General features: G+C 41.2%; 125 protein-coding genes, 3 tRNA genes and 1 pseudogene (1 of these 129 only partly in view). 105 read left to right on the top strand and 24 right to left on the bottom strand.

What is annotated here, in order from left to right; all coding sequences use genetic code 11:
• The 11 genes from AC27EF_RS06725 to ulaA (AC27EF_RS06675) form a co-directional block, all read left to right on the top strand.
• Positions 1–438, top strand: partial view of a PTS galactitol transporter subunit IIC gene (locus tag AC27EF_RS06725; protein ID WP_487109785.1) — the end only. It extends 939 nt beyond the left edge of the window; only the last 438 of its 1,377 coding nucleotides appear in the window; its start codon lies off the left edge, out of view; it ends in the stop codon at positions 436–438.
• Positions 439–500: 62 nt separating this feature from the next.
• A complete protein-coding gene (locus tag AC27EF_RS06720; RefSeq protein ID WP_487109783.1) occupies positions 501–1,499 on the top strand; it encodes a dihydroxyacetone kinase subunit DhaK in 999 nt (332 codons plus the stop codon).
• Between the two features lie 23 nt (positions 1,500–1,522).
• The gene (locus AC27EF_RS06715) at positions 1,523–3,592 is read left to right on the top strand and encodes a BglG family transcription antiterminator (RefSeq protein ID WP_487109781.1); all 2,070 of its coding nucleotides are present in this window, start codon (positions 1,523–1,525) and stop codon (positions 3,590–3,592) included.
• Between the two features lies 1 nt (position 3,593).
• The gene (locus AC27EF_RS06710) at positions 3,594–4,262 is read left to right on the top strand and encodes a class II aldolase/adducin family protein (protein ID WP_487109779.1); all 669 of its coding nucleotides are present in this window, start codon (positions 3,594–3,596) and stop codon (positions 4,260–4,262) included.
• A gap of 24 nt (positions 4,263–4,286) precedes the next feature.
• Positions 4,287–5,297, top strand: coding sequence for a dihydroxyacetone kinase subunit DhaK (locus AC27EF_RS06705; RefSeq protein WP_487109777.1), 1,011 nt, complete (start codon positions 4,287–4,289; stop codon positions 5,295–5,297).
• Between the two features lie 12 nt (positions 5,298–5,309).
• Positions 5,310–5,933, top strand: a complete 624-nt coding sequence (locus AC27EF_RS06700) for a DAK2 domain-containing protein (protein WP_487109775.1) — start codon at positions 5,310–5,312, stop codon at positions 5,931–5,933.
• A gap of 230 nt (positions 5,934–6,163) precedes the next feature.
• The gene (locus AC27EF_RS06695; protein WP_487109773.1) at positions 6,164–7,345 is read left to right on the top strand and encodes an iron-containing alcohol dehydrogenase; all 1,182 of its coding nucleotides are present in this window, start codon (positions 6,164–6,166) and stop codon (positions 7,343–7,345) included.
• 192 nt (positions 7,346–7,537) lie between these two features.
• Positions 7,538–9,469, top strand: a complete 1,932-nt coding sequence (locus tag AC27EF_RS06690) for a BglG family transcription antiterminator (protein ID WP_487109771.1) — start codon at positions 7,538–7,540, stop codon at positions 9,467–9,469.
• Entirely contained in the window at positions 9,453–9,914 is a 462-nt protein-coding gene (locus AC27EF_RS06685; protein ID WP_487109769.1) for a PTS sugar transporter subunit IIA, read from the top strand. The genes AC27EF_RS06690 and AC27EF_RS06685 overlap by 17 nt, the downstream gene beginning before the upstream one ends.
• Positions 9,886–10,170 (top strand): PTS sugar transporter subunit IIB, encoded by a 285-nt coding sequence (locus AC27EF_RS06680; RefSeq protein WP_487109767.1) that lies wholly within the window; start codon positions 9,886–9,888, stop codon positions 10,168–10,170. Before AC27EF_RS06685 ends, AC27EF_RS06680 begins: the two co-directional genes overlap by 29 nt.
• A gap of 28 nt (positions 10,171–10,198) precedes the next feature.
• Positions 10,199–11,617 (top strand): PTS ascorbate transporter subunit IIC, encoded by a 1,419-nt coding sequence (ulaA, locus tag AC27EF_RS06675; RefSeq protein WP_487109765.1) that lies wholly within the window; start codon positions 10,199–10,201, stop codon positions 11,615–11,617.
• 152 nt (positions 11,618–11,769) lie between these two features.
• On the opposite strand, the gene AC27EF_RS06670 is transcribed toward ulaA (AC27EF_RS06675), so the two are convergent.
• The gene (locus AC27EF_RS06670; protein WP_487109763.1) at positions 11,770–12,762 is read right to left on the bottom strand and encodes a zinc-dependent alcohol dehydrogenase family protein; all 993 of its coding nucleotides are present in this window, start codon (positions 12,760–12,762) and stop codon (positions 11,770–11,772) included.
• Positions 12,763–12,938: 176 nt separating this feature from the next.
• On the opposite strand from AC27EF_RS06670, the gene AC27EF_RS06665 reads away from it, so the two are divergent.
• Genes AC27EF_RS06665 through AC27EF_RS06635 form a run of 7 tightly spaced genes read left to right on the top strand, consistent with a single transcriptional unit; the run spans position 12,939 to position 18,820 of the window.
• On the top strand, positions 12,939–14,546 hold the full coding sequence (locus AC27EF_RS06665) for a PTS system mannose/fructose/sorbose family transporter subunit IID (protein ID WP_487109761.1): 1,608 nt from the start codon (positions 12,939–12,941) through the stop codon (positions 14,544–14,546).
• An 18-nt stretch (positions 14,547–14,564) separates the two neighbouring features.
• Entirely contained in the window at positions 14,565–14,954 is a 390-nt protein-coding gene (locus AC27EF_RS06660) for a PTS sugar transporter subunit IIA (RefSeq protein WP_487109759.1), read from the top strand.
• A gap of 13 nt (positions 14,955–14,967) precedes the next feature.
• Entirely contained in the window at positions 14,968–15,645 is a 678-nt protein-coding gene (alsE, locus tag AC27EF_RS06655) for a D-allulose 6-phosphate 3-epimerase (RefSeq protein WP_487109757.1), read from the top strand.
• Between the two features lie 4 nt (positions 15,646–15,649).
• Positions 15,650–16,210 carry a 6-phospho-3-hexuloisomerase gene (hxlB, locus tag AC27EF_RS06650; RefSeq protein WP_487109755.1) on the top strand — a complete coding sequence of 187 codons (561 nt, stop codon included), beginning with the start codon at positions 15,650–15,652 and terminating at the stop codon, positions 16,208–16,210.
• Positions 16,211–16,219: 9 nt separating this feature from the next.
• Positions 16,220–17,257, top strand: a complete 1,038-nt coding sequence (locus AC27EF_RS06645; RefSeq protein ID WP_487109753.1) for a galactitol-1-phosphate 5-dehydrogenase — start codon at positions 16,220–16,222, stop codon at positions 17,255–17,257.
• A gap of 17 nt (positions 17,258–17,274) precedes the next feature.
• Complete coding sequence (locus tag AC27EF_RS06640) at positions 17,275–17,745, top strand: PTS sugar transporter subunit IIB (RefSeq protein WP_487109751.1); 471 nt, start codon at positions 17,275–17,277, stop codon at positions 17,743–17,745.
• A gap of 13 nt (positions 17,746–17,758) precedes the next feature.
• Entirely contained in the window at positions 17,759–18,820 is a 1,062-nt protein-coding gene (locus tag AC27EF_RS06635; protein ID WP_487109749.1) for a galactitol-1-phosphate 5-dehydrogenase, read from the top strand.
• A 166-nt stretch (positions 18,821–18,986) separates the two neighbouring features.
• Here AC27EF_RS06635 and AC27EF_RS06630 read toward each other — a convergent pair whose 3' ends face one another.
• Entirely contained in the window at positions 18,987–19,697 is a 711-nt protein-coding gene (locus AC27EF_RS06630; RefSeq protein WP_487109747.1) for an adaptor protein MecA, read from the bottom strand.
• A gap of 230 nt (positions 19,698–19,927) precedes the next feature.
• Between AC27EF_RS06630 and AC27EF_RS06625 the strand changes: the two genes are divergently transcribed.
• Positions 19,928–20,122 carry a hypothetical protein gene (locus AC27EF_RS06625; RefSeq protein WP_487109745.1) on the top strand — a complete coding sequence of 65 codons (195 nt, stop codon included), beginning with the start codon at positions 19,928–19,930 and terminating at the stop codon, positions 20,120–20,122.
• Positions 20,123–20,148: 26 nt separating this feature from the next.
• Here AC27EF_RS06625 and AC27EF_RS06620 read toward each other — a convergent pair whose 3' ends face one another.
• The gene (locus AC27EF_RS06620; RefSeq protein WP_487109743.1) at positions 20,149–20,835 is read right to left on the bottom strand and encodes an N-acetylmuramoyl-L-alanine amidase; all 687 of its coding nucleotides are present in this window, start codon (positions 20,833–20,835) and stop codon (positions 20,149–20,151) included.
• 152 nt (positions 20,836–20,987) lie between these two features.
• On the opposite strand from AC27EF_RS06620, the gene AC27EF_RS06615 reads away from it, so the two are divergent.
• The 14 genes from AC27EF_RS06615 (at position 20,988) to AC27EF_RS06550 (ending at position 33,942) form a co-directional block, all read left to right on the top strand.
• On the top strand, positions 20,988–22,040 hold the full coding sequence (locus AC27EF_RS06615; protein ID WP_487109741.1) for an L-threonylcarbamoyladenylate synthase: 1,053 nt from the start codon (positions 20,988–20,990) through the stop codon (positions 22,038–22,040).
• A 14-nt stretch (positions 22,041–22,054) separates the two neighbouring features.
• Positions 22,055–22,936: a ribose 5-phosphate isomerase B gene (rpiB, locus tag AC27EF_RS06610; protein ID WP_487109739.1), complete on the top strand. Its 882-nt coding sequence runs from the start codon at positions 22,055–22,057 to the stop codon at positions 22,934–22,936.
• 341 nt (positions 22,937–23,277) lie between these two features.
• A complete protein-coding gene (locus AC27EF_RS06605) occupies positions 23,278–23,961 on the top strand; it encodes a F0F1 ATP synthase subunit A (protein ID WP_487109737.1) in 684 nt (227 codons plus the stop codon).
• Between the two features lie 25 nt (positions 23,962–23,986).
• Positions 23,987–24,205, top strand: coding sequence for an ATP synthase F0 subunit C (gene atpE, locus AC27EF_RS06600; protein WP_487109735.1), 219 nt, complete (start codon positions 23,987–23,989; stop codon positions 24,203–24,205).
• Positions 24,206–24,221: 16 nt separating this feature from the next.
• Positions 24,222–24,704, top strand: a complete 483-nt coding sequence (gene atpF / locus AC27EF_RS06595) for a F0F1 ATP synthase subunit B (protein ID WP_487109733.1) — start codon at positions 24,222–24,224, stop codon at positions 24,702–24,704.
• Between the two features lie 3 nt (positions 24,705–24,707).
• Positions 24,708–25,211: an ATP synthase F1 subunit delta gene (gene atpH, locus AC27EF_RS06590; protein ID WP_487109731.1), complete on the top strand. Its 504-nt coding sequence runs from the start codon at positions 24,708–24,710 to the stop codon at positions 25,209–25,211.
• 7 nt (positions 25,212–25,218) lie between these two features.
• Positions 25,219–26,718, top strand: coding sequence for a F0F1 ATP synthase subunit alpha (gene atpA, locus AC27EF_RS06585; RefSeq protein ID WP_487109730.1), 1,500 nt, complete (start codon positions 25,219–25,221; stop codon positions 26,716–26,718).
• Positions 26,719–26,728: 10 nt separating this feature from the next.
• Positions 26,729–27,607: an ATP synthase F1 subunit gamma gene (gene atpG / locus AC27EF_RS06580; RefSeq protein ID WP_487109729.1), complete on the top strand. Its 879-nt coding sequence runs from the start codon at positions 26,729–26,731 to the stop codon at positions 27,605–27,607.
• 21 nt (positions 27,608–27,628) lie between these two features.
• Positions 27,629–29,017: a F0F1 ATP synthase subunit beta gene (gene atpD, locus AC27EF_RS06575; RefSeq protein ID WP_487109727.1), complete on the top strand. Its 1,389-nt coding sequence runs from the start codon at positions 27,629–27,631 to the stop codon at positions 29,015–29,017.
• Positions 29,018–29,431, top strand: a complete 414-nt coding sequence (gene atpC, locus AC27EF_RS06570) for an ATP synthase F1 subunit epsilon (protein WP_487109726.1) — start codon at positions 29,018–29,020, stop codon at positions 29,429–29,431.
• 163 nt (positions 29,432–29,594) lie between these two features.
• Positions 29,595–30,734 (top strand): acyl-CoA dehydrogenase family protein, encoded by a 1,140-nt coding sequence (locus AC27EF_RS06565; protein ID WP_487109725.1) that lies wholly within the window; start codon positions 29,595–29,597, stop codon positions 30,732–30,734.
• 72 nt (positions 30,735–30,806) lie between these two features.
• Entirely contained in the window at positions 30,807–31,988 is a 1,182-nt protein-coding gene (locus AC27EF_RS06560) for a CaiB/BaiF CoA transferase family protein (protein ID WP_487109724.1), read from the top strand.
• A gap of 26 nt (positions 31,989–32,014) precedes the next feature.
• Complete coding sequence (locus AC27EF_RS06555; RefSeq protein ID WP_487109723.1) at positions 32,015–32,854, top strand: hotdog fold domain-containing protein; 840 nt, start codon at positions 32,015–32,017, stop codon at positions 32,852–32,854.
• A gap of 218 nt (positions 32,855–33,072) precedes the next feature.
• Positions 33,073–33,942, top strand: coding sequence for a MerR family transcriptional regulator (locus AC27EF_RS06550; protein WP_487109721.1), 870 nt, complete (start codon positions 33,073–33,075; stop codon positions 33,940–33,942).
• 76 nt (positions 33,943–34,018) lie between these two features.
• Here the strand turns inward: AC27EF_RS06550 and AC27EF_RS06545 are convergent, their stop codons facing one another.
• From AC27EF_RS06545 to AC27EF_RS06510, 8 genes are all read right to left on the bottom strand, one after another.
• Positions 34,019–34,891 carry a MerR family transcriptional regulator gene (locus tag AC27EF_RS06545; RefSeq protein ID WP_487109719.1) on the bottom strand — a complete coding sequence of 291 codons (873 nt, stop codon included), beginning with the start codon at positions 34,889–34,891 and terminating at the stop codon, positions 34,019–34,021.
• A 157-nt stretch (positions 34,892–35,048) separates the two neighbouring features.
• On the bottom strand, positions 35,049–36,305 hold the full coding sequence (locus AC27EF_RS06540) for a Zn-dependent hydrolase (RefSeq protein WP_487109718.1): 1,257 nt from the start codon (positions 36,303–36,305) through the stop codon (positions 35,049–35,051).
• Between the two features lie 18 nt (positions 36,306–36,323).
• On the bottom strand, positions 36,324–36,761 hold the full coding sequence (locus tag AC27EF_RS06535; RefSeq protein ID WP_487109716.1) for a threonine/serine exporter family protein: 438 nt from the start codon (positions 36,759–36,761) through the stop codon (positions 36,324–36,326).
• An 11-nt stretch (positions 36,762–36,772) separates the two neighbouring features.
• Positions 36,773–37,546: a threonine/serine exporter family protein gene (locus AC27EF_RS06530; RefSeq protein WP_487109714.1), complete on the bottom strand. Its 774-nt coding sequence runs from the start codon at positions 37,544–37,546 to the stop codon at positions 36,773–36,775.
• A 29-nt stretch (positions 37,547–37,575) separates the two neighbouring features.
• Complete coding sequence (gene hydA, locus AC27EF_RS06525; protein ID WP_487109712.1) at positions 37,576–38,952, bottom strand: dihydropyrimidinase; 1,377 nt, start codon at positions 38,950–38,952, stop codon at positions 37,576–37,578.
• 26 nt (positions 38,953–38,978) lie between these two features.
• Positions 38,979–40,235, bottom strand: coding sequence for an NAD-dependent dihydropyrimidine dehydrogenase subunit PreA (preA, locus tag AC27EF_RS06520; protein WP_487109711.1), 1,257 nt, complete (start codon positions 40,233–40,235; stop codon positions 38,979–38,981).
• A 16-nt stretch (positions 40,236–40,251) separates the two neighbouring features.
• Complete coding sequence (locus tag AC27EF_RS06515) at positions 40,252–41,460, bottom strand: FAD-dependent oxidoreductase (protein WP_487109709.1); 1,209 nt, start codon at positions 41,458–41,460, stop codon at positions 40,252–40,254.
• A 56-nt stretch (positions 41,461–41,516) separates the two neighbouring features.
• On the bottom strand, positions 41,517–41,975 hold the full coding sequence (locus AC27EF_RS06510) for a DUF1097 domain-containing protein (protein ID WP_487109707.1): 459 nt from the start codon (positions 41,973–41,975) through the stop codon (positions 41,517–41,519).
• Positions 41,976–42,438: 463 nt separating this feature from the next.
• Between AC27EF_RS06510 and AC27EF_RS06505 the strand changes: the two genes are divergently transcribed.
• The 3 genes and pseudogenes from AC27EF_RS06505 to AC27EF_RS06495 all read left to right on the top strand — a co-directional run bounded on the left by AC27EF_RS06505 (position 42,439) and on the right by AC27EF_RS06495 (position 44,183).
• On the top strand, positions 42,439–42,858 hold the full coding sequence (locus tag AC27EF_RS06505) for a hotdog fold domain-containing protein (RefSeq protein ID WP_487109706.1): 420 nt from the start codon (positions 42,439–42,441) through the stop codon (positions 42,856–42,858).
• Between the two features lie 169 nt (positions 42,859–43,027).
• Positions 43,028–43,170 (top strand): annotated as a pseudogene (locus AC27EF_RS06500) (group II intron reverse transcriptase/maturase); the annotation flags it as partial.
• Between the two features lie 227 nt (positions 43,171–43,397).
• Positions 43,398–44,183: an IclR family transcriptional regulator gene (locus AC27EF_RS06495; RefSeq protein ID WP_487109705.1), complete on the top strand. Its 786-nt coding sequence runs from the start codon at positions 43,398–43,400 to the stop codon at positions 44,181–44,183.
• A gap of 102 nt (positions 44,184–44,285) precedes the next feature.
• On the opposite strand, the gene AC27EF_RS06490 is transcribed toward AC27EF_RS06495, so the two are convergent.
• Entirely contained in the window at positions 44,286–45,335 is a 1,050-nt protein-coding gene (locus AC27EF_RS06490) for a zinc-binding dehydrogenase (protein WP_487109704.1), read from the bottom strand.
• The gene (locus AC27EF_RS06485) at positions 45,332–46,009 is read right to left on the bottom strand and encodes a class II aldolase/adducin family protein (RefSeq protein ID WP_487109703.1); all 678 of its coding nucleotides are present in this window, start codon (positions 46,007–46,009) and stop codon (positions 45,332–45,334) included. Before AC27EF_RS06485 ends, AC27EF_RS06490 begins: the two co-directional genes overlap by 4 nt.
• Before the next feature lie 132 nt (positions 46,010–46,141).
• Here AC27EF_RS06485 and AC27EF_RS06480 point away from each other — a divergent pair, with 132 nt between their 5' ends.
• From AC27EF_RS06480 to atpC (AC27EF_RS06375), 22 genes are all read left to right on the top strand, one after another.
• On the top strand, positions 46,142–47,059 hold the full coding sequence (locus AC27EF_RS06480) for a LysR family transcriptional regulator (protein WP_487109702.1): 918 nt from the start codon (positions 46,142–46,144) through the stop codon (positions 47,057–47,059).
• Position 47,060: 1 nt separating this feature from the next.
• Positions 47,061–49,154 (top strand): BglG family transcription antiterminator, encoded by a 2,094-nt coding sequence (locus AC27EF_RS06475; RefSeq protein ID WP_487109701.1) that lies wholly within the window; start codon positions 47,061–47,063, stop codon positions 49,152–49,154.
• Between the two features lie 242 nt (positions 49,155–49,396).
• Entirely contained in the window at positions 49,397–50,662 is a 1,266-nt protein-coding gene (locus AC27EF_RS06470) for a PTS transporter subunit IIC (protein ID WP_487109700.1), read from the top strand.
• Positions 50,663–50,676: 14 nt separating this feature from the next.
• The gene (locus AC27EF_RS06465; protein WP_487109699.1) at positions 50,677–51,117 is read left to right on the top strand and encodes a PTS sugar transporter subunit IIA; all 441 of its coding nucleotides are present in this window, start codon (positions 50,677–50,679) and stop codon (positions 51,115–51,117) included.
• Positions 51,118–51,201: 84 nt separating this feature from the next.
• The gene (locus AC27EF_RS06460) at positions 51,202–51,501 is read left to right on the top strand and encodes a PTS sugar transporter subunit IIB (protein ID WP_487109698.1); all 300 of its coding nucleotides are present in this window, start codon (positions 51,202–51,204) and stop codon (positions 51,499–51,501) included.
• 32 nt (positions 51,502–51,533) lie between these two features.
• Complete coding sequence (locus tag AC27EF_RS06455; protein ID WP_487109696.1) at positions 51,534–52,583, top strand: galactitol-1-phosphate 5-dehydrogenase; 1,050 nt, start codon at positions 51,534–51,536, stop codon at positions 52,581–52,583.
• Between the two features lie 30 nt (positions 52,584–52,613).
• Positions 52,614–53,261 (top strand): ribulose-phosphate 3-epimerase, encoded by a 648-nt coding sequence (gene rpe, locus AC27EF_RS06450; RefSeq protein WP_487109695.1) that lies wholly within the window; start codon positions 52,614–52,616, stop codon positions 53,259–53,261.
• Between the two features lie 13 nt (positions 53,262–53,274).
• A complete protein-coding gene (locus AC27EF_RS06445) occupies positions 53,275–54,027 on the top strand; it encodes an SDR family NAD(P)-dependent oxidoreductase (protein WP_487109694.1) in 753 nt (250 codons plus the stop codon).
• A gap of 53 nt (positions 54,028–54,080) precedes the next feature.
• Positions 54,081–54,620 carry a 6-phospho-3-hexuloisomerase gene (gene hxlB, locus AC27EF_RS06440; RefSeq protein ID WP_487109692.1) on the top strand — a complete coding sequence of 180 codons (540 nt, stop codon included), beginning with the start codon at positions 54,081–54,083 and terminating at the stop codon, positions 54,618–54,620.
• Between the two features lie 31 nt (positions 54,621–54,651).
• Entirely contained in the window at positions 54,652–55,548 is an 897-nt protein-coding gene (locus AC27EF_RS06435; protein ID WP_487109691.1) for a sugar phosphate isomerase/epimerase family protein, read from the top strand.
• Between the two features lie 16 nt (positions 55,549–55,564).
• A complete protein-coding gene (gene pfkB, locus AC27EF_RS06430) occupies positions 55,565–56,494 on the top strand; it encodes a 1-phosphofructokinase (protein ID WP_487109690.1) in 930 nt (309 codons plus the stop codon).
• 20 nt (positions 56,495–56,514) lie between these two features.
• Positions 56,515–57,363, top strand: a complete 849-nt coding sequence (locus tag AC27EF_RS06425; protein WP_487109688.1) for a class II fructose-bisphosphate aldolase — start codon at positions 56,515–56,517, stop codon at positions 57,361–57,363.
• A 166-nt stretch (positions 57,364–57,529) separates the two neighbouring features.
• A complete protein-coding gene (locus AC27EF_RS06420; RefSeq protein ID WP_487109687.1) occupies positions 57,530–57,754 on the top strand; it encodes an AtpZ/AtpI family protein in 225 nt (74 codons plus the stop codon).
• A gap of 1 nt (position 57,755) precedes the next feature.
• A complete protein-coding gene (locus tag AC27EF_RS06415; RefSeq protein WP_487109685.1) occupies positions 57,756–58,163 on the top strand; it encodes an ATP synthase subunit I in 408 nt (135 codons plus the stop codon).
• Between the two features lie 15 nt (positions 58,164–58,178).
• The gene (gene atpB, locus AC27EF_RS06410; protein ID WP_487109684.1) at positions 58,179–58,907 is read left to right on the top strand and encodes a F0F1 ATP synthase subunit A; all 729 of its coding nucleotides are present in this window, start codon (positions 58,179–58,181) and stop codon (positions 58,905–58,907) included.
• Positions 58,908–58,968: 61 nt separating this feature from the next.
• Positions 58,969–59,232: an ATP synthase F0 subunit C gene (gene atpE / locus AC27EF_RS06405; protein WP_008394024.1), complete on the top strand. Its 264-nt coding sequence runs from the start codon at positions 58,969–58,971 to the stop codon at positions 59,230–59,232.
• A 27-nt stretch (positions 59,233–59,259) separates the two neighbouring features.
• Positions 59,260–59,781 carry a F0F1 ATP synthase subunit B gene (gene atpF / locus AC27EF_RS06400; RefSeq protein ID WP_487109682.1) on the top strand — a complete coding sequence of 174 codons (522 nt, stop codon included), beginning with the start codon at positions 59,260–59,262 and terminating at the stop codon, positions 59,779–59,781.
• Positions 59,766–60,311, top strand: a complete 546-nt coding sequence (gene atpH, locus AC27EF_RS06395) for an ATP synthase F1 subunit delta (RefSeq protein WP_487109681.1) — start codon at positions 59,766–59,768, stop codon at positions 60,309–60,311. Before atpF (AC27EF_RS06400) ends, atpH (AC27EF_RS06395) begins: the two co-directional genes overlap by 16 nt.
• Positions 60,312–60,333: 22 nt before the next feature.
• Positions 60,334–61,842: a F0F1 ATP synthase subunit alpha gene (atpA, locus tag AC27EF_RS06390; RefSeq protein ID WP_487109680.1), complete on the top strand. Its 1,509-nt coding sequence runs from the start codon at positions 60,334–60,336 to the stop codon at positions 61,840–61,842.
• A gap of 11 nt (positions 61,843–61,853) precedes the next feature.
• Complete coding sequence (gene atpG / locus AC27EF_RS06385; protein WP_487109679.1) at positions 61,854–62,717, top strand: ATP synthase F1 subunit gamma; 864 nt, start codon at positions 61,854–61,856, stop codon at positions 62,715–62,717.
• 18 nt (positions 62,718–62,735) lie between these two features.
• A complete protein-coding gene (gene atpD / locus AC27EF_RS06380; RefSeq protein WP_487109678.1) occupies positions 62,736–64,139 on the top strand; it encodes a F0F1 ATP synthase subunit beta in 1,404 nt (467 codons plus the stop codon).
• A gap of 8 nt (positions 64,140–64,147) precedes the next feature.
• Positions 64,148–64,552 carry an ATP synthase F1 subunit epsilon gene (gene atpC / locus AC27EF_RS06375; RefSeq protein ID WP_487109676.1) on the top strand — a complete coding sequence of 135 codons (405 nt, stop codon included), beginning with the start codon at positions 64,148–64,150 and terminating at the stop codon, positions 64,550–64,552.
• 57 nt (positions 64,553–64,609) lie between these two features.
• On the opposite strand, the gene AC27EF_RS06370 is transcribed toward atpC (AC27EF_RS06375), so the two are convergent.
• Positions 64,610–65,053, bottom strand: a complete 444-nt coding sequence (locus AC27EF_RS06370) for a CYTH domain-containing protein (protein ID WP_487109675.1) — start codon at positions 65,051–65,053, stop codon at positions 64,610–64,612.
• A gap of 101 nt (positions 65,054–65,154) precedes the next feature.
• Between AC27EF_RS06370 and trmB the strand changes: the two genes are divergently transcribed.
• From trmB to AC27EF_RS06355, 3 genes are all read left to right on the top strand, one after another.
• Positions 65,155–65,817 (top strand): tRNA (guanosine(46)-N7)-methyltransferase TrmB, encoded by a 663-nt coding sequence (trmB, locus tag AC27EF_RS06365; protein WP_487109673.1) that lies wholly within the window; start codon positions 65,155–65,157, stop codon positions 65,815–65,817.
• Between the two features lie 161 nt (positions 65,818–65,978).
• On the top strand, positions 65,979–66,296 hold the full coding sequence (gene trxA, locus AC27EF_RS06360; protein ID WP_487109672.1) for a thioredoxin: 318 nt from the start codon (positions 65,979–65,981) through the stop codon (positions 66,294–66,296).
• A 158-nt stretch (positions 66,297–66,454) separates the two neighbouring features.
• Entirely contained in the window at positions 66,455–68,233 is a 1,779-nt protein-coding gene (locus AC27EF_RS06355) for an ABC-F family ATP-binding cassette domain-containing protein (protein WP_487109795.1), read from the top strand.
• A 20-nt stretch (positions 68,234–68,253) separates the two neighbouring features.
• Here AC27EF_RS06355 and AC27EF_RS06350 read toward each other — a convergent pair whose 3' ends face one another.
• Positions 68,254–69,435, bottom strand: coding sequence for an AI-2E family transporter (locus tag AC27EF_RS06350; protein ID WP_487109670.1), 1,182 nt, complete (start codon positions 69,433–69,435; stop codon positions 68,254–68,256).
• Positions 69,436–69,518: 83 nt separating this feature from the next.
• Positions 69,519–69,591: transfer RNA gene (locus AC27EF_RS06345), tRNA-Lys, on the bottom strand.
• A gap of 165 nt (positions 69,592–69,756) precedes the next feature.
• Here AC27EF_RS06345 and AC27EF_RS06340 point away from each other — a divergent pair.
• Entirely contained in the window at positions 69,757–70,572 is an 816-nt protein-coding gene (locus tag AC27EF_RS06340; RefSeq protein WP_487109668.1) for a carbon-nitrogen hydrolase family protein, read from the top strand.
• Between the two features lie 39 nt (positions 70,573–70,611).
• On the opposite strand, the gene AC27EF_RS06335 is transcribed toward AC27EF_RS06340, so the two are convergent.
• Positions 70,612–71,295 carry a TetR/AcrR family transcriptional regulator gene (locus AC27EF_RS06335; protein WP_487109667.1) on the bottom strand — a complete coding sequence of 228 codons (684 nt, stop codon included), beginning with the start codon at positions 71,293–71,295 and terminating at the stop codon, positions 70,612–70,614.
• Positions 71,296–71,540: 245 nt separating this feature from the next.
• Here AC27EF_RS06335 and AC27EF_RS06330 point away from each other — a divergent pair, with 245 nt between their 5' ends.
• From AC27EF_RS06330 to AC27EF_RS06260, 15 genes are all read left to right on the top strand, one after another.
• A complete protein-coding gene (locus AC27EF_RS06330; RefSeq protein WP_487109666.1) occupies positions 71,541–72,014 on the top strand; it encodes a C-GCAxxG-C-C family protein in 474 nt (157 codons plus the stop codon).
• 14 nt (positions 72,015–72,028) lie between these two features.
• On the top strand, positions 72,029–73,993 hold the full coding sequence (locus tag AC27EF_RS06325; protein WP_487109664.1) for a penicillin-binding transpeptidase domain-containing protein: 1,965 nt from the start codon (positions 72,029–72,031) through the stop codon (positions 73,991–73,993).
• 43 nt (positions 73,994–74,036) lie between these two features.
• Entirely contained in the window at positions 74,037–74,660 is a 624-nt protein-coding gene (locus AC27EF_RS06320) for a DUF6070 family protein (protein ID WP_487109663.1), read from the top strand.
• A gap of 164 nt (positions 74,661–74,824) precedes the next feature.
• Entirely contained in the window at positions 74,825–75,247 is a 423-nt protein-coding gene (locus tag AC27EF_RS06315; protein WP_487109662.1) for a zinc ribbon domain-containing protein, read from the top strand.
• 1 nt (position 75,248) lies between these two features.
• Complete coding sequence (locus tag AC27EF_RS06310; RefSeq protein ID WP_487109661.1) at positions 75,249–76,103, top strand: DUF5685 family protein; 855 nt, start codon at positions 75,249–75,251, stop codon at positions 76,101–76,103.
• A complete protein-coding gene (locus AC27EF_RS06305) occupies positions 76,087–76,824 on the top strand; it encodes a J domain-containing protein (RefSeq protein WP_487109660.1) in 738 nt (245 codons plus the stop codon). The genes AC27EF_RS06310 and AC27EF_RS06305 overlap by 17 nt, the downstream gene beginning before the upstream one ends.
• 9 nt (positions 76,825–76,833) lie before the next feature.
• Positions 76,834–78,564: a molecular chaperone DnaK gene (gene dnaK / locus AC27EF_RS06300; RefSeq protein ID WP_487109659.1), complete on the top strand. Its 1,731-nt coding sequence runs from the start codon at positions 76,834–76,836 to the stop codon at positions 78,562–78,564.
• Between the two features lie 142 nt (positions 78,565–78,706).
• A complete protein-coding gene (locus AC27EF_RS06295; protein WP_487109658.1) occupies positions 78,707–79,318 on the top strand; it encodes a DUF3793 family protein in 612 nt (203 codons plus the stop codon).
• A 35-nt stretch (positions 79,319–79,353) separates the two neighbouring features.
• A complete protein-coding gene (locus tag AC27EF_RS06290) occupies positions 79,354–79,785 on the top strand; it encodes a flavodoxin (RefSeq protein WP_487109657.1) in 432 nt (143 codons plus the stop codon).
• Between the two features lie 72 nt (positions 79,786–79,857).
• Complete coding sequence (locus AC27EF_RS06285; protein ID WP_487109656.1) at positions 79,858–80,166, top strand: DUF2325 domain-containing protein; 309 nt, start codon at positions 79,858–79,860, stop codon at positions 80,164–80,166.
• 114 nt (positions 80,167–80,280) lie between these two features.
• On the top strand, positions 80,281–80,511 hold the full coding sequence (locus AC27EF_RS06280) for a FeoA family protein (RefSeq protein ID WP_487109654.1): 231 nt from the start codon (positions 80,281–80,283) through the stop codon (positions 80,509–80,511).
• A gap of 20 nt (positions 80,512–80,531) precedes the next feature.
• Positions 80,532–80,756, top strand: a complete 225-nt coding sequence (locus AC27EF_RS06275) for a FeoA family protein (protein WP_487109652.1) — start codon at positions 80,532–80,534, stop codon at positions 80,754–80,756.
• Between the two features lie 93 nt (positions 80,757–80,849).
• The gene (gene feoB, locus AC27EF_RS06270) at positions 80,850–83,033 is read left to right on the top strand and encodes a ferrous iron transport protein B (RefSeq protein WP_487109650.1); all 2,184 of its coding nucleotides are present in this window, start codon (positions 80,850–80,852) and stop codon (positions 83,031–83,033) included.
• A gap of 77 nt (positions 83,034–83,110) precedes the next feature.
• Positions 83,111–83,287 (top strand): FeoB-associated Cys-rich membrane protein, encoded by a 177-nt coding sequence (locus tag AC27EF_RS06265; protein ID WP_487109649.1) that lies wholly within the window; start codon positions 83,111–83,113, stop codon positions 83,285–83,287.
• Between the two features lie 146 nt (positions 83,288–83,433).
• Positions 83,434–83,799, top strand: coding sequence for a heavy-metal-associated domain-containing protein (locus AC27EF_RS06260; protein WP_487109647.1), 366 nt, complete (start codon positions 83,434–83,436; stop codon positions 83,797–83,799).
• A 110-nt stretch (positions 83,800–83,909) separates the two neighbouring features.
• Here AC27EF_RS06260 and AC27EF_RS06255 read toward each other — a convergent pair whose 3' ends face one another.
• On the bottom strand, positions 83,910–84,320 hold the full coding sequence (locus AC27EF_RS06255; protein ID WP_487109646.1) for a metal-dependent transcriptional regulator: 411 nt from the start codon (positions 84,318–84,320) through the stop codon (positions 83,910–83,912).
• Positions 84,321–84,597: 277 nt separating this feature from the next.
• Between AC27EF_RS06255 and AC27EF_RS06250 the strand changes: the two genes are divergently transcribed.
• The 4 genes from AC27EF_RS06250 (at position 84,598) to AC27EF_RS06235 (ending at position 87,493) form a co-directional block, all read left to right on the top strand.
• Complete coding sequence (locus AC27EF_RS06250) at positions 84,598–84,846, top strand: transcriptional repressor (RefSeq protein ID WP_487109644.1); 249 nt, start codon at positions 84,598–84,600, stop codon at positions 84,844–84,846.
• A 212-nt stretch (positions 84,847–85,058) separates the two neighbouring features.
• Positions 85,059–85,769 (top strand): class B sortase, encoded by a 711-nt coding sequence (srtB, locus tag AC27EF_RS06245; protein WP_487109642.1) that lies wholly within the window; start codon positions 85,059–85,061, stop codon positions 85,767–85,769.
• An 18-nt stretch (positions 85,770–85,787) separates the two neighbouring features.
• On the top strand, positions 85,788–86,561 hold the full coding sequence (locus AC27EF_RS06240; protein WP_487109640.1) for a glycoside hydrolase family 25 protein: 774 nt from the start codon (positions 85,788–85,790) through the stop codon (positions 86,559–86,561).
• The gene (locus AC27EF_RS06235) at positions 86,558–87,493 is read left to right on the top strand and encodes a ketopantoate reductase family protein (protein ID WP_487109638.1); all 936 of its coding nucleotides are present in this window, start codon (positions 86,558–86,560) and stop codon (positions 87,491–87,493) included. Before AC27EF_RS06240 ends, AC27EF_RS06235 begins: the two co-directional genes overlap by 4 nt.
• Before the next feature lie 11 nt (positions 87,494–87,504).
• Here the strand turns inward: AC27EF_RS06235 and AC27EF_RS06230 are convergent, their stop codons facing one another.
• A complete protein-coding gene (locus tag AC27EF_RS06230) occupies positions 87,505–88,416 on the bottom strand; it encodes a CPBP family intramembrane glutamic endopeptidase (protein WP_487109636.1) in 912 nt (303 codons plus the stop codon).
• Positions 88,417–88,431: 15 nt separating this feature from the next.
• A complete protein-coding gene (locus AC27EF_RS06225; protein WP_487109634.1) occupies positions 88,432–89,268 on the bottom strand; it encodes a CvfB family protein in 837 nt (278 codons plus the stop codon).
• 223 nt (positions 89,269–89,491) lie between these two features.
• Between AC27EF_RS06225 and hbs the strand changes: the two genes are divergently transcribed.
• The 15 genes from hbs to AC27EF_RS06150 all read left to right on the top strand — a co-directional run bounded on the left by hbs (position 89,492) and on the right by AC27EF_RS06150 (position 100,239).
• Complete coding sequence (hbs, locus tag AC27EF_RS06220; RefSeq protein WP_487109632.1) at positions 89,492–89,767, top strand: non-specific DNA-binding protein Hbs; 276 nt, start codon at positions 89,492–89,494, stop codon at positions 89,765–89,767.
• A gap of 135 nt (positions 89,768–89,902) precedes the next feature.
• Positions 89,903–90,142, top strand: a complete 240-nt coding sequence (locus AC27EF_RS06215; RefSeq protein ID WP_487109793.1) for an RNA-binding S4 domain-containing protein — start codon at positions 89,903–89,905, stop codon at positions 90,140–90,142.
• Between the two features lie 59 nt (positions 90,143–90,201).
• Complete coding sequence (gene yabP / locus AC27EF_RS06210; RefSeq protein WP_487109630.1) at positions 90,202–90,489, top strand: sporulation protein YabP; 288 nt, start codon at positions 90,202–90,204, stop codon at positions 90,487–90,489.
• Complete coding sequence (yabQ, locus tag AC27EF_RS06205) at positions 90,489–90,977, top strand: spore cortex biosynthesis protein YabQ (RefSeq protein WP_487109628.1); 489 nt, start codon at positions 90,489–90,491, stop codon at positions 90,975–90,977. Before yabP ends, yabQ begins: the two co-directional genes overlap by 1 nt.
• Complete coding sequence (locus AC27EF_RS06200) at positions 90,940–91,236, top strand: septum formation initiator family protein (protein ID WP_487109626.1); 297 nt, start codon at positions 90,940–90,942, stop codon at positions 91,234–91,236. Before yabQ ends, AC27EF_RS06200 begins: the two co-directional genes overlap by 38 nt.
• A 123-nt stretch (positions 91,237–91,359) precedes the next feature.
• Positions 91,360–93,321 (top strand): BglG family transcription antiterminator, encoded by a 1,962-nt coding sequence (locus AC27EF_RS06195; RefSeq protein WP_487109624.1) that lies wholly within the window; start codon positions 91,360–91,362, stop codon positions 93,319–93,321.
• Between the two features lie 2 nt (positions 93,322–93,323).
• Entirely contained in the window at positions 93,324–93,761 is a 438-nt protein-coding gene (locus tag AC27EF_RS06190) for a PTS sugar transporter subunit IIA (RefSeq protein ID WP_487109622.1), read from the top strand.
• 22 nt (positions 93,762–93,783) lie between these two features.
• The gene (locus tag AC27EF_RS06185) at positions 93,784–94,074 is read left to right on the top strand and encodes a PTS sugar transporter subunit IIB (protein ID WP_487109621.1); all 291 of its coding nucleotides are present in this window, start codon (positions 93,784–93,786) and stop codon (positions 94,072–94,074) included.
• A gap of 23 nt (positions 94,075–94,097) precedes the next feature.
• Complete coding sequence (gene ulaA / locus AC27EF_RS06180; protein WP_487109619.1) at positions 94,098–95,375, top strand: PTS ascorbate transporter subunit IIC; 1,278 nt, start codon at positions 94,098–94,100, stop codon at positions 95,373–95,375.
• Between the two features lie 32 nt (positions 95,376–95,407).
• The gene (locus AC27EF_RS06175; RefSeq protein WP_487109617.1) at positions 95,408–95,785 is read left to right on the top strand and encodes a tetratricopeptide repeat protein; all 378 of its coding nucleotides are present in this window, start codon (positions 95,408–95,410) and stop codon (positions 95,783–95,785) included.
• Between the two features lie 49 nt (positions 95,786–95,834).
• A complete protein-coding gene (locus AC27EF_RS06170) occupies positions 95,835–96,680 on the top strand; it encodes a class II fructose-bisphosphate aldolase (protein WP_487109615.1) in 846 nt (281 codons plus the stop codon).
• 52 nt (positions 96,681–96,732) lie between these two features.
• Complete coding sequence (locus tag AC27EF_RS06165; RefSeq protein WP_487109613.1) at positions 96,733–97,341, top strand: P-loop nucleotide/nucleoside kinase family protein; 609 nt, start codon at positions 96,733–96,735, stop codon at positions 97,339–97,341.
• Positions 97,342–97,353: 12 nt separating this feature from the next.
• On the top strand, positions 97,354–98,283 hold the full coding sequence (locus AC27EF_RS06160; RefSeq protein ID WP_487109612.1) for a carbohydrate kinase family protein: 930 nt from the start codon (positions 97,354–97,356) through the stop codon (positions 98,281–98,283).
• Positions 98,261–98,917: a deoxyribose-phosphate aldolase gene (gene deoC, locus AC27EF_RS06155; RefSeq protein WP_487109610.1), complete on the top strand. Its 657-nt coding sequence runs from the start codon at positions 98,261–98,263 to the stop codon at positions 98,915–98,917. The genes AC27EF_RS06160 and deoC overlap by 23 nt, the downstream gene beginning before the upstream one ends.
• A 167-nt stretch (positions 98,918–99,084) precedes the next feature.
• Positions 99,085–100,239: a mannitol dehydrogenase family protein gene (locus AC27EF_RS06150; protein ID WP_487109609.1), complete on the top strand. Its 1,155-nt coding sequence runs from the start codon at positions 99,085–99,087 to the stop codon at positions 100,237–100,239.
• A gap of 92 nt (positions 100,240–100,331) precedes the next feature.
• Here the strand turns inward: AC27EF_RS06150 and abc-f are convergent, their stop codons facing one another.
• Positions 100,332–101,822: a ribosomal protection-like ABC-F family protein gene (gene abc-f, locus AC27EF_RS06145; protein ID WP_487109608.1), complete on the bottom strand. Its 1,491-nt coding sequence runs from the start codon at positions 101,820–101,822 to the stop codon at positions 100,332–100,334.
• Between the two features lie 351 nt (positions 101,823–102,173).
• Entirely contained in the window at positions 102,174–102,977 is an 804-nt protein-coding gene (locus AC27EF_RS06140) for an MBL fold metallo-hydrolase (protein WP_487109607.1), read from the bottom strand.
• Between the two features lie 114 nt (positions 102,978–103,091).
• Between AC27EF_RS06140 and AC27EF_RS06135 the strand changes: the two genes are divergently transcribed.
• From AC27EF_RS06135 to AC27EF_RS06110, 6 genes are all read left to right on the top strand, one after another.
• Positions 103,092–104,495: a SpoIIE family protein phosphatase gene (locus tag AC27EF_RS06135; RefSeq protein ID WP_487109606.1), complete on the top strand. Its 1,404-nt coding sequence runs from the start codon at positions 103,092–103,094 to the stop codon at positions 104,493–104,495.
• Between the two features lie 31 nt (positions 104,496–104,526).
• Positions 104,527–105,894 carry a tRNA lysidine(34) synthetase TilS gene (tilS, locus tag AC27EF_RS06130; RefSeq protein WP_487109604.1) on the top strand — a complete coding sequence of 456 codons (1,368 nt, stop codon included), beginning with the start codon at positions 104,527–104,529 and terminating at the stop codon, positions 105,892–105,894.
• Complete coding sequence (gene hpt / locus AC27EF_RS06125) at positions 105,851–106,369, top strand: hypoxanthine phosphoribosyltransferase (RefSeq protein WP_487109603.1); 519 nt, start codon at positions 105,851–105,853, stop codon at positions 106,367–106,369. Before tilS ends, hpt begins: the two co-directional genes overlap by 44 nt.
• A gap of 15 nt (positions 106,370–106,384) precedes the next feature.
• The gene (gene ftsH, locus AC27EF_RS06120; protein WP_487109601.1) at positions 106,385–108,241 is read left to right on the top strand and encodes an ATP-dependent zinc metalloprotease FtsH; all 1,857 of its coding nucleotides are present in this window, start codon (positions 106,385–106,387) and stop codon (positions 108,239–108,241) included.
• 60 nt (positions 108,242–108,301) lie between these two features.
• Positions 108,302–108,383: transfer RNA gene (locus AC27EF_RS06115), tRNA-Tyr, on the top strand.
• A 4-nt stretch (positions 108,384–108,387) separates the two neighbouring features.
• Positions 108,388–108,473: transfer RNA gene (locus AC27EF_RS06110), tRNA-Leu, on the top strand.
• 598 nt (positions 108,474–109,071) lie between these two features.
• On the opposite strand, the gene AC27EF_RS06105 is transcribed toward AC27EF_RS06110, so the two are convergent.
• Positions 109,072–109,314 (bottom strand): hypothetical protein, encoded by a 243-nt coding sequence (locus tag AC27EF_RS06105; protein ID WP_487109791.1) that lies wholly within the window; start codon positions 109,312–109,314, stop codon positions 109,072–109,074.
• Positions 109,315–109,656: 342 nt separating this feature from the next.
• On the opposite strand from AC27EF_RS06105, the gene AC27EF_RS06100 reads away from it, so the two are divergent.
• Genes AC27EF_RS06100 through AC27EF_RS06090 form a run of 3 tightly spaced genes read left to right on the top strand, consistent with a single transcriptional unit; the run spans position 109,657 to position 113,422 of the window.
• Positions 109,657–110,616: a leucine-rich repeat protein gene (locus AC27EF_RS06100; RefSeq protein WP_487109600.1), complete on the top strand. Its 960-nt coding sequence runs from the start codon at positions 109,657–109,659 to the stop codon at positions 110,614–110,616.
• Between the two features lie 12 nt (positions 110,617–110,628).
• Entirely contained in the window at positions 110,629–111,945 is a 1,317-nt protein-coding gene (locus AC27EF_RS06095; RefSeq protein WP_487109599.1) for a vWA domain-containing protein, read from the top strand.
• Positions 111,935–113,422 (top strand): AAA family ATPase, encoded by a 1,488-nt coding sequence (locus AC27EF_RS06090; RefSeq protein WP_487109598.1) that lies wholly within the window; start codon positions 111,935–111,937, stop codon positions 113,420–113,422. Before AC27EF_RS06095 ends, AC27EF_RS06090 begins: the two co-directional genes overlap by 11 nt.
• Positions 113,423–113,448: 26 nt before the next feature.
• Here AC27EF_RS06090 and AC27EF_RS06085 read toward each other — a convergent pair whose 3' ends face one another.
• Positions 113,449–113,781, bottom strand: a complete 333-nt coding sequence (locus AC27EF_RS06085) for a hypothetical protein (RefSeq protein ID WP_487109596.1) — start codon at positions 113,779–113,781, stop codon at positions 113,449–113,451.
• Positions 113,782–113,875: the final 94 nt, after the last annotated feature.

Raw genomic sequence — 113,875 nt, 5'->3', positions numbered from 1 at the left:
TGGCTGGCAGTATTCTGGGCAATTCCTGTAACTTTATTGTTCTCTATGTTCCTGCCTGGAAATGAAATTCTTCCGTTTGCAGGTATCATCAACAACGCAATTGCAGTGGCAGCGTTCCTTGTAACAGGCGGAAACATTATCCGTATGTTAATTTTGGTAACCCTGTTTGCACCGGCTTACCTTTGGGTTGGAACTGTAATGGCACCATTTATCTCTGATCTGGCTCGCTCTACAGGAGCTGTCAGCTTAAAAGCCGGAGAATTAATCTCCTGCTCATCCATTGATGGTCCGATCCAGACTTATGCATTCTCTCATGTATTTAAGATTATGGACGGAAACTTCCTGCCATTAGTTCTGTGCGTTATCTTTGTTGTATGTTTTGTAGCACTGTACAAATATCTTGGAAAAGAAGAAAAAGAAGGAAGAGAAATCAACTAGAGTTATTTCTTTGAACATAGTTTACATAAACGATTGACATTTAAAAGAAATGAGGTTTTCGTATGCAGAGATTTGTGAATGATCCGGATTACATTGTAGAGGATATGGTAAAGGGTTTTGTGAAAGCTCACAGAGATTTGATTAAACGTTCTGAAACAAATGATCGGGTTGTGCAGTATGTGGATGCACCGGTGGAAGGCAAGGTGGGTCTTGTGACCGGAGGCGGAAGCGGACATGAACCTGCGTTTCTTGGCTATGTCGGAAAGAATATGATGGATGCGGTAGCAGTAGGTGAGGTTTTTTCCTCACCTTCTGCTCAAGCATTCTACGATGCATTTATGGCAGCAGATTCCGGAAAAGGTGTTGCATGTTTATTTGGGAATTATGCTGGTGATAATATGAATGTAAAGATGGCAGTCCGCAAAGCGAAGAAGCAAGGTGTAACTGTAAAATTTGTAACAGCCAATGATGATGTAGCGTCTTCTCCAAAGGAGACAAAAGAGAAACGCCATGGAATTGCCGGCGGTGTGTTTATGTGGAAGATCGGAGGTGCGAAAGCAGCTCTTGGCGGAACTCTGGATGAAGTAATTGAGGCAGCGCAAAAGGCAGTGGATCATACGAGAAGTATTTGCGTAGGGCTGGAACCTTGTGCAATTCCGGCGGTGGGACATTCCAATTTCCAAATTGCAGAGGGCAATATGGAATTTGGAATCGGTCATCATGGAGAGCCTGGGATCAATGTGCAGAAATTAAAACCAGCCAAGGAGATCGCCGTCGATATGGCAAAAAGCGTCATTGATGATCTGGAACCGGAAAAAGGAGCCGAAGTCGCAGTTCTGCTTTCAGGACTTGGGGCAACACCATTGATGGAGCTTTATGTTCTTTATGATGAAGTAGAAGCGTATCTGAAAGAGCAGGGATTAAATGTTTATAAAGTCCTGATTGGAGATTATGTGACATCTCTGGATATGAACGGAGCGGCTCTGACTGTGATGGAGCTGGACGATGAATTAAAAGAGCTGTTGGATTATGAAGCCAAATCACCAGGAATCGAAATATAAGAATCTTTGAAAGAGGTGTACCATTGTATTTAGATGAAAGAGGTTATACTGTTCTTAAAACAATTGTGAATAATCCAGCGATCACGGGAAAAGAAGTAGAAGCGTCTTTACAGCTATCCAGAAAGCAGCTAAGCTATACGATTGAGAAAATCAACGATTATCTGCAGGACAATGGGATGCCGAAAATCGAACGTCTTAGAACAGGAAAATTTATCATACCGATTGCAGTATTAGAGCAGTATCAGACAGAGGAAATCGGCGGTGGAACAACCTATATTTATGCTGATAAGGAACGGGGCTTTTTAATTTTTCTTATGCTTTTGTGCATACGGGAAGAGCTGTCCATATATCATTTCACATCAGAACTGGAAATCAGCAAAAATACATTTTTAACAGACCTTAAGAAGCTGGAGCAAAAGCTTGAGGAATATCATCTGGAAGTATCCTACAGCCGTCAGGAGGGATATCATCTTGTGGGAAGTGAGTTTTCCAAGCGAGAGATGATGATTACTTCGGTTCGGGGGATTTTAAAGATTCCAAAAGGAAAAGAAACCATTATGGATATTTGCAGAATCAGTCAGGATATGATGGACCAGATGGAAAAACATATTATGATCATTGAAGAACGTCTGCAGGTCCGGTTTACAGACGAGCGGTTGAAAGAGCTGCCATTAATTTTATGTCTTATTATTCTTCGCACGCAGAAAGATCGAATTATTCGAGAGCTCCCGGAAACATTCCAGCATATTGCAGGAACAAAGGAGTATTCTGTAATGCTGGAATTTGCAAAGGAGTACGATATTACATGGCAGACAGAGAAGTTGTTTTTGACGGCACAGATTCAGATTTCAAATTTTCATGGTCTGCAAATTACAGATTCCTCGCAGGAAGAAGAATTGATGAAAGCATCCGAAGAGGTGATTGTCAATTTTGAAAATTTGATCTGTGTTACCATCAATGAGCGGGACATGCTGTTGGAGGCATTGTTCCAGCATATTAAGCCGGCTTATTATCGAATGAAGTATCATTATCATATAGAACAGAGCATCCTTGATATGGTTCTTCCGCAGTATGAAGCTCTTCACGCAGTTGTTCGTAAGTCCATAGGACCTTTTGAAAAATTGATCGGAGCCCAAATGCCGGATGAAGAGTTGGTTTATATTACGGCACTCTTCGGAGCGTGGCTTCGGAGAGAAGGAATTTTGGAACTTTCAGAGACAAAGAAGAGAGCGGTGGTTGTCTGCGCCAATGGAATCTCAGTTTCTAATTTTCTCTATTTTACGTTAAAAGAACTGTTCCCCGAAATTGATTTCATTACTTGCCTGTCAATGCGGGATTTTGCAGATTACGATGAAACAAAGTTTGACATTGTATTTACGATGGTGAGACTTGAGACAACGAAGAAACAGTTTGTTGTGAAACCTTTCCTGGATGAGACCTCCAAGATGAAGTTTCGGGAAAACGTGATGGGAGAGCTGGTCGGAGTGATTCCTCATAAGCTGGATGTGATCACCTTACTGAATATTGTGAGAAAATATGCGGACATTACGGATGAAGAAGGCTTAAAGAGAGAATTTGCCAATGCATTGAATCCTGAATTGGAGACGGAGCGAATGAGAGATCTCAGTACGCGGCTTCAGATCGGGTTAAAAGATGTCTTGGTTGGAGAAACCATTCAGGTATCCAAAGAAATTCTTCCGTGGGAGGAAGCCATTCGTCAGGTGGCGCAACCGTTGATTCAGCGTGGGGATATAACAGAAAAATATGTCCAAAAAGCCATTTCCAATATTAAAAGTGATAAGCCTTTTATTATGATTGCAGATGGAGTGATTATTGCTCATGCAGGAGTGGATGACGGTGCAAAAAGGGTGTGCTTATCTCTTCTTACAATGCCGGGGCGCACAGACGTGGCAGGATATATGCAGGCGGATGTGATTATTATGATCGGCACGCCGGATCCCACAAAGCATCTGGAGGTTTTAGAACAGCTGAACTATATTTTAGAAGATAAGAAGATTTTGCGGCAGTTAAAGAAAGCGAAAGAGCCGCAGGAGATTTTAGACCTAATTCAAAAAGAAGAAAAGGAGAAGTAAAATGTTAGAATCATTAAAAAAAGATGTTGTTGCTATGGCAAAACGTGCACAGACAGAAGGATTATGCAAACATTTATCTGGAAACTTAAGTGCCAGAGATCCTGAAACAGGATATGTAGTGATTACACCGACTCAAGTGGACAGAGAGTTGTTAACAGCAAGAGATATGGTTGTTTTGGATTTAGATGCAAATGTGATTGAAAATCAATCAGGGCTTCGTCCGACAAGTGAATCCTTAATGCATCTTCAGATTTATAAAACCAGACCGGATGTGAACTCTATTTGTCATACGCATTCTATGTATGCAACAACTTTTGCAGTATTGAACAAACCAATTCCTGCAGTCGTATATGAAATTGCCAACTTAGGCGTTACAAAATCAAGAATTCCGGTAGCTCCTTACGGACGTCCGGGAACAACAGATTTATCTGACAGTGTAATTGAGCCTGTTCAGGAAGCAGATGTTTTCTTATTACAGGGGCATGGAGCAGTTGCGGTATCTCAGGGAGATATCTATGACGCATATTTAAGAGCTGCTTATATTGAAGAATTGGCACAACTTTATTTCAATGCACTTTGTGCAGGTCAGGGTGAAGAACCTTATTTCTTCCCGCCGGAAGAATTACAGAAATGGGAATATCCATCTCAAATCAAATTTCCAGAGAAATAGTACATCATAAGAAGGAGAAATGCGATGAAAAAGATTATCAATCAGCCGGATAACTATATCAAAGAAATGTTAGAAGGAATTTACATTGCACATAAAGAGGATCTTGAATGTGTAGATGGAGATTTACAGGTTCTCGTTACCAAACATAAAAAAGAAGGAAAAGTCGGAATTGTCACAGGCGGCGGCTCCGGACATCTTCCATTGTTCCTTGGATATGTGGGAAAAGGAATGATCGACGGATGTGCAGTTGGAGACGTTTTCCAGTCTCCAAGTGTAGATCAGGCAGTTGCACTTACAAGAGATGCGGATCAGGGTGCAGGAGTTCTCTATATTTATGGAAACTATAATGGAGATATTTTTACATTCCGTCCGGCAGCCGATGAAGTTGAAATGGAAGACGATATTGAAACAGCGGAAGTTCTCGGAGCCGATGATGTGGCATCAGCAGGACCGTCTGCACCGGGAGAAAAAAGTACTCGCCGTGGCGTTGCAGGAATCTTCTTCGTCTACAAATGTGCGGGAGCAGCGGCAGATAAAATGCTCTCTTTGGAAGAAGTAAAGCGTGTTGCAGATAAAGCAAACAATAATGTTCGTACAATGGGAGTTGCATTAACTCCATGTACTGTTCCGAGAGTTGGAAAACCAAGTTTTGAGATCGCAGACGATGAAATGGAAATCGGAATGGGAATTCACGGAGAACCGGGAATCCGCCGCGGAAAGTTGGAACCGGCAGATCAGATTGTCGATGAAATGTTAGAAAAAATTGTAGCAGATCTTCCATATGAAAATGGAGATGAAGTGGCAGTTCTGGTCAATGGATTGGGAGCTACTCCGCTGGATGAACAGTATATTGTGACTCGTCGTATTAACCAGGTTCTGGAGGAAAAAGGAATCAGTGTTTACAAATATTATGTGGGCGAATATGCAACTGCAATTGAGATGGCAGGCTTCTCTATTTCCCTGCTGAAATTAGATGAGGAATTGAAAGAATATATTGATCATCCGGTTGACACACCGTTCTTCAAACAGGTTTAGGAGGCATGAAATATGGAGACTTCTTATTTAATTAAACTGTTAAAAGAAATCAGCGATATTATGGCTGAGAATAAAGAAAAGCTGATTGAGATGGATGGAATTGTAGGAGACGGAGATTTAGGACTTACAATGACAGACGGATTTAAGGCAGCCTATGATGCTGTTTGTGATGGAGCGATCAGCGATGCAGGAAAATTATTATTTGCAGCCGGTAAGGCAATGGCAAATAAAGTTCCTTCTACGATGGGATCTTTGATGGCAACTGGTTTAAAACAGGCAGGAAAAGATCTAAAAGGAAAAGAAACGTTAGAAGATGCGGACATCGTTCAGATTTTTGAATCATATGAGGCAGGAGTAGCCAAGCTTGGAGGTGCAAAAGTAGGAGATAAAACATTCCTTGACGGAATTCATCCGGCAGTGGAGAGCCTGAAAACATCTCTGGCTGAGGGTGCATCTCTGGCAGAGATGGCTTCAAAGGCTGCCAAAGCTGCGGAGGAAGGGTTCAAGGCAACGACTACCATGTTGGCTGTTCATGGACGCGCGGCAACCAGAGGAGAGGCTTCCAGAAGTCTTGAAGATCCAGGCGCAAAAGTGGCATCTTTGATGATTCAGGCATTTGAAAAAAGTGTACAGTAAAATATGACCTATGAATTCCCTGTAAGACGGCTTTTGCACTGAATTTGTGCAGTTGCTTTTACAGGGAATTTCTTTGTGATGTAGAAATGTTTTCATGTTCCTATATCACGAACCACTTTGCACATAAAAGATATAACTGTGTGAAAATGTGAATAAATGTGTAATAATATGTACTTTTGAAGTGTTTTGTGTTATGATAGAATCATAAAATTAGAATTGGAGGTTTTTTCATGTTAAATTTTCAGTATTTTACCCCGACGAAAGTGGTGTTTGGAAAAGATGCAGAGCTGAAAACGGGAGCTCTTGTAAAAAAAGAAGGATGTAAAAAAGTGCTGGTACATTATGGAGGACAGAGCGCTAAGAAATCAGGGCTTTTAGACAGAGTGTGCAGTGCTTTAGAAGATTATGATGTGCAGTATGTTACACTGGGAGGAGTTGTGCCAAACCCAAGGATTTCCAAGGTATATGAAGGGATCGAGCTCTGCAGAAAAGAAGAGGTTGATTTTATTTTAGCAGTTGGCGGAGGAAGCGTCATCGACTCGGCAAAGGCAATCGGGTATGGACTTGGCAATCCTGAAGTTGATGTATGGGATTTATTTACGGGAAAAGCCAGACCAAAAGCATGTTATCCAATCGGAACCATTCTTACCATTGCAGCAGCAGGCAGTGAAATGAGTAATTCCTGCGTTATTACCAATGAGGACGGATGGTATAAGAAAGCGCTGGATACAGACCTTGCGAGATGTAAGTTTGCTGTTATGAATCCCGAGATCACTTACACTCTTCCGGATTATCAGACACAGTGCGGCTGTGCGGATATTATGATGCATACCATGGAACGCTATTTTGTATTGGAAGATACCATGGAGATTACCGATGCTATTGCAGAAGATGTAATGAAGAAGGTAATGAAGTATGCGAAAATCTTATGCGAGGATCCGAAAAATTATGAAGCGAGAGCTGAAATTATGTGGTGCGGCTCTTTGTCCCATAATGGATTAACCGGATGCGGAACCAACGGAGGAGACTGGGCAACCCATTTAATCGAGCATGAAATCGGAGGTATGTTTGACGTGGCTCATGGAGCAGGGTTAGCGGCAGTCTGGGGAAGCTGGGCAAGGTATGTGATGGATGAAAAACCGGAACGCTTTGAACAGTTTGCTAAAAATGTGATGGGTGTCAGTGATCGGGGAGATGCTCGGAAAACTGCCATTGCTGGTATCGAGGCAGTGGAGAATTTTTACCGGGAGATACATATGCCGACGAATATGAGAGAATTGGGAGTTGAGCCATCGGACGAACAGATTCGGGAAATGGCAGAAAAAGCGACTAATCATGATACTGCGCCATTGGGAGCATTTAAAAAATTAACAGCGGAAGATCTGGTAAAAATATATACTGCGGCAAAATAATGAACAATGCCCTTTTTACTTGGAACACAAGTAAAAAGGGCATTTTTTTGTTCCAAAAACTCATCAAGATATGAAAATGATTTTTTCTATATTTCCGAATATGTGGAAGAAATTTGGAATAGCACGGGAGAAATGAATGTGCTAGACTGTAACATGATTTAGTAACGGAAGATAGGGAGAAGGAGCTTTATTTTGCTGAGTAATAGACAAATTCAAATATTAAAAACATTAAGTGATAATACAGAGTATATGACGACAAAGGAATTGGCAAAAAAGTTTCAGGTAAGCAGCAGATCGATTCGCAATGATCTGGATATGATTCAGTATTTTATGAAAGATCAGCCAATCGAGATGATAAGAAAACCGCATTATGGAATCAAACTCATAAATAATCAAAATATAAATATTGATAGATTGATGAAAGATCATAGTTTGAAGGTATATTCAAAAGAAGAGCGTGGAACTATGATTATTGTTTTGTTAAGTGTCTATGGGAAAATTACAATAGAAGTAGCGGCAGAAAAATTAGAAGTAAGCAAGAATACCATTGTACAAGATTTGAAAGAGGTAGAAGAGATTTTGCAGTATTATGGAATTCGTTTAATTCGGCAAGCCTATTATGGCCTGACTCTGGAAGGCAACGAAGAGGTGATTCGTAATGCGATATTTAATATATACATTAGAATGCTAAAAGAGAGTGAAGTAGACATCTTGGGTTTTGTGGAAAAGAATTCTATTTATCATAGGAACTCCATCAGAAAAATTATAAATAAAGTGGAACAGAGGATGGAACTGAAATTCGCGGATGATTCTCTTCATGAACTAGAAGGGATGTTGATGATTTCACTATGCAGATGTGCGAAAGGATTTCATATTCAGTGCGGAAAAGAATGTGTTGAGTTGGATGACTATTTGTGCGTGAAGAGCATCTTGGAAGAAACTACAGAGGTGAAAGTGACAGAAGGGGATTTATATTATTTTCTTATTTTATTGAAAAGCACGAAGATTGTATCCTATGATTTTCAGGGAAAGACAAAAGAAGATCGAAGAGTAAAATTAGTAACAAAAAGTCTGATCAAAGATTTCTGTAATTATTTAGAGATAGAGATTCCATTGGAAGATGATTTAATCACACAAATTATATTGCATTTGAAGGTTGCAGTCTTCCGGTTACAAAATCATATTAAAATTGAAAATCCTTTTTTGAAAGATATACAATATTCGCATGCGTTTATGTATGAGATTACAGAGAAAATTATCAAAAAAAATGAGAAGATGTTAGGAGTGGAATTTCCGGATGAAGAGATAGCATATACAACGATGTATTTTGAAGTACTGTTTCAAGAGAATCTCGGACGAAACTTATTTCCGAAAGCGGCATTGGTCTGCAATGGAGGAACAGCAACATCAGTGCTTTTGAGGCAAAAAATTAATGAAGCGTTTCCGAGTATACAAATTGAAAGAATTTATAGAGCCAATGACATCATCAAAGGCAATCTGGAAAGTCAGGTAGATCTTGTCATTAGTACCGTACCCATCGAAGTCAAAGGCTGCAGGGTGATTTTGGTAAACCCGCTATTAAGGGCTTCGGATATTGAACGAATGAAAAAAGTTATTTCTGCATCAATTTATAACAAAAAGAACGAATATTTAGCAGCTCAAATTCAGCAGCCGATGATTACGGATATGTGTCGATTGTTGGACGAGAAGTTCTGCCAATTTAATTTAGAAATAGAAAATTGGGAGGAAGCAATAGCAGCTGCAGCAAAACCACTGGTGGAAGCGGGTTTTATAAAAGAAGAATATGTAGACGATATGATTCAGACTGTTTATACAATGGGGAATTATATGGTGTTTGTACCGGAAATAGCATTTGTTCATGGAAAAAGAGAGCTGGTCAGAAAAGATTGTATTAGTTTTTTAAAGTTAGGTAATACAATTGAATTTGGCAGCAAATCCAAAGTTGATGTAAAGGTTATTATTGTTTTGGGAAATACGGCAGAAAGCGAAAATTTAGTGAATTTGGTTCGGATATTAACAAGTGGAGATAACATTGAAAAAATGAAAAATGTAAATTCATATAAAGATTTTATGGAGATCACATTAAATGAAAATCAGAAATAGCGAATCGATTTATGTTGTTACATTAGATACGGTTCCAAATTATGAAGCGGCAATTCGTACAACCTGTAAAGTATTATTAAAACAAAAAATTGTCACAGAACGCTACTATCAGGCAATTATAAATAATATTAAGGTTTATGGAGGGTATTTTTATCTTGGAGAAGGAGTCTGCATGCCCCATGCAAGGACGGAAGACGGAGCATTGGAAACCGGACTATGCATTTTAAAATTAAATAATTCGGTAGATTTTAAGGGCAATAAGGTAAATCTTTTTTTTACATTGGCTGCAAGAAATAAAAATGATCATTTTGAATTGATGAAAAAAATTGCAGCAGTATGTTCACGGAATGATATTTTATGGAAAATACATATGGCAAAAAGTGGGAAAGACATTATAAAAATAATGGAGTTAGAAAATGAAGAAAAAGATTATGACAGTATGTAGTACTGGTTTGGGATCCAGTTTTTTAGTGGAGATGAACATTCAAGAGATATTATTTAAGCTTGGATGGGAGGATGAATTTGAAACATGTCACTGCGCAGTTTATGAGATGAACGAAATGGATGCGGACTATTTTGTGATTCCAAAAGATTTGAGGGACAGTATCCCGCCAGTAAAAAACCTCGTGATTTTAGATTCTCTCATTGATTTGAAAGAGCTGGAGGAAAAGCTGGTTGAGGAGCTTATAAATCACATATAAGATACGGAAAGTGTGCGGTGGTGATAATATGTTAAAGATGCTAAAGGATTTCATGCTGGAACCGGCGGTGATTGTCGGAATGATTGTTTTTGCAGGGCTGCTTCTTCAAAAAAAGGATTTTGACAGCATAATCAAAGGAACTGTAAAGTCTATGATCGGGTTTATGATTATTAGCATAGGCGGAAACATTATTGCAGATTGTGTGGATGGATTTGGGAAAATGTTTCAATACGGGTTCCATGTATCCGGGACAATTTTAAGTGTAGAGGGAGTGACAGGGATTGCCATTGATCAATACGGAATGCAGATTGCGATTATTATGTTTATAGGGATGTTTGTGAATTTAATATTAGCAAGAATTACAAAATTTCGCTATGTTTTTGTCACGGGACAGGAAATTTTATATATGGCGGCCCTGATCACAGTGATATTAAAAGGGGCAAAAGTCTCCGATGGAGTTTTTTTAGTCATAGGGTCTTTAACGCTGGGAATTTCCATGGTACTTTCGCCGGCGGTATTGCAGCCATATACAAGAAAAATCTGCAAAAATGATTCCATTGCCATTGGTCATTTTGGAAGTTTAACATATTTGATCGCTGCATGGTTAGGAAAAATATATGGAGGAAATTCAAAATCTACGGAAGAGATGACAATTTCCAAAAAATTGAGCTTTTTGCGGGACTCGTCCATTACAGTATTTATTACAATGCTGCTGATTTATGTTTTAGTAGCCATAGTTTGCGGAAAAAATTATATAGAACAAAATTTGTCAGCGGGAAAACATTTCCTTGTGTTTGCCGGTATGGAAGCGTTGACATTTACGGTAGGGTTTACCGTAGTGATCACCGGAATTCGCTGGTTTATCAATGAAATCGTGCCGGCAGTGAAAGGAATTGCAGACAACTGGATTCCCAATGCCAAGGCAGCTGTGGATTGTCCAATTTTGTTTACATATGCTCCCAATGCTCTGATTTTGGGCTTCATTACTTCATTTATGGCAGGCGTATTGTCCATGGGTATTATGCTGGCATGTGATTTGCCGGTAATTATTCCGGGAGTGATTCCACATTTCTTTTGCGGAGCTACGGCAGCAGTGTATGGAAATTCAACGGGAGGAAGAAGAGGAGCGGTCTTGGGGAGTTTTTCCAATGGGATTTTGATGTCTTTTCTTCCTGTTATTTTTTTAAATTATTTAGGGGATTTTTCAGATTATTCTGTGACATTTTCTGAACCGGATATGGGATTTGTTGCGGGATTAGTTGGAGATTGGCTAAATCGACTGGGAAGTGTGGAAACGTTAATTATTCTAATCGGCATTGTAATTATTATGATTTTGCTTCCGGAGATGGTCGATGATATGGAGAAGAATGATAGATGGTATGATTTTGATACAGATGAAGTTTTAAAGGAATCCAAAATTATATCAGATCCCGAAAAGGAGAAATAGGAGGAAAGAAGGATGCTGTACTGCGGCATCCTTCTTTCCTATATTACAAAAATACTCCGCGGTATCACACCATGTGCAGAGGAAAGCTGCTTTCGCAGCCGCACATCAGCGCGCAAAGCGGAGCAAGGTCTGCTTTGTTCTTTTGATATGATTTATAAACGTGCAATCACTTTTCCCTTTTTCAAGTTTTTTTGAGATGCCAATTCTTCGGGAATCTGAGACAGAGGAAGCTCGGCGCTGATGAAAAGATCTGCAGGAAGCACACCGGAATCCAGAAGGGCAATGGCTCGCTGCATGGTTCCAAAATTAAGATAGGATGCTTTTATGGTAAGTTCTTTTTGGAACGTTTCATACAAAGGCAATTTCGCATAACTATTTTTTGCGCCAACGCCGAACAGTACAATGACAGCGCCTTTTCCGGCAATATGAAATGCCATTTCGGCTGTGCTTTGAAGACCAACACATTCGATAACTCTGTCAATATGAGGGAGAGACTGAGTGTTTAAATTTGGCAGTACAGGGATGAAGGCAGTGGCGCCCAATTGTTTGGCCAAAGCTTCTTTGGAAGGATCAGAGTCAAAAACAAGGACTTTAGAAGATGTAAGTCTGGAAAGCAAGACGGTCATAATACTTCCGATGGAGCCAAGACCAATGACTGCTGCAGTTTCTCCGATCTGCGCATCCAGTAAATCAAGCCCATGCAGACAGCAGGAAACGGGTTCTGAAAGAGCAGCATCTCTTAATGATAATGTATCAGGAATAGAGTATACATTTTCTTCAGGAGGGCAAATAAATTCAGCAAATCCTTTCACGACTCCCTGACTGTGACTGCACAGATTTGGCGCTCCTTTTTGACAAAAATCGCAGCATTTACAAAACCAATTGGGATCGGCAGTTACACGGTCCCCTTTTTTAAACCTTGTTACCTTTTCTCCAACCTCTTCCACAATTCCAGAAATTTCATGTCCAAGGACAACCGGCGGAACGACAGGACGAGAGCCGCCGTTTCCTCCGTATTTGTGCAAATCGGTTCCGCAAAGTCCACAATATTTCACGCGGATTTTAACACCATGATCTTCTAATGGCGGCTCTGGAAAATCTGTGACATCTACTTGATGTTTTCCGAAATAGACAACTGCTTTCATAATAAAAACCTCCTGCAAATAAGATAAAATCTTCTTTCATGATATCCTATAAAATAGAAAAATGGTTGATCTGAATATGTTCCACATATATGGAAAACAACTGGTATGGCAGCTGAAAATTGGATTGATTACAATGGAAGTAACTTAAAAATGTTGAAACGAAAAGGAGGAATTATATGTTAATTTCAGCAATTTTAGTAGCACTGATCGCAATTGGCAGCCAATGGTGGTTTAGTCATGCAATTACTCGAACATGGTTATACCCAATCTGGTCCGGTTTCCTGGTAGCAGTTGTTATGGGAGAACCAATCACAGGAATGCAGGCGGCGGCCTATATTCAGCTGACATATCTTGGATGGATTACTGCCGGAGGAACCATGCCGGGAAATCTGATGGTTGCGGGAATCTTTGGTACAGCGTTGACTATTATTTCCGGAGCATCTCCGAATCTTGCGCCAACGTTTGCCGTTCCATTTAGTCTGCTGGGAATTTTAATTAATCAGGCTTATATGACCATCAATAGTTTTTGGGTACATAAGGCGGATAAATATTTGGAAGAAGGAAATATCAGAGGAGTTCGTCTTATGAACTATGTACCATCCGGACTTACCTCTGCCGTACTTTACGGTATTCCGGCATTTGTATTAGTTTATTTCGGAGGAGATTTTGCAACAAAGGCGCTGGAAGCGATTCCGCAGCCGATGATTGACGCATTAAATGTTGTTGGTGCTTTAATGCCTGCATTGGGAATTGCAATGTTGTTAAGTTTCCTGGGGAAAAAGAAAATTATGGCGTTTTTCTTTATCGGATACTTTTTAACAATTTATGCAAAAATTGATACGATGGCAATTACAGTGTTTGCAGCCTTGGTAGCAATCTTAATGTATATCTATACAAATGCAAAAGAAGATTCACAGGAGGCAGAAGAAATTGTTGCAGAAGATGTTCAGGCGGAAAAACCAAGAGGAGAAAGGCAGCTGACGAAAAAAGAATTAGTGAAGCACTTTTTATTGGGGTATTCCAGTGAAACCTGTTATAACTATGAACGTCTTCAGGCATTGGGAACAACAAATGCAATGATTCCGATTGTCAGAAAATTGTACGATACAAAAGAGGAACAGGCAAAAGCTTTAAAGAAATATATGGTATTTTTCAATACAGAACCATCCTGGATCGGAACTGTAATTCATGGAGTTGCAGCTTCCATGGAGGAAGAATGTGCAAATGGAGCAGATATTGATGCAGAAGATATCAATGCAGTAAGAACCGGACTTATGGGTCCGATGGCAGGAATTGGAGATACGGTTTCTCAGGGAATTTTCTATCCGATTCTAGCCGGTATAGCTTGTAGTCTGGCATTGGCAGGAAATATTGCAGGTCCGATTTTATTTGAGGTTGCGTATAAAGTATTAATGCTTGGAATGGGATACGCAATGTATATGATGGGATATAAGCAAGGGAAAAATGCAATTGTAAAAATACTGAGCGCAGGAACATTAAACAAGATTACAGAGGCATTTAGTATTGTTGGTTTAATGGTTGTTGGAAATATGGCTGCAACACGTGTGAACATTAAGACTCCAATTGCATTTAAAGTCGGGGAAGTTGCAATTAATCTGCAAAATATTTTAAATTCCTTGCTTCCTGGAATGCTTCCGTTAGTGGCAACTTTATTAGTTTGGAAGTTATTAAATAAGAAAGTGAAAGCAACGCATATTATTGTTATTATATTTGTTGTTGGTGTAATTACTTCCTTAATCGGAGCTTTGGCAGTAGCATCATAATCGTTTGGAGGGAAAGATATGATTGGAGTGGCAGTGATTAGTCACGGAACACTTTGTGACGGAATTGTAGACAGTGTATCCATGGTAGCCGGTAAGGCGGAACAGTTAGAAACTGTTTCGCTGAAACCGGGCCAAAGTCCGCAAACGTTTCAAGATCAATTAAAGAAAAGTCTGGAGAGGTTGGATACAGGGATGGGTGTTCTGGTATTAGTGGATTTATTAGGTGGGACACCGTTTAATACCATCGGAGCTCTTAGTAAAGATTATTCTGTGGGGATTGTAACCGGAATGAATATGGCGATGTTAATTTCTGTTGTTTTACAAAGAGAGGAAGAAACCACCTTAGAACAAATGATGGAAATTGCAGAAAAATCTGCCTATGACGGAATTACAACCTTAAAAAGATAAGGAAGGAAAAAGAATGGAAAGAGAATTTTCAGTATCTTTAATGTGTATGGATTTTCTTCATATTGAAGATCAACTTAAGATTTTAAATCATAACGTCGATATGCTGCATGTTGATATCATGGATGGACACTATTGCAAAAATATTACTCTTTCACCGGATTTGGTAAAGGCGTTTCATAAGGTATCAAAAATTCCAATGGATGTCCATTTGATGACAACTAATCCGGAAGACTGGATTAAAAATGTAGCAGAGGCAGGCGCGGATACGATTTCATTACATGCGGAAACAATCAACGGGCAGGCATTTCGCCTGTACAATCAGATTGAGGATCTGGGATGTAAATGTGGAGTTGTATTAAATCCGGCCACGTCGCTGGATGAAATAAAATATTATTTAAATCGAATTGATTTATTAACCATTATGACGGTTGATGTGGGATTTGCGGGACAGCCGTTTATTGAAGAAATGATTCAGAAAATTGAGGAAGCAAAACGACTCCGGGAAGAGAAAGGGTATCATTATAAAATACAGATTGATGGTTCCTGTAAGAAAGAGACATTTAAAATCTTAGCAGATGCCGGAGCAGATATCTATATTCTTGGAAGTTCAGGTTTATTTGGTTTGGATCCAGATTTAAAGAAAGCATGTGAAAAAATGCGGGATCATTATAATAGCGCAATGGAGGGATGATCAGATGCGTTATCAAAGTTATAAAGAAATAATTTTGGATGAACTGGATCAAAGTCTGGGCGCTGTGACGGATGAACAGGTACAGCAACTGGTAGATGCAATATGCCATGCAGAGCGAGTTTTTGTCGTAGGGGTCGGACGGGTTCTTATGATGCTGCAGGCATTTGTGAAGCGTTTAAATCATATTGGGATTCATGCCACCTATGTAGGAGCTGTAGATGAACCTGCGATTACAGAAAATGATCTGCTGATTGCAGGCTCCGGCTCCGGAGAAAGTATTTTTCCGTTAGAGATCATGAAAAAAGCAAAAGGATTCGGTGCAACGATTGCACATATTGGATCAAATGAGGAAAGTTCGATGGCAGAGTACGAAGATATCTTTGTAAGAATTCCATGCGGAACAAAGCTTCAGAGAGAAGATGAGATTGAATCCTGCCAGATTATGAGCAGTTTGTTTGAACAAAGCCTGCTCTTACTGGAAGACACCATGTCACTGATGATTATGAATCAGAGAGATATGACAGATCTTCAATCTTTATGGAGAAAACATGCCAATTTAGAATAGGAGGAAAAAATGGAAGGTGTTATGAGAGCGGCGGTACTGCATAATCCGGGAGAACTGACGGTTGAAAACGTAAAAATTCCAACACCGGGAGAAAATGATGTACTTGTAAAAGTAAAAGCCTGCGGCGTATGTGGCTCCGATGTACCAAGAATTTTAGAAACAGGAACATATCATTTTCCTACGATTCCGGGACATGAATTTGGTGGGGTCGTGGTTGAGACAGGTACGAATCTGTCAGAAAATCTTCTTGGGAAAAGGGTGGCAGTCATTCCGTTAATTCCCTGCAAAACATGTAAATTATGTCAAGTGGGGCAATATGCACAATGTGAACATTATGATTTTTTAGGGTCCAGAAGCGACGGAGGATTTGCGGAATATGTAAAAGTTCCGGCAGACAACTTAGTGGTAATTCCCGACAATGTCGATGATGATGCTGCTGCATTTTTAGAGCCGATGAGTGTAGCTTTACATGTGGTGAAAAATACAGACATCCGTTATGGAGACAACGTGGCTGTCTTTGGTCTGGGCGCCATTGGGATGTTTATTGCACAATGGGCAAAAGCTTTTGGGGCGGCACATGTATTTGCAATGGACATTGATGAGAAAAAGGTACAGCTCGCCAGAGAAATCGGTTTGAAAGACGCAATTTGCACTAAAAATGATACAAAGATGGAAGAATTAGAAGTGGATGCAGCTTTTGAGGCGTCTGGATCTTCTGCTGCTTTCGAGCAGGCAATTTGTATGCTGAGAACCGGCGGAAGAATGGGACTGGTGGGGAGACCGGTAAAATCGCTGGAAATTAGACCGGAGATCTTTGAGAAAATCTTGCGAAGTCAGCTGACCATCAAAGGAAGCTGGAGTTTTGAGTTTACTGATTTTCCGCATCACGCATGGAGTCAAAGCCTTGAGGCGCTGAGTCATGGGATTATAAAAACAGAGCCGTTAATTACCCATCGCTTGCCGCTGCAACAAACATTGGATGCCGTGAAAATTATGAAAAATAAAACAGAATATTTTAATAAAATTCTAGTGAAACCAGAGCTATAGGAAAGAGGTAGATTGTTATGGAAAATTTATTATTGGCAAGGGTAGATGACCGTCTCATTCATGGTCAGGTTATGACTGCCTGGATGAAATTGTTACCGGCAAAAGAAATTATGATTGTGGATGATAAAGTTGCAAAAGATACGTTTATGATCCAGGTTCTGACGATGGCAGCGCCGTCCGGGGTAAAGGTGAAGGTTTTTTCTGTGAAAGATGCAGCGCAGATTTTAAAAGAGGGCTTAAAGGTTCCTTCGATTATGTTGGCCAAAACACCGCTGACATATCAGGCATTGGTAAATTGCGGAGTTGCATTGGATGAAGTGAATATTGGCGGAATGGGAATTTCCGGAGAAAGAAAAACACTGTATAAGAACATTGCCGCAGATTCTGCGGAGCGGGACGCACTTGGGGAGTTTATAGAAAAGGGAATTACAGTCAAAATACAGGTAATTCCACAGGACAAAGCGATTGACGTGGCAACGGTGTTATAGGGGGATGTAAAAAATGAAGGCAATGCGTTTACATGCTGTAAATGAGTTTATACTGGAAAAAGTAGAGAAGCCGGTACCAAAAGGAGATGAGATTTTGATTAGGGTCGATGCCTGTGGTATTTGCGGTTCTGACATTCCAAGAGTATATGAATTAGGAACAAAAGTTTATCCTGTTACCTTAGGGCATGAATATTGTGGGACGATTGTAGAAGTAGGAAATGAAAAAGATCAGGAACTCATTGGGAAAAAAACGGCTGTTTATCCGGTAATCCCATGTGGAGAATGTCCAAGCTGTAAAATCGGGCAATATGCGCAATGTAGCAATTATGGATATTTAGGTTCCAGAAATGACGGAGGTTTTGCGCAATATTGTCTTTTGCCGTCAAAATGGCATTTGGTAATACCGGATCAACAAGAGATCGAGATAGAGAACCTGGCGCTGACAGAGCCTGCAACGGTTGCTCTCCATGCGATTCGTAAAGGACAGATTCATGGAGGAGATGTGGTAGTTATTCTAGGCGCGGGACCGATTGGAATCTTAATGGCAAGATGGTGTCAGAAATTTGGGGCGGAACCGATTTTAGTAGATATTGCAGACCCAAAGGTGAAATTTGCTCAGGATCGGGGATTTGAAGTACTGAATTCTATGACGCAGGATTGTGAAAAGTATATTTATGATATGACCAAAGGAAAGATGGCAGATGTTATCATCGAAGGCACCGGAACGGGAGCCGGGCTGAATCAGGCAATTGTCTGCTGCAGGACATTTGGAACAATCGTGATGCTTGGAAATCCTCATCGAGATACAACCATTGAATTAAACAACCACAGCAGTATTTTGAGAAAAGAATTAAATCTTATAGGAGTGTGGAATAACTTTTACAATGAACTTCCATTGAATGAATGGAAATATACGGTAGATCAGATTGCAAAAAAAGAGTTGGAGGTTGCAGATTTAATTACCCATAGGGCAGATTTAGAGCATTTGAAGGAACTGTTTGATAAAATTTACCATAAAGAAATTTCAATATGCAAAGCTATTTACTCTAACAATAAAAATGCAGCAGAAGAATAAAATGGCATAAAAAATAAAAACTATAGTCCTCGCATCCCCATTGGGAAATATCTTGGGAACTATAGTTTTCTTTTTTTTGATAGCAATGGGCCAAAGTCTGGAACTGCCCGAGACCTTGGCGACCGCTTACAATCCCGGAATGTGCTGTCTGGCGCTTCCGTTGATTTTAATATTCGGCCATTTCTTCAACTGCTTGTTTTTGGATAATTGTTTTTAGATGTTCATTAAATAAAGCTTTCGTTGCATAAGTATTCGGCAGACGTCTGCAATATTCTGAAAGAATATCATGAATTTCATCCATCACATCGGTTTTCGGAGACTCATCCAAAGAAGTCAGAGATAGGTAATAGCAGCGATTCTCAGTATCTTTATATAAAGCGCTCCGAACTGCATAATTTTTCAGAAGCTTTGCGGCATCTGAAACGTCTTCCAGTGAATGAAAACAATAAATACCGACAGAAGTATCTGTCAATGCATGTTTCATATGTTCTTCAAGTTCTGGCGATTGGGATTTCCCGAGATCGCTCAAAAGATCTGTAAATTCTGAAAGATCACTGTCCCCGGAAAGCGAGAGGTGTTCCAGAGGCAGGTTTTTGGATAATTTTTTATAGTGTTCATGGAAATCTTCTGGATTGTCAACTCGGGTAATTACAAGAATCAAACAATCTTTGGATACCGGAATTGCTTCCACCATTAAAGGGATATCATTGGTTTCAAAGCCCAATTCGGCGGATGCCTTTTTCATCAGTTCCCGAAAGAGTCCTTTTGCCTTATCAGACCCAAAGGCTAATTCGTTCAAAAGAGTTTCTTTTCCTGCAAGATCTTCTTTATTTAAAGTACATCGGATTTGATTATCACTGATACGTTCAATTTTCATAATCATCACTCCTTGCTTTGATGTTATTATAGTATTACTTTTGCAAAGTGTAAAGCATTTCTTCAAAATTTACAAATTTCTCCAAATTTATATTGAAAAAATTTCCAATTATAGGTATAATTAGAATATGTCGCGGCAAATCTTACATTTTGGTACCAGAAAAGAATTCATATACCACGAAAAATCCAAATGATGTAAGACACAAAGGAACACCTAGATTGGAGGTATGTATGACGAATCATGATGAATTATCTTATTATTTATCCCAGGGATTGGCGGTCCATGTGGATGGCATTACAGTAGGTAATGATAATCTTGAACATGTAACTCTCGTACTCAATGAAGATGATTCTTACATGAAAGAGTTCATTCAGAATCAGAAAGGAGAAATCTGCGCCATAAATTATCAAAAAATCAGAGAATAACTGCAAAGAGTTTTGTAAGCCGGGAATTAATGCTCCCGGCTTAAATAATTCTTTAGTCCCTGATAGATACACTTTGCAGCTTTTTCCTGATAGGAGGTTTTTTGCAGCTGTTCCAGTTCCTGAGGGTTGGATAAGAAACCACATTCGACGATGACGGTAGGATATGGATTATCCCGGAGCAGATAATAGTCTGCGTTGGATTTAGACTGTCGATGATTTTCAGGATCTAATCCTTCGATCAGTGCAGATTGGATAGAATCTGCCAGATCTTTTCCCTTTTGGGAGCCATGGTAATAAAAAACCTGTGCGCCGTGAACGTCTCCGCTGGGATAGCTGTTTTGATGTATACTGATGACCGCGGCAGGCTCTTTATCAAAAATTTGCTGTTTTCGATTTTTTAAATCGGATATTTTCTGATTGGATGTGGAGGTCGCAAGATTATAATCCCCATCTCGTGTCAGATATACTTTAAATTTTTTCTTTTCCAGAATTTTTTTTAATTTCAGTGAGAGAGATAAATTAATATCTTTTTCCAATACGTTCCCCGCGCCTACTTTTCCGGGATCAGAACCGCCGTGACCGGGGTCGATATAAATAATATTCTGATTTTTTACAGTCTGACTTACAAAGATTGGAAATGTAATAGAGGAGAGGGACAGCAGAACCATGATGGCCAGACAGCCCCAGAAGAACATGATTTTTTGCTTTTTCATTGAACATCAAATTTCCTTTAGGTTTTGTATATAGTATATGTTGGCTGAGAGAAAAGTATTTATAGAGAATGAAGGCGTTTGTTCTCCCATAATCCAGACTTTCTTTTTCATACAGTTAATGGTATACTAAGAAAGAATGATTAGGAGAAAATATGAGAACAAAGCTGATAAGAATAAATAAAATAGAGGATTCCTTGGAAGAGATCACCGAAGCGGCCCGACTGATTCAAAGCGGTGAAGTTGTGGCGTTTCCTACGGAAACGGTCTACGGTCTTGGGGGCAATGGTCTGCTTTTGGAATCTGTCCGAAAAATATATAAGGCTAAGGGCAGACCTTCGGACAATCCCTTGATTCTTCATGTCTGCGATCTTTCTATGGCAGAAAAACTGGTCCGTGAAATCCCAGATCATGCACGGCGGGCAATGGAACATTTTTGGCCCGGTCCGATGACTGTGATTCTTCCGAAGAAGGATGAGGTTCCACACTGTGTCACGGGAGGTCTTGATACAGTGGCAATTCGTATGCCCGATCACAGGATTGCATTGGAGCTGATTCGCAGAGCTCAGGTTCCGATTGCTGCGCCAAGTGCCAATACCTCCGGACGTCCAAGTCCGACAAAAGCGGAACATGTGATGGAAGATTTAAATGAAAAGATTCCGATGATTCTTGACGGCGGCGCTGTGAGCGTTGGCGTTGAGTCGACAATTATTGATTTTACAGAGCCGGTTCCGGTGATATTAAGGCCGGGGAAAATTACGAAAGCAGAGTTGGAGGAGTTCTTAGGGACTCCTGTATTTATGAATACGTCATTCAAAGAGAGTGATTCAGGAATTCCAAAGGCGCCTGGGATGAAGTATAAGCATTATGCTCCCAGGGTTCCGATGATTCTTGTATTAGGAGATGATCCTAAGGCTGTAACAGCAAAGATCAACGAATTGACATGTCAGCAAAAGAAACTGGGAAAACGAGTGGGGGTTCTTGCAACGGAAGAGACAAAAGATCAATATCAGTCTGATGTCACGGTTTCGGTTGGAAGAAGAGATTGTCTGGAGACAGTGACCGCAAATTTATATGATGTTCTCAGAGGATTTGACCATAAGGATGTAGATATTATCTATTCAGAGGGGTTTGAAGGAGAGCCGCTTGGAGAAGCGGTGATGAATCGATTAGTGAAAGCAGCAGGACATGAGATCCTTCGGGTCTGAAAAAGGAGAATGTTTTGAAAAAAATTATTATTGTAAGTACCAATAATACTTGTCGTAGCTTTCTTGCAGAGTCAATTTTACGGCAGTATTTGCGAGATGCCCATCAATGGGATGTGGAAGTGATTTCCAGAGGACTGGTAGTGTTATTTCCGGAACCCGTTCACGCCAAAGCAGCAGATATGGTAAGGAAAAGCGGGATTGAGATTGTAGATTTTCAATCTGCCCAGCTTTTGCAGGAGGAAGTGGAGCAGAGTGATTTAATACTCACCATGACGGAGGAGCAGAAAGAAAAGGTCATGGAAGAATATCATGGGTATAAGGAAGTCGCTACCATGAATGAATATGCCAGAGTGGAAGGAGCGGTGCTGGACCCTTATGGCATGGAAGATGATGACTATGAACGGTGCTTTCATCAGATTGCCCGTTTGGTGAAAAAAATATGGGAAGAAAGATTAGGAGGAAATGAAATGATAGGTATTGGAAGTGATCATGGTGGATATGCACTGAAACAGACAGTGATCAAACATTTGGAGGAGAAAGGATATGCAGTGAAGGATTACGGCTGCTATTCGGAAGAATCCTGTGATTATCCGGTGTATGCTAAGGCAGTGGCAAATGCAGTGAAAAGCGGAGAAGTAAAGGAAGGAATTCTAATCTGCGGAACCGGAATCGGCATTTCAATTACAGCCAATAAGATTCCGGGAATCCGGGCAGCGCTTTGCAGCGATACCTTCAGCGCCAGAGCAACCAGAGAACATAACGATGCCAATATTTTGGCCATGGGAGCCAGAGTGATCGGAGAAGGGCTGGCGCTGGACATTGTGGATGCATTTTTGGAAACAAAGTTTTCCAATGATGAGAGACATATTCGTCGGATTCAAATGATCGAAGACTGAGAAAAAAGCAGCGGAAGAGGTTTTTGAAACCTTCTTCCGCTGCTTTTTGTGATAGCGATGAGCCAAAGTCCGGGCTTGCCCGAGACCCTGGCGCTCGCTTACAATCCCGGAATGTGTCTTTTGGCACTTCCGGTAATTTGGCAAATTGCACAAATGGATTTATGCAAATCATACAAAAACAAACGGAATCTTAACGGAAAAAGAATTGACAAAATAAAACCAGAGGAATAAAATAACGACAAACAAGGGCCGTTTACCATTTGAGTAGGTGCTCTTTTGTTTTGCCGCTGTATTTTCTGTAAACACAACGGTGTATAATTTAAAGTAAAGAAGGTGAGAAGATGGGTTCATTGGCAGATTACCTGATGGAAGAGCTTTCTTTGAAGACCAGCTTTGTGATTCCCCTTGGCGGTGGAATTCCGGTTCCGCAGTCCGCGGTGACAACCTGGGCGATTATGGCAATTGTGATTGTACTTTGCATCATATTTGTAAGGAACTTAAAAATTGTACCGGAGGGACCGCAGGTCTATGTGGAAGCAATTGTTGGATTCATTTACAATTTCATTGGAGATCTGGTAGGCAAAAAAGGAAAGCGATATATTCCTTTTCTTGGAACAATCCTGATTTATCTGGCGTGTTCCAACATTTCAGGCTTTTTCAGAGCGGCTCCGCCTACGAAAGATCTGAACGTCACAGCAGGACTGGCATTGATCAGTATATTTCTGATCGTGTATTCCGGATTTCGTGAAAGGGGTCTGAAAGGCTATCTGCATAGTTATGTGGAGCCGATGCCGATGATGGTGCCGATTAAAATATTGGAACTTTTCACGAGACCATTGTCACTTTGCATGCGGCTTTTCGGTAATATGCTGGGGGGATTTGTTCTGATGGAGCTGATTACCTATGCGGCGCCGGCGATTGTGCCCCTGCCGTTTAGCTGTTATTTTGATTTTTTTGACGGACTGTTGCAGGCATACATTTTTGTTTTATTAACATCACTGTTTATCAGTGAATCAATTGAGTAGAGGAAAAGTAAAGGAGATTAGAGTTATGGGATTAGCAGCGATTGGAGCAGGAATTGCAGTATTAACAGGAATTGGAGCAGGAATCGGTATCGGAGTTGCAACCAACGGAGCATTGGGAGCGATTGCAAGACAGCCGGAAGAAGCGGGGGAAATTAATAAAACATTGCTTCTGGGGTGTGCTTTGGCAGAAGCAACAGCAATTTACGGGCTGGTCATTGCAATTTTATTGATCGTATTAAAATAAATAGGAGGCGGAAGAGATGTTTCTGAAATTAGATTGGGGCATTATCTGGCCGATTGTCAATATTGTTGTATTTTATCTGCTGCTTCGTAAATTCTTGTTCGGACCGGTTCAGGAGATTATGAACAAACGGAAAGATATGATTGCACAGGACTTAAAAGATGCGGCAGATGCAAAAACAGAAGCGGAAGGAATGAAAGAGGAATATCAGGAATCTCTGGCACAGGCAAAGGAAGAAGCTTCTCTGATTATTTCCGATGCGCGAAAGCGGGCAAAAACGGAATATCAGGCAAAAGTAAATCAGGCGGATGAGCAGATTGCAGTGATGAAAGAAAATGCCGAGAAAGAGATTGAAGTTCAAAAGACGCAGGCGCTTGCAGGACTTCAGACAGAGATTGCCGGAATTGCACTTATGGCAGCTTCCAAGGTTGTGGAAAAAGAAACAAACAATGAGGGCAATGAAAAACTGTTGGATGATTTCTTAAAAGAGGCAGGTGTCTAAGATATGAAAACAATTTCCATGACATATGGGCAGGTGCTGTTTGATTTACATATACAGGAAAAAAATATCGAGGATGCAGAAGCCATCATCATAGAAAATCCAGAAGTAAGAAGAGCGCTGGAGAGTCCGGTAGTTGCAAAAAATGAGAAAGAGGCTGTGATTGACAGTCTGTTTGCAGCAGAACTGGGGAATTTTTTTAAAATTGCCTGTGCCAATAGGGATATAGACTGTCTTCTGGAAGCATTTGAGTTTTATCGGCAGTTAAAACGCAGATACAGCAATACGATCAGGGCAGAATTTTACTATGTAACAAAACCAAACCAAGAACAGATTGAGCGTATCAAAGAATATCTGAGAAAAAAATATCAGGCAGAACAAACTGAGCTTATATTGACCGAGGATCCATTGCTGATCGGCGGATTTGTTTTAAAGGTTGGGGACAATGTATTTGATAACAGCTTAAAAGGGAAAATGACAAAATTGCAGCAAAGTCTTACATGGAGGTGAGAATCAGGTGAGTAGTATCAATCCAGAAACAGTTGTTTCTGTATTAAAGGATCAGATTACAAACTATGATCAGAAAGTTGAAATAAAAGAAGAAGGACATATTATTCAGATTGCAGACGGAATTGCCACAGTTTATGGAATGGATCAGGCAATGTACGGGGAACTGGTAATTTTTGAAACCGGTGTCCGCGGTCTTGTGTTAAATGTGGAGAAGAATTGTATCGGATGCGTTTTGCTTGGGTCCGATCATGGGCTGATGGAAGGTTCTAAAGTGGCAAGAACCGGGGTGCAGGCAGATATTCCGGTTGGAAATGCGATGATCGGACGGGTGGTCAATGCCATTGGAGAGCCGATTGACGGAAAAGGTGAAATTCAGACCGATGAGAGAAGACCCATTGAACATGAAGCAGCCGGGGTGATTGATCGAAAATCTGTAGACCAGCCGCTGCAGACAGGAATTTTGGCAATTGACTCTATGTTCCCGATTGGAAGAGGTCAGAGAGAGTTAATTATCGGAGACCGTCAGACCGGGAAAACATCCATCGCAGTGGATACCATTTTAAATCAGAAGGGAAAAGATGTAATTTGCATTTATGTGGCAATCGGTCAGAAGGCTTCTACAGTATCACAGATTGTGACAACGCTGTCAAAGAACGGCGCGATGGATTACTCCATTGTGGTTTCTGCTTCGGCAAGCGATCTTGCATCTCTGCAGTATATTGCTCCATATGCAGGAACTGCCATTGCAGAACATTTTATGCATCAGGGAAAAGATGTTTTGATTGTCTATGACGATCTGTCCAAGCATGCCGTTGCATACCGTGCAATTTCTCTGCTTCTGGAGAGACCGCCTGGACGTGAAGCGTATCCGGGGGACGTATTTTATCTTCATTCCAGACTTCTGGAGCGTTCCTGTCGTCTGGATGATGCTCATGGCGGCGGTTCCATTACAGCGCTTCCGATTATCGAAACTCAGGCAGGGGACGTATCTGCATATATACCGACCAACGTGATCTCTATTACAGACGGACAGATTTTCTTAGAGAGTGAGTTGTTCTTTGCAGGCGTCAGACCGGCAGTGAATGTAGGTCTTTCCGTGTCCCGCGTCGGCGGCGCGGCGCAGACAAAGATTATGAAAAAAGTTGCAGGCAATTTGAGAATTGATTTGGCACAGTATCGTGAACTGGAGGTGTTTACACAGTTTAGTTCCGATTTAGATGAGGGAACCAAGGCAACGTTAAATCACGGAGCACATTTGATCGAACTGCTGAAACAACCGTTATATCATCCGATGGCATTGCATAAACAAATCTTGTTATTGTTTGCTGCTTCCCACAGAATGCTCAATGATATATCCTTAAAGGAGTTAAAGGCAGAAACAGAAGAGATGACAGCATTCTTTGAACAAAAATACCCGGAAACCGTGCGTCAGATCGACGAGGAGAAGGTATTCACCGATGAAATAGCTGAGAAGCTTGAAGAGGCAGTGAAGGCCTATGTAAAGTAGGTGATGCTCTATGGCAAATATCAGAGAAATTAAAACAAGGATGAAGAGTATCGAAGATACCATGAAGATTACCAATGCAATGTATCTGATCTCTTCTTCCAGATTAAAAAAAGCAAGAAAACAATTGGACGCAACGACTCCTTATTTTGAGATGCTTCAGGCAACGCTGCTTGATATCATCGCCCATTCTCCGAATCTTAAGTATCGGTTTTTGGATCACCGGGAAAATAAAACAAAGAAGAAAAAGGGATACTTGATTATGACGGCAGATCGTGGTCTTGCCGGGGCTTATAATCATAATATTATTAAGATGGCAGAAGAACAGATGAAAGATGAGAAGGATGCAAAGCTGTTTGTCATCGGATATATGGGAAGAAACTATTTTGGAAGGCGCAATGCGGCGCAGATGGATCCGGATTTCTTTTATACAACACAGGATCCGACCATTTACCGGGCGAGAAGAATTGCGGAGAAGTTAATTGACGAATTCTTAAAAGAAGAACTGGATGAAGTTTATGTAATTTATACAAAAATGATTTCATCTATGGCGTCTGAACCGAAAAAGATTCGTGTGCTTCCGCTGGACCCGGATGATTATGAAATGGCAGGGAAGAGAAAGGGCGGACGTATGACAGAATTTCAGCCTTCCGTTGGAGCTGTTATGGACCGTCTGGTCCCAAACTATGTAAAGGGCTTAATATACGGGGCTATGGTGGAATCTTTTTCCAGCGAGTTAAATGCCAGAATGATGGCGATGGAAGGAGCCAGCAAAAGCGCAAAAGATATGATTCGTTCGCTGGGGCTTTTGTATAACCGGGCGCGTCAGGCTGCAATTACTCAGGAAATTACGGAGGTCTGCGCCGGAGCCAAGTCATTAAAGAAGAAATAACCGTGGAGGAAGGGAAGAAACATGGAAAAAGGAAAAATTGTACAGATTCTGGGTCCGGTCATTGACGTAGAATTTGAAACAGAGCAACTCCCTTTGATTCAAGATGCTTTGACAGTTGTAAATAAAGGAAAAGAAGTTGTAATGGAGGTAGCTCAGCATATGGGAAACCGTACAGTCCGCTGTATTTTGCTGGCTGCCAGCGAGGGCCTTCATAAGGGCATGGAAGTAACAGCTACCGGGGGACCGATTAAGGTTCCGGTGGGAAAAAAGACTCTCGGAAGAATGTTTAATGTTTTGGGAGAAACCATTGATAATGGAGAACCAATTGAGACAGAAGAGAAATGGGCGATTCACCGGGAACCGCCAAAATTTGAGGATCAGAGTCCTGTGGTAGAAATGCTGGAAACGGGAATTAAGGTCATTGACCTTTTGGCTCCATATGCAAAGGGCGGCAAGATTGGTCTGTTTGGAGGCGCCGGAGTCGGAAAAACTGTATTAATTCAGGAATTAATTCATAATGTTGCCACAGAGCACGGCGGATATTCGATTTTTACCGGAGTTGGAGAGCGTTCCAGAGAAGGAAATGACCTCTGGGGGGAGATGACAGAGTCCGGCGTTATCAAAAATACAGCCTTAGTATTCGGACAGATGAATGAGCCGCCGGGATCTCGTATGAGGGTTGCGCAGACCGGACTTACCATGGCAGAGTATTTCCGGGATCAGGAGAAACAAAATGTGCTGCTGTTTATTGATAATATTTTCCGTTATGTGCAGGCAGGTTCCGAGGTATCTGCGCTGCTTGGACGTATGCCGTCTGCCGTAGGTTACCAGCCGACCCTGGCAAATGAAGTGGGTGCACTGCAGGAGCGTATTACATCCACCAAAAACGGTTCTATTACATCGGTGCAGGCAGTCTATGTACCTGCCGACGACTTGACAGACCCGGCACCGGCGACAACCTTTGCTCATTTGGATGCGACTACGGTATTATCCAGAGCGATTTCCGAACAGGGAATTTATCCGGCAGTAGATCCTTTAGAATCAAGCTCTCGTATTCTGGAACCGGATATTGTAGGGGAAGAGCATTATGAGGTTGCCAGACGCGTGGAGGAAGCTCTGCAGAGATATAAAGAACTGCAGGATATTATTGCAATCCTCGGTATGGAAGAATTGGATGAGGAAGATAAGATTACGGTATTCCGTGCAAGAAAGATTCAGAAATTTTTGTCTCAGCCATTCCATGTAGCAGAAAACTTTACAGGAATTCAGGGTGTCTATGTTCCGGTAGCAGAAACCATCAAAGGCTTTAAAGCAATTCTTGACGGAGAGATGGATGACTATCCGGAATCTGCATTCCTGATGGCAGGAACCATTGAGGATGTAAAGGCAAAAGCAAAAGAGGTGATGTAAATGGCAGAAACCTTTTATTTTGAGATCATTGCCAGTGATAAAAAGTTCTACAGCGGGGCTTGCGAGCATGTAATATTTCCGGCAGTCGACGGACTTTACGGTGTTCTTTTGAATCATGAGGATACGGTAACGGCGGTCGTCTCCGGAGAGCTTAGGTTTAAAGTAAACGGAGAGTGGCAGGCTGCGATTGTGGGAGAAGGTTTTGCAGATATTACCAGAAACTTTGTCATTATTGTGGTGGATACGGTGGAGCGCCCCGAGGACATTGATATTGTTCGTGCGAGGGAGGCAAAAGCAAGAGCCGAAGAACGGCTGAAACAGAAGCAGAGCCGGATGCAGTATTATCATACACAGGCGGCGCTGTCCCGCGCTATGGCAAGATTGAAAGTCACATCAAAATATGTGAAAAAATAATAGAATTCAGAAGATCAACTATCCCTCTAGTGGAGAGTTGGTCTTTTTTTGATAGGAAAGACTGGATAAAAGAATCGGATTCTATCTTGACTCTTCAGCAAAAGGATGGATTATAGTACAACTATAGAGAACAGGATGAACAAGTTCAGAAAGGATGGAATCTATGAATTTTGAATTAACACCGCAGCAGTTGGCAATTCAGCAGTCTGTAAGAGAGTTTGCCCAAAATGTATTAAAAGAAACCGTGTTGGAAGATGATGAAGCCGGAAGATTCCCAGAGGATGCGTATCGGCAGATGGGAGAGATGGGACTCATTGGACTGCCTTTCTCCACAGAATATGGAGGACAGGGCGGAGATTATCTGTCTTATGTACTGGCATTGGAAGAAATTTCAAAAGTAAATGCGTCCATGGGAATCGCGTATTCCGTGTGTACTTCCTTATTCTCCGGAGGATTGATTAATTCAGCCAGTGAAGAGCAGAAGAAGAAATATTTGCCGGATATTTTATCAGGAAAGAAAATGGGATCTTTTTGTCTGACAGAACCGGAAGCCGGGTCTGATGCAGCGGGATGCCGCACCACAGCCATTTGGAATGGAAAAGAGTACATTTTAAACGGATTAAAATGTTTTATTACCAATGGACCATTGGCAGATTATTATCTGGTGGTTGCATTGACGGCGCCGGAGCTTAAGACAAAGGGATTGTCTGCATTTATTGTTGAGCGGGAATGGGACGGAGTTTCCATTGGAAAAATAGAAAATAAATGTGGAATTCGCTCCGCGCAGGTATCAGAAATTATTTTTGAAAATGTCAGAGTGCCGAAAGAGAATTTAATTGGGGCAGAAGGAAAAGGTTTTGCCATTGCAATGAAAGACTTGGATGGAGGGCGAATCGGAGTTGCGGCACAGGGACTTGGAATTGCCAAAGGGGCTTATGAAATTGCGTTTAATTACTTAAAAGAAAGAGAACAGTTTGGAAAGCCGCTTTATCGAAATCAATATTTGGCGTTTAAAATGGTAGAATTAGAAACAGAGATCGAACAGGCACAGTATCTGCTCTATAAAGCTGCGATTGATAAGCAGGAAGGCAGAAGCTATGGTATATCTGCAGCAAAAGCCAAGATGGTATGTACGGATGCGGCAATGCGTGTATCAGAAGAGGCTGTGCAGATGCTGGGCGGAAACGGATATATGAAAGAGTATCATGTAGAGCGAATGATGAGAGATGCCAAAATTACACAGATTTATGAGGGAACCAACGAAATTCAAAAACTGGTAATCAGCGGAAGTATGTTCCGATAAATCGTCTTGGGGGTGGGGAGAAAGAGCGGAAAGTCATCCCCAGGGGTAGAGTTTGAAAAATGGAGGTGTGTGATGAAAAAGGCATTGGAAGGGTTAAAGGTGGTGGATCTCACCTCGGCGCTGAGCGGACCGTTTTGCACGATGATGCTGGCGGATTTTGGAGCGGACGTACAGAAAATCGAGCCATTGCATGGGGATCAATGCAGAACCTGGGGACCGATTGACGAAAAGAGCGGAGAGAGCGGATTTTATTGCTATGTCAATCGTAATAAAAAAGGCGCCACATTAAATTTAAAATCAGAAAAAGGGAAACAGATGTTTTATGATCTGGTAAAAGATGCAGATATTCTGGTAGAAAATTATCGAGGCGGAGTAACAAAGAAATTAGGAATCGACTATGAAACAATCAAACAAATCAATCCAACGATTATCTATGCATCCTGTTCCGGATTCGGGCAGTACGGTCCTCTGACACACAGAGCCTGCTATGATGTGGTAGCGCAGGCAATGGGCGGCATGATTAATTTGACTGGATTTAAAGACACGGATCCGGTCAAAGTGGGACCATCTGTGGCAGACCATGTATCGGGAATTTATCTTACCGTTGGCGTTTTGGCAGCTCTTTATCACAGGGAGAAGACCGGAGAAGGGCAGCAGGTGGATGTGTCTATGTTTGATACAATTTTCAGTCTGTTGGAGAACGCTTTGGTGAATTATACAATGGATGGCGTCATAGCAGAGAGAAACGGAAATGTAGATCCGTCCATAGCACCGTTTGATGTATTTCCGTGTAAAGATGGATTTGCAGCCTTGGGTGTGGGAAATGACAGGTTATTTGATACCTTTTGCCGCACCATTGGCCATGAGGAGTTGTTAAGTGATCCGAGATATGAGACCAATGATTTAAGATGCAAAAATTATTTGCCGGAGTTACAAGATTTGATTCGAGACTGGTGCAAAGACTATACGAAAAAAGAAATCGAAGCAATTATGGATGAGGCGGGGATTCCTTGTGGCCCGGTATTAAATGTAAAAGAAGCCATTGAGCACCCTCATACGCAGGCGAGAGATATGATGGTGCACTGTGAGCATCCGACAGCCGGAGATTTATATTTTCAGGGGTGTGTTATGAAGATGTCAGAGACACCGGGAACCGTTGAAACTCCTTCTCCGCTTCTTGGAGAACATAATTGTGAGATTTTCGGAATTACCAAGGAGGAAGAGGCTCAATTAAAAGAAGAAGGGGTCTTATAGACGATCGGTATGAAAGGAGAAAGAATATGAGGAAAGTATCTTACTTAAGTTATAATATGACAACTGCGGATGCCAATAATCCCGATGGAATTGTTCCGGTGGGACGCCAGTTTGATTTTATTGGCGATGTGGAAACCGAGGAGATGATTCTGGTGGACGGAGATGAATCTCTATGTCTTGGATATGAGGATGTAAAAGTACATCATGATGTTTATATCGGGGATATGATGGAATACAAAGCAACATTAACTCATATAGGAAATACATCCAGAGACTGCAGAATTGAAGTGTTCAAGCTTGCGACACCGGCACAGCGCGCAGGAAAAGAAAACTGCAGACCTGGGGATATGGTGTGGTTTGACGAACCTCTGTTATGTACGGAAGGAAATGTACGGCTGGTGGTCAAGAAGCATCTGCAAAGAGGAGAGCAACCGGATGGGGCAGTGAGAGAACCTTGGCGTGATTTGGATGATTTTCCGGCAGAAGGAGAACTAAAAGATACCGTTACTTACCGCTATCGGATGTCAGATCGGGATGTATTTTACGGGGGAGGCGTTGTCAACGGTGCCAGAAGCATAACGCTGATGGAAGATGCAGCAAAACGTATGATGGCAAAAGCATTTGAAAACACAGGACGCTGTGTGGAAGTAGAGAAGGTTCGTCTGTATGCGCCTTGTTTTGCAGGGGATTATATGGAATATATTGCAGGAATCCGGAAAATCGAAGGAAATAAGGTATTTATCGAGGTTCGTTCCTTTAAAATCATTGAAGTGCCGGAGAATCCTCCGTATCCAAGCTCCATTGATGTATTGGAAGATCCTCCGCTTTCTACAGTCGTACGGTTTGTATATGAAATAGAAAGATAAGTATCAGAACTAAAAAATCCAAAAAAACATAAACGAAAAAAGATCACATAACCGATGTTCTTGTCTGTTGTGTGATCTTTTCTTTTTTGTGATTCTAGAAAAAAATTCTTTATAGTAGAAAAAGTGAAAATAAAATTACCCATTCATCCACAAAAAATCGGAAATGTGTTATAATAAAAAAAGATAGTAATGACCGGATGATCTGGAGGTGAGTCTTGTTGAATGAGAAGACATATTATTCTATTGGAGAAGTGGCTGCAATTTGCAATACATCGGTGAAGACACTGCGCTATTATGATGAAATTAAGCTTGTCATCCCAAAGGTACGGAAGGAAGAGAGCAAATATCGGTATTATACCAAAGAGCAGATGGTAACCATTTTAATTATACGGAAGCTGAGAATGTTAGGTTTTGCCTTAAAAGAGATTAAGGAAATAGTGTATGAGAATGGCAGTCAAGTTCATGTTTTGGAGAATCAGATACAAAAGAAGCTTACCTGCATTCAGAGAGAGATCGAAAATCTTCAGAAGAAATCTGCGGAGGGGGAGGCTTTTTTGCACCGTCTGCAGGAAGGAACAGAGGCTATCAGACTCTGTGAGGAGGTAGAGAATTTTCAAAAAGGCCGTTTAGATCAGATTGTCATACAGAATATTCCGCAAATTCATTTATATCATTCCAGAAAGATGATGGAGATGTATCACAATGAAGAGGTTTCCATTGATCGCTGGATTGAAATTAATGAAGAAGTGGAAAAACGTGGAATGAAGGCCTGCGGTCCGGTCATTGTTACATATTATACAGAGCTGTTAGACCAGTTTTTGTCCAAAGACTGCGATATTGAATTTGGAATTCAGGTCGAAGACTGTGATTCTGATAAGGTCAGAGAATTTGGAGGTTTTCAGGCTGCCACGGCATTTCATGTGGGACCTTATCGAGAAGTGATTAAGACACATATTAAAGTATTGCAATGGGTAAATCAGAATAACTATAAAATAGCAGGACCAGTATCAGAAGAATTTATCATTTCCCCTGTGGATGTACAAAATGAAAAAGAACATGTAACAAAGATTGTTGTTCCGGTAGCGTAACGGTATGGAGATTATTTCGTCAGGAGTATGCTATGGCAGGAAAATAAAGATTTTTAGGAGTCGCAGAGGGCGGCTCCTAAAAATTTTCTTTTTTAATAGGGAGAATAATTTTTGTGACTCGTCGGGTTTCATCGTTCACATCAAGAGGAGATAAAATAAATTCTTCCGTTGCCGGTCCTGTAACGGCGTAATGGTTTTGGCGAATCCATTTCATCATCTGAATGTAAGAATTTGGAATATCTTCATAATTTCCGATATGAATCATTGTTGCCGCATCGAATCCGCCAAAGGTTCGGATTTCTTCCGAAGGCTCTGCGTCTTCAATATGTACCCCAAACTCAATGAGGGAATCTTGAGATAAAAATTTGTTTAAAATATTTTTATCATAAAAGGTGACGTAAACGGGTCCGATCATTTTATGAGAGGATTCCTCGGCCTGACGCAGAATGGAAATCCATCGGTCCAGAGAAATCTCGGAATAATCATAGTCTTTCATAATTTGCTGGTTGAACATTAAACTGATCGGCGGAATATATTCAACGGAAACTTTCAAATCTTCGGATGGGATAGAGGAAGAGGTTTCGAGAATACCGATTCCGTTTTGTATTTTTTTCAGCAGATAACAGCATTCTGTGTAACGGTCAATTTCTTTCATAATGTTGTTTTTCATTGCGTTTAGCTGTTTGAGCATTTTTTTTTCGAGAGATTTGGCTTCGTTGTCATGGATAATTTCTTTGATTTCTTTTAGAGAAAAGCCCATTTGCTTTAGATTTTTGATAATTAGAAGATCTATGATTTGTTCTTTCGAGTAGTAGCGGTAGTGTGTATCATGATTGCGGTAATCTGGAGTAAACAGGCTGATTTCATCATAGTAACGCAAGGTTTTCTGTGGAACATCACAAATTGCAGATAATTCACCGATGCTGTAGTAAGGTTTGTTTGTAAACATAAGAAAGTACCTCCAGGGTGACAAATCAAGTTCAGAAAATAAAATTTCGCTTCATAATATATTATAGCAAATTATTTCTGTTTGAACAGTGGAGGAAGGATTTTTTGGCGAAAGATTTCCCAAGCACAAAAATCAGCGCTTGGGAAATCTAAGAATTTTATTTTTCATCACATTTCAGTACGGCATTTAAGAGAACGGAGGCGCCCATGGTACATTGTTCCGGAGAAGTGTATTCTGGTTCACAGTGAGAGTGACCGTCTTTGGACGGAACAAAAATCATGGTAGTCGGCATCATATAAGCTGCAAACTGAGCATCATGCCCTGCTCCGGAATTGATTCTCTGATTTGAGTAACCCAGTTCGTTTACTGCCTCCTGAACGTATCCTACCAGTTCTTTGTCGTAGTAAACTGTATCGCGGGTCCAGGCAACCTCACAATCTGTTGTGCATTTTACAATATCTTTTGGAATGCTTTCAATGACTTTTACAACCTGTTCAATAACTTCCGGTTTTTCATGTCTGGCATCCAGCGAAAATTCTACAAAGTCTGGAATTACGGTATGTACATTTGGATGACATACGATTTCTCCTGTTGTGTAAACCAATTCAGGATCCAGCTGATCTAACTGGTCATGGAGATATTGGAGAACTTTTGCTGCTCCGTAGAGAGCATCCTGACGATATTTCATAGGAGTTGTGCCTGCATGATCGGATTGACCAAAGACTTTAATTCTGTAATTAACCATTCCCAGAACGCAGGTAACAACACCGATATCATTTCCGGCAGCCTCAAGAATCGGACCCTGTTCAATATGAAGCTCAAACATTGCTTTATAATCTTTGTTGTTTAGGCGATTTGCTTTTTCGCCTTTATATCCAGATGCATCCAAAGCCTCCCCAAAAGTTTTGGAAGGATCTAAAACAGATTTTGAAGCAAGCATATCAGCGTGACGGAAGTTCTTTCCGATATCTTCAGGCAGGAAATCGTTGCAGATGACGCCGGATGACATCATCGCCGGAGGATAGAGAGAGCCTTCCTCATTGGTCCAAATCATGGCAGTTAAGTTGTGTTTATGAGGAATGTTCTGGTCTGCCACAGTCTCTAAAACTTCCATAGCTCCCATAACACCAAGAATTCCGTCATAGTTTCCGCCGTTTCTTACGGAATCACAGTGGGATGCCATAACAATTCCCGGAAGCTCAGGTTCGGAACCTGGGAGAGTGGCATATAAATTTGCCATATCGTCAGTTTTAATTTCTGCGCCGATGGCTTTCATACGACGTACAAATTCACCTCTTGCCTGCAATGCTTCCGGAGAGAGGGAGTAACGGGTAATTCCGCCGTGTCCGGCATCTCCAAATTTACTCATTGTTGTAATTTTGTCTGTCATACGTTCTAAACTGCACTCATACATAATGATACCTCCTAAAGTTTATTTCTTTAATAAATTAAATTTGATCACATTCCAGCAGACCATAGCGGTGATGATTCCAGATGCGATAGCACCTCCGGTGATCAGGGATTCCAGCCCCCGATCCGCAGAGATCTGAAAATTCTTAAGAACTGCATTCTGCATCATATAGTAGAGTGCGGCTCCGGGAATCAGCGGGATCATACCCACTGCCAGATACAAGGTGGAAGGTGATTTTGTTTTACGTGCCATAATTTCGGAATAAATTCCGAGGAAAAATGCTGCTGCAAAATACTGCCATTCATAATGAGCGATAAACAGCCCGATCAACAGGTATACACACCAGGAAAGACAGCCGCCCAGAGCTGTAAAAAACAGCCAGAGACCTCGGAGATTGAATAACATCGCAAAGCCAAGAGATCCGAAAAAAGCGGCAGCGATTTGAAGATACGGATTCATATAAAATCTCCTTACAGCAGATAATATGCGATGGCAAAACCAATGGCAATGGAAGATGAGATGAGCAGAGCTTCCAGAAGTCTGGTAATGCCGGATATCATGTTTTCTGAGATCATTTCCCGGATGCAGTTGGTAAACATCAGGCCGGGAATAAAGATCATAATATTGCCAATGCTGATTTTGTCCAGCGAAAGTCCTAGATCTGCATAGACACTGGCGGCAGCCATACATCCTGCACTTGTGGACAGAAGGACAACAAGCAGAAAACGGTTTAACGGCAGCGGCTGAAGGAGGAGCTCAAGACACCGGATTCCAATGCCGATGATACCGGAAGCCAGTGCATCGCGGAAACCGCCGCCGAAGAATATGGTAAAAGAAACAGAGATGAGTGCGTAAACCAGCATGGAAGGTATAAGACCATACTTGGGCAGCTGATCAATTTTTCTTAATTCCATATCCACCGTTTTCATGTCCGGGAGAACTTTACAGATCCTCCGGGACAGGGCATTTAAATATAACAATTCATACAAATTTAAAGAAAGATTGTGAACCCGTCGGGAGAGGGTAATAGTTCCGAACGATTTTGAAGAGATTGTAGCTACAATCATATAGCTGATGGAAAAAACCTCTGTTTTTTCAGAACCGTAAGCAGTACAAATTCGTAGGATCGAATTTTCTACCCGCTGAATCTCAGCGCCGGAAATCAGCATTCTGCTCCCAATTTCCAAAGCATTAGAAAGCATATGTTCCGCTTGTTTTGGAGTGAGTCCTTTCTTTTTTTTCATAAGTTCCTCTTTGTATTTTTATACAATGCTTATTTTTTCGGGGTTCGTTTTACATACTGTCCAAGACCCGGTGTGCCGACAAAATTTCCGTCGTCATACACTACGTTGCCGCGCAGATATGTGCGGATCGGATATCCGTGAAGCTGTTTTCCTTCCCAGATGGTATGGTCATAGGCAGAATGCATATTGCTGACACTGATCGTAAAGTCTTTTTCTTTGTCGTAAATTACGATGTCAGCATCCTTGCCGATTCCGATGGCGCCTTTATGTTCGCATCCGAAAATTCTGGCAGGATTTGTTGAGCAAAGTTCCACGACGCGCTCAAAAGAAATTTTGCCTTGATTTGCCGCATCCAGCATATATGGATAAAGATTTTCAACACCGGCACAGCCGTTTGGAATTTTTGTAAAGTCGTCTTTTCCCCAATCCTTTTCATAGCTTTGGAATGGGCAGTGGTCGGTTGCGACGGTATCAATCATTCCGTTTTTGATGGCGGTCCAAAGTGCGTCCTGACTTTCCTGCCCCTTCATTGGAGGAGAGCAGACAAAGTTTCTTCCGTCTTCTCTTTTATAGACATCACAGGTGAATTCAAGATACTGCGGGCAGGTTTCAATATAGACATCAGCACCCTCTTCTTTTGCCTGAATGCATGCCTCCAGACCTTCCTTATCAGCCATATGCACCAGATATAGCGGCGCATCCAAATGTTTTGCCCAGTGCACAGCACGTTTATCTGCTTCGGCTTCTACGAATTCCGGACGGCTCATGTAATGATACCATGCGCTGGTTTTTCCTTCTTTTAGGAACTGCTCCGTATACATATCAATCAGATCCGGATTTTCTGCATGAATGTTAATCATTGCACCCAGCTCTTTGGCACGAAGCATCAGACGTGCCAGCATTCCGTCATCGACCATCATTCCTTCTTTTTTATATACAAGGAAACATTTAAAGCTTGTAATTCCTTCGTTGACAGCTTTTTCCATCTCTTCCAGAATTTCTCCGTCGTTTAAATCTGTAATGCAGCAGTGCATTGCATAGTCAACACAAGCTTCCTTTTCCAGAATTTCTTTTTTTGAATTAACCAATCCGCGGATCGTCTCGCCTTTGTGTTGAACCGGATAATCAAAGATGGTTGTAACGCCTCCGCAGGCAGCTGCACGGGTTCCCGTCAGGTAACTGTCTGCCGATACGGTTCCGCCAAACGGCATTGCAAGGTGTGTATGTACATCCAGAGCGCCAGGCAGAACTAATTTTTTAGAGGCATCATAAACTTCTTTGGCATCTGCCTCAATGTTTTGTGCCATAGCAGCGATTTTACCATCTTTAATGGCAACATCACATAAAAAACTTTCAGTAGAGGTGACTACGGTTCCGTTTTTAATGATCAAATCGAATTCTTTCATAAGCTAAGACCTCCTTCATCGATTGATTATTCATATTTGGTTTTCATCTTAATTTCATGCTCTTTTTCCCCAGGTTTTATAATGACTTTGCCAGGAGTAATGCAGTCCATAACCGGACAGACATTCAAACATAGATGACAGCCCACACATTTGTCTTCGTTCAGGGTTGGTTTTCTTGTTTCTTCATCCCAGTCGATTGCCTGATGACCGCCGTCGAAACAAGATACATAACATCTGCCGCATCCGACACATGCGTCGTTATCAAATTTAGGAAGGAGCTTAAAGCTTCGGTCAATATCCTCTGCAGGGATAATATTCGGAAGAGCGATTCCAACCAGATCAGAGAGCTTCTCAATTCCATTATCTTCCATAAAATGGGACATCCCGCTGATCATATCTTCGACAATACGGTATCCATACTGCATAACAGAGGTTGTGACCTGAATGTTGGAAGAACCTACCAGAAGAAATTCTAAAGCGTCTCTCCATGTTTCAATTCCTCCGATTCCGGTGATCGGTACATTTGCCAGTTCCGGATGCTGCTTCATTTGAGTAATAAAACGAAGTGCAATTGGTTTGACCGCGGCTCCGGAATATCCGGAAATAGAGGATTTTCCGTTAACAACAGGCATTGCTGTCATGTTTTCGATATCAATGTTTGTAATAGCTTTGACTGTATTAATAGCCGCAATACCGGAAGCCCCGCCCTGCATAGCTGCAATCGCTGGAATTTCCATATTTCCAATATTCGGAGTCATTTTTGCAATAACCGGAAGGTTGGTTGCACTGGTCACAGCTTCGCAATAGGATTTCACCAACTCAGGATTTTGACCTACGTCAGATCCCATGGCAGAAGAGGTCATCTGCGGACAGGAGAAATTACATTCAATCATATCAACACCGGCTTCAGTAACTGCCTTGGCAAGTGTTTTCCACTCTTCTTCATTACTTCCCATAATGCTGGCAACAATCACCTTGTTTGGATAATCTTGTTTTAAGCGGCGCATATATTCCAGGTTGACTTCCAATGGTTTATCGGAAATTTGCTCCATGTTTTTAAAACCGATCCAAGGAGTTCCTTCTTTGGCAGTGATATCGAAACGAGGAGAGCACTCATTCGGAATAAAAATACCGATGGTTTTATAATAAATTCCACCCCATCCTGCTTCCAGGGCCTTTGCGCACATTTCATAGTTACTTCCTACCGGGGAAGAAGAGAGGAAGAACGGGTTTTCACATTTTACTCCTAAAAAGTCAATGGATAAATCTTTTTTTAATGACATAATCAATGCCTCCTTTCTATTTGTTCAGGTATGCGGCAATATTTTCAGCGGCGTCTTTTCCTTCAGCAACAGCCTGGACCACAGTCTGACCGCCATTTGTCATATCGCCTCCGGTAAATACATTTTCGCCGGCTTTGATATCTTTGGTACTGTCGTCTGCAGTCTGACCAATAGCGAACACCACCTGATCTGCTTTCATGGTAAGAGATGATTCGTTATCGCGTCCATGAAATTTCATTGCAGTTACATGACCGTTTTCACCGAGAATTTCAGCAGGAGCGAATTCCTGAATGATTGGGATTCCCATACTCTGTACAGAGCTTACTTCGTCAATGTCTGCCGGAGCTTCCTCAATGGTTCTGCGATAAACAATGGTTGCTTTGGCGCCCAGCTGTTTTGCGGTTGTAACACAGTCCATTGCAACATCTCCGCCTCCGATTACAAGGACAGTATCACCCAGAGTCATCTGTTCCCGGTTGAGCCGAGCGTCTTTCAGGAAATCAATAGCGCTTGTGACACCGTCCAAGTCTTTGCCAGGAATGTCGATGATCTTAGATTGCCAAAGTCCTGTTCCGACAAATACAGCATCATATTCAGATTTTAAAGTTTCAAGTCTTGCAGCATCAATTTTTTCATTAAATTTAAACGTAACACCTAATTTTTCAATGGTTTGAATATCAAAATCTACCACTTCCTGAGGAAGTCTGGAAGGCAGGATTCCATAAGTGAGAACTCCGCCTGCTTTTTCAAAAGCTTCAAATATTGTAACCTGGAATCCTAAGAGAGCCAGCTGTCTGGCACAAGCAAGAGAAGCAGGTCCTGCACCGACGCATGCAATCTTTTCAGGACGGCTTTCTTCCGCATGGAGAAATTCCATATTTTGTTTTCTTTCTTCCTCCACAAGGAATTTCTGGATTTTTCCGATTTCGATTGGTTTGTCGATTCCGGTACGGCTGCATGCCTGTTCACACAGCTGACCGTATGGACAGACTTCTGCGCAGCATCCGCCCAGAGGATTATTTTCGCGGATGGTTTCAGCAGCGCCCTTTACATTGCGGAAACGCAGAGAACGGATAAATTTTGCAGGATCTGTTTTTGCGGGGCAGCTTTTACTGCACGGTGCATCATGACATAGAAGGCATCGGGATGCTTCTTCGGTGGCTGTTCTTAAATTATAGCCCTGTTTCATTTCTTCTGCATAAGCTTTTTTAATTACTTTACTCATGTTTGTTTCACACTCCTTTTTCAAAGATTTGTTTAATAGGTTGCAGACCTTGAAAGTCATGCATCGGCTTTGCCAAATTTGTCTGCTAAGAATCTTCCGGAATAGTCACAGCATACACCGAGAATATTTCCTAAAATAAGGCAGATGCAAAGCATTTTCCAGTTTCCACCGCTGGCAAAGGCGGAAAAGCCTCCCATGAAAGTGTTTGGAACTAATGACAAAAGATCAATCTTAGATTGATAGCAGATTACCCAGGAAAAGAAACCGGTCACCACAGCGCTGAACAGAAGGCTGCCATTGATATTGCCGGAAAGAATAATACACATTCCCCACAAGACGCCTACATAGTTGCTGCAAATGGATTTAAGAAACCCGGTTTTGCCGCCTCCGGCAGAAAAGTAGGAAGTGCAGCCGACGAATCCCATCCAGGTAACCAGGCCCAGAATTGTTCCAAGACCTTGCCAGATTCCGCAGAAAATACCGGTACCCAGTGCATTTGCCATAATTACGCTCATATGAAACTCCTTTCTGTGTTTTCTCACGTTTGACTATAATTGTATTTTAAGGGATACATGCGATGGAATGTAAAGGTGTAATTTTCTGAAAACGTTAAAAATTATGTGAAAAAAAGAAAACATGCTACCAGTTATATATTGTGTTTAATTCTAAAAATTGGAAATTGATTGATAAACTATAGACAATTTATGGTTAAAATGACGATAAAGAGCATGAATTGACGTCTAAAACTATAAAAAATAACGAAAACAAACCTTCCACCAAATGGAAAGTTTGCGGATGGAAAAAAAGTTATGGAATCATATATTCCATATAATAGAATAAAATAATAAAAAATAGAAAATTTCAAAAAATGTATTGACAAAAATACAATGCGGTGATACGATCACAATACAAAGCAACCATATAGAAATTGATTCTGAATAACAGAACAAAATTATGATGATCAAGGAGGATAATACTATGATCGGAGAAAAAGTTACATTGAGAGTTCGGATGTCTGCAGGAGAAGCACATTACGCAGGAGACCTGGTGAATGGATCCCATATTTTAGACTTTTGGGGAGATGTAGGAACAGAGCTGGCAATTCGTCTTCACGGAGATGAGAGTTTATTTGTAGGATATAAAGATGTGGAATTCACAGCGCCGGTATATTCCGGAGACTTTATGGAGTACACTGGATGGATTGAGAAGGCAGGCAATACTTCTTTAACCTGCAAATTTGAAGCATATAAATATATTACACTTCCTAGGGATCCGAAATTAGCAGAATCAGCTGCGGACGTTCTCAAAGAGCCAGTTTTATGTGGCCGTGCAACTGGAACTTTGGTTGTTAAGAAGGAATTCCAGAGAGGATGCCAGGACCCTAAATTTGAACGTTAAATTGTTGTCATAATACTCCTAAGAAATACCCGGTTCTCCTGTTGGAAATCGGGTATTTTTAGTTTGCGCGCCATGGGCGCGCTCTAATGGGTGTAAGTCCCGAACATACTCAGGTAGTGGGAAATGTATAGCCGAACAGCAAGGGTATCCACTGTGAGGTGGAATATGAAGGACGCTATGTGCCACGCTTGACAGTAATATAAGATTTCGATTACGCATGTGTATATGGAAACACTGAAAACTCCACAGAATCGTGCGAAGAATTTAATAAAGCTAGGAGTATACAAGAAGTTAGCATACTCAACGGCTTATAATGGTGTGAGAAGTCGAAAATTTCTCAGCCAGAGAAATTTTCTCCTACTCGATTCTCCTGACATATTAGGAAACTTTCACTTTCCTGGTACATTCAATGATACCGATGAAGCAACAGGTCTGCACATGGTTTTTGAGAATAGTTTTAAAGGGTTCGTTTTAGGTAAGAAAAATGTTATAATATTAAAATTAAGAAAATAATAGAATCAGATGAAAGGAGAGAGAATATGCCGCAGGAACCGAAATATCCGGTGCAGACTCTTATGAAGGCATTGGAATTGTTAAATTATCTTGCCAAACATACCGGAAATCTGGGAGCCGGCATCAGTGAGTTAAGTGAGGCTTCCGGCTTGGGAAAAAGTACAGTCCATCGTCTGCTGGATACTTTGCAGTATTATGGATACATTGAAAAAAGTTCTGAGACAAATCGGTATCGGCTTGGATGGGAGCTGTATAAGATTGGTCAGGCGGTCCCAGCACAAAATCAGTTATTTAATATTGACCGCACGCATCTTCTGGAACTTGGGAAAAAGGTCAATGAGACAATTGATTATGGCACAATCAAAGGGAAGGAGACGATTATTATTTCCAAGATGGAGCATACCAACAGTGGGATGAATACTTATATCGGACCTGGAGAATATGAGTCCATTCATGCAACTGCCCTTGGAAAAGTGATGATCAGTGAATACTCTTCAGAAGAGATCTATGCTCTGTTTGATGAAAAAGAAAAGCTTCCCACCTATACGCCCCATACGATTACGACAGTCAGTGAATTAATTCATGAGACTGAAATTGTGCGAAATCAAGGTTATGGTGTAAACAATGAGGAATATTGGATTGGGATGTACTGTTTAGCGCGGCCAATACGCAATTATACGGGACAGATTGTTGCTGCAGTCAGCGCCAGTATTCCGACGTTTCGGATGAACGATCAAAAAAGGAAATTTGTATTGGCAGAATTGGAAGAAACCGCACTGAAGATATCAAAAGAATTGGGATATGAAGCATAAAAGAACAATACTCTTTGGGAGGACGTACACGATCAGGGTGCCCCAAAACGATACCCTCTGGGGCACTATCTGCGGCGCGAAAAGTGAAGCAAGGTCTGCATTTTATTCCTTTTCTTCGGTATTCGGATGGAGGACGACTTTGATGGCTTCCCCGGATTTTGTCAGTTGGATTGCCTGATGAATCTGATCTAAGGGAAGGACATGGGTAATGAATTTGTCAGCTTCAAATTCATCGGAAATTGCCAGTTCAAAAGCTTTTTGAACCTGCATGCTGTTTGCCCCGAAATGTCCGTAAATCCAAAGTCCGTTATAGTGAATGTAATTGGTATCCAGTTCCGTCAGGGTGCCTTTGGCAACACCGCCGAAAAATACGACGATACCAGTTTTTTTTGCCATGAAAATAGATTGAGACTGTGCTTTTGTAGATGGGTTTGCAGAGATTACCTTATCAGCCCCTTTGCCGTTTGTCAGTTCCATGACTGCTTGTACAGGATCAGTGTCTGTACTGTTGATTGTATGGTCGACTCCAAATTGTTTTGCCATTTCCAGACGTCTATCGTTAATTTCAATCATAATGACCTGCTTTGCGCCCCGCAGTTTTGCCAGCTTTGCGTGAAAGCATCCGATGGGACCGGCGCCGATAATCACAACGGTATCTCCGAATCCCAGATGAATATTTTCTTGGCAGGCATATACCGAAGACAATGGTTCTCCAAGGGAAGCCCGATCGAAAGGAATCGTGTCGGGAATTCGATAAATGGAATCCCTCTGGATCTGACGGGGAACAACGGCATAGTAATCTGCAAAGCCGCCGGGGTGATTTAAATTGTCACCGGGATTTTCGCACATTTCACTATGGCCGGTTCTGCACGGTTCACATTCCATGCAGTGGTCTGCGGGATAAATATAAAGGCGGTCCCCGATCTTATACTGCAGACAGGTTTCTGAGACTTCCTCAACAATTCCGGTAATTTCATGACCATAAATATGAGGGTAGTTTCCTGATTTGGAGTCTGTAGTGAGATTACGGATATCAGAACCGCACAGACCGACAGCCATCACCTTTAAAAGGAAGCCTCCTTCCGGGCATTTTGGTTTGTCAATTTCTTCGACCCGAATATCATTTGGGCCATACATAAGCGCTGCTTTCATAGTACGATGCTCCTTTCTTTTTGAAAACGATTCCTTCTGCTTCCGGGATGATTTGTATATAAATTCTCCAGATCTGCATTCGAGATGTTTTTTACCTCTCCAATATCTTTGGTCAAGTGATAAATTTTCAGAACCTCTTCTGCCGCTTCTATGATTTTAACGGCATCTTCTAAAGTCTTTCCAACAGCGATACACCCATGGTTCCCAAGGAGGATCAAATCATGCTCTTTGATTGCCTCCTCAATGCCATCGGCAATATGAATGGTTCCGGGCATGCCGTACGGCAAACAGGGAATTTCTTCAAAAACGAGAGAAAAGGTAGTAGAACATTGAAGTTTAATCTCTTTGCCGCAGTAAGCATAGGCAGTCAAATACGGAGCATGAATATGGGCAGCGGCATTGCAGTCCGGACGAGCTTTTAACGCTGCCTGATGAAGCAGAATTTCACTGGAGGCTTTTTTGTTTCCTTCGATTTGTTTTCCGTTTTTTACAACAGCAATATTTTCTTCCGTTAAAAACAGTTTTCTGGTTCCGGAGGGGGTAATATACATTGTCTGGGATTGACGATCCAAAATCGAGAGATTTCCTTCCAATGTATTTACAAGACCTTTCTGGTCTAAGAGTTTTCCGTAAAATACAATTTCTTTTTTTCGTTCATCATTCTTTTCCGGCATTTTTAGCTTCCTTTCAATTTATGATTTTCATGTGATATCAGCTGATATTTGTAGTGTACAAGAAAAAGAACATAATGTATAATACTATTTATGAGAGTAAAACAAAGGTTTTACCTATGAATAGGAGGCGTTATGACATTATTACAGTTAACATATTTTGTACGGGTAGCGGAAAGGGGGCATTTGACGCAGGCAGCAAAGGAGCTTTTGATTGCGCAGCCCAGTCTTTCGCAGGCAATTCGGAAGCTGGAAGATGAACTGGGATTTTCACTTTTTGAGAAAAAGGGAAGGGTACTGATGTTGACAAAGGAAGGGAAAGAATTTTTGCCCTATGCAAAGGAAGTAGTTGAAACATCACAAAAGGCAGAACGTTCTGTACATCATATTTACATGCGATATAAAGGAAACATTAAGTTCGCTTATACAAGACCGTTGCCCCAGGGTTATATTCCCAATTTGATTCAAAGCTTTTTTGAAAGAAACCGGGAACGAAACATTAATATTGAAGCTTATTCTGTGTCTACTGCAGGAATTCTCAGAGATTTGAAAGAGGAAAAAATAGATTTTGGCTTTTGTTCCGAGAGTGATAAGAAGGACGAATCTATTCAGATGATTCCGTTGATGGAACATCCGGTGGGCTTGATTGCAGGAGCCAATGATCCTCTGTTTGGATTAGATCATGTGGAACCGGAAGATCTGCTGATGGAACCGGGAATTTCTTATACAGAAGGGTCTTCTATGGATCGAAAAATTTTAGGATTCTTCCGGGATTACGAAATTTATCCGGATATTCGATATCGTACATCTTCAGAGGAAATGCAGAATTTTGTATCCTGTGGTCTTGGGTGGGCGTTTATTGCAAAAAATGATACTCCGCTGGAAGAAGGAGTCCGTTTTTTGAATATGCCGAAGATGAAGCTAAAAAGATCCACTTATCTTGCAATGCGGAAGAATCGGGTGTTAGGAGAAGCAGCGGAGGAATTTTTTAATTATATACTGGAATACAATCAGATATTTTCGCTGAGCAAAGAGAAATCGGAGGTATTTTAAAATGAACCAACGCAGTACAAAAATTGTACAGTTGTTAAGTAAAGAGAAGGATGAAATTACAGTTTCAGGGTTTGCAGAATATTTTCAGGTTTCTCAGAAAACGATTCGGAATGATTTAAAGGAGATTAACGGAGTCTTAAAGGAGAACAAGAAAAAAGAAATTGTAATAAAAAGTGGAGGGAAAATAAAAATACCGGAAAATTTCGAGAACTCTCTTTCGGTATTGATTGAAGGTAATTTAAATACTTACAAATTGTCAAAAGAAGAACGAAAACAAATTGCGGCGGCTATGATTGTAAATTCCACAGGATATATCACGTTAGCAACGATTGCGGATTGTCTGTTGGTCAGCAGAGCGACGATAATCAATGATTTAAAGAAGATTAAAGAATTTATCCGTCAGGGAAATTTAGACGTCTCTTCCCATGCAAACAAAGGGCTGTTAATTGAGGGAGCAGAAAGTGATAAGAGAAAATTTCTGTTTCGCCTCTTAAGCCCGTCTATTTGCACGTATGAAAATCAGAAGAGTGTGGTGGCAGAATATGTCAATGTACAGGCCGGAGACCAAAATATCATACAGAAGATCTTATCGGAACAGGAGGAAAGATATAAAAAGCATTTATCAGATCAGTCCTTTCGGGAAATTACTCTATTTTTAAGAATTATGATAAACCGTAATCAGCAGGGCGAATTTCTAGAATCACAAACAGATAAGGACAGTGAAAATTATATGTTTGCGCTGGATATTCTGAAATATATATCGCAATACTGCAACATCACAATCAGTGAAGATGATATCAGAAGTCTTAGTGGTTTTTTAGATCGGATGCGCTACATAAAAAGTGAATCCTTTCATAAAAACACGGTAGTGATTCAAATGGTGACAAGAGAATATATTTCCGGTGTTTCCGGAGAACTTGGAGTGAATCTGAATATGGATTATGATTTTTTTGAAAATTTGTCCAACCATTTGGAATCGATCTTTTCGGCTCCGCCCATGGAATATCAGGAGGCAGATTTCATAGAGGAGGTACTGGAGGATAATCAGGAGGTGCTGGATGTTGTTGTGGATCAGATGCCGGTTATTTATAAATTTACTAATCGAAAATTAACAGATATAGAGATTAAATACATTGCCATTCATGTATGTGCGGCATTGGAAAGAAAAAGAAACAAAGAGATTTCCTTTCGTGTGATTGTTGCCTGTCATGCAGGAATCGGAACCTCAATGTTGTTGTTGGAGAAATTAAAAAATCATTTTCAATTTCAGATTGTTGATGTGATCTCGGCTCATCAGGCGATGAATCTGAAACCGGATTCCGCGGATTTCGTCATTTCCACAGTGCCGTTGGAAAGCTGTGCGCTGGAGTATATCGTAGTATCGGCTGCGTTTAACGATACAGATTACATTCGAGTCGGAAATCGGGTGGAGACGTTGAGAAACAGTAAAAATCTTTTGGACGGAACAGAAGAGGAACATTTAAATGCAAGGGGATTGATTGATAAGATTGATCCGATTGTTTATGAAATGGTAACGCCGCATGAGCAGGCAAAGATCGTGATGAAAGAACTTCGAGGTGTGATTCGTAATTATTTTAAGCAGTCGGTGGAAAATGATGCCAATATTATATCTCCGTATCTGCATCATCTTCTGAGGGAGGAAAACATTCAGGTGGATGTGGAATGTGAAGGCTGGAAGGAGGCAGTGAGAAAGTCAGGAGAGATTCTGGAGGAAAAGGGATATATTGAACAAAGATATGTCGATGCTATGATCAACAGTATTCTAGAACATGGACCTTATGTCGTATTGTCTCAAGGCTTTGCTATGCCTCATGCAAAGGTAGAAGAGGGCGGAATTCGTCTGGGAATGTCGCTGATCCGTTTGAAGAATCCGGTGCCGTTTGGAATTGAAGAACTGGATCCTATCGAGTTTGTATGCTGTCTGAGTGTTGTGGATCATAAAAGCTATTTAAAGGCATTTTTTCATCTGGTTAATATGCTAAAAAATGAGGATTACAGGGTGCTTCTTCGAGAAGCAAAAAGTGCTGAAGAGATTGCAAAAATTATTACAAAATATGAATACAGCATTGTTTAGAAAAAAGAAAGATCAGTCAAATCTATTTCCGATTTGGGAAATGAATTTGACTGATTTATTTTATTTCCTTTTACAGAAACAGATTCAATTAAGCAAAATCATTTCCCAAAACAAGAAAGACCTTTCACTGTTTTTTGTAAAGTTCGTATGCTACCATAAGAGATGTAAAGAGGAGATACATAGGACTAGTCAGTGATCTCGGCAGCGTAAAGATAAAATCAAAGCAGAAAGTTGAGGTAAATATGGAAATTTTATTGAAATTCTTTCAGGGGTTTGTAAACATGGGAGCCAGTGTTTTACTGCCGTTTGTTATTGCAATTTTGGGCATCTTTTTCGGAATGAAAATCGGCAGAGCGATTAAAGCGGGTTTGCTAGTAGGAATTGGTTTTCAAGGACTTGTTTTAGCCGTTAATTTGCTTATTGAATCTGTAACACCTGCAATGCAATATTATGAAAAACTGGGTTCTGGTTATGATACATTGGAAATTGGATTTGCGGCATTGGGAGCTGCATCATGGACAACACCTTTTGCAGTATTGGTTATTCCGGCAATTATTTTAATTAACCTGCTTCTGGTTCGGTTAAAAATTACAAAAGTTCTTAATGTTGATATTTGGAATTTTATGCATTTTCTTGTGCCTGGAGCTCTTGCCTATGCGTTATCAGGAAATGCTGTGGTCGGGTTCTTTGTAGCGTTGGCATGCGGCATTGTGGTTCTGTTTTGCGGACAGTGGGTGGCAAAATCATGGGAAGAATTCTTCGGTCTGGAAGGAACCACATGTACGTGTCTTTGCTTTGTGGCATGGGCTTATCCGATCGCCTGGTTGCTGAATAAAATCGTTGATAAAATTCCGGGGTTGAATAAATTAGATGTTGATATGAGTAAGCTGGGAGAGAAGCTGGGAATTTTTGGAGATCCGGCCGTGATTGGAATTTTTGCGGGAGTGTTCCTGGGATTGCTTACAAAACAGGCTCCGTCAGAAATTCTTACGATGGCGATGGGAATTGCGGCGGCAATGGTATTAATCCCAAGAATGGTATCCATTATGATGGAAGGACTTTCTCCTTTAGGGCAGTCAGCAAACGATTATATGCATAAGAAAGTTGGAGATGATGCGGATATTTACATTGGTATGGATATTGCATTGGGATTGGGAGATCCGGCATGTATTACATGTACTGCGATTATGATTCCGGTTACAATTCTTCTGGTATTTCTTGTGCCGGGAATGAGATTTTTCCCGTTAAGTCTTCTGGCGGAGATTTGTTATCTGACACCAATGGTTGTGTTAGCCAGCAAAGGGAATTTGGTAAGATCTCTGATTGGTATGGTAGTTTTAATGTATCTTACCTTATTCTTTGCCAATATGTTTATTCCGGAGGCAACACAAATGATGGCTGTCACAAATGTGAATTTTGAAGGAACGGTAACAGCATCTCATTTTGGATGGAATCCAGGGAATTTGCTTGTATCATTTATTCATAAAATTATGATGATGATCGGATAAAAAGGAGGTATTGCATGAAAACAAAATATTTGGTGATTCGAGGGAAAGCCGCAAATAGTGAAGAGGCAATCCGATTATGCGGAAAAGCTCTGTATGAAGCCGGTGTTGTCGGGAAAGAATTTGCAGAGTGCTGTGTGGAACGTGAAAAAGATTTTCCTACAGGTCTTCCCACAGAGATTCCGACAGCAATTCCTCATGCAAAATCAGATGGTATTGTGCAAAATGCCATATGTTTTTTGAAATTGGACGATCCGGTTACCTTTCGAAGACTGGATGACGATACAGAAGAAGTACAAACGGATATGATTTTTAACTTAGCAATTAAAGACCCAAATGAACACTTGGGTGTGCTTCAGAAAATGATGGAATTCTTGAATGATGCAGAGATTTTGTTGAAATGCAGAAATCTTTCAGAGGAAGAAACAATTGCTTATCTGGAGGAACAGTTGGGGTAAAAATATATCTTTATGGCACAGGCAAATGTCCTGTGCCACCTGATAAGGTTTCATTTTGTTTGGAAAAAAGAAAAGGAGAAAAAAATGGCAAAGGAAGTAAAAGTATTGGTAGCATGCGGAAGCGGCGTGGCAACATCAACGATCGCACAGGAAGAGATTAAAGCAGTTGCAGAGAGTGCGGGAGTAAAAATCAGACTGATGAAAGGAACGATCTCAGAAGTTCCTTTAAAGCAAAAAGATGTGGATGTGGTATTTACCACTGCGAACTATCGAAATCCTTTGGAAAAACCGCATTTAAGTGTTTTCGGACTGGTTTCCGGAATCAACAAGGAAGGAACCAAAAAGAAAGTTGCAGAATTATTGAAAAAAATTGCAGAAAAGTAAAACAGAGGAAAGAAAGGATTGGGTGTTCACAGATGAAGGCAGCAGTTTTACAAGGGAAAGAAACTATACAATATGAGGAAGTGCAAACTCCGATTCCAAAAGCAGGAGAAGTCCTGGTGAAAGTGAAATATTCCGGAATATGTGGCTCAGATGTACCAAGAGTCAATGGTGACGGAGCGCATTTTTACCCAATTATCCTTGGACATGAGTTCTCCGGTACTGTGGAAATGGTGGGCGAGGGAGTGACGAAGGTCAGGAAAGGGCAGCGCGTTGCCGGCGCACCCCTGATTCCATGCATGAAATGCGAAGACTGTATGAAGGGTAACTACGCACTTTGTAAAAATTACAGTTTTATCGGAACCAGACAGTCAGGGAGTTTTGCAGAATATATTTGTGTTCCGGAGCAAAATGTCGTTCCTTTTGAAAATAGCGTATCCTTTGAGCAGGGGGCGCTGTTTGAGCCTGCCGCAGTGGCGCTTCATGGTCTGGAATGTCTGCCTTATGAAGGCGGAAAAACGGTAGCCATTCTGGGAGGAGGAACCATCGGACTTCTGGTGATGCAGTGGGCAAATATTTTTGGAGCGGCCAAAACAATCGTGTTTGATATTGACGATGATAAAATTGAACTGGCAAAGAAGATGGGTGCGGCGGATGGCGTGAATACCTTGAAAGAAGGTTTTATGCAAAAAGCAATGGAATTGACAGATGGAAAAGGATATGACTATATTTACGAGACAGCAGGAAGCACAATTACCATGAAAATGGCATTTGAATTGGCGGCAAACAAAGCGGGAATTTGTTACATCGGAAAGCCGACCAGGGAGCTTGTCTTTTCTGTAGAAGAATGGGAGAACATGAATCGTAAAGAATTTACTCTGACCGGATCATGGCTATCTTACTCTGCTCCGTTTCCGGGACATGAGTGGGACTGTGTAGCACATTATTTTGCTACGGGACAGTTAAAAGGGGAAGATGCATTGATTGATAAGAAACTCCCTCTTTCTGAAATTGCAGAAGGATTTGAACTGTTTAAAACCCGCGGAGCAGTCAAAGGCAAGATTTTGATTGACAGTGAAGCATAGAAGAATTGAAGCATGGGAAAGAGGTAAATTATGAGAGAAATGAAGCTGGCTCCATCTGTTTTTGGCGCCGATATTGGAAATTTAAGGGAACAATTACGAATCTTAGAAGAAAACAACGCAGAGATGCTCCATGTAGATGTGATGGATGGACATTTTGTAGAGAAAATGGCATTCGGACCGGATCATGTTCGGATGTTGAAGAGGATAACGAAATTGCCACTGGATGTGCATTTAATGGTGGAAAAACCAGAAAGAATTTTGGATGCAGTGATGGATGCGGGAGCGGATATTATTACCATTCATCAGGAGTCTACGGCGAGACTTTACAGTTGTATTGAAAGAATTAAGAGCCGCGGGTTAAAGGCCGGTGTTGTATTAAGTCCCGCGACCTGTGAAGAGTCTCTGAAATATGTTTTAGATAAAATCGACATGATCTTATTGATGACCATTCATCCGGGAGAAGCAGGACCGGGATTCCATGAAGATCTTCTGGAGAAAATTAAAAATGTTCGAGAGATGATTGGAAATCGCTCGATTGATCTGGAAGTGGATGGCGGAATTGACAATACGAATATTGCGGCATGTAAAAAGGCAGGAGCCAATGTGTTTGTATCCGGCGGATATGTATTTAAAGGAAATATTACAGAGAAGATTGCTTTGTTAAGAGCGGAATTATAGAGGAGATAAGAAAATGGGAAAATTTGATGGAAAAGTAGTGCTGGTAACAGGAGCCGGACATGGAATCGGAAAGCAGATTGCTCTTCAGTTTGCGCAGCAGGGTGCCAATACGGTAATTGTTGATTACAATGCAGAGACGGGACAGAAAACAGCGGACGAGTTTAGAAAAGAATATTCAAAATCCTTATTTGTGCAGGCAGATGTTTCCGATGCACAGGCAATGCTGACTGTAAGAGAAAAGGTGTTTGAAGTGTTTGGAAGAATTGACACTCTTGTATTAAATGCAGGCGTTGCTTTCAAAAACAAGGTTGCGGATATTACGATGGATGAATGGAATAAAACACTGAGTATCAATCTGACAGGTCTTTTTACAACAGTAAAGGCATTTTACAATGACTTTCTTACCAATCAGGGTTCGATTGTCTATGTAAGTTCCGGATCAGCATTAAGCGGAACCGGCGGAGGCGTGTCCTATCCTGCATCGAAAGCTGGAGGGGAAGGTTTAATCCGAGGTCTTGCGAAAGAACTTGGTCCGAAAGGTGTGAATGTTAATGCCATTGCACCAAGGCTTATTGATACAGGAGAAATGATGAGAGTAAATTATCCAACACAGGAGGCATTGGATGCGGTATTGGAAAAAATTCCGGTTCGCCGCTTCGGAACAGTTCAGGATGTTGCGAATCTTGCAGTCTTTCTTGCGGATCCCGAAAATTCTTATATTCAGGGCCAGACTATTTTGTTGGATGGAGGAAGGACCATCGCTTAATAGAAGCAGCAAAGGATGAACGATAACTATATAAGATCGAAGGGAGATAGAAAATGCAGGCTCTGACAATTATAAGGGAATTGGAAACTTCCGTAAAAGCAATAGAAGAACAGAAAATTACAGATATGATTCAGCAAATCAAAGCTCACAGAAGAATTTTTGTCTATGGAACCGGTCGCTCCGGTTTAATGCTGAAAGCTTTGGCGATGCGTTTGATGCAGATTGGATTGGAGTCTTATGTTGTTGGAGAAACAACGACTCCATCAGTGGGAAAAGGAGATCTTTTGATTGTAGCTTCTGCTTCCGGAGAAACAGGAAGCGTTGTAATGACAGCGGGATCAGCAGTCAGACAGGGAGTGGATCTGGTTGTGATTTCATCCGACCCGGAATCCAGCTTGGGAAGGATTCAGACACCGGATATTGTGATTGAATCTGCAACAAAGTTTTCCAATTCAGAAGCGAGCATACAGCCGCTGGGAAGTTTATTTGAACAGATGCTCTTGATTGTTTTTGATACGGTAATTTTGGAGATGAGCCAGGAACAGGAAGGAAGCAATGATGATATGGCACACCGCCATGCAAGTCTGGAATAAACAAGGAAGATATATAAAAGGAGAGAATATTATGCGGAATCATATCGGATTACAAACAGCTTATTGGAGTGGAACGATGCCTGAACTGGATATTTATCAGATGGTAGATCTTACAAAAAAGGCAAAGATGGATACCATTGAATTAAAGGCAGGGGATTTTGTTTCACTAACAGAAGAAGAGCGAAGAAAACTTCGGAAATATATTGAGGATGCAGGATTGACGATTACAATTAACGGAACCGGACTGAGACTGGAAAGAGATGTTTCCAGTCCAAACAAAAAGTCTCAGGAGGCCGGTGTGAAACATTTGTGTCACATGCTGGATCTTTGTGTAGAAATGGGTGCAAAATATTTCTCAGGGATTCCGTATGGATTGTGGAATACACGACCGGATGGAGACAATATTGCAGAGATCAAGAGAATACGGACTGCCAATGCAATTTCCGGATTGAAAAAAGTAGCAAAGCATGCCGAGAAAGTCGGAGTGATTCTTTGCCTGGAGATTGTAAATCGTTTTGAACAGTATACAGCCAATACGGCGGCAGAGGGCATTGCCATCTGTGAGGCCATTAGCAATAATTTTTGCAAATTATTGCTGGATACATTTCATATGAATATTGAAGAAGATTATATTCCGGATGCAATTCGTACAGCGTATGAAAAAGGATATTTAGGATATCTGCATATTGGGGAAAGCAATCGCAAAATTCCAAATGGAGAGAAAAGGACGAACATTGATTGGGAAGCTATTGCAAAGACAATTCATGAAATCGGTTATGATGGACCGCTGGTTATGGAACCGTTTGTTTTGGATACCTCTGCAAGTGCCAAAAGTGTTTCTCTCTGGAGAACCATGAAAGATGGAACAGATATCGAGGGATTAACGCAAGACGCTGCTGCAGGGGCGGCATATTTCAAAAGACTGTAAAATGGGAGGATAAAACGTGATTACAACAGTAACATTAAATGCTTCCATTGACAAGGCTTATCATATGACACAGAAAATTGAAAATGGTACGGTGATGCGTGTGGCGAAAACCTGCAACAGTGCCGGAGGAAAAGGATTAAATGTGGCAAGAGCCGCAAGAATCTGTGGGTCAAAGGTAAAAGCCACCGGTCTTGTAGGCGGATATAATGGGAAATATTTAGAAGCACTGCTTCATGAGGATGGCATTCCTTATGAGTTTAAACACATTAGCGGAGAAACAAGAAGCTGCATTAATATTTTGGATCCGGGATACGGTTCTACGGAATATCTGGAGGAAGGTTGTGAAGTCACAGAATCGGAGGAAATATCTTTTTTAAAAAGCTTTCCGGAGATGATCAAAGAAAGTGATGTCGTGACGATTTCAGGGAGTGTTCCGGTTGGAATGAGCAAAGATGTTTATCAAAGGATGATTCATATTATAAAGGAACAGGGAAAGCAAGTAATTTTGGACACCAGTGGAGAATGTCTGGAGCATGGGGTGAAAGCCTTGCCTACGATGGTAAAACCAAATCAAGATGAGATTGAGCTGCTTTTTCATACTCAAATCCATCATCGCAGAGAAGTCATAGATTATGCCAAAAAAATTTATCAAAAAGGAATTCCATATGTTGTGATTTCGCTTGGAGGCGACGGCGCATTGCTGGTCTGCGAAAAAGGAATTTATCAGGGAAAACCTCCGAAGATGGAAGTTGTGAACACCGTAGGGTGCGGAGATTCCATGGTAGGAGCTTTTGCGGCAGCTTTTGAACGAAAAATGGAGCCGGAAGAAGCCTTAGAGTATGCAGTTGCTGTTGCATCCGCCAATGCACTTTCACCAAACACAGGAAATTTTGAGGCAGAAAAGATAGAAGAAATCAGAAAAAAGGTTGAAATTATCAAGTTATAAAACGAGGAAAGGACAAAGCCATGTTGGTAACATCAAAAGAGATCTTAATGAAGGCACAGGCAGGGGGATATGCTGTTGGTGCATTTAATGTAGAAAATATGGAAATGGTACAGGCAGTAGTAGAGGCGGCTGAGGAATTACAGTCGCCGGTGATTATGCAGACCACGCCATCGACAGTAAAATACGCAGGATTGGATTACTATCTGGCGAATGTAAAAGCAGCAGCCGAGAGAGTTTCTGTTCCGGTGGTAATGCATTTGGACCATGGAAACAGTTTTGAATTGGCAATGCAGGCATTTCGAGTCGGTTATACTTCGATTATGATTGACGGTTCTCATGAATCGTTTGAAAATAATATTGCGGTCAGTAAGGCAGTAGCAGATGCCTGCCGCCCGGCAAAAGTTCCTGTGGAAGCAGAACTTGGAAAGGTCGGTGGAAAAGAAGATGATTTAGATGGCGGTGAAAATAATCCTTACACAGATCCGCAGGAAGCAAAAGAATTTGTAGAAAGAACAGGAATTGATTCTCTTGCGGTAGGTATCGGAACGGCACACGGAATATATAAAGGAGAACCGAAGCTTCAATACGACGTGTTAAGAAAAATTCGGGAAGCTGTGGATATTCCTCTGGTGTTGCACGGAACCAGCGGGGTTGCAGATGAAGCAGTCATAGAATGTATCAAACGGGGGATTTGTAAAGTAAATTATGCCACAGATCTTCGGATTGCATTTACAAAGGGTGTGAATCAGACGCTGTCTGATCATCCTACAGTTATTGATCCGAAAAAATACAGTGCGTCAGGAAGAGATGAAGTAAAACGCTATGTAATGGGTAAAATAAAAGTCTGCGGAAGCGTTGGGAAAGCTTAGTTAAGTGTTGTGGGATATTACGCACGAAGCAGGTCGAGAGTCTTAAGATAGATTCTCGATCTGTTTCTTTTATGAAAATAATGATAAAAAGCAAAATTCAGTGGTGGTTATTCAGAAATAATGATATAATAGGCGTGAAGATTTTGTAAGGACGGAGGATGTTAGGATGCATAAGTACGGTCCGGTAGTTCGGATGTTGTCTCTGATTACTCAGATTGGGATAACGATGCTGACTTCAACTTTTTTATGTATGTTTCTAGGATTGTGGATAGATAAAACATTTTCCACAAATCTGGTTCTTCCATTCTTGATTTTAGGAATTTTAGGTGGAATCAGAGGTGTTTATACACTGGTAAAACATATGATGAAGAATGATGACCCGGAGGAATAAGATGAGAGAAAAATTAAGACAGCTGGATGAGACGTATTTGGATTTGGTAATCGGAATTCTTCTGTGTGGAGTGATATCTGCAATTTTGGGTATGATAATTACAAGGGGAAGTTTTTGGTATCTGGCAGGAGCGATTTTTGGAACTTTTCTTGGGATTTTGACCATATCTATGATGTTTGTCAATATTAAGAAAGCGGTAGAGATGAATTCAAATCATGCCAGCCGTTATATGGTAAAATTTGCACTGATCCGATATTTTGCATTGCTGATCATTTTATTTGTTACGATAAAGCTAAGTTTTACAGCGTTTATTGCAACATTGATTGGCGTACTGAGCAGTAAGTTTTCTGCATTTCTTCAGAAGCCGATTCACAGCTGCATTACCAGCAGAATCTTAAAAAAATCATAGAGAGGAGGTTATGCCATGGAATGTTATAAGGCGCCGATGATACTGGCCGCATCCGGAAATGATGTGGATTTCATGGTGCATGGATTGATACCGCTGAAGTTTTTCGGACATGAGGTGTGGATCACAACGACGCATGTGACAACGCTCATCGTTATGGTATTTATTCTGATCTTGGCGTTGATTGCCAGACATGCGGTTCTTCATGGGAGCGAGAAACCTAAGGGGCTGCAAAATTTTGTGGAAATGATTGTAGAAGCTTTGGATCATCTGGTTCAGGGAAATATGGGAAGGCACTGGAGACCTTTTGTAAATTACATCGGAACCATTATGGTGTTCATCTTTTTTGCAAATACTTCCGGGCTGTTTGGGTTGCGCCCACCGACAGCAGATTACGGAACCACGCTTGCACTTGCGCTGATAACGTTTGTTTTGATTCAGTACAGTGCGTTCAAAACAAGCAAGCTTCAGGTATTTACAGATTTATTTAAGCCGATTCCGATTTTATTTCCAATCAATGTCATCGGGGAATTCGCAACACCGTTGTCGATGTCATTGCGTTTGTTTGGAAATATTATGGCAGGAACGATTATGATGGCATTGTGGTATGGATTGCTGCCGCTGTTTGCGAAGCTGGGAATTCCGGCGTTTTTGCATATTTATTTTGATTTGTTCTCAGGAGCAATTCAGACGTTTGTGTTTGCGATGCTGACGATGACATTTATTACCGATAAGAGGGAAGCATAGGAAACAGATTTAAGGAACTTTTCATAACATATTGTGTTTTATAATTCAGGAGGAAGATATGATGAATATTTCAAGTGAGGCATTTGTTTTAGGTTGCTCTGCCATTGGAGCAGGATTGGCATTGATTGCCGGTATCGGACCGGGTGTCGGACAAGGTTATGCGGCAGGACAGGGAGCTGCTGCTGTAGGACGCAATCCGGGTGCAAAGGGAGATATTACATCTACCATGCTGCTTGGTCAGGCAGTTGCAGAGACAACGGGTCTTTACGGATTGGTTATTGGTTTGATTCTGTTATATGCAAATCCATTGTTTGCAAAACTTTAAAGAAACAAGCCGAAGGGAGGCCAAGGCGTGGACGGAAGAATATTTGGATTGGATATTCAGCTTGGCTTTGACGTGCTTATGCAGGGGATTGCAGTGTTTCTTATGTTTGCATTGCTTTCTTATATTCTGTTTGAACCGGTGCGTAAGATATTGGAAGAACGCAGGAACAGAATTGCAAAGGAGCTTGAGCAAGCTGCTTCCGATCAGGAGCAGGCTGCAAAGTTAAAGACTGAATATGATCAAAAATTAAAAAATGTGGAAAAAGAAGCAGATGCGGTTTTGACGCAGGCAAGAAAGAAGGCTCTTAAGAGAGAAGAAGATATTGTGGCAAAAGCAAAGGAAGAAGCTGCAAGAATTATTTTGAATGCACAGCGTGAGGCAGAGCTTCAGAAAGCAAAAGCGAAGGATCAGATGAAGCAGGAGATGATCGAAATGGCGGTTTTAATGGCCGGGAAATTTGTTTCAAAAGAAATAGATGCAGATCAGCAAAATGCTTTTGTGGATCAGACCTTACAGGAAATGGGTGATAAGATATGGCTTCAAGAGTAAGTAAAATCTATGGAGATGCATATGTTTCCGTAAAGGCAGAGGAGTGTCGCCTCCGTGAAGCTTTAAAGGAGGTGAGGGTATTACAAAGTATATTGGATTCAGATCAGGAATTGATCGAATTTCTTTGTCATCCCCGGATCACCAGAGATGAGAAAATAAAAACCGTGGAAAGAATTTTAAAAGGTCGGGTTTCCGACGATCTGACAGGTTTTTTAATGATTATCATTAAAAAGGGACGCAGCAATGAGTTAAAGGGAATTTTTGATTATGCAGCTCATAAATTAAAAAAACTTTTGAAAATCGGGGATCTTTTGGTGATCTCGGCGCTTCCTTTAAATGAAGAGCAAAAAGAAAAAATTCAAAAAAAAGTACTCGAATCTTCAGATTATGAAGTGTTAGAGGTTACTTATGAGATAGATGAAAAGATGATTGGCGGATTAATTTTAAGAATGGATGACCGGGTTGTGGATGATTCTATACGAACAAAGCTTTCTGCCATGGGCAAACATCTGTCACAAATTCAATTATAAGAACAGGAGGGAGATAAGCCCCATGAATTTAAGACCAGAAGAGATCAGTTCTGTGATCAAAGAACAGATCAAACAATATTCAACAAAGCTTGAAACCTCTGATATTGGAACCGTGATACAGGTCGCAGACGGAATTGCCAGAATTCATGGTCTGGAGAAAGCAATGCAGGGAGAACTGCTGGAATTTCCGGGAGATGTATTCGGAATGGTATTGAACCTTGAAGAAGATAATGTCGGTGCGGTATTGCTGGGAAATCACCGGAACATTAACGAAGGAGATATTGTTAAAACAACCGGACGTGTTGTGGAGGTTCCGGTGGGAGACGCCATGACCGGACGTGTTGTAAACTCTTTAGGGCAGCCGATTGACGATAAAGGACCAATCGAAACGGATCAATATCGTCCAATTGAGAGGGTTGCATCCGGAGTTATTTCAAGAAAATCTGTGGATACTCCGATTCAGACAGGAATTAAGGCAATTGATGCGATGGTACCGATTGGAAGAGGACAGCGTGAGCTGATCATCGGAGATCGTCAGACTGGAAAAACAGCCATTGCCATTGATACGATTATAAATCAAAAAGGACAAGGGGTTCACTGTATTTATGTTGCTATTGGTCAAAAGGCTTCTACGGTAGCAAATATTGTGAAAACATTAAATGAGTTTGGCGCGATGGAATATACGACTGTTGTGGCAGCCACAGCCAGTGAACTTGCTCCGCTTCAATATATTGCGCCATATGCAGGTTGTGCCATTGGCGAAGAGTGGATGGAACGGGGAGAAGATGTATTGGTTGTTTATGATGATTTAAGTAAACATGCGACCGCATACCGGACACTTTCCCTGCTGCTTCGAAGACCGCCGGGACGAGAGGCTTATCCGGGAGACGTTTTCTATCTCCATTCAAGACTTTTGGAACGTGCGGCACGTCTATCAGATGAATTGGGAGGAGGATCTCTGACAGCTCTCCCGATTATTGAAACTCAGGCAGGAGATGTGTCCGCATATATTCCAACCAATGTAATTTCAATTACAGACGGTCAGATTTATCTGGAGACAGAGATGTTTAATGCCGGATTCCGTCCGGCAATTAATGCAGGACTTTCTGTATCACGCGTTGGGGGATCAGCACAGATCAAAGCAATGAAGTCGATTGCGGGACCGATTCGAACAGATTTGGCTCAGTATCGGGAACTGGCAGCATTTGCGCAGTTCGGTTCTGAATTGGATGCGGATACAAAAGAACGTTTGGATCAGGGAGAGAGGATCAGAGAAATTCTAAAACAGCCACAGTATCAGCCTCTTCCGGTGGAGAAACAGGTTGTGATTATTTACGCGGCAGTGAAAAAATATTTATTGGATCTGAAAGTGGATCAGATTCTTGATTTTCAGGAAAAATTGTTTGAGTTGATTGATACCAAATATCCGGAAATTTTTAAGAATATTTCAGAGAAAAAAGTCATGGATGAGAAAACGGAGCAAAGACTGATTCAGGCAATTGATGAGTGTAAAAGTTCCTTTAGAAAGTAAGGTGAATCATCATGGCATCAATAATTGATATTAAACGACGAAAAGACAGTATTGAGAGTACAGGTCAGATTACCAAAGCGATGAAATTGGTTTCTACTGTAAAATTACAGAGAGCAAAGCAAAGAGCCGATGAATCAAAGATTTATTTTCATAAAATGTATGAGACGGTTTCTTCGATTCTGGCAAAGGCAGGAGATGTGAATCATCCGTATTTAAAGCATAACGGATCAGCCAAAAAAGGTGTGATTACCATATCATCGAACCGGGGACTGGCAGGAGGCTATAATAACAACATTGTAAAAATGATCCGAGACAGCCAATTGGATAAGGAAGATCTCCGGATCTATGGCGTAGGTCATAAAGCAATGGATGTTTTAAGTCACAGAGGTTATCAGATTGTATCGGATGATTCAGAGATGATCGAAGAGCCGGTATATGAAGATGCCAGACGCCTTGGAGAAAAGGTGTTGAAAGCCTTTGAAGATGGTGAAATCGGAGAAATCTATCTTGTATATACCGATTTTAAAAATACTGTGATCCATGAGCCAAAGATGGTAAAATTGCTTCCGATGGAGCCGGGGAGAGAAGATGACTCCGAAATTTCTCGTGAAGATAAAGTGCTGATGAATTTTGAGCCGGAGCCGGAAGAAGCGTTGTCGATGCTGATTCCGAAATATATTTGCAGTATGATTTATGGCGCTCTTGTCACATCGGTTGCCAGTGAAAATGGTGCAAGAATGCAGGCGATGGATTCTGCAACCAGCAATGCCGAGGAGATGATTTCAACATTGGATCTTGCATATAACCGGGCAAGACAGGGAGCGATTACACAGGAATTAACAGAAATTATTTCGGGTGCAGAGGCACTGAAATAAAGAGCAGGAGGAAATAAAATGGCAGATGATCGTACAGGAAAAATCACTCAGGTGATCGGTGCGGTTTTGGATATTAAATTTGAGGACAGCAGTTTGCCGGAAATTAATGACGCAATTGATATTCAAACAAAAGACGGGGAGAAACTTGTCGTTGAGGTTGCACAGCATTTGGGTGATGATACCGTAAGGTGTATCGCAATGGGACCGACGGATGGATTGGTCCGGGGAATGGATGCGGTTGCCACCGGCGGACCGATCTCAGTTCCGGTCGGAGAGGAGACTCTGGGGCGTATTTTTAATGTTCTTGGAGATCCGATTGATAATAAACCGGCGCCGGCAGGCGCAAACAGATTACCAATTCACAGAAAAGCGCCGGGATTTTCTGAGCAGGCAACCCAGACAGAGGTTTTGGAAACCGGAATCAAAGTTGTTGACTTACTTTGCCCATATCAAAAGGGTGGAAAGATTGGTTTATTCGGCGGTGCGGGAGTTGGAAAAACGGTTTTAATTCAGGAGCTGATCCGGAATATCGCAACGGAACATGGAGGATATTCTGTATTTACCGGAGTTGGAGAGCGCACCCGTGAAGGGAATGATTTATATACAGAGATGAGCGAATCGGGAGTTATTGACAAAACCGCTATGGTTTTCGGACAGATGAATGAGCCGCCGGGAGCGCGTATGAGAGTGGGACTGACAGGACTGACCATCGCGGAAGATTTTCGTGACCGGGGCGGAAAGGACGTCTTGTTATTTATTGATAATATTTTCCGTTTTACTCAGGCCGGTTCCGAAGTTTCTGCGCTTCTTGGCCGTGTGCCAAGTGCGGTAGGTTATCAACCGACGCTGCAGACGGAGATGGGAGCGCTTCAGGAGAGAATTACGTCAACGAAAAACGGATCGATCACATCGGTTCAGGCGGTTTATGTACCGGCAGACGATTTAACAGATCCGGCTCCTGCAACAACCTTTGCCCATCTGGATGCTACTACAGTTTTGTCTCGTGCCATCACGGAAATGGGAATTTATCCGGCAGTGGATCCGCTGGAATCAACTTCAAGAATTCTTGATCCAAAGATTGTGGGAGAAGAACATTATAAGGTAGCCAGAGGTGTACAGGAGATTTTACAGAAATACAAAGAATTACAGGATATTATTGCGATTCTTGGTATGGATGAGTTATCGGAAGAAGAGAAACTGGTTGTAGATCGTGCAAGAAAGGTGCAGAGATTCTTATCTCAGCCGTTCTTTGTGGCGGAGCAGTTTACAGGAAAACCGGGACAGTATGTAGCTCTTAATGATACCATCCAGGGATTCAAGGAGATTCTGGAAGGAAAACATGATGATATTCCGGAAGGAATGTTCCTGAATGCAGGAAGCATTGATGAGGTTGTAGAGCGCGCCCGGGCAAAAAGCAGGTAGGTGGTTGCATGGCAGAAAAGACAATGAGATTAGAAGTCATTACACCGGAACGGCTTTTTTATGAAGGCGATGTTGTGATGGTGGAACTTGCCACAACAGAAGGTGAAATCGGAGTTTATCCGGAGCATCTTCCGATGACAATGATTTTGGCGCCGGGTATTTTGACAATTACGGAACCGGGGGGAACCAAAAAAGAAGCGGCCTTGATGAAAGGATTTCTGGAAATTACAAAAGAAACTATGACGATCTTGGCAGAAGTGGCAGAGTGGCCCGGAGATATTGATATCGAGCGGGTGAAGCGGGCGAAGGAGCGCGCAAAACGACGTTTGGCAACAAAAGAATCTCAGATGGACCAGGAAAGAGCGGAGTTAGCGCTGAGGCGGGCGTTAATCAGGGAAAAGCTCGTAAAATAATATTAAAAACAGAAAAGCCGTACTCTTTTTCATATGGAGAGTACGGTTTTTCGCGGTTTAGCGGTTTGCCAAATTATTATTTTGATATCTGGAGTCGAATGTGACTTCATCATCGAACCAGGACGGACCTTCATATTCCAGGGCAGCTTCCTCGCTGGGGAATTCGACTTCCGCCATCGTCAGTCCCTCGTGTTCGCCATGAAAGACATCCAGCTCAATAATATAACCATGGTCTGTTGGAATTTTGTAGCGGGTTTTCTGAATAAGAATTCCGTCAATTTTGGGCAGCAGATGATCGTATGCTTTTTTGTCCAGAGGAAATTCAGATTCGGTTCTGGACAGCAGTCCTCTGGTTTTGAAAGTAAGAAAGTATTGTCGGTTCATGCGGCGGATTCGGATGACAGGATCCATGCATAAATAGCCCTGTTCAATCTCGGAATGTGGATAAGTCTCAAGATTTTCAGGCAGATTGTGTACAATAAATTTCCGCTCAATTTCCATAACAGTTTCCTCCGTTTCTTTTTCTTTATTATACCCATGGTGTATGATATAATCAACAAAGATCATATAAAAAACAGAAATAAAGGAGATTTTCAGATAAAATGCGGTTAAGAAATGTACCCGGAGCAAGAGAGACAATTATTGCAAGTCCTCTTTCTGTACAAAATGCACAAGAGTGGAAAGGAAGATGGGCGGAACAATTCGGAAATCATCATCCGATTTATATCGAAGTCGGCATGGGAAAAGGGAAGTTTATTGTTGAGATGGCGAAGAGAAATCCACAGTTTAATTACATTGGAATCGAAAAGTATTCCAGTGTTCTGGTGAGAGCGGTAGAAAAGCTGGGGGATTTTGAACAGCAAAATTTACGTTTGATTCGTATGGATGCAGAAAATCTTGAGGATGTATTTGGTCGGGAAGAGGTTGCAGGTATCTATCTGAATTTTTCAGACCCATGGCCGAAGGATCGTCATGCAAAACGACGCTTAACATCCACGAGATTTTTGGAGCGTTACAATCAAATTCTTCGTGAGGATGGGCGCGTGATGTTTAAAACAGATAATCGGCCCCTGTTTGATTTTTCTCTGGAACAGATTCAGGAGGCAGGATGGATTCTGGAGAATTTTACCTATGATCTTCATCACAGCGAGTATATGCAAGGAAATGTGATGACAGAGTATGAAGAGAAGTTTTCTGCGAAAGGAAATCCAATCTGCAGACTGTGTGCTTATCGGAATCAATTAGAAAAGGATTGCATAAAATAAAGAAAAAGTGGTAATATAATCATGAAACTAGGAAAATGTCAAAGAAAGATCCATTTATTTTTATATGTACATCCGTGCATTTACCGATGGATTTGCAGATTTTTCGCTTCTCTGGAAGAAGCAAAAAAATGTCTTTGCAGCCGAGAATAGGAGAAAGAATCATGGAATATAAATTTACCAAGGACAATTTTGAGAAAGAAGTGTTAAAAAGCGATGTTCCGGTGCTGGTGGATATGTTTGCAACCTGGTGCGGACCATGCCAGATGATGGGACCGGTGGTGGAAGAGCTTGCACAGGACTATGAAGGAAGCGTCAAGGTCGGGAAACTGGATATTGACCAGGAAAGTGAAATTGCCGCACAGTATAGTGTGATGTCTGTGCCGACCTTTTTGGTATTTAAAGATGGAGAAGTAAAAGGCAAGCTGATTGGAGCAGTGGCAAAAGACCAGCTTCAGAAGCTGATTGATCAGGCACAATAAAATTTATCACAACGGATATCCAAAGCGAACACTTTTCCTGCGGGTTTGAAAGTGTTCGTTTTGGGTACAGAAAAAAGCGCAGATTCAGACCGGATTTGCGCATTTTTTATAATACCGGGAAAGTTCTGACTTTCCTATATTATGGATGGGAGGATATGATGAATATTTTAAATATAGAGCATGTCAGTAAAGTCTATGGAGAAAAGATTTTATTTGATGATATTTCTTTGGGAATTCATCAGGGAGATAAAATCGGGGTCATTGGGGTCAATGGAACCGGGAAAACCACCTTGCTGAAGGTCATTGCGGGAAGGACAAGTACGGATCAGGGAAAGGTGATTTGCGGGAATGGAATTTCCGTATCTTATCTGCCTCAAAATCCGGAGTTTTCAGGGACGGAAACAATTTTATCCTATGTGATAAAGGGAGGGCGGCATCAGGATTGGAATGCAGAAACTCAGGCGAAGATGATCCTTACAAAACTGGGAATTCTTGATTTTCACCGGTCAACTCAGCATTTATCCGGCGGACAAAAAAAGAGAATCGCGCTTGCCAGAACTCTGGTTGATCCTGCGGAAGTTTTAATTTTGGATGAGCCCACCAATCATTTAGACAACGATATGGTTTTGTGGCTGGAAGAATTTTTAAATGCATTTCAGGGAGTCTTGATTATGGTGACTCATGATCGATATTTTTTAGATCGGGTTACCAATAAAATTGTGGAAATTGACGGCGGAAAACTCTATGAGTATCACACCAATTATTCCGGCTTTGTAGAACGCAAGCTTCAGCGAGAAGAAATGGAACAGGCTGCGCAGCGGAAACGAAAAAGTCTTTTGCGGGTGGAAATGGAATGGATGAAGCAGGGCATCAAAGCCAGAGGAACCAGACAAAAGGCCAGAGCAGAACGGTATGAACAATTGAAGAATACCAAAGGTCCTCAAAAGCAGCAGAAGGTTGAGATGGATTCCGTCAGCAGCCGTCTGGGGAAAAAGACCATTGAGTTAAAGGATGTATCGAAGAGCTTTGAAAACCGGAATTACATTTCACATTTTTCTTATATTATGTTAAGAGAGGACCGACTGGGATTTATCGGACCAAACGGCTGTGGAAAATCGACGTTAATGAAAATGATCACAGGAGATTTAAAACCGGATCAGGGAGAGGTCATTCGGGGCGAGACGGTAAAGATCGGTTATTTTGCGCAGGAAAATCATGAGATGCCGGAGGATTTGAGAGTCATTGATTATATTAAAAATGCTGCGGAGTATATTGAAACGCCCAACGGAACGGCGAGTGCGTCCCAGATGCTGGAGCGGTTCTTGTTTCCGCCCAAGCTTCAATATGTTCCCCTTGGCAAATTATCCGGCGGAGAGAAACGGCGTCTGTATTTGCTGAGAGTTCTCATGGAGGCACCCAATGTACTGATTTTAGACGAGCCTACCAATGATTTAGACATAGAAACCTTGACGATTCTGGAAGATTATCTGGATACCTTTCAGGGAATCGTCATTACGGTATCCCATGATCGGTATTTTCTGGACCGGATTGTTCAGCGTATTTTTGCTTTTGAAGAAGGCGGAAAGCTGGTTCAGTATGAAGGCGGATATTCCGATTATCTTCAAAAGGTGAAGAAGAAGGAAAAACAGAAATTAAAACCGGAAAATAAAGGAAAGAAATTTCAAAAAGAACACCAAAAGAAATTAAAATTCACGTTTCTTGAACAGAAAGAATATGAAAGTATTGATGAGGAGATTGCCGGACTGGAGACGGAAACTGAGAGACTGGATCAGGAAATTTTGGATAACGCCACCAATTCGTCAAAACTGGTGCAGCTGGCAGAGGAAAAAGAAAGGCAGGAAAAAAAGTTAGAAGAGAAAATGGAACGATGGGTTTACCTAAATGATCTGGCAGAAAAAATTCAAAATCAGTCATAGAAAAAGAATCCTGACGGAGATCAGGATTCTTCATTTTCTTCAATTTTAATATTTTTCTTGTAGAGACGGTAGTCAATCCAATTTTGAATCAGAAATTGAACTGTGGCAAAAAACGGAACGCCAAGAAACATTCCCAAAGGACCAAAATAGGCGCCGCCCACAGTGATGGAAAACAGGATCAGCAGAGGGCGGACTCCGGTGGAATCTCCGAGGATTTTAGGTCCCAGAATCAAACCGTCAAACTGCTGCAGTAAAAAGACCATAATAATAAAAATCAGACATTTCGTCGGACTGACAATGAATAAAATGAAGGCTCCGGGAACGGCGCCGATAAAAGGTCCGAAATAAGGGATCATATTGGTAACACCCACAATCACACTGATTAAAACAGCGTAGGGAAGTTTTAAGATTGTCATTAAAATAAAACATAAAATGCCAATAATCAGAGAGTCAATGGATTTTCCGATAATAAATCCGGAAAAAATTTCATGACAATCTTTTAAGATCCGAAGAGTGCGGTAAGAAGCTTCTTCGTTGAACAGAGCCAGAATGATTCTTTTTCCGCTTCTCTTCAGCAGAGCCTTATCAATGGTCATATAGATCGAGACGACGAAGGCAATGAACAGATTAAACAGCCACCTGGCAATGGACACAGAAGCTTCATAGAGCATTGGCACAAGGTTGGCAATAATATCATTGCTTGCTTCCAATAAGTTGGGGAGCGTTTTTGTTTCGATGATTTCTGCAATCTGCCGCGGAAGAAAATCGGAGGTGCTCTCCCGATAATCATAAAAGATACCGGAGACAGACTGATAGATTTCCGGAATCATTTGAGAAAGTTCCTGAAGGCTTTCATATAGCTGCGGAATAATAAACTGCAGACAAATGATAAGAAAACCGACCAAAACAAGATAGCTGATGAGGATGGAAACTCCGCGCTGCAATTTGGACGGTGCATTTTGAAAGAGACGTCCGGTGAGGTGCCGCTGAAAAAAGGAGACAACCGGATTCATGATATAGGCGATGAGAAATCCAAGAAAGAACGGAAAAAGAATACTCCATAATTGCAAAATAAATTTGCTGGTCGTTGCCCATTGGGTGATAAAACGAAATAATACACACCCGATTAAAATGACAACAATTGCGTAAATAGAAATGTTAAAATATTTTTTATTTGATTCAAATTTATGATTTCCCGACATGAACGGCTCCTTTTCTAAACATAATCATCATAAAACAAAAAAACACCATCCCCGGCTCTATGTAACCAAAAACAGTGCTTTAGTACGCGATGAGGGGTTCGAACCCTCGACACCCTGATTAAGAGTCAGGTGCTCTACCAACTGAGCTAATCACGCATATTTGAAGTTGTTGCTTCCTTAACGCAAGATTCATTATATATGATCGACAGACAGAATGCAAGCATAAAATTCAATTTTTTTAATTTTTTTTGTTGGAAAACATCTGACATGGTATAATATGGTGATTGAAGCGGCATATAGTAGGAATGAAAGGAAGATTTTATGGTGTTTAAAGTGGCATTGGCACAGACAACTTCGACAAAGCAGCCGGAGGAGAATTTAAAGAAAGCAGAGGAATATCTAAAAAAAGCATCGGAACAAGGAGCTTTTATGATCGTTTTTCCGGAGTATTTTATGAATTATTATCCGGAACAAAATTATGTAAAAAAAGCGCAGAAGTTATCCGGATGTTTTGTCATGAAAATGCAGGAATTGGCGCGAAAATATAAACTATGGATTCTTTTTGGGATGAATCAGAAAGCTTTTTCAGATAAAAAAAGCTACAATACCATCGTATGTTTGTCAAGTCAGGGAAAGATTTTGGGAACGTACCAAAAGACTCATTTGTTTGATGCTTTCTCATGGAAAGAATCACAGGATACTGTGCCGGGAGATGGATTTATGACGCCGATTGAGACACCTGCGGGACGTTTGGGCATCGGAACATGCTATGATCTTCGATTTCCGGAAGTAGCAAGAGACGCGGCTCTTCAGGGAGCACAGGTGATATGCTATCCGTCCGCCTGGGTACGCGGAGAAGGAAAGTATCTGCAGTGGAAGACTCTTTTAAGAGCTCGTGCCATAGAAAATGAACTTTACGTTCTGGGATGCTGTCATTACAGTGCCGGACATTATATGGGTCGGAGTGTCGGATTCGGACCGGACGGGAAAAAACTTTATGAGGGTGGTGAAGGGGAAGAGCTACTAATTGCCCGGATTTATCCGGAAAAGGTTCGAGAGGTGCGTCGGGCAAATCCTGTTTTTGAAAATTTAAGAAAAGATCTGTATCCAAGAGTCAACGCGCCTGATACGCAGTGATTATTTTGGGTATGAGAAAAATGCTTTTTGTTTTCAATATCAGATGACCGGCTCATACAGATCTTTGGTTTCAATAGAAATGCGGAAAGGGCGGATGAGTCGAATGGAATAGTTGCTCAGATACTGAATGGCGTATTGAATCATGTTCTGGATCTCATCGGCAGGGTAATCTGCATAGCTTAAAATCATACGCAGCTCCATAGAAGCCATTTGGTCAATTAAATCGATCAAAGGAGTTTTCAAAGCCATCTGGACAATTTCTTTTTCAATGCCGAAATCCATTTGAGCAAGAATTTTCAGCTCAAGATCAGTGAGATGACGGTATTTGTGGATGATGGGTTTATAAAAAACTTTTTCATTTTCAATCATCAAAGGATTAAATGGTTGTTCGTGGTTCATTTCAGATAAAAAACGTGAGTAGTGTGGGTTGAGCAGAATACGATAGTAAGCAAAGATAAAAATACAAAGCTGCATTTCAAGAGCCGGTCCTCCGGCGATTTTCCAGCAAGCGCGGGATACTTTGGCCCAAACATTATTGTAGACGGTCATTCCAAGAGTTTTCTTGTTTTTAAAATGATAGGAAATCAGCGCTCGATTGACATGAGCATGTTCACAGATTTGATCATATGTGGTGGTGACAAAACCATTTTCATAAAATAAATCAGTGCTGACATCAAGAATTCGTTGTTTGGTCTGTTCACCGGATAAATACGAATGCGACATTATGGTTCTCCTTTTATATCTGCCATTTGAAAAGTATTTGTCTGGATTAAGCTAAATTATACATTGCAATATGAAAAAATTCAATGGAAGGATTGGATATTTTTGGATACAATTACGGAATAAGTCTGCTGTTATGCAGTTTAGATACCTAAAACGAACACTTTCCTGCGGATTGAAAGTATTCGCTCTGAGTAGGTGCATTTTTGAGGGATTCTTGGTACAATAAAAAGCGGAGGTATCAGAAGATGAAAAGATTTGAAGAAAGTACGTATGGGAAAAAGGCAGGAGAACTGTTTTTGGAAGGATATAATTGTGCACAATCGGTATTTCTGGCGTTTTCAGACTTCTATGAACTGGATTGGAAGGCTGCTGCCAGACTAAGTTCGTCCTTTGGCGGAGGCATGGGAAGGCTTCGGGAGGTTTGCGGCGCTGTCAGCGGAATGTTTCTGGCAGCAGGATATATCTTTGGATATGATTCTCCGACTGATTATGAGAAGAAAAAGGAACACTATGCAAGGATTCAGAAGCTGGCGGGAGAATTCAAAGAATGCTGTGGATCCATTGTGTGCCGGGAGCTTTTGGGATTAGAACAAGGCAAAGATACGCCTGTTCCCGAAAAAAGGACGAAGAATTATTATAAAAAACGTCCATGCAGACAGATGGTGGAGACGGCAGCATGTATTTTGGAAGAATATTTAGAAACCATGCATAAAATTTAGAGGAAATCAGAGAGGTGAGAACTTTGCTCAGAGGAAAGAAGATCGGAAAGAAAATATTGCTTGCCACAGTTCTTATTTTAGCCGGAGCAGGCGGGGTGTTATTCTATAAGAATAATATTGCGATGAATCCGGGGGATACACTGTTGAAATATATGTCTTATGCAGAAGAGGGCGAATATGATAAGATGTATCAGATGCTGGATGAAGAGAGCAAACAAGGAGTATCGGAAGAAGAATTTGTCAACCGGAATCAGAAAATCTATGAAGGAATTTCGATGAAAAATCTAAAGATTACAATTACATCGAAAAAAAGAGATACTACAGTGGCGTACCGGGTGGAAATGCGTACGAAAGCAGGAAAAATTAAATATGGAAATAAGACAAGCTTTGTAAAAGAAGGCCGGAGATATCGGGTGAAATGGGATGATTCAATGATTTTTCCACAGCTTGGGGCAGAAGATAAAGTAAGAGTCAAGACGCTGTATGCCAAAAGAGGGGAAATCATAGACCGAAAGGGGAACCTTCTTGCAGGAGAGGGAAAAGTATATTCTGTTGGACTGGTTCCCGGTAAAATGAAGGAACAAACAGTGGCACAGGTTTCAAAGCTTTTGGGACTGTCAAAGGAAGAGATACAAAAGAAACTGGGTCAAAAGTGGGTGACGGAGACGTCATTTGTTCCCCTGGTAAAAATGGAAGAGTATTCCAAGGAACTCTTAAAAGTTGACGGGATTATGGTGTCCACAGAGACAGATCGAATTTATCCTCTGGGGGAAGCCGCAGCACATCTGACAGGATATATACAAGACGGAGAGGGAAAAACCGGACTGGAAAAGCTCTATGATGCACAGTTAAGAGGAACCGACGGATTGGAAATCTGCATCGTGGATGAAAAGGGACAAAAGAAACAGTCTCTGGCAGTGAAAGCTCAAAAGGATGGAACGGATCTTAAAACGACAATTGACAGTAAATTACAGATTGCCATTTATGAACAATATAAAAACGACCGGAGTGCCCATGTGGCAGTCAATTCAAAATCGGGAGAAATACGTGCTCTGGTAAGTACGCCGTCCTATGACAATCAGGCATTTGTATGGGGAATCAAAACAGATCAGTGGAATAAGATTCAGAAAGATCCTGCGAAACCGATGCAAAATCGCTGGAAAGGAACATGGTGTCCGGGATCTTCGCTGAAACCGGTGATTGGGGCGATCGGGTTAACAACCGGGAAGTTCACAGCAAAAGAGGATTTTGGAAACAGTACAACCCGGTGGCAGAAGGATAAAAGCTGGGGAGGATATTATGTGACAACGCTGCACAATTATAAAGACCACAATTTAACCAATGCAATGATTTATTCTGATAATATTTATTTTGCCAAGGCAGCTTTAAAAATCGGAGAGGCTTCTCTGAAAGCGCAATTGGAAAATCTGGGGTTCAAAAAGGAGATGCTGTTTCCTTTTGGGCTGAGTGTATCTTCCTATGGCGCGGATGGTTTTACTTCTGAAATTCAACTGGCAGACAGTGGTTACGGACAGGGGCAGATGATGGTTAATCCTGTTCATATGGCGGCAATGTATTCTGCTTTTTCTAACGATGGAAACATGTTGAAGCTTCGTTTAATAAAGGAAAAGACAGAGGAAAAGCAAATATGGAAGAAACAGGTATTTTCCAAAGATGCTGTCAAATCAATTCGCTATGCGATGAAGCAGGTGATCGAAGATTCCAACGGAACCGGGCATCGGGGAAGAATCCCCGGCGTTTCAATCATAGGAAAAACGGGAACTGCCGAAATTAAAAAATCGAAAGATGATACGAAGGGAACAGAACTTGGATGGTTTGTGACCATGACGGAGAAAACAAGCCGCACAGAAGCTCTGGAGCTGGTATCGGTTGTGGAAGATGTAAAACATCGGGGAGGAAGCGGTTATGTGGTTTCTAAAACGAAAAAGATTCTTACACCCTACTTGCAGCAGCCATAGAATTTTGCAGTTGGATAGGGTTTCTGGAAAAAAGAAATACTGCATGATTTTGAGCTTATGTCTTATCTTTTTCTTTGGTACGGGATGCGAGAAACAGCAGAGGAGGGAAACATCCTCCAAAGCTGCAAAAAAAGAAACACAAGATCAATGGAAGCCTCTGGAGATCTCATCGGAGGAAAAGGAGCATGCAGGGACACAAACAGATCATATTGGAGAGATTTATCAGAAAATATTTCCCAATAGAGAGGAAACGCCTTTGAAAAAGGAGCAGGGGCGGCTAATCAGTGCTTTGGAGCAGCAAAACTATGCAGTGGCAGATGTAGATGGAGTTCTTGCTCAAAAAAGTACCGGCAGAGCACAAAATTTTTACAATCTATGGGAACATAGGAAGACGGGAGAGCTTCAAATGATAAAATTAAATCCTTCCGGAGGCTTTAGTCTTATGACTTTGAGTAAAACAAAAAACGGGGGACATGGAATTTTGACAACGGTGATTCCAACAGATCAAGGAAGGTTTTCTGTAAGTGAGATGGTAAAATATAAGATAAAAAAGGTATGGTTGGAAAAAAAGAGTTTTTGCTTTGAATTTTATCTCTCAGATCAGGCGGAGCTGCAGACCGATGGAACAATGAAATTTTACCTTCGTGGGGAGCGAACCTCTCAATGAGATCAAAGCCTTGGGCAGAAAGCGGCATGCATCCGGAAGTTTTGGATGGAAGGAAACGATTTCCGACAAAATCTAAATTTTTGTTTATAAATTATTCACAGTCTCTTCATTGATCTTCGATGGGAGATTGATTATACTTTCTTTCAAAGGAGATGAAAAGAACGATGAGAGAAAAAATTTATCAATTTATGCAGGGAAGGTACGGAAATGATGATTTCAATCGCTTTTTATGGAAGATTGTGATCGTAGGATTTGTATTATCCTTATTTACCGGAAGAGTTGCAGTGGGGATTGTTTCGGTTGGGAGAATTTTTTATTGGATTGCACTGGTTTGTTTAGTTTCTTGTTATATTCGCATGTTCTCCAGAAATATTTATAAAAGATCTGAAGAAAACCGATGGTTTTTAAATAAAACTGCGGGAGTGCGAAATTTTTGGCAAAATCGAAAATATAGAGCCAGCCAGTTAAAAGATTATCACATATATACCTGCCCGGGATGCGGACAGAAAATTCGGATTCCAAGAGGAAAAGGAAAAATTGAAGTGCGTTGTCCGAAGTGTTATGCCACCTTTATAAAAAGGAGTTAGGATGTTTGGGTATATTATTATCAATAAGCCGGAGATGAAATTTAAAGAATTTGATGTTTATCAGGGGTATTACTGCGGGCTTTGCAGAAAATTAAAAGAACATTACAAAGCGGCAGGGCAGATGACCCTGTCCTATGATATGACCTTTGTATTGATGGTTCTTTCCAGTTTGTATGAACCGGAAACCAAGGATGCGATGACTCGATGTGCCATCCATCCTTTGCACAAACATTTGACAAAAACAAATGAGATTACGGACTATGCAGCACATATGAATGTGCTGCTTACATATTATAAATGCAAAGATGATTGGATGGATGACGCCAAGAAAAAGCAATGGGTCTTAAAACAGATTTTAGAGCGTAAAACAAAGTTTTCCAGGAATTTTTACCGGGAAAAATGGAATAAAATTGACCGTTTGCTCCAAACATTGACGCAGGAGGAGAAAAAGGACCGCAGAGATTTGGACCATATGTCCGGATTATTTGGAAAAATCATGGCGGAAATTATGCTGTATCGGAGAGATGAATGGGAAGAATTGCTGAGCAGATTTGGTTTTTATCTTGGGAAGTTCATTTATCTGATGGATGCATACGAAGATATTGAGGAAGATTTGCAGCATCGAAATTATAATCCATTAAAGCAGTTATATCAAAAGCCTGACTTTGAAGAGTCCTGTCGGCGGATTTTAACGATGATGATGGCGGAATGTTCCAAAGCCTTTGAACAGCTTCCGCTGATTGAAAATATTGAAATTTTACGGAATATTCTGTATTCTGGTATATGGTACCGTTATGAACAGGTGCGGGAGAAAAGAGAAAAGGAAAAGGGAAAAGAAGATGGCAGATCCATATGAGATTCTCGGAGTATCGAGAGATGCCTCCGAAGAAGATATAAAAAAAGCATATAAGCGTTTAAGCAGGAAATATCATCCGGATGCGAATTTGGACAACCCCAAGGCGGCAGAGGAAAAATTCAAACAGATTCAGCAGGCATATCAGCAGGTAATGAAGGAAAAAACGTCGGGATACAGTCAGGGAAATTCCTATGGCGGAAATCAGGGAAATCCTTATGGCGGACAAGGTGGTTCTTACGGAGGTCAGGGAGGCAATCCCTATGGAGAATGGAATCCTTTTGAAGATATTTTTGGGAATTTCGGCGGTTACTATGGCGGAGGAGGACAGCAGCAAACGAGCGCAGGTTATGAAAAAGACACTCATCTGCGTGCAGCAGGCAACTACGTGCGAAATGGGTATTATCAGGAAGCCAGAAATGTTCTGGATGGAATGGAGGCGGGAAAGCGCACAGCCCGATGGTACTATTACAGTGCGGCAGCCAATCAGGGACTGGGCAATAATGTTACAGCGATGGAACATGCCAGACAGGCGGTGGCTATGGAACCGGGAAATTATGAGTATCAGGCTTTGCTGAGTCAATTGGAAGGAAATGGTTCATGGTATCAGCAGCGCCAAAGTACGTATCAGAATCCATATGCTTCCGGCGGTGATTGCTGCATGAAGCTTTGTATGCTGAATTTGTTGTGCAATTGCTGCTGCGGCGGAAGATATTGGTGTTAGGAGGATGGGATGAGTAAAATTATAGGGATTGATTTGGGAACGACAAACTCTTGTGCAGCGGTGATGGAAGGCGGTCAGCCGGTTGTGATCCCAAATTCAGAAGGCGGAAGAACAACTCCGTCGATTGTTGCGTTTTCAAAAAACGGAGAGCGAATGGTAGGAGATCCGGCAAAGCGTCAGGCAGTGACCAATGTAAGCCGCACGGTGGCTTCTGTGAAACGGCAGATGGGAACCAGCAAAAAGGTGAAGATTGACAGTAAAAAATATAGTCCGCAGGAAATATCGGCAATGATCCTCCAAAAATTAAAAAAGGATGCGGAGGATTATCTCGGGGAAGCCGTCACAAGAGCCGTTATTACAGTTCCTGCCTATTTTAGTGACGCGCAGAGACAAGCCACAAAAGATGCCGGGAAAATTGCGGGACTTACGGTGGAACGAATTATCAACGAGCCTACGGCAGCGGCACTTGCTTACGGACTGGATAAGTCTGTATCTCAAAAAATTATGGTCTACGATCTTGGCGGCGGAACATTTGACGTTTCCGTCATTGAGATTGGAGATGGAGTGGTGGAAGTTCTTGCAACATCGGGAAATAACCACCTTGGCGGTGATGATTTTGACGCCAGAGTTGTTCAGTATATTTTGCGTGAGTTTCAGGCGGCAGAAGGGATTGATTTGTCCAGGGATGAGACGGCGGTGCAGAGAATTACCGAAGAGGCAGAAAAAGCCAAAAAAGAATTATCTTCTGCTATGACGGTACAGATAAATTTACCGTTTCTTACCGTTGGAAAAGACGGACCAAAACATCTGGAGATGACCCTGACAAGAGCGAAATTCCAGGAACTGACCAGTGATTTAATTGAGCAGACCCAGGGACCGGTGAGTCAGGCTTTGTCGGATGCCGGAATCAGCGCTTCCCAGCTGCATATGGTTTTACTGGTAGGAGGATCTACCAGAATGCCTGCGGTCAGTGAGAAAGTCCGTCAAATGACCGGGAAAGAACCAAGCAAAACGATGAATCCGGATGAATGTGTGGCGCTTGGAGCGGCAATTCAGGGAGGAAAAATTGCAGGAGATGCCGGACTCAATGAGATCCTGCTGATGGATGTTACGCCGTTGTCTTTGTCCATTGAGACCGCAGGGGGAATGGCTACCAGGCTCATCGAGCGCAATTCTACAATTCCAACCAGATATAGCCAAATCTTTACGACAGCTGCCAATTTCCAGACAACCGTGGAGATCAAGGTTCTTCAGGGAGAACGGGCGATGGCAAGAGATAATCAGGTCTTGGGAACCTTTCGTTTGAAGGGAATTAAGCGTGCAATGCGCGGAGTTCCGCAAATTGAGGTAACCTTTGATATTGATGTCAACGGAATTTTAAATGTATCTGCAAAAGATTTGGGAACAGGGAAAGAACAGTCCATTACGATCACTGCCAGTTCCAATTTATCAGATCAGGAGATCGAGAGAGCCGTGGAGGATGCAAAGGCATATGAATCTCAGGATCAGGAAAAGAAAGACGCTATGGAACAATATCATCAAGCAGAAGCTTTGCTGTATCAGGGAGAGCAGTATCTGTCTCAAAAGAAAAAGGAATTGAGCAGAGAACAAAAATCAGATATAAAATCTGCGATTCGTGATTTGAGAAGAGCCATGAAAGTAAAGCCTCAGAATATTACGGAAGAAGACGGCAGAAAAATAAAAGAAGCCTCTGATTTCCTGCAAAGTAAAATTGTGTAAACCTTATTTGAAACAGCATAATCAGAAAAAAGAATGGGAAGATTATTAGTGATAATTCTTCTCATTTTTTTGTGTAGACAAAATCAATTACATGGCGTATGATACAAATAGTTAGTTAAAACTAACCGTAAGGAGGAAGCAAATGAGATATCAAACAGAGTTAAGTCAGGTAAAGTGGAGCAAATGTATGCAGATGCAGCTGGCAATGCATTGCGCCCCTGTTTTGGCAGATGTAAAGCCATCCAACGCAGTGACTCTTGATTTTACAGATTCAAAAGAATTAGTGCAGTCTCTGAAAGGGACAGAGATCCGATGTGCCCTCATCCATTCCGAAGAAGGAAAATGCTTTTGGCTTCTTTACCGGGAACAGCAAATGCTGGCATATCTGATGGGAATCAAAAATCGAAAATTTTTAGAAAACTGCGGCTATTCATCCTTTCAGATTCAAAATATCCTTTATACACTCAGAAAACGATATAAACTTTACAAAAACGAACAGGGAGAGTTTCCTCATGAGCTTGGCTTAATTCTTGGATATCCATTGTGTGATGTCACTGGTTTTATTAAAAACCATGGGAAAAATTGTTTATATTCAGGATATTGGAAAATTTATGGAAATTTAGAAGAAACCAAAAAGCTGTTTGATATCTACGATTTAATTCGATACCAAATGGTGAAGCAGGTGGAATACGGGAAATCCATTGGGCAGATGGTGGAATCTTATCAAAACTATCAGGTTCCAAAATATGCCTAAAAAATAAAAAAGAAACGTTCAAAGGAGGATAAGAAATGAACGAAATTATGGTAGTTTACTGGACAGGAACAGGAAATACGCAGGTTATGGCAGACTATGTCGCAGAGGGAATTCGAGAAGGCGGGAAAGAAGCAAAAGTTGTTTCCGTAGATGAGATTCAGGCGTCTGATCTGAAAGATGCTGCCGCATTTGCTTTAGGCTGCCCTTCTATGGGAGTGGAGCAGCTGGAGGAATCCGTGATGGAACCATTCGTGGAAGAAGTAACAGGGTTTGCCGCGGGAAAAACCATTGGATTATTTGGGTCTTACGGCTGGGGAGACGGTGAGTGGATGAGAAACTGGGTCGATCAGATGCAGGAAGCCGGAGCTGTTGTGGCTGGCGGAGAGGATGCCATTTGTCAGGAAGCACCGGATGAGGAAGCGCAGGATCAATTAAAAGCTCTGGGGAAAGAGCTTGCAGCTGTCTAGTGGGAAATAAAAAGGGGTGCCGGGCATAGAAAACATGTCCGGCAAAACTTATTTGAAAGAAGGAGGGTCATAATGAGTGTTGTAATTATCGGAGGTCATGACCGTATGGTCTGTCGTTATCGGGAAATTTGTAAGAAACATCGATGTAAAGCCAAAATATTTACTCAAATGCCGTCATCGTTAAATAAAAAAATAGGAAACCCGGATTTGGTTGTTCTCTTTACCAATACGGTATCCCATAAAATGGTAAAATGTGCCGTCAGCGAGGCAGAAAATAAGAACATCGAGGTGGTCAGAAGTCATTCCAGCAGTCAGGCTGCGCTGACAGAAATTTTAGAGGAACGCTGTCAAAAGAGCAGATCAGAAATTCTAACAGTATAATATGAAGTTGGGAAAAATATATAAAAATTTGGAAAAACGCTTGACAAAATGAAATGGTTAGCGCATACTAACGATTGAGAAAGACAGAAGCACAAGCAGAAAAGAGGAAGCAAAATGCCGTTGATTATGGTTGGAATTGGAGAAACATGTATCATTCAGAGAGTCGGTGGAAATGAGGAAACCAGACGATTTCTTGAGAATCTCGGGTTTATTGCGGGAGCATCTGTGACCGTTTTGTCGGCAATCGGAGGAAATTTAATCGTAAATGTCAAAGATGCAAGAGTTGCAATCAATAAAGATATGGCAAAGCATATTATGGTTTCGTGTGACTGTGAGATCAGATGAGAAGGAAAGGAGATACCGTCATGACATTAGGAGAGGCAGTTGTTGGAACAACGGTTATAGTATCAAAGATTGATGGAGATGGCGCTTACAAACGTCGAATTATGGATATGGGGATTACAAAGGGAAGCGAGCTCTATATTCGGAAAGTGGCACCGCTGGGGGATCCTGTGGAAATTACAGTGCGGGGATATGAGCTTTCTGTGAGAAAGAACGATGCGCAGTGTGTCGAAGTAAGAGAAATTTAATGTACATAGGTTAGTAGTAACTAATATGTGGAGATCCGTAGGATCTAACAAATGTTGTTGGAATTGGGCAGAAGCCAAGGGAGGTAAAAAGAAATGGCTATTAATATTGCGCTTGCAGGTAACCCGAACTGTGGAAAAACAACCATGTTCAATGCCTTGACAGGAGCCAATCAGTATGTGGGAAACTGGCCGGGTGTTACCGTAGAGAAAAAAGAAGGTAAATTAAAAGGAAAGAGAAAGGGAGAGGATATTACAATTACGGATCTTCCTGGAATTTATTCTCTTTCCCCGTATACATTGGAGGAAGTGGTTAGTCGTGACTTCCTGCTAAATGAACACCCGGATGTGATTATAGATCTGGTGGATGCGACAAACATTGAACGAAATTTATATTTGACTACACAGTTAATTGAGACCGGAGTTCCGGTTGTTATTGCGCTGAATATGGCAGATTTGCTGGAGAAGCGAGGGATTAAAATTGATGTAGAACGCCTGTCTATGCTTCTTGACTGTCCGATTGTAGAGACTTCTGCATTAAAGCAGAGCGGCTTGGAAGAGGTTGTGGACGAGGCAGTTCGTGTGGCAAAGAAGAAGACCGTTGATCTTCCAAAAGAAATTTTTTCAAAGGATCTGGAAGCTGCCATTGCAGAAGTAAAAAAGGTGGTGCCGGCAGATGTAACCGAGGATAAAAAAAGATGGTATGCAGTAAAATTCCTTGAAAATGACAGCAAGGTTTTTGAAAGTACAGCGTTGGCTGCCAGCGCAGCTTCGATCGTAGAAGAAAACCGCAAAAAGTTGGAAGCGGCAAAAGATGACGATATGGAAAGCGTGATCACAGACGAACGGTATCAGTTTATTCAAAAAATTGTAGGAACTACGGTAAAAAAAGGCGGAGAAAAGCTGACGGTATCGGATAAAATTGACCGAATCGTCACAAACCGTATTCTCGGTATTCCGATTTTTATTGCAGTAATGTTTGTTGTCTATTATGTATCTGTAACAACTGTGGGTACCTTTGTTACAGACTGGACCAATGATGTATTTGTGGTGGCAGTTCAGAATGCCGCAGGAGGCTTCTTGGGAAGCATCGGTGCGGGAGATCTTGTGAATGGTCTTGTGGTTGACGGTATTATTGGCGGCCTTGGAGCGGTTCTGGGATTTGTGCCTCAGATGGCAATTTTATTCCTGTTCTTATCTGTTTTAGAAGACTGCGGCTATATGGTACGTATTGCATTCGTTATGGACCGTGTATTCCGTCATTTTGGATTATCAGGAAAATCATTTATTCCGCTGTTAATTTCTTCTGGATGCGGAATTCCGGGAATTATGGCATCGAAAACCATTGAGCAGGACAATGACAGAAGACTGACGATTATGACGGCAACCTTCATCCCGTGCGGTGCTAAGCTTCCGGTCATTGCCATGATGGGCGGAGTGATGACCAGCTATGCAACGGGCAGTTATGAAGCGGGAGGCTTTATGGCGCCGCTGATGTATTTTATCGGTATCGCGGCAGTTCTGGTTTCGGCAATTATTTTGAAAAAGACAAAACCATTTTCCGGAAAACCGGCGCCTTTTGTAATGGAACTTCCTCAATATCATATTCCGTCTGCGAAAACGGTGCTGCTTCACGTTTGGGACAGATTAAAAGGATTTATTATCAAAGCAGGAACAATTCTCTTCCTTGCATGTGTGGTTATGTGGTTCTTAGGCGGATTCGGTTTTGTGGGTGGAAGCTTTGGAATGGTAGAAGACAGTGCGGATAGCCTTTTGGCAGTGATTGGAGGAGCAATTGCACCGATTTTCGCACCGCTTGGCTTCGGAGAATGGCAGGCAGTTGCATCTTCTTTATCTGGCTTTACAGCAAAGGAAGCAATTGTAACAACGATGGGCGTCATTGCAAATGTAGCAGGGGATGCGTCAGAAGATCCGGTGACTGTGGCGCAGGCTGTGCAGACATGGTTCCCGACTTCTGTTGCAGCATTTTCCTTCCTGTTATTTAATCTTCTGGATTCTCCTTGTCTGGCAGCGATTGCAACGATGGCGCAGCAGATGCAGTCCAGAAAATGGTTCTGGTTTGCGATTTTATTCCAGAATGTATTTGCCTATGCAGTAACCTTGATTGTATATCAGATCGGATCTTTTGCGATGGGAGGAGCTTTTACAGCAGGAACAGCAGCAGGAATTGTACTTTTACTGATTCTCCTGTTTTTACTGTTCAGACCAGACCCATATAAAAATCAAAAGGTTTATTCTAAGAGATCTGTGCAGGTATAGAAAAAATAACAGATTGAGTGGGAGCCGGATATGGATCCGGCTTCTTCGTCTTGGGTATTAGAAAAAGGGGGAAAAAGATGAATCCGATGAGCGTGATTATTTTAATTCTTATTTTCGGGTATTGTATATGGATACTTTATCAACAGAGGAAAAAGAAAAAACAAGGGGGAGACTGCGGAGGAAATTGTGCCGGGTGTGCAGGCTGCGGCAGCCGATTTGACGGATCAGATTCCCCGGAAAAGTACAGGAGGTGAGGAAGAATGGGAGACTCCACAACTTCCATGTTCTATCTTTTTGCGATCGTTCTTGTCCTATACTTTGTAGGTGTTGGTATTTACCAGCTTTTCCAGATGGTGAAGAAATGGCGGAAGAAACAAAGATAAGAAAGAGGTGTTGAACCATGACAGATGCAGTCATTCTTTTGGCAGTTGTCGTATTACTTGCGTTTGCATTGAAAAATTCTCTGAAACATTTTCGGGGAGAGGGGGCGTGCTGCGGAGGAGGAGGGAAATCTTACAGAGGGGAAAAAAGACAGAAAACACTGGACGGTCCGGTAATGGGCACAAAAGTGTTAAAACTTGAGGGGATGACTTGCGAGCGCTGTGCAGAAAAGGTAGCCAATGCAGTCAATGGCATAGAAGGGGCTTCGGCAAAGGTTTTTTTCAAAGAAAATAAAGCAGTTGTGTCCTATGACCGGCCGTTAAGTGAGATAGATCTGCAAAAAGCGGTAGAAGATGCCGGATATCATGTTCGGTCGGTTCAATAGAGGTTTGAGTTTGCCATTTTATGAAAAAACACTTACAGAGAGAAAAAGAAGGACTCTGTAAGTGTTTTTTTCAGTATAGAGAATTTCAACATAGCTTGTCCGCTTTCATCCTATGTTATCGTGGAAATATCCTTGTGCTTCAGCGCCTTAAGGTGTTCCTGAGAACTTAAATGTTCTTTGATTGCATGGAAACTTTCCGGACTGATGACATGTTCGATTCGGCAGGCATCTTCGGTTGCAATCTCTTCCGGTACTCCCAGGGTTATGAGCATACTGGATAAGACTGTGTGTCGTTCATAGATGGTTTCGGCAATCTGTCTCCCGGAGTCGGTTAAGCTAAGGAAACCATCAGAATCAACGGTTACATACTCTGCATTGCGAAGATTCTTCATGGCAACGCTCACACTTGGTTTGGAAAAATTTAAGTGATGTGCAATATCAATGGAACGAACATTTCCTTTTTGTTCCTTTAAAACCAAGATAGCCTCCAGATAATTTTCAGCGGATTCTTGTATTTTCAAAAAGTATGCCTCCTTAATATATTTATTTCATAAGTGTATAGCTTATTCTATCATAGATAGACATTGAATTCAACGCATAGAAACTTATAAAACTTTTCAAAAAATTGGATTGACAATGCGGTTAGATTGTGCTAACCTATATATGAGATTAGATGAGACTAACTCATAAGCGATCTTTATATAGTATAATCATTTATGGAGCAGAAACCTACGGATAAAGTGTTATGCCATAGACTTTATCCATAGGTTATGCCGTAAAAAGTGAGGCGGTAGCAGAATGTGTCAGAAAGAGGTAGAAAAAGTTTTACAGCAGAGTGGGAAGCGGATGACAGAGCAGAGAAGGATCTTATTGAATGTGATTCTTAACGGACAATGGGAGAGTTGCAAAGAGATTTACTATGAAGTTCGCAAACAGGACCCTTCGATTGGCATTGCTACGGTGTATCGCATGATGGCAACCTTAGAAGAGATCGGTGTCCTGGAGAGGAGAAGTGTCTATTGCATTAAAGACCAAATGAAACAGTAATTATTTTATAAATAAATCATACGCAAGACGAACACTTTCATGTATAGTGAAGGTGTTCGTTTTGGGTACATACAATTTTAAGAAAGTATTTGGTTTCTTTTTAGGAAATCAGATACTTTTTCTGTTATGATATAAGAAAGTTCCTGCTCCGATCGAATCAAAGGCGTGGGGACTGCGTCTGTTTTGCAATGGTTAAGAAAAGAGGGAGTGCAGTGAAAAGATGTATGTGGTACTTGCTTTTGGCAGGTTTTGGAGTGGTTTTTTTGTACAGTGCATTAAGATTATTGGGTTCCTCCGTTTCCTATCAGGAGGCAGAAGCTTCGTATCAGAAACTTAGGGAGAAGGCAGAAAGGAAATTACAAAATGGGAAAAGAAAAATTGATTTTAAAAAATTAAAAAAAATAAATCCAGATGTGATTGGATGGATCTATGTTCCCGGCACAGAGATAGATTACCCGATTGTTCAGGGAAAGGATAATAAAAAATATTTGCATGAGACGGTTGATGGAAAGAAAAATCCTTCAGGGGCAATATTCATGGATTACAAGGGCAAAAAGGATTTCTCAGCAGATAACAACGTGATTTACGGACATCATATGAAAAACGGAACGATGTTTGCTGATTTATTAAAATTTCGTGAGAAAGCTTTTGTGAAAAAACATTCTGTTATTTTTCTTACTACACCGGATGATACGAAAAAACTAAGAGTGATCAGCGCTTATGCAAAGGAGGCCAATACCAAGATTCCAATTTTGTTTTCAGCAGAAAAAGAACGGAAGGCATATTTAAAATTTCTTTGGAAAGAAAGCGAGACAGTGGATGAGAGGAACGAGAAAGAGCGGATACAGAGAATCTATACGTTTGTAACATGCAGTTATGAGAAAGAGGACTACCGCACTTTTGTGCATGCCGTCGAAGAGTAATCGTAGGTGAGGTTTTTCATGAAATTGACGAAACGAAACAAAAGAGAATTAAAAGGAATTGCAGCTTTTTTAATGATAGTAGCCGTAGTTTTTTTATGGATTGTTCAGACCATAGGATTTCCGATACAGACAAGGATACAGCAAGGAAGGATCAAAGTGATTGATGTATCGGCGTATAACGGAACGATTCAGTGGAGAAAGGTGAAGGATCAGGAAATCAATCACGCAATGCTGAAAATTGGTTCTGGAATGAATAAAAACAGGAAAGGCAGTATGGATGAAAAGTTTGCCGTCAATTACCGAAATGCCGGCTACGCGGCAATTCGGCGAGGGGTTTATTATTATTCCTATGCACTTACCGTGGAGGATGCAAAAAAGGAGGCGAAGCATTGTCTGTCGCTGCTTCGCAAACAGGGGATTGAGCCATCGGATTTAGATCTTCCGGTGGCATTTGACATCGAAGAGAAAAAGGTTTTTGATACGGGAAGAGAGAATACCACAGCGATTACAAAAACTTTTTGTGAGGAAATAAAAAAAGCAGGCTTTGAGCCGATGATATATTCCAGCGCATCTGCCTTGAAAAATTATTTTTCATATTCTATAATAAGGCAATATAAACTGTGGGTTGCACATTACACAAAGACAGAGGGACCGGATATTCCGTTTCCTTATCAAATGTGGCAGTACAGCAGCTCTGAATCTGTTCCGGGGGCAAATACCGGAAGCGGACGATGCGATGTAAATTATTATTTGGTAGAGAGCAAAACAGCGAAAGAGAGGTCAACAAAATGAGAGAGATAAAGACAGCGGCTTTGATTGGACTGGGTGCCATCGGGGGATATGTGGCGCCAAAGCTGGAACAGGCTATGGGGCATGAGGCATTTACGGTGATTGCGGGAGGAGAGCGGCGCAAGCGGTTAGAAAAGCAAGGATGTTGTATTAATGATCGAGTTTGGCGCTTTCGGATAACAGATCCTATGGAAGCGAAAGCGCCGGCAGATTTGTGCATTTTTTCCGTAAAATATCAGGGGCTTTCTCAGGCAATGGAAGATATGTCAGGGTGCATTGACGAGAATACGATTTTGATTTCGCTGCTGAATGGGGTGGAAAGCGAAGAAATTTTAAGAAAACGGTTCCCCAAAAATCATATTCTCTATTCGGTGATTCGGATTCCTTCCATCAATGATCATGGAAAAATCACATATCCTTCAGGATGGGGAGAAATTTCTTTCGGAGATGCAAAAAATGAGGAATTGTCGGAGGATGTCTGTGCAGTCAGGGATTTATTTGAAAAAAGCGGAATCGGATACCAAATTCCAAAGGATATGCTGCGCAATATGTGGCATAAATTTATGACCAATGTCAGTGAAAATCAGACGTCTGCAATTTTAAAGGCTCCCTATGGATTGTTTCAGGTGAGCCCGGACGCCAATCATCTGAGAGAGTGTGCTGCAAGGGAAGTGATATCCATTGCAAAGGCAAAGGGAATTCATCTGACGGAAGAAGATTTGACAGAGCAGAGAAAGAAAATTGAAACGTATCCATTTTATGGAAAGACTTCAACGACACAAGATATCATTCACGGAAGAACCACAGAAGTAGATATGTTTGCAGGAACCATTCTTCGCATGGGAAGGGAGCTGGGAATCCCAACTCCTTACAACCAGATGCTGTATGATTGTCTGAAAGCTTTGGAAGCATGGAATCATCATGAAAAAGCATAGGGATGATGAGTCTATGCAAGAATCCGGTTGGCAAGCTCCATGATAAGGGCGATGAGAAAACAGATTCCAAGAGCAGCAAAGAATGAAAGATTTGCTGCTTTTTCTTTTGGCCAGGTTTTACGGATATCTTTGGAAAACCATGTTTTCATATAACCAAGTCTTCCATTGAGCTTGGCAATGAATATCAGCAGTGCCAGACTGGATACCAGACTGACTGCGGCAATTGGAAAAGATACGGCGAGAGCTGTCAGATCAGCGCCTGAGGAGGTTTCCGACAGTTTTGCAAGCTGATTTGTATGAGAGAGCAGACTGGCAAAAATCAGAGAGACTGCATTAAAGGACATGTGGGCTGTGATGGAGGAAAAAATGGAGTCCGTTGCCTCGATCAACAGTCCGAAAATCATACCTAAAAAGAAAGCATAAGTAAACTGCTGAAAGTTCATATGAGCGATTCCAAAAAAGAGAGCAGTCAGCAAATTTCCCTTGATGGGATTTGCTTTGCGGATTCTGGAATACAGGACTCCTCGAAAAATACATTCTTCTGCAATTCCCGGAAGAAACGCTGTAGTAAACAGAGAAAGCGCCAAATTTGTTTGTGCCATTCGGGTAATGGAATTGGATGTCATATCCTCAAAAAAAAGATCTCCCAGCTGTGTAATAAATCCTGCGGCTGGCCGAATGGTGAAAGACAGCAGAAGAATGAGGAAAAAGGAGCCGATTTGAAGCGGACGGATTCTTAAAGTCTGCTTTAAAGGTTCCCCGCAGATGCGAAGATATAAAAAAACAAAAAGAAGAAGAATTCCATAAAACAAAGAGGTAAAAATCTCACTGTCAGAAATAAAGATTCCAAGTCCCATGGAAAGACAGAAATATAACAATACATAAAACAAACTGAAAAAACCAGCGGAACGAATATAATTCATCTGTGAATCACTCCTTTATTTTTTTAAAATTCCCGTGTTCGTAATTTCAATCAGGTTGTCTTTGAGGAGACGTCCTACGGCGCGTTTAAAAGCATTTTTACTTAATCCCAGCTCTCGCTCAATGGTTTCTGGCTTGGCTTTATCGTTAAACGGAAGACATCCGTCGTAGCTTTCGATGGTATCCATAACAAGCTTTGCATCGTGATCAATTTGAAGATACGCTTTATCCTGAGGGCTTAAAGTAAGTTTTCCGTCTTCTGTAATTGCGGTTACGCGCAGACGAAGATGTTCTCCGATGGAATATTTATTGTGAAGCTCTCTTTTTGGAATTCTGCCGAGAAACTGATCTTCCACTGCCACAAACGCTCCGTGATCAGGATTCAGATTGTAAATGGTTCCATAGACCCAGTCATTGACGTTCAAAGAGTGATCTGTAGAGAGAAGTTTTCCAATTTTCATCGTTGCGCAGAGCCGCTCACTTTTGTCGATATATAGAGAGACCAAATATTCCTTGTTGGGACGAATATGTCCCAGTTGTTCTTTAAACGGAAGGAAGAGATCTTTTTCCAGCCCCCAATCTAAAAAAGCACCGATTTTACTGATTTCTTTCACGCGCAGAGAGCGAATGGCGCCGAGTGTAATTTTGGGAACATGCACTGTGGCAATCATTCGGTCTTCAGAGTCTTTATAGACAAAGCAGGAGATGGAGTCTCCAAGCCTGGCATGTTCCGGAACCTGCTTTCTTGGAAGCAGAATACTTCCGTCGGTACATTCTTTGCGGTCGTTTAAATAGACTCCGAAATCCCGTTCCTTTACAATATATAAGTTTTGAAATTTTCCTAATTGAATCATAAACTATCCTCTTTCTATGTGAATTTATGGTCATTGTATGCAGCCTTTTGGACATTATAACATAGTTTCTATGAAATAAGGAAGAAAAAGGCAGAGAAATAGCATAAAATCGAGGTTTTATCATATTTTACTTGACTAACATCGGCAAAGACTATAAAATGATTTTATGCGAGTTCAAGAACATAGAACCTTATGTTTGAGTTGAGATTAGGAGGAGAATTTAATGAACAAGACAGAATTAGTTGCAGCAATTGCAAAGAAAACAGAATTGTCTAAAAAAGATGCTGAAAAAGCATTAAAAGCCTTTACAGATGTAGTTGCCGAAGAACTGAAAAAAGGTGAAAAAATTCAGTTAGTTGGATTTGGAACTTTTGAAGTTTCTCAGAGAGCTGCAAGAGAAGGAAGAAACCCTCGCAGTGGTGAAGTGATGAAGATTGCTGCTTCTAAAGCGCCAAAATTTAAAGCGGGAAAAGCTTTAAAAGATATTGTAAACGAGTAAGAATGTTCATTTAATATTTGCTGTTGCTGCCGGTTTTTTCAACCGGCAGTTCTTTTTATGATATAGCAAAGTAAAAACTTTTCTATTTGAGGCGGATTCGTTCGCTTTATGTTTTATGGAAAGCAGGAGGAAATGATGAGATTAGATAAATATTTAAAGGTGTCAAGACTGATCAAACGGAGAACCGTTGCCAATGAAGCCTGCAGTGCGGGGAGAGTATTGGTAAACGGCAAAGCTGCCAAGGCCGGAACAAACGTAAAACCCGGAGACAGAATTGAGATTCAGTTTGGAAACCGACAAACGGCTGTGGAAGTAGTTTCGGTGGCAGAGACGGTAAAGAAGGAGCAGGCACAGGAATTGTATCGTATTTTATAGGCATGTTTTAGATGTTTCGATCATAAGATGTATAAAACATTTTAGGAGGGAAAAGCGTCATGATAGAAGACAGACAACCTATAAAGAGCCATAAACTTAATTTGTTAAACCGGTCTTTAGGCGTAATTACCGGGGTGAAGGATGTAGTATCTTTTGACTTAAATGAGATTATTCTTGATACGGAACAGGGTCTTTTGATGATCAAAGGGATGAATCTGCATGTAAAACGCCTGCTGGTGGAGAAAGGCGAGGTTGAAATTGACGGGAAGGTTGATAGTTTTTTGTATTCTGATGTGGATGAAACCAGAGGGAAAAAAGAAGGGCTGTTAGGAAGGCTTTTGAAATAATGCAGGAAACCGTAACCAGACCGCTGTTATTTTTCATTGCCTCGATTCTTTTTGGAGGAGGCTTGTTCATAATTTATGATATCATTCGGGGATTCCGAAGAGTGTTTTTACATACATCTTTCTGGGTTGCCGCAGAAGATATTCTGTTTTGGATTTTTGTCGGACTCTCCAGCTTTCGATTTTTGTTTTGGTATAATCAAGGGGAGCTTCGAGGTTTTTTCTTTTTAGGTCTCTTGCTCGGTGTGGTTTTGTATTATTGTCTGGGAAGTTCTCTGATTCTCAAAGAAGCGACAAAAATTTTTAGAATGATCCGGCATCTTTTCCGGCTTCTGTTCGATTGGATGAGAAAACCCGCAGTTCGTGTTAGGACAAATCTCAGATGGCAATTGAAAAAAGAGAAAAAAAACGTTAAAATGGCACTAAAGAAAGGAAACAAAAGAGGTGATGCAGATGGCATTGGGAAAAAAAATCAAGGACATGGATCATAGAACCAGGATGATTGCGTTTTTTGTAATTGTTTTTGTCATTGTGATGTTGTTTGCTTATATGGGTCTTTATCAAAAATCAAAAAAGATTGAAAAAGAACAAAAGCAGATCGAAACACAGATCAAAAAGGAAAAAGAAAGAAAAAAAGAGTTAAAAGAGAAAAAAGAATATATAAAAACCAAAGAATTTATTGAAAAGATGGCAACTGAAAAATTCGGACTTCTCTATCCGGGAGAGTATCTTTTAAAAGGTGATGAATAAAAAAGCACACGGCTTCAAAAAAATGAAGTCGTGTGCTTTTTTCTTTTCCGCCTAAAGCGGAAAAAAGTGAACTATATTTGCCACAGGCAATTGCATATAATTTAGTACAGAAGGAGAAACATAATGGCAATATCAAATAAGCGATGTATCCAGATCTTGAATTTGCTGTTAAAGTACGAACGAATGACAGGAGATCAACTGGCGGTATCCATTGGTGTCTCATCAAGAACCATACGAAATGATATGAAGGATTTAAATGCTGTTTTAGAAAATCAGGGAGCCTGTGTGGTTTCAGAGATTGGACAGGGATATTATTTAAAGATTACCAATCGTGAAAACTTTTTAGCATTTCAGGATCAGATGGAACAGGAAAAGAGAGAAAAGAATTTTCAAAATATCATTCCCTCAGAACCGGAAGACCGGATTCGATACATTATCTCTAAGCTGCTGCTGTCCTCCCTAAACGGCAGAATGGAGAAATTGGATTTTTTTGATCTGGAAGAAGAATTGTTTATCAGTACTTCCACCTTAAAAAAAGATTTCAGAAGTATTGATAAAATCCTGAAAAAATATGATTTAAGGATCAGTATTACAAAAAAAATGGGAGTGAAAATTGTAGGGGACGAGGCAAAAATACGATATTGTATCTCGGAATATATTTTTAACAGCAAGGGCTATTTTGGGATGGAAGAAAATCAGTTCTATCAGAGAATCTTTACACAGCGAGAGATTGAAAGACTGCGGTCGATTTTGCTGGATGTCCTTTCGGAATATAATTTGAGGCTGACGGATCTTGCATTTAAGAATGTGCTAATTCACAGTCTGATTATGCTAAAGCGGTTTGCCAGACAGAAAAGGGTTACATACAAAAAAAGTGATATTAAATCATTTAAGGCGAAAAAAGAATTTCGGTGTGCCAAAGACATTATTGACCAGATAAGGAAAGAGTTTGGCACAGATTTGGGAGATGAAGTTTACTATCTAACGCAGCATTTAGTTTCCAGTCAGAGGTTTTTAATTGATGACCCGGAAGATGACTATGAATATAAAGAAGAAATTGAAAAAATTTTAGATTCTATTAAAACAGAAACAGAAATTGATTTGTCTGATGACAAGCAGTTAATCAATGGACTTGCCATGCATTTAAGTGCGGCGGTACAAAGAATGCGGTTTGATATGAACATTCGGAATGAGTTTTTGGATTCTGTAAAAAATATGTATCCACTGGCATTTGAGCTTGCAGTCTTGGCAGGAGAAGTTATTGAAGAAAAATTTCAGTTTAAGACTACAGAGAATGAAATTGGATTTCTCGCAATGCATTTTGGAGCAGCTCTTGAACGCAAAGGTCTGAATCGAAAGTTGGAGAGAAAAAAGGCCGTGATTGTCTGTATTGCAGGGGTTGCCACGGCAATGCTTTTAAAAGAAAAAATTAAGCAGAATTTCGGACATCAGATTGAGGTTGTGAAGACGTGTCCTCAGCGGGAAGTTACCAAAGAATTAATTGAGCAGGTAGATCTGGTTCTGACAACCGTAGAGCTTCCCGATTTTCAGTCTGAGAAAATCAAGAAAATTAATTTATTTCTGGAAGAATCAGATATTCGTACGATCAAGCATGCTTTGCGAGATTCAAATCGGGAAGAATCCATTGATTACCGGGGAATTTTCAGAGAAGATCTGTTTTTTTCCAATAGTGATTTTAAAGAAAAATCGCAGATTCTTGCTTATATGACAGAAAAAATGATGCAAAAGGATTTTATGAGCAAAGACGCGGCACAATCTGTTGTGAAGAGGGAAGAGATGGCGACGACTGAGCTTGGAAATCTGGTAGCGATTCCTCATGCGATGTCCAATGACAGCGGAGGCGCCGTGGTATCGGTCATGGTTCTGAAAAAGCCCATCGTTTGGGAAAATGAAAAAGTTCAGGTGATACTTTTGTTAAATATCCCGAAAAGCCAGTACAGTATTTGGGAGATTGTATTTAAACGTCTTTACCGCTATCTGATCGAAGATCAGGGGGTCAGCCGCTTGATTAAAGAACAAGGTTATGAAGAATTTATAGAGCAATTACAAAACAGGGAGGAATAATCATGGAAAAATTGGTACTGAATCGAGAGAATGTAAAGCTAAAGGTTGATGCCTCGGATTGGCAGGAGGCAATTCGCATCGGAGCAGGAATACTGGTAGATCAGGGATGTGCAAAACCCTCTTATGTGGAAGGGATTATTTCTGCCGTGAAAAAGCTGGGCCCGTACATTATCATTTCCGAGGGACTGGCGATGCCCCATACAAGACCGGAAGAGGGAGCCCTGGGAATCGGATGCAGCTTAATTACCTTAAAGGAACCGGTACTTTTTGAAGGGGATAACAGTCCGGTCAAAGTTATGATTTGTTTTTCCGCGGTGGATAGTGAGAGCCACATGGATATTCTTAAGATGATCGTTGAGTTTGTAGAACGCGGACTCATTGATGATATTGCGAAAGCAGCGACCTACGAGGAATTACTTGAAGTCATTGGAACCAATTAGTTTTTTAAGAAAGGAGGACATTATGTTGCAAATTTTAACTGTATGCGGAGCCGGACTTGGGAGCAGTTTTGCCTGCCAGATGAGTGTGGACGCCGTATTAAAAGAGCTGGGGGTGGAAGCAAAATTAGACCACACCGACATTTCCAGTGTGGGAGGTGCAAAAGCAGATATTATTCTTTCTGGAAAGAATTTTGAAAAGCAATTTGAGCGCTATACGCTGGATTGTCCAACGGTTTTTCTTGATCGTCTGGTAGATAAAAATGAGATTAAAGAAAAACTAACTCCGGTTTTAAAAAAACTGGGCGCACTATAAGAAAAAGAGAGTGAGGAGAGAAAATGGAAATATTAAATTTTATTATTAAGAATATTTTGACGCAGGCATCTGTTGTCATCGGTTTGATTGCTCTTTTAGGATTGGCATTACAGAAAAAGCCGATTGGTGCAATTGTATCCGGAACAATGAAAACAATTCTTGGATTTCTGGTATTATCTGCCGGATCCAGTGTAATCCAAGGGTCCCTTGCGATTTTCGGAGATTTGTTTAACAAAGCCTTCGGATTAAAAGGTCTGGTTGCATCCATTGAGGGAATTAACGGACAGGCAATGACAGATCTAGGACTGGGTTCAGAGATTGCAATTACCCTGGCAGGTATCTTTATTGTCAATATTATTTTGGCAAGACTGACACCGTTTAAGTACATTTTCTTAACTGGTCAGGCACTGCTATGGGAATCTACACTTTGTGTTGTATTTGCTTATTTCTGTGGATTAAGAGGGATTCCTTTGATCTTAATCGGTTCCATTGTCGGTGGTGCTTTTGCAACTTTAATGCCGGCGTTTGCACAGCCGGTTATGCGTCAGATTACGGGAAGCGATGACATCGCACTGGGACATTTCTGTACCTTTGGATACATGTTTACTGCTTTAATTTCAAAACTGACAGGAGACAAATCAAAATCTACAGAAGATGTTGCTCTTCCAAAGAGTCTTGAATTCTTACAGGATACATATTTATCTGTCATGGTAGTTATGGTTCCGTTTTACTTGATCGTGGCGATTTTTGCCGGACCGGCTGCCTGTGCAGAATATGCGGGAGATACCAACTACATTATCTTTATGTTCCTTCAGGCTTTACAGTTTGTAACAGGGTTGTATGTGTTAATGTCCGGTGTACGCCTTCTGTTGGCTGAGTTAGTACCTGCATTCCAGGGAATTTCCATGAAATTGGTACCAAACTCCAAACCGGCGCTGGATTGTCCGGTGTTATTTCCTTACGCACCAAATGCAGTAATTCTTGGATTTATCTTTACAACCGTTGGTTCTATCATTGGGATGTTCTTAACTCCGATGCTGGGGCTTCCGATGATTCTTCCTGGAGTTATGAGTAACTTCTTTGCAGGAGGTACCGCAGGAATTTTTGCAAATCAGGTAGGCGGACGAAGAGGAACCATCATTGGCTGTATCGCGCATGGTATTTTTATTATGATTTTACCGGCAATGCTTTCCCCAATGCTTGGAGAAATCGGATTCCAGAATATGACATGTACTGATGTGGATACAGTTGTTACGGGATTCTTCTTTATGATTATTAAATCAATTACAGGAATCTTTTAAAAAAACGGTAACGATGACAGGAGGAAAAATTTATGTTGTTCTTTAAGAAAAAAGAAAAGAAACAAAAAGAGCAGGCACCGGCTGTCAACAAAGAGGAACTGCTTTTGGCAGCGTCTCAGAAAGAAAAAGAGCTGGATGGGAAAGCAGGAGACCAACGTATTTTGCTCTTAAATGAAATCGGTTCTCTTTATACACAGGCAGAAGAAACAGATTTGGCAATTCAATATTACGAAGAAAGTCTTGAGATTTGCAAGCAGCACGGGAAAGCAACGACGGATCTGATGAAGCTGTACAATAAAAAGCGTCAGGAAGCAGCTGAGGCAAAAGACGATGAAAAAGTCAAAGAATACATGGATAAGGTTCAGGAGCTGATGCAAATGTCAAAGGATATGATTCGAGGAAACGCATAGACACCTCTTCCTGTGTTGTGGACATGATAGTAAAAGAAAGGAAAAGAAAATGTACAAAAATCTGATAGAATTATTTAAAGAAAATGAAGGGAAGGGAGCTGTTGGAGCATTTAATCTGCACTGTTTTGAGATGCTTCCGGCAATGATTCAGGCAGCTGAAGAATTAAATGTTCCGGTCATTATACAGACATCTTTGGGAACAGCGGAATATATTGGATTTGAGCCATTGATTGCGGCAGTGAAAGCGCTGGCAGAGAAATCTTCCATCAGCGTTGCGCTTCATATGGACCACTGCAAGGACATTGATGCTCTGAAAAAAGCGATTGATCTTGGATATTCTTCCGTAATGTATGATGGATCTTCTCTTCCGATTGAGGAAAATATCAGAAATACCAAGGAAGTTGTTGCCTATGCACATGCAAACGGAGTGTCTGTGGAAGGAGAGATCGGATCCATCGGAGGAGCGGAAGAGGGTGTTGTTGTAACCAAAGACGAGGCAATGTATACAAAACCGGAGGATGCACTGTTCTATGTAGAGCAGACCAAAGTCGATGCTCTGGCAGTTTCCATTGGGACAACTCACGGACAGTTTAAATCAAAAGCAAAAATCAATTATGAATTGCTGTCTGAATTGAAAGAAAAGCTTGGAGATGTAGGTCTGGTGCTTCACGGAGGAACCGGAGTCTCTGACGAAGATATGAGACGCTGTGTTCGTGAAGGAATGAAAAAGATCAACGTAGGAACTGAGTTAAATAAAAACTACATCGAAGTGGTAAGTAAAACATTTACGGCAGACGATGTAACACCTTTGACTTCTTTGAGAAATCTCTTAGGTCCGGCAAATGATAAGATCAAAGAGATTGTGATGGAAAAAGCTTCTTTATTCAAGCTGTAATCAGACACAGTGGCGGCGGGGAGGAATCCCTGCCGTTTTTGGGGAGGGAAACGTGAAAAAGACAATTGTATTACTGGCAGGGTATCCAGCCACCGGAAAAAGCTATCTCTGTCAGAAAATTTTAGAGAGAATGCCGCAATTTCATGTAGTTTCTCAGGATGACATGAAAGAACAGCTATTTGATCGCTATGGCTTTGATAATATGGAAGAAAAAATACAGATTGAAAAGGAAAGTTGGAAGCTGTATTATAAAATTATGGAAGAAGAACTGAAACAGGGAAACTCGATAATTTCCGATTATCCGTTTAGTGATAAGCAAAAAGGAAGAATTCAGACACTGGCAGAGCAGCATCATTACCAAGTGGTAACTTTCCGCTTGATCGGTGATTTGGAAGTACTCTTTCAACGTTCTCTAAAAAGAGATTTAGATCCAAAACGTCATTTGAGCCATTTGGTTTCCAAGTATCATAAGGGAGATGTTTTGACAGACCGCAGAAAAGCAGATTGTCTTGTGACATATGATATCTTTATGGACCGCTGTAAGAATCGGGGGTACGGGACATTTGTTTTAGGTCATTTGATTGAGCTGGATGTAACGGATTTTACAAAAATTGATTATCCGGCAGTGATTCAGGAACTGTATGATTTGGTGAAAGATTAGAAGGAGGCGCAGATGGGATATATTTTTTGCATCGGACAGTCTGCCTACGATATTACCATTCCCTTGACAGAGCCGATTTGTGAAAATCAGAAATACTGCATTACCCAAAAGACAGAGTGCGGGGGCGGACCGGCATTTAATGCGGCATATCTTTGTGCGCTCTGGGGAGCGCAGGTCTGCTTGATCAGCAGAATCGGGCAGGACGGCTATGGGCAGAAGCTTCGGCAGATTGCCCAACGCGTCGGAATTGGGATGAGCTATTTAATTCCGGACGATGAGATTGAGACACCGCACAGCTATATATTCTCCAATGGAGAAAATGGTTCCAGAACACTCTTTAATTTTCCGGGGAACTTAAAGGAAGTATCCTATGATTACCCTGAGGAAGAGGTATCGGTAATTTTAAGTGACGGACATGAACCGGAGATTACCGTCGAAGCAATTCGCCGGTATCAAGACGCAGTTTCCATCGCGGATGCGGGAACTTGCAGAGAAAGTACCCTGAAAGTAGCAAAAGAAGTAGACTATTTAGTTTGTTCTGAAGATTTTGCAAGACAGTATACAGGGAAGACTCTGGATTTGAACCATCCTGAAATTTGTTCTGAGATTTTTCGGGAGATTGAGAAAATTAATGGAAAATATGCGGTTATAACGATGGGAGAAAAGGGACTTTTATACCGCAGAAACGGAAATCTTTGCCGGCTTCCGGCGTATCAGGTGAAAGCTGTGGATACCAACGGCGCAGGAGATATTTTTCATGGGGCATTTGCTTATGGGCTATCCAGAAATATGCCGCTTTATGATATATTGAAATTAAGCTCTATGGCATCAGCAATCTCTGTACAATCGATTGGAGCACAGACGGCGATACCGGAATTGAGCCAGGTAATGGAACAGCTTTCAAAGGAAGGAGAACAAGATGACAAGAGAAGAGATCTTTAAAACCGTAGATCACACCCTGCTTGCACAGACGGCAACATGGGAGGAAATCAAGGAAATATGTGATGATGCAATGACATATCAAACAGCTTCGGTTTGTATCCCGCCTTCTTATGTAAAAAGGGCAAAAGAGTATATGGGAGATCGGATGGCAGTCTGTACTGTGATTGGCTTTCCAAATGGATACCAGACGACGGAGGTTAAGGAATTTGAGATTCAGGATGCCTTAAAAAATGGCGCCGATGAAATTGATATCGTGATTAACTTAGGGGACACAAAAGATGGGAAGTATGATACAATAAAAAATGAAATCAGACGATTAAAGGCTGCCTGTGGGGATAAGATTTTGAAAGTGATTATTGAAACCTGTCTGTTAACGGAAGAAGAAAAGATCAGGTTGTGTGAGGTTGTCACCCGGGCAGAAGCCGATTATATTAAGACATCAACGGGATTTTCGACGGCAGGAGCCACCTTTGAGGACATTGCTTTGTTTAAAGCGAATGTAGGACCGCAGGTTAAGATCAAAGCGGCAGGAGGAATCAGTTCCTTTGAAGATGCACAGAAGTTTATTGAGCTGGGGGCAGATCGGCTCGGCACCAGTCGGTTGGTTAAAATTGCCAAGGCGGGTGCCAGATAAACACATTTACACTTATATAATTTTCAGGAAAAGGGATGGGAATTTTTGTTTCTGTCCTTTTTCCGCGTCATACAGCAATTAGATTGTCAGAAATTTTTCTGCCAAATTTCGTATTGTAAAAGTTCTGCGCCTCTTTTATCATGAGAGATGAAACGGAGGAAATGCAGATGAAAAATGTTTTAATTGTAGGAGCCGGAAGACTTGGAAAAGGATTTATTGCTGAGACTTTTGATAATGCGGGATGGAAGATCGCATTTCTTGACAAAGATCCGAGAGTGAAAGAACAGCTTGAGAAGACAGGAAGCTTTCAGGTGAAGGTACATCGGGTAGATGAGATTCAAAACAGAACCATTACGAACTTTAAAGCATATACATGCGATGAAGAATATAGCTGCATGGAAGCCTTTCTGGAAACAGATTTAATTGTTCTTCCATTGTATCCCGAAGATTTTAAAGAGGCAGGTCATTATTTATCGAAATGTTTTGAAAGATTTTATCAGGTTCATCCGGAACGAAATTTAACGCTGATCTGCATCACCAATAAAAACTACTTAATTCCGGAAATTGAAAAAGATTTTAAGGAGCTGTTGTCTGAACGCACCAGAGAATGGTTCGAGGATCACGTTGTCATTCGTGATTCTATCATTCGCAGAAGTACTGATGCGGCAAGCAACTATGATACTCAGATTGATACTGTGGCAGTCAACTCTTTGTTAATACAGGGACCGGTGTATAATGATTTCAGCGATGTAGAGTGGATGGAAGTCACTGACAAAATTGAAATGCTGAAGGATATAAAAGTAACGGCGGTAAACGGACCCCATGCTACATTGGCTTTTCTGGGATATTTAAAAGGATATCAGACCATTCCGGAAGCAGAGGCAGATCCAGAGATTTCAGAAATTGTAGAGAAATTAAGCCGGGAGATTACCGAAGGAATTATGAAAGAGTATCCGGTTACTCCGGAAGAACTGCACCATCTTGTTTATTTTGCGCCGGCAAAAGGGATCCTTCCGGATTCGATTTATCGTGTGGGATATGACCCGATTCGGAAACTTTCAAAGGGAGATCGTCTGACAGGAGCAGCGGAAACAAATCTGAAACATGGTGTACCGTTTGACTATATTGCAATGGGGATTGCCGCAGGGTTTGGGTATGCTCAGCCGAAGGATCCCAAAGCGATTGATTTACAGAGAGATGTCAGACAGCTGGGAATTGAAAAAGCAGTCAGCAAGCATATTGGATTTGCTCAGGATCATCCAATTACAAACGCTGTTTTAAACCAATATAAAAAATTAGAAGAAAAAGGATGGATTCAATAAAATAGCTTCTCATTTTTCTTTTCAATATAAAAACCACCTTGTTTTGTTTGTGAGAAATCACAGACAGGATGAGGTGGTTTTTTCAATCTTTCTTAAGAATTATATAGCACTGAATAGGTTTTTGTAGCAATTTTTTCTGTAAAGGTAGTATCATGCTCTACGAAAATCATCGTTGGAGCAAAATCTAAAATCAGCTGTTCTATTTGGATTCTGGCAAAAACATCAATATAGTTTAACGGCTCATCCCAAACATAAAGGTGTGCCTGCTCACAGAGACTTTTTGCAAGTAAAACTTCCTTTTTTTGTCCACTGCTGAAAGAAGAGATATCTTTGTCAAACTGGATTCTGGAAAATCCTAATTTCCTTAAAATTGTTTTAAAAAGGCTTTCCTCAATCCCGGCTTCCAGAGCATATTCTGACAAATTTCCATGCAAAAAAGATGTATTCTGGGGAACATAAGAAATTTTTAGTCCGCCTCCCTTCCAAAAGGTTCCCTGAAAGGACAGGTCTTCTCCGCAAATGAGTTTAAGAATACTGGATTTTCCGGAGCCGTTTTTGCCCTGAAGAGCAATGCGGTCTCCATGATACAGGGAAAAGGAAATATTGTCACATACCGGGCGGGAGTCGTATAAAATGGAAACATCCTGTAAGAAAAGCAGTTTTGTACTGTGATAGGTACGCGGGTGCAGGGAAAGAGGCTGTGTCTGCTCAATATTTTTTAAAAGCCTTGATTTTTCCTGCGAGGCAGCTTGCCGGCGGTTTTCAATATTTTTTGAACGCTGCATCATTTTTGCTGAGCGGTGTCCGATAAATCCTTTATCCACCTTGGAACCGGAATTTTTTGAACCGTTTTTTGTTTTTTCAACCTGATCTGACCATTTTTTTGTACGCTTTGCAGCGTGGGAAAGCTGTTTGATTTCTTTTTTCAATTTTTCGTTTTGAGTTCGCTCAAAATGGTCCAGACGTTCTTTGTTTTCCTGCCAGGTAGAAAAATTTCCTTTTTGAATTTCAATATTACAGCGGTTGATGGAAAGCACATGATCAATGCATTCATCTAAAAGTACTCGATCATGGGAAATAAGGATAAACCCATTTTTTTTCTTTAAATAGTTTTTTATAGAATCCCGACCGGTAACATCCAGATGGTTTGTGGGTTCATCAATTAGGAGAAATCCATTGGAAATCAGAAACATTGCGGCAAGCAGCACTTTGGTTTGTTCTCCATTGGAAAGCGTTTCAAAGGGTTGATACAGAATCTGGCAATCTACATCCAGAAGATTGAGTTCACAAAAAATTTCCCAATCCATGGCATTGGGGCATATTTCCTGAATGATGTCCAATACCATTTGACTTGGGTTTTTTACGGTATAAGGAAAATACTCGAATGTCACATCCGAATAAATTTCACCACTGTATTTATATTTGCCAAGCAGTAACTTCAGAAAGGTAGTTTTTCCGCGTCCGTTTCTTCCGATGAAACCCAGGTTCCAACTGGTATCAATTCGTAAACTGGTATTGGAAAAAATCGGGTCATAACATTGATCGTATGAAAATGAAAGGTTTGAAACATGAATAAAAGACATTGCAATCATCTCCTTTTCAGAATAAGGCGGATCGTTACTATAGGAAAGTCAGAACTTTCCTAGTATTATAAATAAAAATGGCTGCAAGAAAAGTTCTTTCTTACAACCATTAGGGCATAACAATACAAATTTGAAAATCGAAAAAGAAATTGATATGCGCTGTTTTGTTTCTAAGAATTTTCACCTTTCCTGCAAGAAAGACATAACTGTACTGACAGCAAAATCTGCTGACTCAGGCATAGCTATGTTAAAAAATTTCTAACAAGAAAAAGTGAACATCTTATCATCTCCGATCTAAAAAACTGCTTTTAGTATATCAACAAGAAAAAGAGAAGTCAACATTTACAGAAACTAAAATACAATGATTTCCTGGTCATCTGGCACGATTAAATTTCCATTGTAAAATTGACGTCCTTCCTGTTGATAGGCTGTCTTTCTATGAGCTAAATTATGATCTTCCGTGTGCCATAGAACCAGATTTGGAATATGAAGGGAGGTGGCGAGTTCACAGGCATCTTTGACAGTACTGTGGTGTTTTTCATATGGCTTAAACTGATCTTTCTGACTGTAAAGACAGAATGCCTCGTGGAGCAGCCAGTCTGAATCCATGACAAACTCAAGCAGTCCGGAATGATACGGCTCATCTCCCGGGAAGGAAAGTTTTAATTGCTGCTCCATTATCATAGAGAAACCAAATTGCTTTTCTTTGGAAGAAGCAATATCAAAAAAGGTAATCTGATCGCCAAGAAGTTCCAAAGTTTCTTTATGATGAACAACATGAAATAAGATTCTTTCATCAAAGTGACGATAGAACTTTTTTCCCACAGTTAATTTCGTTAGCAGCTTGATTGTGTTTACCAGTTCCTCGTGACAATAGATATGAAGATTTCCTTCATAGGTGCCTTGATTGATTGAAGTGGCAATCATGCGGATGATCCAAACCATGCCTAAAATATGATCGTTATGTGCATGAGTGACAAAAATGTGATGAATCTGTTCCAATGAAATTTGTGCGGTATCGAGAGCAGTAAGAATGCCGTTTCCACCTCCTGCGTCTACAAGAAAATATTCATCTTGCTTTTTCATAGCGAAACAGGTGTTGTAACAGTGGATGGCCTGAGCATTTCCCGTACCTAAAACAATCAATTGATCCATAAGCTCTCCTTTGCTGTGCAATATTTTTTTGTTTTGTATATTATATAACATTTCCACGAATCGACAAATATTTTTTTTGATTTTCATTATGATGAAGAGGAGGAGGACTAGAGTATGGAAATCATTCGTAAAAAGGAAACAGAAGAACATCAATTATTTCAGGACTTTAATGAAATGATCCACTATAATATGAAAGAGATGCAGCAATGCTTGTTGACGGCGGGGAAATTATTTTGCAGTTATGATAAAGAGCTTCCCGAGGGAAAAAGTGGAAGAAAGGTCGTAGAAAGCGTAATTCTGAAAGAATGTGTAGGGTGCAGAGATCAAAAAGGCTGCCGTTTTACAGTGGAAGATAAGGATCGGCTGGGACAGCTGATGGAAGAACAGGGAGGATTGAGTCTTGCGGATGTAAGAAGCTGTCATTCCTGCAAGCGGGAACAGGATTTTGTGGAGGAAGCCAATCGGATTTATGAGCGGGAATTATTTTTTCGCGCGATGGAGCAGGGCATGGTTCAGATGCGCAGGATAGTAGGGCGTCAGTATATTGAAGCGGGGCAGATGCTGGGAGAATTTTCTGAGGGGAAATTTGGCATGTCATCCAGAGAAAATGCAGAACTTTATCAGAAAATTGTCAGGGGATTTTCACAGGTGCATATGAAAATCAAAGAAATTTATTTTTATGAGAATCGGGAAAAAGGAAAGCAGATTTATTTGTTTGTGAAGAAGAAAAAAGGAAGAGAAATTAGTGTCAGACAAGCGTCGATTTTATTGTCGGAACTATTGAAACGTAAAATGAATCCTCTTCCCAGTCAAAAGAAAATGATCGGAAGCAGATATGAAATGTTTGGTTTTACTTCCGCAGCAAAATTCCATGTATTGAGCGGAATTCGTTGTGCTTCCTGTGTTGAGGGGGAAAAGAACGGAGATAGCTTTTCCATGGGCAGAATTGGAGAGCGACGGTTTGTCTCGATGATTTCTGACGGTATGGGAACCGGAGAAGAAGCAAATCGAGAGAGCAAGCGCACCATTGAAATGCTGGAGGAGTTGTTGGAAGCGGGAATTGCTCAGGATCAGGCCATCGGGCTTTTGCAGTCTATTTTTTTGCCGCGTCCACAGAAGGAGCAGTATGCAACGCTGGATTATTTTCAGCTGGATTTGTTTGCAGGAGTGGGAACTTTTTTGAAAATCGGCGCATGTCCAAGCTTTTTGAAAAGGAGAGGGAAGACAGAAATCCTTGAAATGGAGGGCATGCCTGTGGGGGTAATGAAGGAGATGCCGCTTCCGTTCTGCAGGAAAAAATTCGAGAGTGAAGATTTGTTGATTCAAGTGAGTGACGGAGTCCTTGATTCAATTCCGGGGAATGGGATAGAGAGGATCGGGAAATACATAGAAGAAATTCAGGCAATTCGTCCCCAGGCGCTGGCAGACGAGCTATTCCATAAAATTGAGCATACAAAAGGCTATGAGAAAAAGGATGATATGACGATCCTTGTTTTGGGAATCTGGGATAAGTATTGAAGAAATCATGCGGGGATGATAAAGTGATACTATGAGAAAAGTAATCGAATCTATAAAAAATGAAAAGTTAATAGAAGAGGGAGAACATATCATCGTCGGTGTTTCGGGAGGAGCGGATTCTGTTTATCTTTTGCATGTATTGTGCAAATTAAGAAAACAAATGTCTTTGACCTTTACGGTAGTACACATTCATCATCAAATTCGTCCAGAATCTGTGGATGAAATGCGGTTTGTAGAGAAATTATGTGGACAGTTGGGGGTAAAGTGCAGAACTTTTTCGGTGGATGTGATGAACGTGGCAAGGAATCAACGGATTTCTTTGGAGGAGGCAGGAAGGAAGGTACGATATAAGATCTTTGATCAAGTGATGAGAGAAGAAAAAGGAACGAAAATTGCTGTGGCTCATCATCAGAATGATCAGGCAGAAACTCTTTTATTCCGGGCAGTGCGGGGAACCGGAATTTACGGTGCGGGAGCGATGAAGCCATTGGATGTACCGATTGTAAGACCTCTTTTGTGTATCAAGAAGCAGGAAATTCAGGATGAATTAAGACAAATGGATCAGATCTGGATGGAAGACGGCAGCAATCAGAAGAATGTCTTTGCAAGAAATCGGCTGAGAAATCAGGTGATTCCGCTGCTGGAAAAAGTAAACGATCAGGCAGTGGAGCATTTGGCATTTCTTGCAGAGGATCTTCGGGAAGCCGGAGAATATCTTATGAATCAGGTGCAGGATGTATTTGAGCGATTAGCACAGTCCACAGAGAGAGGATATCGAATCGACAGTGAAGCGCTTGCCGGAGAACATCCCTGGATGCAGAAACAAGTCATAAAGATGGGATTGGAGCGGCTGGCAGAACAAAAGAAAGATTTGGAAAAGCGGCATGTGCTGGATGTGTGGAAGCTGGCGGGGAAAGGGACCGGAAAGCGAATTTCTTTGCCATATGGAATGGTTGCTGAAAAAAGTTATCAGTTTCTGCTGCTTTTGAAATCCTCAGAGCTTTCCGAAGGAACAGGGGTGCTTTTTCAGGAAGAAATGACAGATTTTACAAATATCTCGGAAAAAGATTGTATCAAAATCGTTGATTATGATAAAATAGAAAATGATCTGCAATTACGCTGCCGCAGACCTGGGGATTTTTTCGTTTTTGGAAAAGAAGAGAAGAAAAAATTACTCAGTCGGTATTTTATTGATGAAAAGGTTCCGCGAGCTGTACGGGATACAATACCTCTCGTGGCAGACGGCAGCCATATTGTCTGGATTGTTGGCAGAAGAGTCAGCGATCATTATAAAATATCAGAGGAAACCAGTCGTTTTTTAAGGCTGGAATTCAAAAGAGAAGGAGATGAGTGTGATGGGAGAAATCAGAGTTATGATTTCAGAGGAAAAGGTGAATGAAAGAATTGCCCAGATGGGAGCACAGATCAGTAAGGATTATGCGGGAAAAGAAGTTCACTTGATTGCGATTTTAAAGGGAAGTGTATTTTTTGCCTGTGAGCTGGCAAAGAGGATTACAGTTCCTGTAACGATAGATTTTATGTCCGTATCCAGTTACGGAAATTCCAGAGAGTCATCAGGAATTGTGAAGATTGCAAAGGATTTAGATGAGCCGATTGCAGAAAAAGAAGTGTTAATTGTAGAAGATATTATTGATTCCGGAAAGACACTGAATCATTTGAAACCGATGCTTGAGAGCAGAGGTCCCGCATCTTTGAACCTGTGCACTTTGCTGAGCAAACCGGATCGCAGAGAAGTGGATGTTGAGGTGAAATATGTTGGTTTTGAAGTACCAGATGAATTTGTGGTAGGATATGGACTGGATTATGCGCAAAAATACCGTAATCTTCCTTATATTGGAGTAGCGGAAGAATAGAGAGGAGACAAGATTTTGAACTCAAAGAGAAGCAGCAACGGATTTCTGTTGGTTATACTTTTGCTGGTGATTGGAATTTATTATTTTATGAGTATGTTTCAATCCGGATCAGGAGATTATTCCTACCAGCAGTTTTTAAAGGATGCAAAGGCAGGAAATGTGAAACAAGTAACCATTGAGCAGAATAAAGAAGTACCGACAGGAACGGTTACCGCAGATTATGGCGGAGATGATTATAAGACCTGTGAAGTGACGGATGTAAATCAGGCAATTGAGGAGATTAAGAAAGCAGATCCGGATCTTGAGAAAAATCTGAAGATTAAGGGAATTGATCACAGCGGAGAAATGATTTCCAATTTGGTTGGAATTATTCTGCCAATTGGTGTTGTCGTGTTCTTTATGGTAATGATGATGCGCCAAAATGGAGGCGGAGGCGGCAAGATGATGGACTTTGGAAAGAGTCGAGCCAAGCTTGCCGATCCACGAGGAAAAAAAGTTACGTTTCAGGATGTTGCGGGATTGACAGAGGAGAAAGAAGAACTGGAAGAAGTCGTAGAGTTCTTAAAGAATCCGGGTAAATTTGTGAAGATCGGAGCCAGAATACCAAAGGGAATCCTTTTGGTCGGACCTCCGGGAACAGGAAAGACTCTTCTTGCGAAAGCTGTGGCAGGAGAAGCGAATGTACCGTTTTTCAGTATTTCCGGATCAGACTTTGTGGAGATGTTTGTGGGAGTAGGAGCGGCGCGTGTCCGCGATCTGTTTGAGGACGCAAAACGTCATGCTCCATGTATTGTTTTTATTGATGAGATTGATGCAGTGGCAAGAAGAAGAGGTTCCGGACTGGGTGGAGGTCACGACGAGAGAGAACAGACCTTAAACCAGATGCTGGTTGAGATGGACGGTTTTGGTGTCAATCAGGGGATTATTGTAGTTGCGGCAACCAACCGTGTAGATATTCTGGACTCTGCCATTCTGAGACCGGGACGTTTTGACCGAAAAGTGGGTGTCGGACGTCCGGATGTGAAAGGTCGCGAGGAAATTTTGAAAATACATTGTCGGGAAAAACCTTTGGGCGATGATGTGGATCTTCATGATATTGCGAGAACAACTGCGGGATTTGTCGGCGCAGATCTTGAAAATCTGATGAATGAGGCAGCGATACAGGCAGCCAAGGAGGATCGGGCGTATATCGTCAAAGAAGATATTGATAAGTCTTTTATTAAAGTGGGAATCGGAACAGAGAAAAAGAGCCGGGTTGTACCGGAGAGCGAGCGAAGAATTACTGCGTATCACGAATCCGGTCATGCAATTTTATTCCATTTGCTCCCTGATGTGGGACCGGTCTATACGGTTTCCATTATTCCGACCGGTACAGGAGCTGCGGGCTATACAATGCCGCTTCCGGAGAATGATAATGTTTTTATGACACGCGGAAAGATGATTCAGGATATTATGGTCAGTCTTGGAGGAAGAATCGCAGAGGAGTTAATTTTAGATGATATTACAACGGGAGCTTCGCAGGATATTAAGCAGGTAACACAGTATGCAAGAGCCATGGTTACAAAATTTGGTATGTCAGATGAGCTTGGACTGATTAACTATGACAGCGGAGAACCGGATGAGGTATTTTTAGGAAAAGAGATTGGGCAGCAGCGTCCGTTTGGAGAAAATACACAGACAATCATTGATCAGGAAGTGAAACGTATTGTAAATCAGTGTTATCAGGATGCAAAAGCGATGATTAAAGAGCATATGGAGGTACTGCATAAGTGTGCAGCGCTTCTGTTAGAGAAAGAACGAATTAATCGTACGGAATTTGAGGCATTGTTTGAAGAGAAAGTAGATCTTTCAAAAAATATGGAAGAAAACTAAAAAAACGCTTGCAATTTATCTGACAATCACGTATAATCTCTAATTGTCAGGTAATTGCTTGGTGGGATTCCCGAGTGGCCAAAGGGGGCAGACTGTAAATCTGTTGGCACCGCCTTCGAAGGTTCGAATCCTTCTCCCACCATTTTGCCGCAGTGGCGGAACTGGCAGACGCGCAGGACTTAAAATCCTGTTCGAGTTAAATCGAGTACCGGTTCGATTCCGGTCTGCGGCATTTGTGTGAAGTGCTTTAAACCTTTGTAAACAGAGGGTTTGAAGCATTTTTTTTCATTTCTTTTTTCTTTTAATCTGTTTTTTAAAATTAATTTATCATCCATTTAAAATAACCCCATACAAAATTTATAAAAAAAGTAAATGGAAAGGAAAAGAAAGACGATTCCGAAAACCCCTGTCCGTTTATTTCTAAGGTGAATTCCTTCATAGACAAAACCGAGTCCGGACATACAAAATAGGATGGATATAATATCTGCAGGTGATTGTGCGTTGAAAGCTTTAAGATCATAATCAGGATACCAAGGATTACAACACCCCATCCGCTGAAAGCGTCCCGGTGAATTCGGATATCCTTCTCACGCTCGTCTTGAATCATATTTTCTTTTTTGCTGTTTTTCCATTCTGGACCAGTTAAGGAAGCCGTAAATGTCATTTCCGAAAAAGATTACAAAACAGAGCACCACGGAAAGGAAAGATAAGATGAGTTCTTAAGCGCTGCCAAAGCCCATAGAAGGATCAGCACAAGATCATTGGCTGCATAGGCAGCGGCATAAAAAGGACTTCTGAAAAAAGTTAAAGATACTGCCAGAAAGCTGGTGTCAACAGAGATGGTACTGGGAAGTAGATTGGCGGTGTGCACAGCGTCTAATATAAAATAAAAAGCAAAAGTCACAGCTGAAGTAAGGATTGTGCAGCCATGAAAAAAGAGAGAAGACAGCCATGGGTGCGGTCATGCCGAGATACGTAATCATTTCACCATAATAAGAAAAGGAGAATGAAATGATTCCATAGAAAACACTAAAGACAACCATGAGGAATTGTCCGAAAGGATTCCCTTTTATACAGAAAATTAACGATACAGCTCCGATAAACGATGCTGTCAGAGTAAGGTGATTTTCCCGATCAAAAAGAAAAAAAGGAAGTTGTTTTGTTGTTCATGATATAAAAATACCTCCAAAAAAAGAAGCATCCATGACACATCTTCAAAGACCTAATGATGTGAGATGAATGCAGCTGCATTTCCTACCCGGTGGCAGATAATTTCTTCTGAAATTGACAGAATTTAGCGTAGCAGAACTATAGATAGAGGTCAATATAATGTATGCAGAATTCTTTTGATTTTATAAAAACCTGTGCTACAATAAAGTTGTGACGTTGAGAGACAAAGCCGGGAGAGTGAAGTTATGATAAAAATTCATTACAGAGAATTAAAGGATGGAACACTTGAGCTTTTAAGATGCTTTGGGAAGGAGGATATATTGATTCTTCCCAATGAGATTGAGGGAAAGCCGATAACTAGAATTGGAGATTATGCATTCTCGTCTTTTAAGAAAAAAGAGGAAGAGGCAAAAGTTTTTCAGGAGGAGAAAGGAATTCTGGAAGAAGATTGCGTTGATCTGCTGTGCGGTGATAAAGTCCGTGAGATATATCTTCCGGTGAAAACAACAGAGATTGGCAAATACGCATTTTACGGGTGTGTGAACATGGAAGTACTGGGTTTTTCCGAGGCATTGCAGAGGACTGGAACGGGAATTTTTACGGGGTGTAAGTTAAAAAAGATTGTCCTTCATCTTCATCAGGGGAAGAAAAGCGCCCTCAGAGACATTGTACAGGATACCAGATATTTGTTAGAGGCAGAGATTCATTTCATGGAGTTGGGAAAGAAAGCGCATCTGGTGTTTCCGGAGTATTATGAGGAGGCTGTGGAGAACACGCCGGCAAGAATCATAGAGAATCACTTTCATGGAACAGGGTATCCTTACCGTCAGTGCTTTTTTCGCGGAGAAATTGATTATCGGAAGTACGATGATTTATTTCCTGTGGCGGCAGTACAGGAGGCTTCCCGGATTGTGTGGAAAATTTTAACTGCGAGGATGCTTTATCCGGTGAATATGACAGAGTATGCGTGGATGCAGTATGAGGGATATGTGAAAGAGCATCAGGCGGAAATGATGGAATATCTGGGAGAGCGGGAAAGAATGCCTTTTTTGCGGCTGTGCTCTAAGGAAAATTTTTTTACGGAAGAAGGCATTCGTTCCTCCATTGCATGGGCATCTGCCGAGGAGGAAATGGAGATTTTAAGTTTTTTGATGAATGAACAACACCAAAGATTTCCCCAAAAGAGGAAAACGTTTGAATTATAAAAGGGTGGCAGCATGGAACAAAATTTGAAAGAGCGATTGAATCAGATTGGGAACAGAATACTCGGAACAACCCGAAATGAATTGTATATTCATATGAGATTTCTGGATGTAGCGTTAAGCAGTTTTAATTATGTGATAGATCCGACCATTGATACAGTGGCAACGGACGGACGAAGCATTTTTTTTCATCCGGCGTGGCTGGGGGGACTGTATCGTCAGAGCAGAGTCGGTACAAACCGTGCATATCTTCATATGGTGATGCACTGCCTTTTGCATCATGTGACAAGGCGGAAAAACAGAGAAAAGCAGCTGTGGAATTTATCCTGTGATATTGCCGCAGAATCCATTTTAGATGGCTGGTTTTTAAAATGTATTCATAAGCCGCAGACCAGACTTCGGAAAGATATATATGCAGGTCTTGAAAAAGATTTGAAAGTACTGACGGCAGAAGGAATCTATCGTCAAATCGTGAAATGGAGGTTGGAAGAAGAAAAAATACAGGAACTTCGTCGGGAGTTTTATGTGGACAGCCACCAGTATTGGCCGGAGGATCCCGGACAACAGCTACATCAGGAGATTGAGAATCGATGGAAAAACATCAGTGAAACATCAGAAACAGATATGGAGACTTTTTCCGGTGAGGAATCCAGGCAGGCAGGAGGTCTGATCGGGCAGATTCGGGTAGAGAACAGAGAGCGGTATGATTATCGCAGCTTTTTAAGAAAATTTGCAGTGATGCGAGAAGAAATCAGTGTAGATCCCGAAACTTTTGACTACAATTTTTATAGCTATGGACTGTCCATGTATGGCAATATGCCGTTGATTGAACCACAGGAGTGGAGAGAAGTAAAAAAAGTGGAGGAGTTTGTGATTGTCATTGACACGTCGATGTCATGTTCCGGAGAATTGGTAAAGAAATTTTTAGAAGAAACCTATGACGTTTTGACGCAAGAAGAGAGTTTCTTTCGCAAAGTCAATATTCATATGATTCAGTGTGATGATACGGTGCAAAATGACCGGAAAATAACAGATGAAAAGGAATTAAAAGCGTATATGGAACATTTGGATTTGATCGGGGAAGGAGGAACCGACTTCCGTCCTGCCTTTGAATATGTGAATCAAATGATCGAAACAGGGGAGTTTTACAATCTGAAAGGATTGGTTTATTTTACGGATGGAAAAGGAACTTATCCGCAGAAAATGCCGCCGTATGAAACCGCGTTTATTTTTATGCAGGAAGAATATGAGGACGTGGATGTTCCGGCGTGGGCAGTGAAATTGATTGTAGACGCAGAGGATTTGAAAGAAGGAGAAAAGGATGAATATTAAAAGAGCAAAACAGGAAATTAAAGACTCAATTGAGGCATATTTAAAAAAAGATTCTTATGGGGAATATGAAATTCCATCCATCCGGCAGAGACCGATTCTGCTGATGGGACCTCCTGGCATTGGAAAAACTCAGATTATGGAACAGATTGCAAGAGAATGTGAAATTGGACTGGTTGCCTATACCATCACCCATCACACCAGACAAAGTGCCGTCGGGCTTCCGTTTATCCGGGAAAAAGAATACGGAGGCACAAAGTATTCCGTTACGGAGTATACGATGAGTGAGATTCTTGCCACAGTCTATGAAAAAATTGAGAAAACAGGACATCAGGAAGGAATTTTATTTATTGATGAGATTAATTGTGTTTCTGAAACGCTTGCGCCGACAATGCTGCAATTTTTGCAGAACAAGATGTTTGGAAATCAGCGGGTTCCGGAAGGCTGGATGATTGTAGCAGCCGGAAATCCTCCAGAGTACAATAAGTCTGTTCGGGAATTTGATGTGGTAACGTTAGACCGGATGAAGAAAATAGATGTGGAGCCGGATTATGAAGTCTGGAAAGAATATGCCTATCGGGTGGGAATTCACGGAGCAATTCTTTCCTATTTGGAAATTAAAAAAGAATGTTTTTATCGAATGGAGACAACGGTAGATGGAAAAGCTTTTGTGACTGCCAGAGGCTGGGAGGATCTGTCTCAGCTGATGAAAATCTATGAAAAACTTGGAAAGAAAATCGACCGGGAAGTTACGTTTCAGTACCTTCAGCACAGCAAAATAGCAAAAGATTTTTCAAATTATTATGAATTGTACAAAAAATATAAAGAAGATTATAAAATTGAAGGAATCTTAAAAGGACAATTTTCACAGGAAACCATAGGAAAATTGAAATTTGCGTCATTCGATGAAACATTAAGCATTGTGGGGCTGTTAAATGCAAAGCTTTCAGAGATGTTTTATGATTGCTGGAAAAAGGATGCTTTTGTGACAGAATTGTTTGGTTGGTTAAAGCAAGTGAAGGAAGGAAAATCTCTGGAACAGGTGATACAGGAGGCCAAAGCAATCTTGGAACAAAAGAAAAAGGAAGAAAAACTAGGAATGGAGGAAAAACAGATATGTTTGGAGGTTCTTTCCTGTCTGGAAGCCTATCACACTTTGACAAAACAAGAAGCTGCGGAAGGTCTGGAACTGTTTGACAGGATTCGAGAGAAATTTGCAGAAGAGACCCAGAAACGGGAGGCGCTTCTGGACCAGACGGATCGGGCACTCACGCATGCCTTTGAGTTTATGGAACAGGCATTCGGAGAAAGTCAGGAGATGGTTGTCTTTGTGACAGAATTAAATGTGAATTATTTTAGTGTATGGTATCTTCAGGAAAATCAATGCGACAAATATTTTCAGTATAACAAAGGCCTTCTGTTTGATGAACAGCAGCAAAGTATTTTATCAGAGCTGGATGAGTTGGAGAAAAGCTTCTGAAATTGAGAAACTCAAAAAGCATCGGTTCATGATTTTTTTGTGTAATATTGAATATTCATGTAAATAAATTTTTTTAAGTTATCCCGGAAATCTATTTCCGGGATTTTCATATTTAGATTCTGAATTGCCTGTTCGACCAGAGGGTTTTTCTGGCAGGAACACTGCAGACCTGTTGCATGATAATAGACGGACAGCAGCAGATCATAGGCATCTTTCGGGGGAATTCTTAAATTTTGACTGAGGCGCTGGGAGATTTCCTCGGCCCGCACATAATAGTTTCTTTTAAATTCCGGTCCATACTTGTGCGTAGACTTCTGTACTGTAATTGCATTCCGGTGGGAAAGCAGATAAAAGCGCATCGAAGTACAGATTCATCTTATCACTGCACAGCTGGCTGTGGAAAAAATTAAAAATTAATGTTGACAGCAACAGAGAAATGAGGTAAAATAATCC

The organism is Anaerostipes stercorihominis (genome assembly GCF_057535655.1).
This window is presented reverse-complemented; position numbering and strand designations above follow the sequence as displayed.

Excerpts from the sequence above, each read along its gene's own strand:
- AC27EF_RS06720 (WP_487109783.1), top strand. The coding sequence starts at position 501 with ATGCAGAGATTTGTGAATGATCCGGATTACATTGTAGAGGATATGGTA.
- AC27EF_RS06710 (WP_487109779.1), top strand. The coding sequence starts at position 3,594 with ATGTTAGAATCATTAAAAAAAGATGTTGTTGCTATGGCAAAACGTGCA.
- AC27EF_RS06705 (WP_487109777.1), top strand. The coding sequence starts at position 4,287 with ATGAAAAAGATTATCAATCAGCCGGATAACTATATCAAAGAAATGTTA.
- AC27EF_RS06700 (WP_487109775.1), top strand. The coding sequence starts at position 5,310 with ATGGAGACTTCTTATTTAATTAAACTGTTAAAAGAAATCAGCGATATT.
- AC27EF_RS06695 (WP_487109773.1), top strand. The coding sequence starts at position 6,164 with ATGTTAAATTTTCAGTATTTTACCCCGACGAAAGTGGTGTTTGGAAAA.
- AC27EF_RS06685 (WP_487109769.1), top strand. The coding sequence starts at position 9,453 with ATGAAAATCAGAAATAGCGAATCGATTTATGTTGTTACATTAGATACG.
- AC27EF_RS06680 (WP_487109767.1), top strand. The coding sequence starts at position 9,886 with ATGAAGAAAAAGATTATGACAGTATGTAGTACTGGTTTGGGATCCAGT.
- ulaA (WP_487109765.1), top strand. The coding sequence starts at position 10,199 with ATGTTAAAGATGCTAAAGGATTTCATGCTGGAACCGGCGGTGATTGTC.
- AC27EF_RS06670 (WP_487109763.1), bottom strand. The coding sequence starts at position 12,762 with ATGAAAGCAGTTGTCTATTTCGGAAAACATCAAGTAGATGTCACAGAT.
- AC27EF_RS06665 (WP_487109761.1), top strand. The coding sequence starts at position 12,939 with ATGTTAATTTCAGCAATTTTAGTAGCACTGATCGCAATTGGCAGCCAA.
- AC27EF_RS06660 (WP_487109759.1), top strand. The coding sequence starts at position 14,565 with ATGATTGGAGTGGCAGTGATTAGTCACGGAACACTTTGTGACGGAATT.
- alsE (WP_487109757.1), top strand. The coding sequence starts at position 14,968 with ATGGAAAGAGAATTTTCAGTATCTTTAATGTGTATGGATTTTCTTCAT.
- hxlB (WP_487109755.1), top strand. The coding sequence starts at position 15,650 with ATGCGTTATCAAAGTTATAAAGAAATAATTTTGGATGAACTGGATCAA.
- AC27EF_RS06645 (WP_487109753.1), top strand. The coding sequence starts at position 16,220 with ATGGAAGGTGTTATGAGAGCGGCGGTACTGCATAATCCGGGAGAACTG.
- AC27EF_RS06640 (WP_487109751.1), top strand. The coding sequence starts at position 17,275 with ATGGAAAATTTATTATTGGCAAGGGTAGATGACCGTCTCATTCATGGT.
- AC27EF_RS06635 (WP_487109749.1), top strand. The coding sequence starts at position 17,759 with ATGAAGGCAATGCGTTTACATGCTGTAAATGAGTTTATACTGGAAAAA.
- AC27EF_RS06630 (WP_487109747.1), bottom strand. The coding sequence starts at position 19,697 with ATGAAAATTGAACGTATCAGTGATAATCAAATCCGATGTACTTTAAAT.
- AC27EF_RS06625 (WP_487109745.1), top strand. The coding sequence starts at position 19,928 with ATGACGAATCATGATGAATTATCTTATTATTTATCCCAGGGATTGGCG.
- AC27EF_RS06620 (WP_487109743.1), bottom strand. The coding sequence starts at position 20,835 with ATGAAAAAGCAAAAAATCATGTTCTTCTGGGGCTGTCTGGCCATCATG.
- AC27EF_RS06615 (WP_487109741.1), top strand. The coding sequence starts at position 20,988 with ATGAGAACAAAGCTGATAAGAATAAATAAAATAGAGGATTCCTTGGAA.
- AC27EF_RS06605 (WP_487109737.1), top strand. The coding sequence starts at position 23,278 with ATGGGTTCATTGGCAGATTACCTGATGGAAGAGCTTTCTTTGAAGACC.
- atpE (WP_487109735.1), top strand. The coding sequence starts at position 23,987 with ATGGGATTAGCAGCGATTGGAGCAGGAATTGCAGTATTAACAGGAATT.
- atpF (WP_487109733.1), top strand. The coding sequence starts at position 24,222 with ATGTTTCTGAAATTAGATTGGGGCATTATCTGGCCGATTGTCAATATT.
- atpH (WP_487109731.1), top strand. The coding sequence starts at position 24,708 with ATGAAAACAATTTCCATGACATATGGGCAGGTGCTGTTTGATTTACAT.
- atpG (WP_487109729.1), top strand. The coding sequence starts at position 26,729 with ATGGCAAATATCAGAGAAATTAAAACAAGGATGAAGAGTATCGAAGAT.
- atpD (WP_487109727.1), top strand. The coding sequence starts at position 27,629 with ATGGAAAAAGGAAAAATTGTACAGATTCTGGGTCCGGTCATTGACGTA.
- atpC (WP_487109726.1), top strand. The coding sequence starts at position 29,018 with ATGGCAGAAACCTTTTATTTTGAGATCATTGCCAGTGATAAAAAGTTC.
- AC27EF_RS06565 (WP_487109725.1), top strand. The coding sequence starts at position 29,595 with ATGAATTTTGAATTAACACCGCAGCAGTTGGCAATTCAGCAGTCTGTA.
- AC27EF_RS06560 (WP_487109724.1), top strand. The coding sequence starts at position 30,807 with ATGAAAAAGGCATTGGAAGGGTTAAAGGTGGTGGATCTCACCTCGGCG.
- AC27EF_RS06555 (WP_487109723.1), top strand. The coding sequence starts at position 32,015 with ATGAGGAAAGTATCTTACTTAAGTTATAATATGACAACTGCGGATGCC.
- AC27EF_RS06545 (WP_487109719.1), bottom strand. The coding sequence starts at position 34,891 with ATGTTTACAAACAAACCTTACTACAGCATCGGTGAATTATCTGCAATT.
- AC27EF_RS06540 (WP_487109718.1), bottom strand. The coding sequence starts at position 36,305 with ATGTATGAGTGCAGTTTAGAACGTATGACAGACAAAATTACAACAATG.
- AC27EF_RS06535 (WP_487109716.1), bottom strand. The coding sequence starts at position 36,761 with ATGAATCCGTATCTTCAAATCGCTGCCGCTTTTTTCGGATCTCTTGGC.
- AC27EF_RS06530 (WP_487109714.1), bottom strand. The coding sequence starts at position 37,546 with ATGAAAAAAAAGAAAGGACTCACTCCAAAACAAGCGGAACATATGCTT.
- hydA (WP_487109712.1), bottom strand. The coding sequence starts at position 38,952 with ATGAAAGAATTCGATTTGATCATTAAAAACGGAACCGTAGTCACCTCT.
- preA (WP_487109711.1), bottom strand. The coding sequence starts at position 40,235 with ATGTCATTAAAAAAAGATTTATCCATTGACTTTTTAGGAGTAAAATGT.
- AC27EF_RS06515 (WP_487109709.1), bottom strand. The coding sequence starts at position 41,460 with ATGAGTAAAGTAATTAAAAAAGCTTATGCAGAAGAAATGAAACAGGGC.
- AC27EF_RS06510 (WP_487109707.1), bottom strand. The coding sequence starts at position 41,975 with ATGAGCGTAATTATGGCAAATGCACTGGGTACCGGTATTTTCTGCGGA.
- AC27EF_RS06505 (WP_487109706.1), top strand. The coding sequence starts at position 42,439 with ATGATCGGAGAAAAAGTTACATTGAGAGTTCGGATGTCTGCAGGAGAA.
- AC27EF_RS06495 (WP_487109705.1), top strand. The coding sequence starts at position 43,398 with ATGCCGCAGGAACCGAAATATCCGGTGCAGACTCTTATGAAGGCATTG.
- AC27EF_RS06490 (WP_487109704.1), bottom strand. The coding sequence starts at position 45,335 with ATGAAAGCAGCGCTTATGTATGGCCCAAATGATATTCGGGTCGAAGAA.
- AC27EF_RS06485 (WP_487109703.1), bottom strand. The coding sequence starts at position 46,009 with ATGCCGGAAAAGAATGATGAACGAAAAAAAGAAATTGTATTTTACGGA.
- AC27EF_RS06480 (WP_487109702.1), top strand. The coding sequence starts at position 46,142 with ATGACATTATTACAGTTAACATATTTTGTACGGGTAGCGGAAAGGGGG.
- AC27EF_RS06475 (WP_487109701.1), top strand. The coding sequence starts at position 47,061 with ATGAACCAACGCAGTACAAAAATTGTACAGTTGTTAAGTAAAGAGAAG.
- AC27EF_RS06470 (WP_487109700.1), top strand. The coding sequence starts at position 49,397 with ATGGAAATTTTATTGAAATTCTTTCAGGGGTTTGTAAACATGGGAGCC.
- AC27EF_RS06465 (WP_487109699.1), top strand. The coding sequence starts at position 50,677 with ATGAAAACAAAATATTTGGTGATTCGAGGGAAAGCCGCAAATAGTGAA.
- AC27EF_RS06460 (WP_487109698.1), top strand. The coding sequence starts at position 51,202 with ATGGCAAAGGAAGTAAAAGTATTGGTAGCATGCGGAAGCGGCGTGGCA.
- AC27EF_RS06455 (WP_487109696.1), top strand. The coding sequence starts at position 51,534 with ATGAAGGCAGCAGTTTTACAAGGGAAAGAAACTATACAATATGAGGAA.
- rpe (WP_487109695.1), top strand. The coding sequence starts at position 52,614 with ATGAGAGAAATGAAGCTGGCTCCATCTGTTTTTGGCGCCGATATTGGA.
- AC27EF_RS06445 (WP_487109694.1), top strand. The coding sequence starts at position 53,275 with ATGGGAAAATTTGATGGAAAAGTAGTGCTGGTAACAGGAGCCGGACAT.
- hxlB (WP_487109692.1), top strand. The coding sequence starts at position 54,081 with ATGCAGGCTCTGACAATTATAAGGGAATTGGAAACTTCCGTAAAAGCA.
- AC27EF_RS06435 (WP_487109691.1), top strand. The coding sequence starts at position 54,652 with ATGCGGAATCATATCGGATTACAAACAGCTTATTGGAGTGGAACGATG.
- AC27EF_RS06425 (WP_487109688.1), top strand. The coding sequence starts at position 56,515 with ATGTTGGTAACATCAAAAGAGATCTTAATGAAGGCACAGGCAGGGGGA.
- AC27EF_RS06420 (WP_487109687.1), top strand. The coding sequence starts at position 57,530 with ATGCATAAGTACGGTCCGGTAGTTCGGATGTTGTCTCTGATTACTCAG.
- AC27EF_RS06415 (WP_487109685.1), top strand. The coding sequence starts at position 57,756 with ATGAGAGAAAAATTAAGACAGCTGGATGAGACGTATTTGGATTTGGTA.
- atpB (WP_487109684.1), top strand. The coding sequence starts at position 58,179 with ATGGAATGTTATAAGGCGCCGATGATACTGGCCGCATCCGGAAATGAT.
- atpE (WP_008394024.1), top strand. The coding sequence starts at position 58,969 with ATGAATATTTCAAGTGAGGCATTTGTTTTAGGTTGCTCTGCCATTGGA.
- atpH (WP_487109681.1), top strand. The coding sequence starts at position 59,766 with ATGGCTTCAAGAGTAAGTAAAATCTATGGAGATGCATATGTTTCCGTA.
- atpA (WP_487109680.1), top strand. The coding sequence starts at position 60,334 with ATGAATTTAAGACCAGAAGAGATCAGTTCTGTGATCAAAGAACAGATC.
- atpG (WP_487109679.1), top strand. The coding sequence starts at position 61,854 with ATGGCATCAATAATTGATATTAAACGACGAAAAGACAGTATTGAGAGT.
- atpD (WP_487109678.1), top strand. The coding sequence starts at position 62,736 with ATGGCAGATGATCGTACAGGAAAAATCACTCAGGTGATCGGTGCGGTT.
- atpC (WP_487109676.1), top strand. The coding sequence starts at position 64,148 with ATGGCAGAAAAGACAATGAGATTAGAAGTCATTACACCGGAACGGCTT.
- AC27EF_RS06370 (WP_487109675.1), bottom strand. The coding sequence starts at position 65,053 with ATGGAAATTGAGCGGAAATTTATTGTACACAATCTGCCTGAAAATCTT.
- trmB (WP_487109673.1), top strand. The coding sequence starts at position 65,155 with ATGCGGTTAAGAAATGTACCCGGAGCAAGAGAGACAATTATTGCAAGT.
- trxA (WP_487109672.1), top strand. The coding sequence starts at position 65,979 with ATGGAATATAAATTTACCAAGGACAATTTTGAGAAAGAAGTGTTAAAA.
- AC27EF_RS06355 (WP_487109795.1), top strand. The coding sequence starts at position 66,455 with ATGAATATTTTAAATATAGAGCATGTCAGTAAAGTCTATGGAGAAAAG.
- AC27EF_RS06350 (WP_487109670.1), bottom strand. The coding sequence starts at position 69,435 with ATGTCGGGAAATCATAAATTTGAATCAAATAAAAAATATTTTAACATT.
- AC27EF_RS06340 (WP_487109668.1), top strand. The coding sequence starts at position 69,757 with ATGGTGTTTAAAGTGGCATTGGCACAGACAACTTCGACAAAGCAGCCG.
- AC27EF_RS06335 (WP_487109667.1), bottom strand. The coding sequence starts at position 71,295 with ATGTCGCATTCGTATTTATCCGGTGAACAGACCAAACAACGAATTCTT.
- AC27EF_RS06330 (WP_487109666.1), top strand. The coding sequence starts at position 71,541 with ATGAAAAGATTTGAAGAAAGTACGTATGGGAAAAAGGCAGGAGAACTG.
- AC27EF_RS06320 (WP_487109663.1), top strand. The coding sequence starts at position 74,037 with ATGATTTTGAGCTTATGTCTTATCTTTTTCTTTGGTACGGGATGCGAG.
- AC27EF_RS06315 (WP_487109662.1), top strand. The coding sequence starts at position 74,825 with ATGAGAGAAAAAATTTATCAATTTATGCAGGGAAGGTACGGAAATGAT.
- AC27EF_RS06310 (WP_487109661.1), top strand. The coding sequence starts at position 75,249 with ATGTTTGGGTATATTATTATCAATAAGCCGGAGATGAAATTTAAAGAA.
- AC27EF_RS06305 (WP_487109660.1), top strand. The coding sequence starts at position 76,087 with ATGGCAGATCCATATGAGATTCTCGGAGTATCGAGAGATGCCTCCGAA.
- dnaK (WP_487109659.1), top strand. The coding sequence starts at position 76,834 with ATGAGTAAAATTATAGGGATTGATTTGGGAACGACAAACTCTTGTGCA.
- AC27EF_RS06295 (WP_487109658.1), top strand. The coding sequence starts at position 78,707 with ATGAGATATCAAACAGAGTTAAGTCAGGTAAAGTGGAGCAAATGTATG.
- AC27EF_RS06290 (WP_487109657.1), top strand. The coding sequence starts at position 79,354 with ATGAACGAAATTATGGTAGTTTACTGGACAGGAACAGGAAATACGCAG.
- AC27EF_RS06285 (WP_487109656.1), top strand. The coding sequence starts at position 79,858 with ATGAGTGTTGTAATTATCGGAGGTCATGACCGTATGGTCTGTCGTTAT.
- AC27EF_RS06280 (WP_487109654.1), top strand. The coding sequence starts at position 80,281 with ATGCCGTTGATTATGGTTGGAATTGGAGAAACATGTATCATTCAGAGA.
- AC27EF_RS06275 (WP_487109652.1), top strand. The coding sequence starts at position 80,532 with ATGACATTAGGAGAGGCAGTTGTTGGAACAACGGTTATAGTATCAAAG.
- feoB (WP_487109650.1), top strand. The coding sequence starts at position 80,850 with ATGGCTATTAATATTGCGCTTGCAGGTAACCCGAACTGTGGAAAAACA.
- AC27EF_RS06265 (WP_487109649.1), top strand. The coding sequence starts at position 83,111 with ATGAATCCGATGAGCGTGATTATTTTAATTCTTATTTTCGGGTATTGT.
- AC27EF_RS06260 (WP_487109647.1), top strand. The coding sequence starts at position 83,434 with ATGACAGATGCAGTCATTCTTTTGGCAGTTGTCGTATTACTTGCGTTT.
- AC27EF_RS06250 (WP_487109644.1), top strand. The coding sequence starts at position 84,598 with ATGTGTCAGAAAGAGGTAGAAAAAGTTTTACAGCAGAGTGGGAAGCGG.
- AC27EF_RS06240 (WP_487109640.1), top strand. The coding sequence starts at position 85,788 with ATGAAATTGACGAAACGAAACAAAAGAGAATTAAAAGGAATTGCAGCT.
- AC27EF_RS06235 (WP_487109638.1), top strand. The coding sequence starts at position 86,558 with ATGAGAGAGATAAAGACAGCGGCTTTGATTGGACTGGGTGCCATCGGG.
- AC27EF_RS06230 (WP_487109636.1), bottom strand. The coding sequence starts at position 88,416 with ATGAATTATATTCGTTCCGCTGGTTTTTTCAGTTTGTTTTATGTATTG.
- AC27EF_RS06225 (WP_487109634.1), bottom strand. The coding sequence starts at position 89,268 with ATGATTCAATTAGGAAAATTTCAAAACTTATATATTGTAAAGGAACGG.
- hbs (WP_487109632.1), top strand. The coding sequence starts at position 89,492 with ATGAACAAGACAGAATTAGTTGCAGCAATTGCAAAGAAAACAGAATTG.
- AC27EF_RS06215 (WP_487109793.1), top strand. The coding sequence starts at position 89,903 with ATGAGATTAGATAAATATTTAAAGGTGTCAAGACTGATCAAACGGAGA.
- yabP (WP_487109630.1), top strand. The coding sequence starts at position 90,202 with ATGATAGAAGACAGACAACCTATAAAGAGCCATAAACTTAATTTGTTA.
- yabQ (WP_487109628.1), top strand. The coding sequence starts at position 90,489 with ATGCAGGAAACCGTAACCAGACCGCTGTTATTTTTCATTGCCTCGATT.
- AC27EF_RS06200 (WP_487109626.1), top strand. The coding sequence starts at position 90,940 with ATGGCATTGGGAAAAAAAATCAAGGACATGGATCATAGAACCAGGATG.
- AC27EF_RS06195 (WP_487109624.1), top strand. The coding sequence starts at position 91,360 with ATGGCAATATCAAATAAGCGATGTATCCAGATCTTGAATTTGCTGTTA.
- AC27EF_RS06190 (WP_487109622.1), top strand. The coding sequence starts at position 93,324 with ATGGAAAAATTGGTACTGAATCGAGAGAATGTAAAGCTAAAGGTTGAT.
- AC27EF_RS06185 (WP_487109621.1), top strand. The coding sequence starts at position 93,784 with ATGTTGCAAATTTTAACTGTATGCGGAGCCGGACTTGGGAGCAGTTTT.
- ulaA (WP_487109619.1), top strand. The coding sequence starts at position 94,098 with ATGGAAATATTAAATTTTATTATTAAGAATATTTTGACGCAGGCATCT.
- AC27EF_RS06175 (WP_487109617.1), top strand. The coding sequence starts at position 95,408 with ATGTTGTTCTTTAAGAAAAAAGAAAAGAAACAAAAAGAGCAGGCACCG.
- AC27EF_RS06170 (WP_487109615.1), top strand. The coding sequence starts at position 95,835 with ATGTACAAAAATCTGATAGAATTATTTAAAGAAAATGAAGGGAAGGGA.
- AC27EF_RS06160 (WP_487109612.1), top strand. The coding sequence starts at position 97,354 with ATGGGATATATTTTTTGCATCGGACAGTCTGCCTACGATATTACCATT.
- deoC (WP_487109610.1), top strand. The coding sequence starts at position 98,261 with ATGACAAGAGAAGAGATCTTTAAAACCGTAGATCACACCCTGCTTGCA.
- AC27EF_RS06150 (WP_487109609.1), top strand. The coding sequence starts at position 99,085 with ATGAAAAATGTTTTAATTGTAGGAGCCGGAAGACTTGGAAAAGGATTT.
- abc-f (WP_487109608.1), bottom strand. The coding sequence starts at position 101,822 with ATGTCTTTTATTCATGTTTCAAACCTTTCATTTTCATACGATCAATGT.
- AC27EF_RS06140 (WP_487109607.1), bottom strand. The coding sequence starts at position 102,977 with ATGGATCAATTGATTGTTTTAGGTACGGGAAATGCTCAGGCCATCCAC.
- AC27EF_RS06135 (WP_487109606.1), top strand. The coding sequence starts at position 103,092 with ATGGAAATCATTCGTAAAAAGGAAACAGAAGAACATCAATTATTTCAG.
- tilS (WP_487109604.1), top strand. The coding sequence starts at position 104,527 with ATGAGAAAAGTAATCGAATCTATAAAAAATGAAAAGTTAATAGAAGAG.
- hpt (WP_487109603.1), top strand. The coding sequence starts at position 105,851 with ATGGGAGAAATCAGAGTTATGATTTCAGAGGAAAAGGTGAATGAAAGA.
- AC27EF_RS06100 (WP_487109600.1), top strand. The coding sequence starts at position 109,657 with ATGATAAAAATTCATTACAGAGAATTAAAGGATGGAACACTTGAGCTT.
- AC27EF_RS06095 (WP_487109599.1), top strand. The coding sequence starts at position 110,629 with ATGGAACAAAATTTGAAAGAGCGATTGAATCAGATTGGGAACAGAATA.
- AC27EF_RS06090 (WP_487109598.1), top strand. The coding sequence starts at position 111,935 with ATGAATATTAAAAGAGCAAAACAGGAAATTAAAGACTCAATTGAGGCA.
- AC27EF_RS06085 (WP_487109596.1), bottom strand. The coding sequence starts at position 113,781 with ATGCGCTTTTATCTGCTTTCCCACCGGAATGCAATTACAGTACAGAAG.